General features: G+C 70.7%; 99 protein-coding genes, 3 tRNA genes and 3 pseudogenes (1 of these 105 running past the window's edge). 61 read left to right on the top strand and 44 right to left on the bottom strand.

Translation table 11 applies throughout. The features are described from left to right. From ACH4TL_RS14415 to ACH4TL_RS14375, 9 genes are all read left to right on the top strand, one after another. Positions 1–489 carry the final stretch of a DNA polymerase III subunit gamma and tau gene (locus ACH4TL_RS14415; RefSeq protein ID WP_398313917.1) on the top strand. It extends 2,013 nt beyond the left edge of the window, so the window shows 489 of its 2,502 coding nt (coding positions 2,014–2,502); its start codon lies beyond the left edge, outside the window; its stop codon occupies positions 487–489. Positions 490–668: 179 nt separating this feature from the next. Next, the gene (locus ACH4TL_RS14410) at positions 669–1,004 is read left to right on the top strand and encodes a YbaB/EbfC family nucleoid-associated protein (protein ID WP_123098234.1); all 336 of its coding nucleotides are present in this window, start codon (positions 669–671) and stop codon (positions 1,002–1,004) included. A gap of 140 nt (positions 1,005–1,144) precedes the next feature. After that, complete coding sequence (gene recR, locus ACH4TL_RS14405) at positions 1,145–1,744, top strand: recombination mediator RecR (RefSeq protein WP_009716708.1); 600 nt, start codon at positions 1,145–1,147, stop codon at positions 1,742–1,744. Beyond that, the gene (locus ACH4TL_RS14400; protein ID WP_398313915.1) at positions 1,737–2,402 is read left to right on the top strand and encodes a DUF5063 domain-containing protein; all 666 of its coding nucleotides are present in this window, start codon (positions 1,737–1,739) and stop codon (positions 2,400–2,402) included. Before recR ends, ACH4TL_RS14400 begins: the two co-directional genes overlap by 8 nt. A 362-nt stretch (positions 2,403–2,764) precedes the next feature. Continuing rightward, the gene (locus tag ACH4TL_RS14395; RefSeq protein WP_398313913.1) at positions 2,765–4,045 is read left to right on the top strand and encodes an aspartate kinase; all 1,281 of its coding nucleotides are present in this window, start codon (positions 2,765–2,767) and stop codon (positions 4,043–4,045) included. Then, the gene (locus tag ACH4TL_RS14390; protein WP_398313911.1) at positions 4,042–5,118 is read left to right on the top strand and encodes an aspartate-semialdehyde dehydrogenase; all 1,077 of its coding nucleotides are present in this window, start codon (positions 4,042–4,044) and stop codon (positions 5,116–5,118) included. Before ACH4TL_RS14395 ends, ACH4TL_RS14390 begins: the two co-directional genes overlap by 4 nt. Positions 5,119–5,530: 412 nt before the next feature. Continuing rightward, on the top strand, positions 5,531–6,112 hold the full coding sequence (locus ACH4TL_RS14385) for a SigE family RNA polymerase sigma factor (protein WP_184502881.1): 582 nt from the start codon (positions 5,531–5,533) through the stop codon (positions 6,110–6,112). Beyond that, positions 6,109–7,326, top strand: a complete 1,218-nt coding sequence (locus ACH4TL_RS14380) for a hypothetical protein (RefSeq protein WP_398313909.1) — start codon at positions 6,109–6,111, stop codon at positions 7,324–7,326. Before ACH4TL_RS14385 ends, ACH4TL_RS14380 begins: the two co-directional genes overlap by 4 nt. Before the next feature lie 100 nt (positions 7,327–7,426). Then, on the top strand, positions 7,427–8,305 hold the full coding sequence (locus tag ACH4TL_RS14375) for an SURF1 family protein (RefSeq protein WP_398313907.1): 879 nt from the start codon (positions 7,427–7,429) through the stop codon (positions 8,303–8,305). On the opposite strand, the gene ACH4TL_RS14370 is transcribed toward ACH4TL_RS14375, so the two are convergent. Then, complete coding sequence (locus ACH4TL_RS14370; protein WP_398314892.1) at positions 8,229–10,073, bottom strand: prolyl oligopeptidase family serine peptidase; 1,845 nt, start codon at positions 10,071–10,073, stop codon at positions 8,229–8,231. The two genes, ACH4TL_RS14375 and ACH4TL_RS14370, sit on opposite strands and share 77 nt — an antisense overlap. Before the next feature lie 128 nt (positions 10,074–10,201). Here ACH4TL_RS14370 and ACH4TL_RS14365 point away from each other — a divergent pair, with 128 nt between their 5' ends. Further along, positions 10,202–10,576 (top strand): nuclear transport factor 2 family protein, encoded by a 375-nt coding sequence (locus ACH4TL_RS14365; RefSeq protein ID WP_398313905.1) that lies wholly within the window; start codon positions 10,202–10,204, stop codon positions 10,574–10,576. A 122-nt stretch (positions 10,577–10,698) separates the two neighbouring features. Here the strand turns inward: ACH4TL_RS14365 and ACH4TL_RS14360 are convergent, their stop codons facing one another. After that, the gene (locus ACH4TL_RS14360; protein ID WP_398314890.1) at positions 10,699–11,976 is read right to left on the bottom strand and encodes a cytochrome P450; all 1,278 of its coding nucleotides are present in this window, start codon (positions 11,974–11,976) and stop codon (positions 10,699–10,701) included. A 357-nt stretch (positions 11,977–12,333) separates the two neighbouring features. Between ACH4TL_RS14360 and ACH4TL_RS14355 the strand changes: the two genes are divergently transcribed. Further along, on the top strand, positions 12,334–13,104 hold the full coding sequence (locus tag ACH4TL_RS14355; protein ID WP_398314888.1) for a VOC family protein: 771 nt from the start codon (positions 12,334–12,336) through the stop codon (positions 13,102–13,104). An 88-nt stretch (positions 13,105–13,192) separates the two neighbouring features. Continuing rightward, positions 13,193–13,579 (top strand): VOC family protein, encoded by a 387-nt coding sequence (locus tag ACH4TL_RS14350; RefSeq protein ID WP_398313903.1) that lies wholly within the window; start codon positions 13,193–13,195, stop codon positions 13,577–13,579. Between the two features lie 102 nt (positions 13,580–13,681). Here the strand turns inward: ACH4TL_RS14350 and ACH4TL_RS14345 are convergent, their stop codons facing one another. Then, the gene (locus ACH4TL_RS14345; protein WP_398313901.1) at positions 13,682–14,086 is read right to left on the bottom strand and encodes a hypothetical protein; all 405 of its coding nucleotides are present in this window, start codon (positions 14,084–14,086) and stop codon (positions 13,682–13,684) included. 177 nt (positions 14,087–14,263) lie between these two features. Here ACH4TL_RS14345 and ACH4TL_RS14340 point away from each other — a divergent pair, with 177 nt between their 5' ends. The 5 genes from ACH4TL_RS14340 to ACH4TL_RS14320 all read left to right on the top strand — a co-directional run bounded on the left by ACH4TL_RS14340 (position 14,264) and on the right by ACH4TL_RS14320 (position 17,364). After that, on the top strand, positions 14,264–14,755 hold the full coding sequence (locus ACH4TL_RS14340; RefSeq protein WP_398313899.1) for a cation:proton antiporter regulatory subunit: 492 nt from the start codon (positions 14,264–14,266) through the stop codon (positions 14,753–14,755). A gap of 7 nt (positions 14,756–14,762) precedes the next feature. Further along, positions 14,763–16,037, top strand: a complete 1,275-nt coding sequence (locus ACH4TL_RS14335; RefSeq protein WP_398313897.1) for a cation:proton antiporter — start codon at positions 14,763–14,765, stop codon at positions 16,035–16,037. 33 nt (positions 16,038–16,070) lie between these two features. Next, the gene (locus tag ACH4TL_RS14330) at positions 16,071–16,637 is read left to right on the top strand and encodes a hypothetical protein (RefSeq protein ID WP_398313896.1); all 567 of its coding nucleotides are present in this window, start codon (positions 16,071–16,073) and stop codon (positions 16,635–16,637) included. A gap of 40 nt (positions 16,638–16,677) precedes the next feature. After that, complete coding sequence (locus ACH4TL_RS14325; protein WP_398313894.1) at positions 16,678–17,028, top strand: hypothetical protein; 351 nt, start codon at positions 16,678–16,680, stop codon at positions 17,026–17,028. A 159-nt stretch (positions 17,029–17,187) separates the two neighbouring features. Further along, entirely contained in the window at positions 17,188–17,364 is a 177-nt protein-coding gene (locus tag ACH4TL_RS14320) for a hypothetical protein (protein ID WP_398313892.1), read from the top strand. 17 nt (positions 17,365–17,381) lie between these two features. Here ACH4TL_RS14320 and ACH4TL_RS14315 read toward each other — a convergent pair whose 3' ends face one another. Further along, positions 17,382–19,250, bottom strand: a complete 1,869-nt coding sequence (locus tag ACH4TL_RS14315) for a potassium transporter TrkA (RefSeq protein ID WP_398313890.1) — start codon at positions 19,248–19,250, stop codon at positions 17,382–17,384. A gap of 111 nt (positions 19,251–19,361) precedes the next feature. Then, positions 19,362–19,874, bottom strand: a complete 513-nt coding sequence (locus tag ACH4TL_RS14310; RefSeq protein ID WP_398313888.1) for a MarR family winged helix-turn-helix transcriptional regulator — start codon at positions 19,872–19,874, stop codon at positions 19,362–19,364. A gap of 650 nt (positions 19,875–20,524) precedes the next feature. On the opposite strand from ACH4TL_RS14310, the gene ACH4TL_RS14305 reads away from it, so the two are divergent. From ACH4TL_RS14305 to ACH4TL_RS14295, 3 genes are read left to right on the top strand one after another with little or no spacing between them, the layout of a single operon-like run. After that, the gene (locus ACH4TL_RS14305) at positions 20,525–20,695 is read left to right on the top strand and encodes a hypothetical protein (RefSeq protein ID WP_398425254.1); all 171 of its coding nucleotides are present in this window, start codon (positions 20,525–20,527) and stop codon (positions 20,693–20,695) included. After that, positions 20,692–22,203, top strand: a complete 1,512-nt coding sequence (locus ACH4TL_RS14300) for an N-6 DNA methylase (RefSeq protein WP_398313884.1) — start codon at positions 20,692–20,694, stop codon at positions 22,201–22,203. The genes ACH4TL_RS14305 and ACH4TL_RS14300 overlap by 4 nt, the downstream gene beginning before the upstream one ends. Next, positions 22,203–23,408, top strand: coding sequence for a hypothetical protein (locus ACH4TL_RS14295; RefSeq protein ID WP_398313882.1), 1,206 nt, complete (start codon positions 22,203–22,205; stop codon positions 23,406–23,408). The genes ACH4TL_RS14300 and ACH4TL_RS14295 overlap by 1 nt, the downstream gene beginning before the upstream one ends. Positions 23,409–23,860: 452 nt before the next feature. Here ACH4TL_RS14295 and ACH4TL_RS14290 read toward each other — a convergent pair whose 3' ends face one another. Continuing rightward, complete coding sequence (locus tag ACH4TL_RS14290) at positions 23,861–25,399, bottom strand: UvrD-helicase domain-containing protein (RefSeq protein WP_398313880.1); 1,539 nt, start codon at positions 25,397–25,399, stop codon at positions 23,861–23,863. 267 nt (positions 25,400–25,666) lie between these two features. Here ACH4TL_RS14290 and ACH4TL_RS14285 point away from each other — a divergent pair. Next, positions 25,667–25,742, top strand: a tRNA-Trp gene (locus ACH4TL_RS14285). A gap of 3 nt (positions 25,743–25,745) precedes the next feature. On the opposite strand, the gene ACH4TL_RS14280 is transcribed toward ACH4TL_RS14285, so the two are convergent. From ACH4TL_RS14280 to ACH4TL_RS14250, 7 genes are all read right to left on the bottom strand, one after another. Then, entirely contained in the window at positions 25,746–27,692 is a 1,947-nt protein-coding gene (locus tag ACH4TL_RS14280) for a hypothetical protein (protein WP_398313878.1), read from the bottom strand. A 419-nt stretch (positions 27,693–28,111) separates the two neighbouring features. After that, the gene (locus ACH4TL_RS14275; protein WP_398313876.1) at positions 28,112–29,374 is read right to left on the bottom strand and encodes a TIGR02679 family protein; all 1,263 of its coding nucleotides are present in this window, start codon (positions 29,372–29,374) and stop codon (positions 28,112–28,114) included. After that, a complete protein-coding gene (locus ACH4TL_RS14270) occupies positions 29,371–33,603 on the bottom strand; it encodes a TIGR02680 family protein (RefSeq protein WP_398313874.1) in 4,233 nt (1,410 codons plus the stop codon). Before ACH4TL_RS14270 ends, ACH4TL_RS14275 begins: the two co-directional genes overlap by 4 nt. Then, positions 33,600–34,925: a TIGR02678 family protein gene (locus ACH4TL_RS14265; protein ID WP_398313872.1), complete on the bottom strand. Its 1,326-nt coding sequence runs from the start codon at positions 34,923–34,925 to the stop codon at positions 33,600–33,602. Before ACH4TL_RS14265 ends, ACH4TL_RS14270 begins: the two co-directional genes overlap by 4 nt. Next, the gene (locus ACH4TL_RS14260; protein ID WP_398313871.1) at positions 34,922–36,547 is read right to left on the bottom strand and encodes a TIGR02677 family protein; all 1,626 of its coding nucleotides are present in this window, start codon (positions 36,545–36,547) and stop codon (positions 34,922–34,924) included. The genes ACH4TL_RS14265 and ACH4TL_RS14260 overlap by 4 nt, the downstream gene beginning before the upstream one ends. A 255-nt stretch (positions 36,548–36,802) precedes the next feature. After that, positions 36,803–36,876 (bottom strand) — tRNA-Pro (locus ACH4TL_RS14255). 85 nt (positions 36,877–36,961) lie between these two features. Beyond that, a complete protein-coding gene (locus ACH4TL_RS14250; RefSeq protein ID WP_398313869.1) occupies positions 36,962–37,891 on the bottom strand; it encodes a metallophosphoesterase in 930 nt (309 codons plus the stop codon). A gap of 77 nt (positions 37,892–37,968) precedes the next feature. Here ACH4TL_RS14250 and ACH4TL_RS14245 point away from each other — a divergent pair, with 77 nt between their 5' ends. Further along, complete coding sequence (locus ACH4TL_RS14245; RefSeq protein ID WP_398313867.1) at positions 37,969–38,439, top strand: GatB/YqeY domain-containing protein; 471 nt, start codon at positions 37,969–37,971, stop codon at positions 38,437–38,439. Positions 38,440–38,515: 76 nt separating this feature from the next. Here the strand turns inward: ACH4TL_RS14245 and ACH4TL_RS14240 are convergent, their stop codons facing one another. Beyond that, entirely contained in the window at positions 38,516–40,762 is a 2,247-nt protein-coding gene (locus tag ACH4TL_RS14240; RefSeq protein WP_398313865.1) for a transglycosylase domain-containing protein, read from the bottom strand. Positions 40,763–41,168: 406 nt separating this feature from the next. Between ACH4TL_RS14240 and ACH4TL_RS14235 the strand changes: the two genes are divergently transcribed. Beyond that, on the top strand, positions 41,169–41,504 hold the full coding sequence (locus ACH4TL_RS14235) for a WhiB family transcriptional regulator (protein ID WP_030829787.1): 336 nt from the start codon (positions 41,169–41,171) through the stop codon (positions 41,502–41,504). Between the two features lie 531 nt (positions 41,505–42,035). Here ACH4TL_RS14235 and ACH4TL_RS14230 read toward each other — a convergent pair. Both ACH4TL_RS14230 and ACH4TL_RS14225 read right to left on the bottom strand, forming a co-directional pair. Continuing rightward, the gene (locus ACH4TL_RS14230) at positions 42,036–43,403 is read right to left on the bottom strand and encodes an ArsA family ATPase (RefSeq protein ID WP_398313863.1); all 1,368 of its coding nucleotides are present in this window, start codon (positions 43,401–43,403) and stop codon (positions 42,036–42,038) included. 109 nt (positions 43,404–43,512) lie between these two features. After that, positions 43,513–44,490, bottom strand: a complete 978-nt coding sequence (locus ACH4TL_RS14225) for an ArsA-related P-loop ATPase (protein ID WP_398313861.1) — start codon at positions 44,488–44,490, stop codon at positions 43,513–43,515. A 72-nt stretch (positions 44,491–44,562) separates the two neighbouring features. On the opposite strand from ACH4TL_RS14225, the gene ACH4TL_RS14220 reads away from it, so the two are divergent. The 4 genes from ACH4TL_RS14220 to ACH4TL_RS14205 all read left to right on the top strand — a co-directional run bounded on the left by ACH4TL_RS14220 (position 44,563) and on the right by ACH4TL_RS14205 (position 47,149). Next, positions 44,563–44,721: a DUF4177 domain-containing protein gene (locus tag ACH4TL_RS14220; protein WP_003967454.1), complete on the top strand. Its 159-nt coding sequence runs from the start codon at positions 44,563–44,565 to the stop codon at positions 44,719–44,721. Continuing rightward, positions 44,718–45,182: a RidA family protein gene (locus ACH4TL_RS14215; protein WP_398313859.1), complete on the top strand. Its 465-nt coding sequence runs from the start codon at positions 44,718–44,720 to the stop codon at positions 45,180–45,182. Before ACH4TL_RS14220 ends, ACH4TL_RS14215 begins: the two co-directional genes overlap by 4 nt. A gap of 132 nt (positions 45,183–45,314) precedes the next feature. Then, a complete protein-coding gene (locus tag ACH4TL_RS14210) occupies positions 45,315–46,322 on the top strand; it encodes an NUDIX hydrolase (protein ID WP_398313857.1) in 1,008 nt (335 codons plus the stop codon). After that, positions 46,319–47,149, top strand: coding sequence for an MBL fold metallo-hydrolase (locus tag ACH4TL_RS14205; protein ID WP_398313855.1), 831 nt, complete (start codon positions 46,319–46,321; stop codon positions 47,147–47,149). The genes ACH4TL_RS14210 and ACH4TL_RS14205 overlap by 4 nt, the downstream gene beginning before the upstream one ends. 86 nt (positions 47,150–47,235) lie before the next feature. On the opposite strand, the gene ACH4TL_RS14200 is transcribed toward ACH4TL_RS14205, so the two are convergent. Then, positions 47,236–47,910 carry a Crp/Fnr family transcriptional regulator gene (locus ACH4TL_RS14200; RefSeq protein ID WP_055546320.1) on the bottom strand — a complete coding sequence of 225 codons (675 nt, stop codon included), beginning with the start codon at positions 47,908–47,910 and terminating at the stop codon, positions 47,236–47,238. A 225-nt stretch (positions 47,911–48,135) separates the two neighbouring features. Between ACH4TL_RS14200 and nth the strand changes: the two genes are divergently transcribed. The 3 genes from nth to ACH4TL_RS14185 are packed head-to-tail and all read left to right on the top strand — an operon-like array spanning position 48,136 to position 51,017. Next, positions 48,136–49,122, top strand: a complete 987-nt coding sequence (gene nth, locus ACH4TL_RS14195; protein ID WP_398313852.1) for an endonuclease III — start codon at positions 48,136–48,138, stop codon at positions 49,120–49,122. Continuing rightward, positions 49,119–49,805: an NUDIX hydrolase gene (locus tag ACH4TL_RS14190; RefSeq protein WP_398313850.1), complete on the top strand. Its 687-nt coding sequence runs from the start codon at positions 49,119–49,121 to the stop codon at positions 49,803–49,805. The genes nth and ACH4TL_RS14190 overlap by 4 nt, the downstream gene beginning before the upstream one ends. A gap of 12 nt (positions 49,806–49,817) precedes the next feature. Next, a complete protein-coding gene (locus ACH4TL_RS14185) occupies positions 49,818–51,017 on the top strand; it encodes a MarP family serine protease (protein WP_398313848.1) in 1,200 nt (399 codons plus the stop codon). A gap of 91 nt (positions 51,018–51,108) precedes the next feature. Here ACH4TL_RS14185 and ACH4TL_RS14180 read toward each other — a convergent pair whose 3' ends face one another. The 7 genes and pseudogenes from ACH4TL_RS14180 to ACH4TL_RS14150 all read right to left on the bottom strand — a co-directional run bounded on the left by ACH4TL_RS14180 (position 51,109) and on the right by ACH4TL_RS14150 (position 58,792). Further along, positions 51,109–51,315, bottom strand: coding sequence for a hypothetical protein (locus tag ACH4TL_RS14180; protein WP_398313846.1), 207 nt, complete (start codon positions 51,313–51,315; stop codon positions 51,109–51,111). Between the two features lie 122 nt (positions 51,316–51,437). After that, positions 51,438–52,364: an alpha/beta fold hydrolase gene (locus ACH4TL_RS14175; RefSeq protein ID WP_398313844.1), complete on the bottom strand. Its 927-nt coding sequence runs from the start codon at positions 52,362–52,364 to the stop codon at positions 51,438–51,440. After that, complete coding sequence (locus ACH4TL_RS14170) at positions 52,361–52,822, bottom strand: phage holin family protein (RefSeq protein ID WP_398313842.1); 462 nt, start codon at positions 52,820–52,822, stop codon at positions 52,361–52,363. The genes ACH4TL_RS14175 and ACH4TL_RS14170 overlap by 4 nt, the downstream gene beginning before the upstream one ends. Positions 52,823–52,910: 88 nt before the next feature. Then, positions 52,911–54,299, bottom strand: a complete 1,389-nt coding sequence (gene nhaA, locus ACH4TL_RS14165; protein WP_398313840.1) for a Na+/H+ antiporter NhaA — start codon at positions 54,297–54,299, stop codon at positions 52,911–52,913. Between the two features lie 183 nt (positions 54,300–54,482). Further along, a complete protein-coding gene (gene acs, locus ACH4TL_RS14160) occupies positions 54,483–56,444 on the bottom strand; it encodes an acetate--CoA ligase (RefSeq protein ID WP_398313838.1) in 1,962 nt (653 codons plus the stop codon). Positions 56,445–56,560: 116 nt separating this feature from the next. Continuing rightward, a pseudogene (locus ACH4TL_RS14155) lies at positions 56,561–57,439 on the bottom strand (carbonic anhydrase); the annotation flags it as partial. A 348-nt stretch (positions 57,440–57,787) separates the two neighbouring features. Next, the gene (locus ACH4TL_RS14150; RefSeq protein ID WP_398313836.1) at positions 57,788–58,792 is read right to left on the bottom strand and encodes an ATP-binding protein; all 1,005 of its coding nucleotides are present in this window, start codon (positions 58,790–58,792) and stop codon (positions 57,788–57,790) included. A 102-nt stretch (positions 58,793–58,894) separates the two neighbouring features. Between ACH4TL_RS14150 and ACH4TL_RS14145 the strand changes: the two genes are divergently transcribed. After that, positions 58,895–59,716 carry an oxidoreductase gene (locus tag ACH4TL_RS14145; protein ID WP_398313834.1) on the top strand — a complete coding sequence of 274 codons (822 nt, stop codon included), beginning with the start codon at positions 58,895–58,897 and terminating at the stop codon, positions 59,714–59,716. A 314-nt stretch (positions 59,717–60,030) separates the two neighbouring features. On the opposite strand, the gene ACH4TL_RS14140 is transcribed toward ACH4TL_RS14145, so the two are convergent. Then, positions 60,031–60,867: an HAD family hydrolase gene (locus tag ACH4TL_RS14140; RefSeq protein WP_398313832.1), complete on the bottom strand. Its 837-nt coding sequence runs from the start codon at positions 60,865–60,867 to the stop codon at positions 60,031–60,033. A 454-nt stretch (positions 60,868–61,321) separates the two neighbouring features. On the opposite strand from ACH4TL_RS14140, the gene ssd reads away from it, so the two are divergent. From ssd to ACH4TL_RS14105, 7 genes and pseudogenes are all read left to right on the top strand, one after another. Further along, positions 61,322–62,431, top strand: coding sequence for a septum site-determining protein Ssd (gene ssd, locus ACH4TL_RS14135; protein ID WP_398313830.1), 1,110 nt, complete (start codon positions 61,322–61,324; stop codon positions 62,429–62,431). Beyond that, positions 62,428–63,594: a TadA family conjugal transfer-associated ATPase gene (locus ACH4TL_RS14130; protein ID WP_398313828.1), complete on the top strand. Its 1,167-nt coding sequence runs from the start codon at positions 62,428–62,430 to the stop codon at positions 63,592–63,594. Before ssd ends, ACH4TL_RS14130 begins: the two co-directional genes overlap by 4 nt. Next, positions 63,591–64,511: a type II secretion system F family protein gene (locus tag ACH4TL_RS14125; protein ID WP_398313826.1), complete on the top strand. Its 921-nt coding sequence runs from the start codon at positions 63,591–63,593 to the stop codon at positions 64,509–64,511. Before ACH4TL_RS14130 ends, ACH4TL_RS14125 begins: the two co-directional genes overlap by 4 nt. After that, complete coding sequence (locus ACH4TL_RS14120) at positions 64,508–65,347, top strand: type II secretion system F family protein (protein WP_398313824.1); 840 nt, start codon at positions 64,508–64,510, stop codon at positions 65,345–65,347. Before ACH4TL_RS14125 ends, ACH4TL_RS14120 begins: the two co-directional genes overlap by 4 nt. An 87-nt stretch (positions 65,348–65,434) precedes the next feature. After that, complete coding sequence (locus tag ACH4TL_RS14115) at positions 65,435–65,632, top strand: DUF4244 domain-containing protein (RefSeq protein ID WP_398313822.1); 198 nt, start codon at positions 65,435–65,437, stop codon at positions 65,630–65,632. Then, complete coding sequence (locus ACH4TL_RS14110; RefSeq protein WP_398313820.1) at positions 65,619–66,041, top strand: TadE family type IV pilus minor pilin; 423 nt, start codon at positions 65,619–65,621, stop codon at positions 66,039–66,041. Before ACH4TL_RS14115 ends, ACH4TL_RS14110 begins: the two co-directional genes overlap by 14 nt. Then, positions 66,038–66,361: pseudogene (locus tag ACH4TL_RS14105) on the top strand (Rv3654c family TadE-like protein); the annotation flags it as partial. The gene ACH4TL_RS14110 and the pseudogene ACH4TL_RS14105, both read left to right, overlap by 4 nt. Before the next feature lie 153 nt (positions 66,362–66,514). Here the strand turns inward: ACH4TL_RS14105 and ACH4TL_RS14100 are convergent. Beyond that, positions 66,515–68,971 carry a DEAD/DEAH box helicase gene (locus tag ACH4TL_RS14100; protein WP_398313818.1) on the bottom strand — a complete coding sequence of 819 codons (2,457 nt, stop codon included), beginning with the start codon at positions 68,969–68,971 and terminating at the stop codon, positions 66,515–66,517. A 54-nt stretch (positions 68,972–69,025) separates the two neighbouring features. Between ACH4TL_RS14100 and bldG the strand changes: the two genes are divergently transcribed. From bldG to ACH4TL_RS14045, 11 genes are all read left to right on the top strand, one after another. After that, a complete protein-coding gene (bldG, locus tag ACH4TL_RS14095; protein ID WP_009716787.1) occupies positions 69,026–69,367 on the top strand; it encodes an anti-sigma factor antagonist BldG in 342 nt (113 codons plus the stop codon). A gap of 89 nt (positions 69,368–69,456) precedes the next feature. Continuing rightward, positions 69,457–69,885, top strand: coding sequence for an ATP-binding protein (locus tag ACH4TL_RS14090; RefSeq protein ID WP_398313816.1), 429 nt, complete (start codon positions 69,457–69,459; stop codon positions 69,883–69,885). 446 nt (positions 69,886–70,331) lie between these two features. Then, positions 70,332–72,782: a sodium-translocating pyrophosphatase gene (locus ACH4TL_RS14085; RefSeq protein WP_398313814.1), complete on the top strand. Its 2,451-nt coding sequence runs from the start codon at positions 70,332–70,334 to the stop codon at positions 72,780–72,782. A gap of 247 nt (positions 72,783–73,029) precedes the next feature. Then, positions 73,030–73,596 (top strand): small secreted protein, encoded by a 567-nt coding sequence (locus ACH4TL_RS14080; protein WP_398313812.1) that lies wholly within the window; start codon positions 73,030–73,032, stop codon positions 73,594–73,596. 198 nt (positions 73,597–73,794) lie between these two features. After that, complete coding sequence (locus tag ACH4TL_RS14075; protein ID WP_398313810.1) at positions 73,795–75,357, top strand: methyltransferase; 1,563 nt, start codon at positions 73,795–73,797, stop codon at positions 75,355–75,357. Positions 75,358–75,516: 159 nt separating this feature from the next. Next, positions 75,517–75,714, top strand: coding sequence for a hypothetical protein (locus ACH4TL_RS14070; protein WP_398313808.1), 198 nt, complete (start codon positions 75,517–75,519; stop codon positions 75,712–75,714). 209 nt (positions 75,715–75,923) lie between these two features. Continuing rightward, positions 75,924–78,887 (top strand): type I DNA topoisomerase, encoded by a 2,964-nt coding sequence (gene topA, locus ACH4TL_RS14065; RefSeq protein ID WP_398313806.1) that lies wholly within the window; start codon positions 75,924–75,926, stop codon positions 78,885–78,887. Between the two features lie 100 nt (positions 78,888–78,987). Then, complete coding sequence (gene tmk / locus ACH4TL_RS14060) at positions 78,988–82,194, top strand: dTMP kinase (RefSeq protein WP_398313804.1); 3,207 nt, start codon at positions 78,988–78,990, stop codon at positions 82,192–82,194. Positions 82,195–82,263: 69 nt separating this feature from the next. Further along, positions 82,264–83,484 (top strand): DNA polymerase III subunit delta', encoded by a 1,221-nt coding sequence (locus tag ACH4TL_RS14055; protein ID WP_398313802.1) that lies wholly within the window; start codon positions 82,264–82,266, stop codon positions 83,482–83,484. A gap of 153 nt (positions 83,485–83,637) precedes the next feature. Beyond that, positions 83,638–85,185 (top strand): alpha/beta hydrolase, encoded by a 1,548-nt coding sequence (locus ACH4TL_RS14050; protein ID WP_398313800.1) that lies wholly within the window; start codon positions 83,638–83,640, stop codon positions 85,183–85,185. 93 nt (positions 85,186–85,278) lie between these two features. After that, a tRNA-Thr gene (locus tag ACH4TL_RS14045) sits at positions 85,279–85,352 on the top strand. Positions 85,353–85,413: 61 nt separating this feature from the next. Here the strand turns inward: ACH4TL_RS14045 and ACH4TL_RS14040 are convergent. Beyond that, the gene (locus ACH4TL_RS14040; protein WP_398313798.1) at positions 85,414–85,698 is read right to left on the bottom strand and encodes a hypothetical protein; all 285 of its coding nucleotides are present in this window, start codon (positions 85,696–85,698) and stop codon (positions 85,414–85,416) included. Positions 85,699–85,978: 280 nt separating this feature from the next. Here ACH4TL_RS14040 and ACH4TL_RS14035 point away from each other — a divergent pair, with 280 nt between their 5' ends. Next, positions 85,979–86,821: an RNA polymerase sigma factor SigF gene (locus tag ACH4TL_RS14035; RefSeq protein WP_398314886.1), complete on the top strand. Its 843-nt coding sequence runs from the start codon at positions 85,979–85,981 to the stop codon at positions 86,819–86,821. 62 nt (positions 86,822–86,883) lie between these two features. Here the strand turns inward: ACH4TL_RS14035 and ACH4TL_RS14030 are convergent, their stop codons facing one another. Continuing rightward, positions 86,884–87,051 carry a hydrophobic protein gene (locus ACH4TL_RS14030; protein ID WP_398313796.1) on the bottom strand — a complete coding sequence of 56 codons (168 nt, stop codon included), beginning with the start codon at positions 87,049–87,051 and terminating at the stop codon, positions 86,884–86,886. Between the two features lie 132 nt (positions 87,052–87,183). On the opposite strand from ACH4TL_RS14030, the gene ACH4TL_RS14025 reads away from it, so the two are divergent. Genes ACH4TL_RS14025 through ACH4TL_RS14015 form a run of 3 tightly spaced genes read left to right on the top strand, consistent with a single transcriptional unit; the run spans position 87,184 to position 88,917 of the window. Next, entirely contained in the window at positions 87,184–87,537 is a 354-nt protein-coding gene (locus ACH4TL_RS14025) for a PRC-barrel domain-containing protein (protein WP_398313794.1), read from the top strand. A 58-nt stretch (positions 87,538–87,595) separates the two neighbouring features. Then, positions 87,596–87,766 carry a hypothetical protein gene (locus tag ACH4TL_RS14020; RefSeq protein WP_398313792.1) on the top strand — a complete coding sequence of 57 codons (171 nt, stop codon included), beginning with the start codon at positions 87,596–87,598 and terminating at the stop codon, positions 87,764–87,766. Continuing rightward, positions 87,763–88,917, top strand: a complete 1,155-nt coding sequence (locus ACH4TL_RS14015; protein WP_398313790.1) for a glycosyl hydrolase family 8 — start codon at positions 87,763–87,765, stop codon at positions 88,915–88,917. Before ACH4TL_RS14020 ends, ACH4TL_RS14015 begins: the two co-directional genes overlap by 4 nt. Before the next feature lie 276 nt (positions 88,918–89,193). Here the strand turns inward: ACH4TL_RS14015 and ACH4TL_RS14010 are convergent, their stop codons facing one another. The 10 genes from ACH4TL_RS14010 to ACH4TL_RS13965 all read right to left on the bottom strand — a co-directional run bounded on the left by ACH4TL_RS14010 (position 89,194) and on the right by ACH4TL_RS13965 (position 100,685). Continuing rightward, on the bottom strand, positions 89,194–89,994 hold the full coding sequence (locus tag ACH4TL_RS14010; protein ID WP_398313788.1) for a polyprenyl synthetase family protein: 801 nt from the start codon (positions 89,992–89,994) through the stop codon (positions 89,194–89,196). A gap of 97 nt (positions 89,995–90,091) precedes the next feature. Continuing rightward, the gene (locus ACH4TL_RS14005; protein WP_398313786.1) at positions 90,092–91,753 is read right to left on the bottom strand and encodes a GAF domain-containing sensor histidine kinase; all 1,662 of its coding nucleotides are present in this window, start codon (positions 91,751–91,753) and stop codon (positions 90,092–90,094) included. Next, the gene (locus ACH4TL_RS14000) at positions 91,750–92,439 is read right to left on the bottom strand and encodes a response regulator transcription factor (RefSeq protein WP_009716830.1); all 690 of its coding nucleotides are present in this window, start codon (positions 92,437–92,439) and stop codon (positions 91,750–91,752) included. The genes ACH4TL_RS14005 and ACH4TL_RS14000 overlap by 4 nt, the downstream gene beginning before the upstream one ends. 186 nt (positions 92,440–92,625) lie before the next feature. After that, entirely contained in the window at positions 92,626–93,303 is a 678-nt protein-coding gene (locus ACH4TL_RS13995) for a response regulator (protein ID WP_398313784.1), read from the bottom strand. Continuing rightward, positions 93,300–95,216 carry a PAS domain S-box protein gene (locus ACH4TL_RS13990; RefSeq protein WP_398313782.1) on the bottom strand — a complete coding sequence of 639 codons (1,917 nt, stop codon included), beginning with the start codon at positions 95,214–95,216 and terminating at the stop codon, positions 93,300–93,302. Before ACH4TL_RS13990 ends, ACH4TL_RS13995 begins: the two co-directional genes overlap by 4 nt. 2 nt (positions 95,217–95,218) lie before the next feature. Next, positions 95,219–95,650 (bottom strand): hypothetical protein, encoded by a 432-nt coding sequence (locus ACH4TL_RS13985; protein WP_123103622.1) that lies wholly within the window; start codon positions 95,648–95,650, stop codon positions 95,219–95,221. Between the two features lie 124 nt (positions 95,651–95,774). After that, positions 95,775–97,220: a hypothetical protein gene (locus ACH4TL_RS13980; protein WP_398313780.1), complete on the bottom strand. Its 1,446-nt coding sequence runs from the start codon at positions 97,218–97,220 to the stop codon at positions 95,775–95,777. Between the two features lie 24 nt (positions 97,221–97,244). Further along, on the bottom strand, positions 97,245–99,017 hold the full coding sequence (locus tag ACH4TL_RS13975; RefSeq protein ID WP_398313778.1) for an ArnT family glycosyltransferase: 1,773 nt from the start codon (positions 99,015–99,017) through the stop codon (positions 97,245–97,247). Beyond that, positions 99,007–100,302: a glycosyltransferase gene (locus ACH4TL_RS13970; RefSeq protein WP_398313776.1), complete on the bottom strand. Its 1,296-nt coding sequence runs from the start codon at positions 100,300–100,302 to the stop codon at positions 99,007–99,009. The genes ACH4TL_RS13975 and ACH4TL_RS13970 overlap by 11 nt, the downstream gene beginning before the upstream one ends. Further along, positions 100,299–100,685 carry a GtrA family protein gene (locus ACH4TL_RS13965; protein ID WP_398313774.1) on the bottom strand — a complete coding sequence of 129 codons (387 nt, stop codon included), beginning with the start codon at positions 100,683–100,685 and terminating at the stop codon, positions 100,299–100,301. The genes ACH4TL_RS13970 and ACH4TL_RS13965 overlap by 4 nt, the downstream gene beginning before the upstream one ends. Before the next feature lie 524 nt (positions 100,686–101,209). Between ACH4TL_RS13965 and ACH4TL_RS13960 the strand changes: the two genes are divergently transcribed. The 5 genes from ACH4TL_RS13960 (at position 101,210) to ACH4TL_RS13940 (ending at position 106,162) form a co-directional block, all read left to right on the top strand. Further along, on the top strand, positions 101,210–102,265 hold the full coding sequence (locus tag ACH4TL_RS13960; protein ID WP_398313772.1) for a S8 family serine peptidase: 1,056 nt from the start codon (positions 101,210–101,212) through the stop codon (positions 102,263–102,265). A 14-nt stretch (positions 102,266–102,279) separates the two neighbouring features. Continuing rightward, on the top strand, positions 102,280–103,353 hold the full coding sequence (locus tag ACH4TL_RS13955; protein ID WP_398313770.1) for a glycoside hydrolase family 6 protein: 1,074 nt from the start codon (positions 102,280–102,282) through the stop codon (positions 103,351–103,353). Positions 103,354–103,613: 260 nt separating this feature from the next. Next, positions 103,614–103,961, top strand: coding sequence for a DNA-binding response regulator (locus ACH4TL_RS13950; RefSeq protein ID WP_398313768.1), 348 nt, complete (start codon positions 103,614–103,616; stop codon positions 103,959–103,961). An 8-nt stretch (positions 103,962–103,969) separates the two neighbouring features. Next, positions 103,970–105,247: a glycoside hydrolase family 5 protein gene (locus ACH4TL_RS13945; protein ID WP_398313766.1), complete on the top strand. Its 1,278-nt coding sequence runs from the start codon at positions 103,970–103,972 to the stop codon at positions 105,245–105,247. A 231-nt stretch (positions 105,248–105,478) separates the two neighbouring features. After that, complete coding sequence (locus tag ACH4TL_RS13940; RefSeq protein ID WP_398313764.1) at positions 105,479–106,162, top strand: signal peptidase II; 684 nt, start codon at positions 105,479–105,481, stop codon at positions 106,160–106,162. Positions 106,163–106,199: 37 nt separating this feature from the next. Here the strand turns inward: ACH4TL_RS13940 and ACH4TL_RS13935 are convergent. From ACH4TL_RS13935 to ACH4TL_RS13910, 6 genes and pseudogenes are all read right to left on the bottom strand, one after another. Continuing rightward, positions 106,200–106,274: pseudogene (locus ACH4TL_RS13935) on the bottom strand (zf-HC2 domain-containing protein); the annotation flags it as partial. A 65-nt stretch (positions 106,275–106,339) separates the two neighbouring features. Beyond that, positions 106,340–106,894, bottom strand: coding sequence for an RNA polymerase sigma factor (locus ACH4TL_RS13930; protein ID WP_398313762.1), 555 nt, complete (start codon positions 106,892–106,894; stop codon positions 106,340–106,342). Positions 106,895–107,032: 138 nt separating this feature from the next. Then, a complete protein-coding gene (locus tag ACH4TL_RS13925; RefSeq protein WP_398313760.1) occupies positions 107,033–107,851 on the bottom strand; it encodes a zf-HC2 domain-containing protein in 819 nt (272 codons plus the stop codon). Then, on the bottom strand, positions 107,848–108,444 hold the full coding sequence (locus ACH4TL_RS13920) for a sigma-70 family RNA polymerase sigma factor (RefSeq protein ID WP_398313758.1): 597 nt from the start codon (positions 108,442–108,444) through the stop codon (positions 107,848–107,850). The genes ACH4TL_RS13925 and ACH4TL_RS13920 overlap by 4 nt, the downstream gene beginning before the upstream one ends. Positions 108,445–108,618: 174 nt before the next feature. Further along, positions 108,619–109,647 carry a rod shape-determining protein gene (locus tag ACH4TL_RS13915; RefSeq protein WP_398313757.1) on the bottom strand — a complete coding sequence of 343 codons (1,029 nt, stop codon included), beginning with the start codon at positions 109,645–109,647 and terminating at the stop codon, positions 108,619–108,621. Positions 109,648–109,720: 73 nt separating this feature from the next. After that, positions 109,721–111,424, bottom strand: a complete 1,704-nt coding sequence (locus ACH4TL_RS13910) for a bifunctional 3'-5' exonuclease/DNA polymerase (RefSeq protein ID WP_398313755.1) — start codon at positions 111,422–111,424, stop codon at positions 109,721–109,723. A gap of 189 nt (positions 111,425–111,613) precedes the next feature. On the opposite strand from ACH4TL_RS13910, the gene ACH4TL_RS13905 reads away from it, so the two are divergent. The 3 genes from ACH4TL_RS13905 (at position 111,614) to ACH4TL_RS13895 (ending at position 114,417) form a co-directional block, all read left to right on the top strand. Continuing rightward, the gene (locus ACH4TL_RS13905; RefSeq protein WP_398313753.1) at positions 111,614–112,711 is read left to right on the top strand and encodes a family 43 glycosylhydrolase; all 1,098 of its coding nucleotides are present in this window, start codon (positions 111,614–111,616) and stop codon (positions 112,709–112,711) included. A 252-nt stretch (positions 112,712–112,963) separates the two neighbouring features. Then, entirely contained in the window at positions 112,964–113,197 is a 234-nt protein-coding gene (locus tag ACH4TL_RS13900) for a DUF397 domain-containing protein (protein ID WP_398305264.1), read from the top strand. 68 nt (positions 113,198–113,265) lie between these two features. Beyond that, positions 113,266–114,417, top strand: coding sequence for a site-2 protease family protein (locus tag ACH4TL_RS13895; RefSeq protein ID WP_398313751.1), 1,152 nt, complete (start codon positions 113,266–113,268; stop codon positions 114,415–114,417). The last annotated feature ends 125 nt before the right edge of the window (positions 114,418–114,542 follow it).

The following is a 114,542-nucleotide window of genomic DNA, read 5'->3' as shown; positions in this document are numbered from 1 at the left end:
CAGGCCCTCCACGACGCGATCGGCGTGCAGTGGCGCATCGAGGCGATCGTCGATCCGTCTGGTGGTCAAGGGGGCCAAGGCGGACAAGGGGGTGGGCCGGGCGGTCCGGGTGGCGGACCCGGTGGGTTCGGTGGGCCCGGGCCGGGAGCTTCCGGCGGTCCTGGGGGCCCCGGGGGCTTCGGTGGCGGCGGAAACGCGGGCGGCGGCTTCGGCGGAGGGGGCGGTCAGCCCGCTCCGCCCCGGCAGCCCGCCCCCGCGCCCCCCTCCGCCCCCGCACCGTCGGCCCCGGCACCCGCTCCCGCGCCCGCCGACGCGGGGCCGCCCCCCGAGGCGTCCGTGTACCGGGAGCCCGAGCCTCCGCCCATCTCGCCGGAGGACGACATGCCGGCCGAGGACGACCCGGATCTGGACGAGACCGCGCTGAGCGGGCACGACCTGATCGTGCGCGAGCTGGGCGCCACGGTCATCGAGGAAATCGCGAACGAGTAGGCCATCGAGCAGGCCGTCGAGTAGGCCGTCGAATAGGTCTCGAATGGGCCGTATGGCCCAGGGGCGGGCCCGGCACCGGGGTCGGCCGTCTCCTCCGTACGGCGTAGGGCAAGGCGCCGTGGGAGCACGTAGGCTCGGGCTATCGAAGAGAACCGCAGTCGACAGCCAGGAGCGAACTCGTGATTCCCGGTGGTGGCCAGCCTGACATGCAGCAGTTGCTGCAGCAGGCGCAGAAGATGCAGCAGGACCTCGCCGCGGCCCAGGAAGAGCTGGCCCGTACCCCTGTCGAGGGGTCCTCGGGCGGTGGGCTGGTGAAGGCGACCGTGACCGGTGCCGGTGAGCTTCAGGGTCTGGTGATCGACCCGAAGGCAGTGGATCCGGAGGACACCGAGACCCTCGCGGACCTGGTCGTCGCGGCCGTCCGCGACGCGAACCACGCCGCGCAGGAGCTCCAGCAGACGAAGCTCGGCCCGCTGGCGCAGGGACTGGGTGGGATGCCGGGGCTGCCTTTCTGAGGCCGAAGGCCTGAGACTGAGGGTCTGAGCCGAGGGGCTCATGGATCGCGCGACGGGGCCTGTGCCCCGTTTCGAGCGGTGCAACCGAATATTCATATGCAGTACAGCCACCGCGCGGCGGCGCGAGATTGGATGCAGGCGTGTACGAGGGCGTGGTCCAGGACCTCATCGACGAGTTGGGCAGGCTGCCCGGCGTCGGTCCCAAGAGCGCGCAGCGGATCGCCTTCCACATCCTCCAGTCCGAGCCCACCGACGTCCGACGCCTCGCTCACGCGCTGACCGAGGTCAAGGAGAAGGTGCGGTTCTGCGCGGTGTGCGGGAACGTCGCCGAGGCCGAGCAGTGCCGGGTCTGTCAGGACCCGCGCCGCGACCCCGCGGTCATCTGCGTGGTCGAGGAGCCGAAGGACGTTGTCGCGATCGAGCGGACCCGTGAATTCCGCGGCCGCTATCACGTGCTCGGCGGGGCGATCAGCCCCATCGAGGGCGTGGGTCCGGACGATCTGCGGATCAGGGAGCTGCTGGCCCGGCTCGCGGACGGTACGGTCACCGAGCTGATCCTGGCCACCGATCCGAATCTGGAGGGTGAAGCCACCGCCACGTACCTCGCGCGCATGATCAAGCCCATGGGGCTGAAGGTCACGCGCCTGGCCAGTGGTCTTCCCGTCGGGGGAGATCTGGAGTATGCCGACGAGGTCACGCTGGGTCGTGCCTTCGAAGGGAGAAGACTTCTCGATGTCTGACGCAACGTTGCACGACGCCCACCCGGACCCCGACGACTTCGCGGTCCAGATCGCCGATCAGATCGAGAGTTTCATCGTCGCGGTCACCGAGGTCGCCAAGGGGGACGAGCCGAACAGTGCCGTGCCGTTCCTGCTGCTCGAGCTCTCCCAGCTGATCCTCGCCGGCGGTCGGCTCGGCGCGCACGAGGACTTCGTACCGGACGAGCGGTACGAGCCGGACGCCGGTCCCGAGCCGGACGTCGACGAGCTGCGGGAGCGGTTCGCCCGGCTGCTGGAGCCGGTGGACGTCTACTCGGAGGTCTTCGACCCGTACGTGCCGCGCAGTGAGCCCGTCCCCTGCCGCATCTCCGACGACCTCGCCCTGATCATCACGGACCTGCGGCACGGCATGGCGCACTACCGGGACGGCCGGATCAACGAGGCGATGTGGTGGTGGCAGTTCTCGTACCTCTCCAACTGGGGTACGACCGCCTCCGCCGCCCTGCGCGCGCTCCAGTCGCTCGTCGCGCACGTACGGCTGGACAGCCCGCTGGACGAGCTGGACGGGCTGGACACGGACAGTAACGCGGGCGGTGACGAGGCGCTGGCGGAGGAGGCCGGCCGGGTCATGGCGGCGGAGATCGCGGAGCCGCTGGGGCTGCGTTCCCTGCGCCCCTGAACCGCGTCCCCCACGCTCCTGAGCCGGGTTCGCCGCGCCCCTGGGACGGTCCCCGGGCCCGCCCCCGCGCCCCCGCCCGGGCGCCGCTATGGCCCCCGCGCGCCCTGTGAGCTGGGTTACGTTCCCGTGTGCTTCGCCGGGAAGCGGGCAGGGTTCGTCGCTGAACGAGTGGTACGGGATGCCAGGAGTATCCGCGGTACGGGGACGTTGTGCCGCATGATCCCCCTGGTCCGCCCAGGTCCGTCTGGTCCGTCCTGGTCGGGTGGTGAGGCGTGTGTCTCGCTATCTGATATCAGGAGGGCACTTTCCGGCCGCTCGCTAAACTGAGCCGACCGCATTATTGAGATCTGCGAGGAGCGCACGTGGGCCTTGTCGTGCAGAAGTACGGAGGCTCCTCCGTTGCCGATGCCGAGGGCATCAAGCGGGTCGCCAAGCGAATCGTCGAAGCCAAGAAGAACGGCCACCAGGTGGTCGTCGTGGTTTCCGCGATGGGCGACACGACGGACGAGCTGATCGATCTCGCCGAGCAGGTATCCCCGATTCCTACTGGGCGCGAGTTCGACATGCTGCTGACCGCGGGAGAGCGAATCTCCATGGCGTTGCTGGCCATGGCGATCAAAGACCTCGGTCACGAGGCGCTGTCGTTCACCGGCAGCCAGGCAGGAGTCATCACCGACGCGGTCCACAACAAAGCGCGGATCATCGATGTCACGCCGGGGCGCATCCGCGACGCGCTCGAGCTGGGCGCGGTCGCGATCGTCGCGGGCTTCCAGGGCGTGTCCCAGGAGAGCAAGGACATCACCACCCTCGGCCGGGGCGGCTCGGACACCACAGCGGTGGCCCTGGCGGCAGCCCTGGATGCCGAGGTGTGCGAGATCTACACCGACGTGGACGGAGTGTTCACCTCCGATCCGCGCGTGGTGAAGAAGGCTCGCAAGATCAACGAAATTCCGTACGAGGACATGCTGGAGCTCGCCGCGAGCGGCTCCAAGGTGCTGCATCTGCGCTGCGTGGAATACGCGCGCCGCTACAACATCCCCATCCACGTACGGTCGTCGTTCTCCGGCCATCAGGGCACCTGGGTGCGCAATCGGCAGGAAGCGGGAGAAGGAGAAGAAGGCATGGAACAGGCGATCATCTCCGGGGTCGCACACGACACGTCCGAGGCCAAGGTCACGGTCGTCGGGGTGCCGGACAAGCCGGGTGAGGCCGCGGCCATCTTCCGCACGATCTCGGACGCCGAGATCAACATCGACATGGTGGTGCAGAACGTCTCCGCCGCGTCGACCGGGCTGACCGACATCTCCGTCACGCTGCCCAAGACGGACGGCCACCGGGCGATGGAGGCGCTGACCAAGGCGAAGACGCAGATCGGCTTCGACTCGCTGCGCTACGACGACCAGATCGCCAAGATCTCGCTGATCGGCGCCGGGATGCGGACCAACCCGGGCGTGACCGCGACCTTCTTCGAGGCGCTGTCGAACGCCGGGGTCAACATCGAGCTGATCTCGACCTCCGAGATCCGTATCTCGGTCGTCACCCGGGCCGACGAGGTGAAGGACGCGGTCCGCGCCGTGCACAGCGCGTTCGGGCTGGACAGCGACAGCGTCGAGGCGGTCGTGTACGGAGGGACCGGACGATGACCCGGGCCGACGGTGCCGGTGGCCGGAAGCCGACGCTCGCCGTCGTCGGTGCGACCGGTGCCGTCGGCACCGTCATGCTCTCGATCCTGTCCGAGCGGGCCGACGTCTGGGGCGAGATCCGGCTGATCGCCTCGCCGCGCTCGGCCGGCCGGAAGCTGACCGTCCGCGGCGAGCAGGTCGAGGTCGTGGCGCTGGGCGAGAAGGCCTTCGAGGACGTCGACGTCGCGATGTTCGACGTCCCCGACGAGGTCTCGGCCCGGTGGGCGCCGGTCGCGGCGAGCAAGGGCGCGGTCGTCGTGGACAACTCCGGCGCCTTCCGGATGGACCCGGATGTGCCGCTGGTGGTGCCCGAGGTGAACGCGCACGCCGCACGCGTCCGGCCGCGCGGCATCATCGCCAACCCGAACTGCACCACGCTGTCGATGATCGTCGCGATGGGTGCGCTGCACGCCGAGTTCGGGCTGAGCGAGCTGATCGTCTCCTCGTACCAGGCGGTCTCCGGCGCGGGCAAGGAGGGCATCGACGCGCTGCGCGAGCAGATCGCGCTGGTGGCCGGTACGGAGCTGGGGACGCACCCGGGCGACGTACGGCGGGCGGTCGGCGAGACCGGGCCGTTCCCGGCGCCGATGGCGCTCAACGTGGTGCCGTTCGCGGGCTCGCTCAAGGAGGACGGCTGGTCCTCGGAGGAGCTGAAGGTACGGAACGAGTCCCGCAAGATCCTGGGGCTGCCGGACCTGCGGGTCACCGCGACCTGTGTGCGCGTGCCCGTGATCACCACGCACTCGCTGGCCGTGCACGCGCGGTTCGAGAACGAGGTCACGGTGGAGGGCGCGCACGAGATCCTGGCCGGTGCGCCGGGTGTGGTGCTGTGCGACAACCCGGCGGAGGGCGAGTTCCCCACGCCCGCCGACGTCGTGGGCACCGATCCGACGTGGGTCGGCCGGGTGCGGCGTTCGATGGACGACCCGCGGGCGCTCGAACTCTTCGTGTGCGGCGACAACCTCCGCAAGGGCGCGGCGCTCAACACCGCGCAGATCGGGGAGGTCATCGCGGCGGAACTGACCACCGCGTAGCGCACGACCGCTGGTTGACCGCCGTGCCCACGCCCGCATGGTGCATCGTGCACGCACTGCCCAGGGTGCACGCCCCGGATAATGTGAATATCCTGTGATCTGGCTAATGGCCTGGACCAGTTGGTCCGGGCCCGTGGCCTGTCCGACGCACCGCTCCCCGCTTGCTGCAACCGACAGCGAGCGGGGAGCGTCTTTCTGGTCGCCCACCCGTGGGCGCTGTGAAAACTGGGCATTGGGGAGAGTTGGGGCGCATGGGGGGATCTGGTGCAGCGTCAAAAGCGGTGCCTCGCGCGTACAACCCTGACAGGGGCAAGCGTGTCCAACAGACGTGGCAGAGGTATTCGGCATCGCAACGGTTCCAGGGAGCGGCGGCGCGGCAGTGCGGCCCCCGCTTCCGCGCACATCAGGCGGCATGCCGGTGATCGCGCCATGGTCGACCGCCCGCCCTGCACCCCTCGCGACAGGGCGCGAGGACGCTGACGACGCGATGGCGATGGCAGCGGGGACCACAGTCGATCACCTCACCGAGACCTACCGCGCCCACTACCGGTCGCTGCTAGGGCTCGCGGCGCTCCTCCTCGACGACACCGCGTCCTGCGAGGACGTGGTGCAGGAGGCGTTCATCCGCGTGCACTCGGCGCGCAAAAGAGTCCGCGACCCGGAGAAGACCCTCGCCTATCTGCGGCAGACGGTCGTCAACCTCTCCCGCTCCGCGCTGCGCCGCCGCATCCTCGGGCTGAAGCTGCTCTCCAAGCCGATGCCCGACATGGCCAGTGCCGAGGAAGGCGCGTACGACCAGCTGGAGCGCGACCAATTGATCAAGGCGATGAAGGGGCTTCAGCGCCGCCAGCGCGAGGTCCTTGTGCTGCGCTACTTCGCCGACATGACCGAGGCCCAGGTGGCCGAGACGCTGGGCATATCGCTCGGCTCGGTCAAGGCGTACGGCTCGCGCGGCATCGCGGCGCTCCGCGTCGCCATGGAGGCTCCCGCATGAACCACGAGAACGGCACGCCGGGCCCCGATGACCCCGACCGGACCGACCAGAGCGACCGGACCGACCGGAGCGGCCGGAGCGACGACCGCGAGCAGTTGGAGGCCGCTCCCGACGGCGCGGGCGACAAGGACGGCGCGGGCGACATAGCTGGCGCGGGAGAGATCCACGGCGCGGATGTCACCCACGGCGCGGGTGACGTGGACGAGCAGGCGCTACGGCGGATGCTGCACCACGCGGTCGACGACCTGGCGCCGACCCCGCACTCCCTGGAGCACTTGCGGCGCGCCGTGCCCGCCCGGCGGGCACGGCGGCGCCAGGCCCTGGTCGGGGCCGTGGCGGCGGTGGTGCTCGGCGGCGCCGCGCTGCCCGCCCTGGTGCACGTGACGTCCGCCAGCAACACCTCGAACGACCGCCCGGCCAACGCGGCCAGCAGTCACCGCACCCCCCAGGCGGGCGACAGCGGCGGGCGCGGCGAGGGCAGCGGCGGCAAGGACCCCGACGGACCCTCCGACAAGGCCCGGACGGGTGAGCACGGCTCCAAGGACAAGGGCGGCGAGAAGGACAAGGACAAGCCGTCCAAGGGCTCCCGGGGCGGCGAATCCGGCGGCACCGCCCCCGACCCCTCCAGCACGCTGAACGCCACCTCGCCCACCTGCTCCCGCACCCAGCTCGGCGGCAGCGGCGGGTCGGCCGGGACGGCCGACGCCGAGGGCCGGATCTACGGCTCGTTCCGCGTCGTGAACACCTCCGGTCAGACCTGCATGGTCGAGGGCGGCGGCACCTTCGGCGCGTCCGCGCAGGGCGGAGCGGACCAGGCGAAGGTCTTCTACGTCGACCACACGGCGGGTGACGCGGCCACCGGGCTGCCCGACCCGGCCACCGAGCCGGGCACGCTGATCCTCCAGCCGGGCCAGGCGTACGAGGTCCGGTTCGCCTGGATACCGGCGTCGGGCGGCGGCCCCAGCGGTTGCCCCAGCTCCGGCGACGGAACACCGACCGCCAGCCCCTCCCCGGATGCCGCCGGTGGCCCGGCGGACCAGCCCGGCTCGGGCGACCCCAGCGGCTCCCCGGGCGGCGGCGGTGGCGAGCAGCCCGCAGCGAGCGTCCTGGTCAGCTATACGCCGGAGGCGGGCGAGCCCGCGGTGGGCAGCGTGACCCTGAGCGGCGCCTGCGCGGGGACGGTCTACGGCACCGGGCTGCTGGCCTCCTCCTGAGCGCTCCGAGCCCGCGGGGCCCGCTGCTGGGCCCGCCCGCGGCGGCATGAAGCCGGGGCCCGCCGCCGGGGACCCGGCGTGCGGCCCGTACCGTGGGGGTGTGTATCGGTTTCTGCTGACACCCCGCTGGTGGGTGATCAACGTGTTCACCGTGGTGGCGATCCCGTTCTGCCTCTTCATGGGCAGCTGGCAGCTCAGCCGCTTCGAGACGCGCATCGACACCCACAAGCAGCAGCAGGACGAGGCGTCCGACGCCGAGAAGGCCGCGGCGAAGCCGCTGCGCGACCTGCTGCCGGTCACCACGGAGACCTCCGGGCGGCGGGCGACCGCCACCGGCCGGTATGACACCGGACACCAACTCCTCGTTCCCGACCGGCGGCTCGGCGACCGTACCGGCTTCTATGTGCTGACGCTGCTGCGCACCGACGGGGGCAAGGCGCTGCCCGTCGTCCGCGGCTGGCTGCCCGGGGACGCCGACTCGAAGGCCGACACCGCCAAGGTGCCCGCGCCGCCGTCCGGCCGGGTGACGGTCACCGGAGCGCTTCAGGCGACCGAGCACGAGGGCAGCGGCGGGGTGACCGCGAGCGGCGCTCTGCCGAGCGGCCAGCTGGGCATGATCAGCGACGCCTCGCTGGTCAATCTGGTGCCGTACACGGTGTACGACGCGTGGATCACCTCCTCCCAGGCACCCGGGGCCCTGCGGCCGGTGCCCCCCGTCGCGGCGGCGGGCACCGGACTGGACCTCAAGGCGTTCCAGAACCTCGGCTACACCGGTGAGTGGTTCGTCTTCGCGGGCTTCGTGGTCTTCATGTGGTTCCGGCTCTTCCGGCGCGAGGTCGAGGCCGCCCGCGACCTCGCGCTGGGCCTCGCTCCGGAAGAGCCCGCGGCCTCACGGCAGGGCGCTACTCCGCCCGGGCCGCGGCCGGACCCTGCCCCAGATGACGCTGAGCGAAATCGATCTCCAAGCGCAACTGCTTGATCCGCTCCTCGACCACGAGCGAGCCGTGCCCCGCGTCGTAGCGGTACACCTCGTGCGGGGCGCCGCGCTGCTGAAGCCGCTCCACGTAGTTGTCGATCTGCCGTATCGGGCAGCGCGGGTCGTTCACCCCGGCCGAGATGTAGACCGGCGCCCGCACCTGGTCCACGTAGGTCAGCGGGGAGGATGCCGCGAAGCGCTCCGGAACCTCCTCCGGGGTGCCCCCGAGGAGCGTGCGGTCCATCGCCTTCAGAGCCTCCATCTCGTCGTGGTAGGCCGTCACATAGTCCGCGACCGGGACCGCGGCCAGGCCCAGCGCCCAGGCTTCGGGCTGGGTGCCCAGGCCCAGCAGGGTCAGATAGCCGCCCCAGGAGCCGCCGGACAGCACCAGCCGCTCGGGGTCGGCCAGCCCCGAGGTCACAGCCCACTCCCGGACCGCCTCGATGTCCTCCAGCTCGATCAGCCCGACCCGGTGCTTGAGCGCGTCCGTCCAGGCCCGTCCGTACCCGGTCGAGCCGCGGTAGTTGACCCGGACGACGGCGAAGCCGTGGTCGACCCAGGCCGCCGGGCCTGCCGCGAAGGCATCGCTGTCGTGCCAGGTCGGCCCGCCGTGGATGTCGAAGACGGTGGGGAAGGGGCCCTCGCCCTCGGGCTTCTGCACCAGGGCGTGCACCCGCCCGCCCGGCCCGTCCACCCAGACGTCGCCGACCGGCACCGACACGGGGGCCTTGAGCCCCGGTGGGTCGAGCACGGTCCGTCCGCTCGTCGACCGCACCTGTGGCGGCTGCTCGGACGAGGACCACAGGAACTCGATCGCGCCGTCCGGCCGCGCGGAGGCGCCCGCGATCGTCCCGAGCGGGGTCTCGACGCGGGTCAGCTCGCCGGAGGCCAGCTCGTACCGCCACAGCTCGCCGCGCGCCTGGTGGTCGTGGGAGACGAGCAGCGCCGAGCCGTCCGGGAACCAGTCCGCGCCGACGTCGCCCGGCAGGTCGATGGCCAGGGCCGTCTCCACCCCGGTCAGCGGGTCCCACACCATCGGCTCCCACCGGCCCCGCCGCTGGTGCCCGACCAGCAGCCGGGTGTCCCCGGCGACCGGCGCGAAGCCCATGACGGACAGGCCCAGCTCCTCGGTGCCGCCCTTGGTGTCGTCCAGCTCCGCGACCGCCGTGCCGTCCAGCCGGACGACCCGGATCGCCGAGTGCATGGCGTCGCCGTGCTCGGTGTGCTCGACCGCGATCAGCGTCCCGTCGTGAGACAGGTCGCCCACTCCGGCCGACTCCCGGTGCCGGTAGATCTCCCGGGGTTCGGCGCCCGGCGCCACCACATGGATCGTCGAGCCCTCCTCGTCCGTGGACCGGCCGACGACCGCCGTGCCGTCCCGGCCGAGCGCGAGACCCGCCGGATAGGAGGGTTCGAGACCGGGCGCCGCGGGCTCGTCCGCCCCCGGGACCCCGCCCGCGCCCTGGCCGCCCGACCCGTCGCCGACGCCTGACCCACCGCCGTCGAAGGGCTGGCGCAGCCAGACCCCGAACTCATCGCCATCGGTATCCGAGAACCACCAGATCCACCGGCCGTCCGGGGTCAGCACCCCGTCCGTCGTCCCGTTCGGCCGGTCCGTCACCTGCCGCTGCGCGCCGGTCGCGCGATCCCATGCGTACAACTCGTATGTGCCCGTGGCGTTCGAGACGAACAGCGACCGGTCCGGGGCGTCCTCCGCCCACTCCGGCAACCCCACTCGCGGTGCCCGAAACCGCTTTTCCCAGTCCGGCATGGACTCCGTGCTCTCAGTCATGACCCCATTCTGCGCCGCACCCCGACATCCGCGCTGGCGTCCCCTCCCGCCTGTGGATAACGTTCGCGGCGGGCATGGACGGACGGGCCGGATCGGAGGGGGCGACGATGGGCGACATAGCCGCGACGGTGGAGAGATATTGGGCAACGGCCCAGGCCAGGGACTGGAGGGCGTTCGGAGCGACCCTCGCCGACGACGTCAGCTACGAGTTTCCACAGACCCGGGAGCGGGTGGTCGGCCGGGATGACGTGGTCCGTCTCAACGCCGAGCAGCTCGGCGAGTGGAGCCTGGAGGTCGAGCGTGTGGTCGCCGACACCACCCAGGCGGTCTCCTGGGTCCGGTTCAGCGACGAGGAGCAGGAGACGCACGGCGTCAGCTTCTTCACCTCGGCGCCGGACGGCAGGATCCAGACGATCACCGACTTCTGGCCGGGCGCGTACGAGCCCCCGGCCGGGCGCGAGCAGCTGACCGAGCGTTTCTGACGGATTCCAGGACCCCCGGATCCCCGGCCCTCAACTCCCCTTACCCACCCCGCGATTCCCCGCCCCCCGCCCCCTTCTCTCCCCGTCCCCCTGCCTCCCCGTCCCCCTCCGCTCCTCCGCGCCTAGCGCAGCGTCACCGGCAGGGCGTCGACGCCGTAGACGATGGACAGCTTCCGGAACTTGAGCTTGTCGGCATCCACGGCCAGCCGCATCTCCGGGAATCGCCGGACCAGTGCGGGATAGGCGGCCCGGAGTTCCATCTTGGCCAGTTCGGCGCCGATGCAGCGGTGAATGCCGTGGCCGAAGGCGAGATGAGACGACGTCTGCCGGTGCGGATCGACCCGTTCCATGTCCGGGCCCAGCTTCTCGTCGCGATTCGCGCCGCTCAGCGAGCACAGCACCAGATCGCCCGCGGATATCTTCGTACCCGCTATCTCCATGTCCTCCCGCGCGAATCGCGGGAACGCCACCTGAACGACGGAGAGATAGCGCAGCAGCTCCTCCACGAAGCGGTCCACGACGTCCTCTTGGTCGCGAATCGCCGCGAACTGTTCGGGGGCCTGGAGCAGTACGAGCGTGCCCAGTGCCAGCATGCTCGCGGTGGTTTCCAGACCGCCGGTCAGCACGCCGTCGGCCAGCCCCGCCAGCTCCTGGTCGTCGATTTCGTCGCCGTGCTCCTTCACCAGCATGCCGAGCAGCCCGTCACCCGGTGATTCACGCTGCTTGCGGACGATTCCATGGAGATACGTCAGCGAGTCCGACATGGCGCCGAACGACGCGTTCGCGCCGCCGAACAGATCGAAGCGCGCCGTGCTGTACCGCTGGAAGTCGTCGCGGTCCTCGTACGGAACGCCGAGCAGTTCGCAGATGACGAGGGCCGGAATGGGGAGCGCGAACATCTCCACCAGGTCGACCGGGCCCTCGGCCGCGGCCATCTCGTCCAGCCGCTCCTCCACGATGGCGTGGATGCGCGGGGTGAGCCTGCTGAGCCGCCGCATGGTGAATTCGGGCGTCAGTAGCCGTCGCAGTCTCGTATGCGTCGGTGGATCGCTGAAACCGAGGCCGCCGGGATTCTGCTGTTGGGCCAAGCCGACGGTCTTCTCGGCGAGGTTGGTGAAGTCGGAGCTGAACCCTTTCGCCTTTCCGAGTACCGCCTTGGTCTCGTCATAGCCGGTGACGAGCCAGCCGTTTATACCGAAAGGGAGCCAAATCTTGCTGATGGGTTCCTTTGCCCGGGTTTTGGAGAGATCGGCCACGGGGTCGAGTCCTTCGCGCTTCAGCGGTGCCAGCGTGGCATCCGGAAGAAACGACATCTTGGACAAATCGAACCCGTTCTTCTGAAACTTCGTGAAGTACTTGCGGCCCAGCCACGTGACGATGTTCGAGCGGAGATTCGACATGGGCGCAATACTGCCCTGCCGCGGCGGGCCGTCCGTCACACGTTGGCGGACGCGTCCCGGTGTGATGTGCCACAGCCGCGCCGCGGCCGCTCCATGACCCTTCTGCCGACCGCTTCGCGATCAGTGAGGTGGCGGGGACCGAGAGATCGGAGGAAAGTGAAGATATCGGGCGTGACGCGCGAGCGATGAGGGCTGCGCGCAGGGTTGCGCGCGGAATGGCACGTGCGTCGCGAGGGATGGCCGTGCGTCGCGGGGCGTGGCCGTGCGGCGCGAGGGATGCGGAGTGAGCGGAGCGAGGTGAGCGGCTTGCGGGAGAGGTTCCGTGCTGTCCAGGGAGCACCGTGCTGGGTGAGCCTGATGGCAGCCGATCTGGACCGCGCGCACGCCTTCTACGGAGATCTCTTCGGCTGGACGTTCCGGCCCACGCGGTACGGGCACGGCCGCTACACCATCGCCTGCACCGACGATGGCGTACCGACGGTCGGCGTCGGCGCGTCGGCCCCGTCGGCGGGGATGACGCTGCCCGTCACCTGGACGACGTACTTCGCGGCGGACAGTGCGGACGAGGTGGCCTGGCGCGTCCAGGAGCGCGGGGGCACGGTCGCGGTCGGGCCGCTGGAATTCGGCAACGGCCGGGTGGCCTGGGCGGCCGATCCGGACGGTGCCGTCTTCGGTATCTGGGAGGGTGATCTCACCTCCGCCTGGTGGGGCGAGCGCAGGCCGGGCGCGCCCGTGTGGCTGGAATTGCGTACGCGGGACGCATTCGAAGCGGCGCTCTTCTACGGCCATGTCTTCGGCTGGGACGCCCAGGCGCGGGAGCGGTGCGATGTCCGCTTCGAGTACGACCGGGTGGTCCTGCACATCGACGGAAAGGCGGTGGCCGGGCTGCGCGGCGGCGCTCTGGAGGCCGCCCCCGACCCGAATGTGCGGCCCCGCTGGCATGCGTATTTCCGGGTCGACGACGTCGACCGGGTCGCCGAACGCACGGTGGAACTGGGGGGGAGCGTCATTTCCCCGCCCGTCGACACCCCCTACGGCCGCATCGCGGCGCTCCGCGACGCCGAGGGCGGAATCTTCAGCGTGGCATCGCTTCAAAGAGGCTCGACGGGCGAGGCGGGCGGCGCCTAGGGTGGGAGATACGGCATCGCGTGTCGGTCACCGGCTGGGTGAGGCATGGAGGTGCCCGTGAGATTGCCTTAATTGGAGGCATTCCACTGTGTCAGTCGAGTTGAACCACACGATCGTCCATTCCCTGGACAAGCGGGAATCCGCCGAATTCCTGGCCAATATTCTGGGCTTGGAGGTGGGGGACGAGTGGGGCCCGTTCATCCCGGTCTCCACCAGCAATGGGGTCACCCTGGACTTCGCCAGTATCCCTGCCGAGTCGATCACCATGCAGCACTACGCGTTCCTCATCTCCGACGAGGAATTCGACGCGGCGTTCCAGCGGATACGGGAGCAGGGCATCACGTATTACGCCGATCCGCACGGTAAGCAGCCGGGCGAGATCAACCACCACTACGGCGGCCGCGGGCTGTACTTCATGGACCCGGCCGGTCATGGCATGGAGATCATCACCCGGCCTTACGGCAACGAGGAGTAGCCCTCCCGAGGGCGGTCCGGCGTGGCCGGGGCCCGTGCCCCGGCCACGCCGGACCATCGACCCTTCAGTCCCTCGGAGCGTCGGCCCCGTGAGCCGTGGCGTTCAGCGGTCGTACGGCGTGATGCGCCGGTAGCCTGCCCGGGCGTTGACGACGCGCGCGCAGGCAGTGCCGACGACGGTCGCGCCGAGCAGGCATCCGAGCCAGGTGCTGTCGCGGTCGCCCGCCCAGGTCAGCTCACCCGCCGGCGGGATCGCGAAGGCGTTGAGGAACAGCCAGCACAGCACGGCCGTGCCCGGCGCCGCCACGAACCGCGCGCACAGCCCGAGCACGGCGGCGAACACTGACAGCGCGATCAGGGCGAGCGTCGGCCGCCCATGGCCGCCGAGCGAGTTGAGGACGGCCACCAGCAGCAGCGCCCCGGCGAAGGCCGCGGACCAGATGACCGGGGTGGCGACCGGCTCGGGAACGGGCCTCATGCCGACGCCGATCTGCCGCCACTCGATCATGATCACCGTCTTTCTCGCGCGCCTGCCGTGGGTACGGACACCCGAACGCGGATTGTTCCACCGGGCCGTGGATCACTTTCCGCCATTACTTACTCTTTACCATTTGTTACGGTGGGCGGACGACACTTCGATCTGTGTGGCCGCGCGCCCAGCGTGAGGGCGCGCATGAATGAGGGGATGGCTGTGGGTGTTCCGCGGTTGAGCAGTACGCCGTTGCCGGGCATTGGAGTCCGTTACGACCTGACGACGCGGGACCAGGGGCGGCTGTCGGTGGTCGCGCACCGCGACGGCGGACGGACGCTGAGCGCGTACCGCCGGGAGGATCCGGACGAATGCGCCCTGTCCACCCGGCTCACCCCGGGCGAGGCGGAGGCGCTCATCAGCGCCCTGATGCCCGCGCACCACAGCCCCACGCTGCTGTCCACCACCGAACTGGGGCTGGTCGCCGAGCGGATCGAGCTGTCCTCGCACTCGTACTGGAACGGGCGGGTGCTGGGCGAGACGCGGACCCGTACCGAGACCGGCACCTCCATCGTGGCCGTGCTGCGCCGCGCGGACGCCATCCCCTCCCCGGCGCCGGACTTCCGGCTGGCGGGCGGGGACATCCTGATCGTGATCGGCACGCGCGAGGGCGTGGAAGCCGCCGCGGCGATATTGGGTCGGGAGTGACAGACGGATGCACTCTTCTGCCGTCTTCCTGATCGAGTTCGGTGCGGTCATCCTCGGCCTCGGACTGCTGGGCCGCCTCGCCGGACGCTTCCAGTTCTCGCCCATACCCCTCTATCTGCTCGCCGGGCTGGCCTTCGGCGAGGGCGGGCTGCTGCCGCTCGGCGCCAGTGAGGAGTTCGTCGCGATCGGCGCCGAAATCGGCGTCGTCCTGCTGCTGTTGATGCTCGGGCTGGAGTACACGGCCAGCGATCTGGTCAGCAACCTCAAGACCCAGTACCCGGCCGGGCTGGTCGACGCGACGCTCAACGCCCTGCCCGGCGCCGTCATGGCGCTGCTGCTCGGCTGGGGCCCGGTCGCCGCCGTGGTGCTGGCCGGAGTCACCTGGATCTCCTCGTCCGGCGTCATCGCCAAGGTCCTGCGCGACCTCGGGCGGCTCGGCAACCGCGAGACCCCGGTCATCCTCTCCATCCTGGTCCTCGAAGACCTGGCGATGGCCGTCTATCTGCCGATCGTCACCGCCCTGCTGGCCGGTGTCGGGCTGGCCGCGGGCAGCGTCACCCTGGCCATCGCGCTCGGCGTCGCGGGCTTCGTCCTCTTCGTCGCCGTCCGCTTCGGCCGCCACATCTCCCGCTTCGTCTCCAGCGACGACCCCGAGAAGTTGCTGCTGGTCGTCCTGGGGCTGACCCTGCTGGTCGCCGGGCTGGCGCAGCAGCTCCAGGTCTCCGCCGCGGTGGGCGCGTTCCTGGTGGGCATCGCCCTCTCCGGCGAGGTCGCCGAGGGCACCCACAACCTGCTCAGCCCGCTGCGCGACCTGTTCGCCGCCGTCTTCTTCGTCTTCTTCGGCCTGCACACCGACCCCGCCAGCATCCCGCCGGTCCTGCTGCCCGCCCTGGCCCTGGCGGTCGTCACCGCCTGCACCAAGATCGCCACCGGCTACTGGGCCGCGCGGCGCGCCGGGATCTCCGTCAAGGGCCGCTGGCGCGCGGGCGGCACGCTGGTGGCGCGCGGCGAGTTCTCCATCGTCATCGCCGGGCTCGCCGTCACCGCGGGCATCGAGCCGTCGCTGGGCCCTCTGGCCACGGCGTACGTCCTGATCCTCGTCATCATCGGGCCCCTGACCGCGCGCTGGACCGAGCCCCTGGCACGCCGTTTCATCCGCGCCAAGTCCGCTCCCAAGGCCGCTGCCGAACCGGCCACCGAAACCGGCACCGAGTCTTCCGCCGGCCCCTCCGCCGAAACCGACGACACCGGGTCCAAGCGCCGCGAGACGCAACGCGGTTGACACCCCGGAACGCCGCCGCGACACGAACCGCCGGTGGAGATCACGCATCTGACACCGGCGGAGCGGCGCGTCTGGTGGGCCTTCCCGCTGGGTGAGGGCGTCGATTTCCGCGACGGCGAGGACGACGACCCCGAGGGCGGGGCGTCCTGGGGTCCCGAGCGGACCGTACGCGCCGAGGTACTGCGCGCGCTGCTGCTGGCCGGGCCGGTGCGGGACGGTGAGATCGCGGGCCTGCGGCTCACGGGCGCGCGCGTCACCGGGCGGCTGCGGCTCACGTTCGGGGTGGCAGAGCACCCCGTCCTCCTGCGGGCCTGCCACTTCGAGCAGCGGCCGAGCCTGCACGGGGCGCAGCTGCGTGCCCTGGTGATCAGTGATTCCGTACTCCCCGGGCTCGACGCCGGGGCCCTCCGCACGGACGGGGCGCTGCGCCTCACCGGTTCCCGTACGGCGGGCCCCGTACGGCTCGCAGGCGCGCGAATATCCGGCGCCCTCTTCCTGGACGGCGCGCGGCTGGGCACCGCCCGTGGCGCGGTACGCGGTGGTCAACTGCTCGTAGGGGGCCGGAAGACAGCCCTCCTCCTCGCGTTCGAGGAGCGGTAGCCGCTGCTCGGCGGGGAGGTGCGGGGCGAGGCTGCGGTAGGTGAGGCCGTCGATCCTGACGCGGTCGGGCAAGACCTCGGGACGGATGTGCAGCACGTCGATCTGGGCGCGGCGCAGATTCACATCGCCGTCGGTGGGGGGCGGCGTCGCGCAGCCACAGCTCGCCGATCACGCAGCTGCTGACGCGCAGGGCCTGGCCGTCGGGATGGGACAGCCGGGCGTAGGCGAGGTTGAGGTGGCGGGGCACTCGGGCGCCGCTGAGGTCGACACGCCCCTGGGCGCGCAGGCGCATGGCGCGCAGATCGTTGCCGACGGACAGGTTCTCGGCGTGCAGCGCGGTGCCGCCAGGGGCGTGGAGTTCGCTGTCGTCGGATGTTCACCTGGCCGGTGACGGTGGCCTCGTTGGACCGTATCTGCCCGTGGGCGACGAGACCGGTCGCCCAGATGTCGGTGCCGACGGCGGCGTGGTTGAGCTGAAGGACCGGTTCCGCAGGGCTCGGCCCCGGGGGGAGCAGGTCGAGGCGGAAGGGTACGGCGGTGTCGGCGGAGCTTGGCGAGCTGGACGGTACGGGCGGCGGCCTCGTCGCCCATCATCGGCTTCGGGCAGGAGGACGCCTCCGCCCCGCGCGGCGGGTACCAGTGGCTCTCGTACCTGCTGATCGTCACCGGCTGGGTCCTGGCCACCACCACCGCGGCGGGCATCAGCCGCTCCCTGAGCCGCCAGTAGCAGGGCCCGCAGGACCGTTACTCCTCCGCCAGCACGACGATCGCGTCCCCCTCGTCCAGGACCAGCGGCTCGGCCTTGTCGGGGTTGAGGAAGACACCGTAGGAGGGCGGTACGTCGGCGTGGCGCGCCAGCCGGTAGCCGAGGGCCGTCTCGCCGCGCCGCCGCGCGGCCTCGATGACCGTCGCGAAGTTGGCCTCGGCGCCGGGCACCAGGTAGTTGGTGGCCGGTTTGAGGTAGATCTCCGAGCCCTCCGGGTCGAAGAGATCGGCGAACACCGCGTAGAGGTCGCGGTTCTCGGTCAGCTGGGTCAGCAGCAGGCTGATCACCTTGGTGCTGACGATGAAGTCGTCGGCCTTGGTGACCTGGGCGATCTCCCGGTTGCTGTCGTCGTTCATCTCCGTGACGATCGAGTACGGGTCGCCGAGCCGCACTTCGATGTCGCGCAGGTGAAGCAGCGTCACCAGCGTGCGGTCGTCCGCGCGCCGGGGGTCGATGCTGTCGTCGGACAGCACCACGATGTGCTGGTAGCGGCCGAGGTCGAGGGACTCCAGGGACGACCTGCGGGTCGGTTCGCACCGCCGGTGGCCGACGGTCAGGTTCTTCAGCTCCTGCGGCACCGCGGAAGCCCGCGGCCGCCGCGGCGCCGCGATGTCCACCGCCGAACCGGGTTCGACGAAGCTGTCCAGCAGCGCGATCAGCTTCGACGCCCGGGAGTTCCAGCCGATCAGCAGGGTGCGGTCCGGCACCGGAGGCCGTCCGGACGCGGTGGTGATCGCGGACGGGACGATCTCGGGCCGGGTCTCGGCGGGCCGTATCAGCAGATCGTCCTCGGCCATCACCAGCAGTTGGTCGTCCGCCCGGACGACGGTGTCCATCGGCGGGTTGAGCAGCACCTCACCGTCGCTCCGGCGCAGCCCGGCGGCCATGCCCAGCGCGTAGTGGGCCAGGGTGTCCGCGTACGTCGACCCCGCCAGCGCGGGCTGCGCGTGGAAGTAGAACTCGTTGCCCTCGAAGCTCAGCAGTTCGTTGAAGACGCTGGACAGCCCGGACTGCCGGTGCGCCTGGGCGATCAGCCGTACGGCGATGTCGTCGGCGTCGATGATCAGCGCGTTCGAACCGGCGGCGAGGCGGGCCGCGGGCAGGTTGTCCGAACTCTCCACGGCCGCCACGACGTTCGGCCGCGCGCCCTTCCACTTCCGGCTGTTGAGCAGCAGGAGCACCTTGATGACGTCTGTGTCGGTGTCGTCCCCGACCGGCGGCAACACCATGATCGACTTGGCGGTGTCGGGGCTCACCAGCTCCAGATCGCCCCGCTCCAGCGGGCTTCCGGAACGGCACACCACCCGGGTCCGGCCGGTCGTGCCGATCCGGTCGCGGATCTGGTCCTCCATGTCGACCTTGTCATGGTCGGCGAGGATCACCACACACGAGCGGCGGGCGCTCTGATTGGCCTCCACCAGTTCCGCGATCACCGTGAACACCTGGTCCGACCAGCCCAGCACGATCGTGTGGCCGCGCTCGATCAGCCGCGAACGCCCCTTGCGCAGCATCTGGATCCGGTTCTCCAGGCCCGTGGTGAGCACACCGATGAGCGCGCTGACGATGAAGATGCCGCCGATCGTGACCGTGAGCATCAGCACCAGGAACAGCGGCCGGCCCTCGTCCCCACCCATGGTGCCCGGGTCAAGCGTCCGCAGCAGGCTCATCCACACCACGCCCGACCAGCCGCCGCTCTTGCGGGTGTCCTCGTGGGAGAAAGACACCACCAGCGTGGAGACCACGGCGATCAACGCCAGCGAGGCGAGGCCGAGCCAGCCGATCAGCGCGGGCGTTCCCCGGTCCATCGTGCCGTCGAACCAGTACCGCAGCCGGTCCCGCAGCCTCATCGCACGTCCCCATCCCTCCGGCCACCCACCGGTCTTACGGTCTCCCAGAGCAGTTGATCATTCTCGCAGGGTCACGGGGGTGCGGCCGCCGGATCCGACCGGGCGGCGGAGTCACCACGCGGCGTGCGGCTGCGGCGGCCCCGCCTCGACGGCCGGTTCCCCGCCCGCCTCCGCGAACGCCTGGAGCGCCTCGATCAGATGACGGCGCTGCCCGGCGGGCATGACGTCGACGATGCGCGCGATCTCCCCACGGCGCCGCTCCGTGACCTCGGCCACGACCCGCCTCCCGGCCGGGGTGAGCGAGATCATGCTGGTACGCCGGTCCTCGGCTGACCCGCCCCGCGCGACCACCCCCGCGGTCACCAGCCGGTCGATCATGCGCATCGCGGTCGACGGCTGAACTCCCAACTCCCCGGCCAGCCCGGACAAGCTCAGCGGCCCCCCGGCGTCCAGCACGACCAGCATCCGGAACTGCGGCAACGTCAGCGACTCCTCCACCGCGGCCAACGACCGCGCGGAGACGGCCACCAGCAGCCGAGACGCGGTCAGCACGGCGGTGACCATCGCCTCGGCGTCGGACGACTGGGAGGAATCGGCAGCGGAGGCTAAGGGACGGCGAGCCATACGCCCTTTCTACCCCTTCCCCCTGTGGAACCCGCCAGGCCCCGGCCCGCCACCCTGCCGTCCCCATAACGCTCACCGGAAACGAGTCAGGGGCCCGACCGGCTTTCGCGGATCAGGCCTCTCACCTGGTGTTCTTCAGTCGGAGTGGCGGGATTTGAACCCACGACCTCTTCGTCCCGAATGAGGTTCGGGTGCTGGTCTGGCTGGGTCTTGTCGTCGCCCGGGGCGTGACTTCGGAAGTCGAGGTGGTCCTGGTCGGTCTCATGGGCGAGGTGGAGCAGAGCTGGGCGGACCCTTGCGATGGCTTGGTCGCACCCGCGAGCGATGAAGGCCATGAGGTCGCCGGGCTTCCAGCCGTCTGGGTCGGGGACGGCGATCTCGACGCAGCTGGTGGATTCTCCAGCCAGACTGCAGAACCCGATCACGTGCGCTGGCTGGCGCTCCTTTTGAACCCCAAACCCGGTGCTCTGTCCAATCGGCTGCCGAGATCCCGAAGGTTCTTAGGGAAATCCCAAACTCCGTGCTCCCAGCGGCGCGTGGGCCGTATCTTCTACTGTCCTACCTGACGCCGGGGATCGCGGGACTCACTCGCGCTTCTACAGATCCCCTTGATCGCAGGAAGGAAGCCAGTGGAACAAAGGTCGTTGTACGTGGTCATCGCCGTCCTCACGGCCCTGGTGGCCGCCCTCACCGGCAGCCTCGTGGCCGTCGTCGAAGGGGGTCGACCCACGGTCGCCTTCAAGGCCGGAGTAGGTGCCTTCGCCGCAGCTCTGACGCTGGTTCTCGGCGTCATGGCTTCTCTTGGCGTGGTGGGCCCGTGAAGAGCGGAACAACCCCTGGCTCAGACGCCCGCCACGCGACGGGCGCCACGCGGGACGCGTCGGCGGAGGTCGGTCAGCTGACCGCCGACCTGTCCCGCCTGATGAACTCCCATGACGCCGCCCGGCTCGTCCTCGGACTCCTTTACCTGAGCCGGACCGCGCACGTCGATTCCCGCTTCTCCGATGTCCCTACCTGGCCGTGGCTGCTACGGCAGACTACGAAGGAGACGGTGCCGATCAGACGCCCGGTGAGCCAGTGTCTCGCGCACTGGCTGCCCACAACCGACGTCGAGGGCAACGAGATCGGCATGAGGGATGCCATGCCATCTCTGCCTCCCAATATCGACATTCCCTTGCGGAAGCTCATCCAAGCGATCGATTCCGTGCGACAGGTGGGGGGCCTGCTCGACCAGTGCCTGCGAGACCTATCGGCCGTCCAGGCACGCGGGAGCCACTACTTCACACCTCACGACATCGCCCGTCTCATGGTCGGTGTCGCGGCTCCTGAGGACGGACACAGGGTGCTCGACCCCGTTTGTGGTTCGGGGGGACTGCTGGCCGAGAGCCACCGCTACGTGCGCGAGCGCGTTGGGCTGAACCCGACCATGTCTCTGCGGGGGAAGGAGCAGCACGCCCACACCTCAGAGGTCGCCCGCATGAATCTCGCCGTACGGGGCATCGAGGCGCGCATCTTCCCACCGGGAGACAGCCTTGCGGAGCCGGAGACAGACCCGTACGACATCGTCGTGGCGAACCTTCCGTTCAACCAGCCCGCCTGGGCGCCAGAGGACCGGTCACGCCGATCCTCCCGAGAGGGCCGGCGTGACCGGTCCTCCGTCGATCCTCGATGGCCGGATGAGCCTCCGCCCAAGGGCTCCGCCAACTCGGCGTGGATCCTGCACATTGCGCATGCGCTCGCTCCGCAGGGCCGGGCAGCTTTCCTGATGGCCGACATCGTGGCCAAGAGCCCTCAACTCTCCACACAAAAACTCAGGGAGCGGCTGGTGCGGGACGACATCGTCGAGTGCGTCATCGCGCTGCCACCCCGCGTATTCGGTCACACCGATACCACCGCCTGCCTGTGGGTGCTGAACCAGGACAAAAGCTCGCGTTCTGGTTGGGGAACCGCTGACCGGCGCGGACAGGTGCTGTTCATCAACGCGCGGCGAGCCTTCGAACGGATCCCGGAGTCGAGGACGGCGCGGCGGTTGGGAGACCGGCACGCGGACCGGATCTTGACCACGCTGGCGACGTGGAGGGGAATCCCGGCGGACGGCTCAGCGGACCTGCCCCACCGTGATGAACCTGACTGGTCCCGGAGCTGTTCGACCGACGAGATCGCCCATCGTCGCTACGACCTCATGCCCACTACGTACGCGGCGGAGCCACCTGGGCGCGAAAGCTCCACACGTAGCCGGATCGACGAGCTGAAGCGTGAGCTGGTCGAGAAGCTCGACCAGGTCCACGCGCTCGAACCGCAGCTACTGGACGCCCTAGAGGAGATCTGATGGAAACCGCGGTCGACAGCATCGGCCCCGAAGCGTGGCAGAAGGCCTCCATCGCCGAGTTTCCAAGGCAGAGCATGTTTACCACCTTCGGCATCCTCGAAGACGACGTCCCCGAACAGCGGGGCGTCGTGAGCTCGACGCATGTCAGACACGGACGCATCTGTTCAACTCGGATCGGCAAGATCGGCCAAGCGGACGCGCGCCCCAGCCGGGCGACCCTTCAGGAGGGCGACTTGGCCGTCGTACTCGTCCGTCGAACGGGCGATGCCGCGCTCGTCACTGCCCAGCATGCGGGATGGACCGCAACCAGGTCGGTCGGCATCATTCGCGCGGCCCCGCATATCGTGCGATGGCTTCGGATCTGGCTTCAGACACCCACAGCCAAGACGTGGATCGACGATGAGGTGACGGCACACGTCGAGCCGACACTGAGCCTCGACTCGCTCCGCCGTATGCCCTTCGCGCTCCCTCCGGCAGGGGAGATCACCAACCTCCACAGAGCGGTCAGCCTCATGGAGGAGAAGATCGACCTCAACCGAGAGGCAGCGCTCAAGGCGCTGGAGTTGGCCGATGCGATCCACGCCGATTGGTCATCCGAAGGCGCCTTGTGGGAAACGCGACAACTCGGCGCGGTTACCAGGGCGAGGACGGGCAAGGGTTCTGCACGCTCCCTCCTTCCCCGGGCCGACAGACCCGGTGTCGACGGGATCACCCCGACGGATCTCTTCGAACTCTCGGTGCCCTACATCGAGAGAAGCCGCCTGGGCAGCCCTGCGGATGCCTCAGGCGTGTGGGCTCCGGGCACGCTCATGCTGGCCACTCGTCCGGACGGCGCGCACATCGCGATGACACAGCGTCCCGCGTCACCTACCAGAGGCGTCCTAGCTGTGAGCCCCTCGGACACCGTGGACGGCTGGTGGCTGCTGCACGAACTGAGAAGCCGAAGCAGCGCCCTCGCAGCAGTCGCGCAAGGCCAGAACGCCCGGGAGATCTCTGCACGTGCCTTCTCGCGCCTGAAAGTCGTATGGCCTGATACGAGCACACGTGCCCGCTTTCATGAGGTGGCTGATCCGCTTCACACGATGGCGAGGAAGCTGGTGGCAGAGAGCAGGACGTTGTACGACCTGAAGGGTGCTCTCCTGCGCGACATCGCAGCAAAGGCCAGCGTGGTCTTGGAGGAGGCTCCCAAACCGGGTGGAGTCTGAGCTCGAGTGTTAGAGGTTCTTGTCCTGCTGACTATGGTCACTGTGTTTCCGCTGGTGGAGATGGAGTTCTCTCTGGCGAGGCAGAGATGCGGCGTCGTATTGCTTCTTAACCGTGTGGGGAGTTTCGATTGGCCCGGGCGGGACGGTGGTGCCGCCCTGGGGGAGGAGCTCGCGGCGGAGATCCTCGCGCCGGACTACCAGCGGATCATGGCCGTGCTCACCTCGGGGCATACCTCGGTGGCACTCGGGCCGTCAACTGGCCGCTGCACTGGGGTTCGAGACGGTTCCCTCGAAGGTGGAAGGGCTTCGTTCGGCTGTGGCATCGATTCGACCGTGCTCTGGGTGCATCGCCATCATCGGCATCTGGTATCCCTCTCCGAGCAGATACTTCGTGCCAGCCTCCACGGTGGCAGAGGGCGCTGACATCGCCGCCGGGCCGCCTCCCGCCAGGTTCAGTGCGGTGCGGGTCCCAGCGTGCCCCATCCGGAGGGCGGTACGGCGACCTGGGGCGGGCGTTTGTCACCGGGGCTGCCGTCCGGGTGCTGGTTGATCCAGGACAGGCCGCCCAGGTCGAGGTTGTGGCGGGCCCGGGTGACGGCGACGTAGGCGAGGCGTGCCTCGGCGTCGTCGATGTCGCCGGGCAACGGCTCGCCGTTCTCGTCGGTCTCTTCCTGGTCGACCGGTTCCTCGAAGTCCTCGCCGATGCGTACCGAGGCCCATTCGCGACCCTTGGACTTGTGGGCGGTGGAGACGACGATCTCGGCCCCTTGCTCGGCTGCGAGCCGGTCGACCGCTTGCAGGATGACGTCCACCCCGTGCTCGTCGACCAGGTCGACCAGGGGCAGCAAGTCCCGTCCGGACGGGTCGTACTCGGCGTATTCCTGGAGTTCGCCCCAGTTCTCGAAGAGGATGAGTTCGGGGTGGGTGCTGCGTTTGCCGGCCTTCAGGTCGCGGGCGGCGCGGGCCAGGGCCCGCAGCGCGTCGCCGCCGCCGACCAGCGCGACGCGGCGGCCGGCTTCCAGCTGGCGCATGACCTCGAGCATCGCGCCGACATTGGACCGGCACAAGATCGCGTCCGGATCCTCCAGCCGTGCGAGCCGGGTGTCGATGGCCGGAGTGCCGGTCAGGCGGATCGGAGAGTCGACGATGCCCAGCCACCGGTTGGCTTCCTCGGCCAGCGCGGCACCGAAGCGGAACGACTGGGACAGGGCCAGCTGGGTGCCGTCGAAGTCGCTCATCACGTCTCGCGCCCCCCGCCAGCCGTAGATGGCCTGGGCGGAGTCGCCGACCATCACCAGCTGGGAGTGGTCCCGCTGGGCGTTGAAGACCTGCTCGACGACCGGGTTGGTGTCCTGGGCCTCGTCCAGCAGCAGGAAATCCGCTTCGATCCTCGGCTCGGTCAATGCCCAGATCTTCAGGTAGTGGTCGTGATCGAAGCGGACAACGCCTTCCTGCGGGTTCTGGAGGTCGTCCCATGCCTTGGCGGCGTACGGCAGGACGATGTCCACGAGTTGGGCGTGCAGGTCCTCGGCCTCGACGCCTCGCAGGCGGGGCACGTGGTGGCGCTTGATGGTGCGGTCGGCGGACTGGCAGAAGCGGGTGACGGTCCGCAGCACGGTGTAGGAGAGAGCCTTGTTGGTGACGTTGCGTTCGCCGATCCGGACCCGCATGTTGATGGAGATGCCCAGTGAGGCACCGGTCTTCCAGCCAGGCACCCGGGGCGCGTTCATACGGGCTCCGTACTTGTGGCCCACGGCTGCGAAGGCGAGCGAGTGTGCGGTCTTGCACCGCACGTTGCCGGGAAACTTGCGGGCGGCGTCGCTCGCGATCGACTTGTTGAACGCTATGTACCGGCCGGGCTTCGTCGTGCTGGCCGCGAGCATCGCCAGCGTCGTTGTCTTACCGGTCCCGGCTCCGGCCTGCAGGACCATGTGGTCCCCGCGCTTGAACGTATCGACGGCCGTACTCTGCTCGGCGGTAGGTGCGGGCATCGTGCTCCTCACAAGAGTGGGTGCAGCTTCATAGCGCAATCGAACGGTGACACAGGGAGAGGGTGTGCGTCTAGCGATCACGTAGTCCGCTGCATCTCCGTTTCTCCGGCAGCGTCACGCTGCGGCCGCTCGTCCAACCGTCCTGTGCCTCGCCCAGCGCTGTGATCCGTGGCTATGCGGCCCTGCTGTCGGTGGCGGCAGCCGCAGTGCTCACCGTGAAAACGCGTGGAATCGCGTGCTCGGCCGTGCCAGGCTGGGCGGCGTCGAAGGGGTGTAGCTCAGAGGCCAGAGCGCCGGTCTCCAAAACCGGATGTCGCAGGTTCGACTCCTGTCACCCCTGCCATCGCTACTTGTGTGGGGGCGTGGGCCAAGGCGTTCCGTTCGCGGCAGCGTCGAGGAGGTCGCCGAGGCGGAGCCATGCCGTGGGCCCCGCGTAGCTGGCCGGGCTTGTAGCAAACCGTTGCCATGCTTCGGCGTTGTCGCCAAGGGTGGCGCGTACGACCGAGATGACCGCTGGGTGTGCTTCCTTGCCCCGGGGGCCTCTGGCTTTGAGGGCGGTCCAGGCGGGCAGAGCGCGGGTCAGATCGGCATCGGTGGTGGGCAGGCTCAGCACGGCGCTCACCCACGCCTCTCGGAGGTTCGGGCCACCGCCCAGGCGTCGGCGGAGATTCTGAGTGAGGTCCCGCAGTGCGCTCTGCGGGTCTGAGTGGCGGTTCAGCACGGCGGCGAAGGACACGTCGCGGTGGTAGACACGGGACGCGAAGGACAGCAGGGCCTTTTCCACGAGGGCGTCGTTGCCTTGGTGTCGCCGCACGTAGTCATCGAGGACAGCGTCCGGAGCGCCCGCGAGATCGCGCACCGTGACCTGGTCCGGCTTGCCGAGGGACGCGGTGCGCGCCGGGCCAGGGTCCGGGAGCGGTTCGGCGGTCATCCGCCCGATGGTGTCGAGGAGTTCACACGCCTGCTGCATGTCCGAGTCCAGCCCGTACCTGCCGTAGTCCCGGCGCCCGGCCAGCTCTCGCCTCGCTTCCCGGCAGATCAGCCGTGCCTTCTCCTTCACGTCCGGGGTAACCACCGGCAGGTGCTGCAGCAGGTCGCGCACCCAGCGCAGATCCTTCGCCAAGCGAACCGGGGTCTTTGGGTCGGGTTCCCACAGCATCAGAGCCACGGCCGCATGTTCGGCGAACTTCTGGGCCAGCAAAGCCAACTGGTCTTCTGAAGCTCGCCAAGAGTGAGGGCGCCCGTACTGCTGTGCCTGGTCGGGGTTGAGGATGTAACGCCACGTGCCGTCAGCCGCAAGTTCGGCGTGGGATATGGCAGCCCGGCAGCCGTAACGCAGGCCGTACTTGTCATCCGACAGGAGTTGGTCGATGCCCTTGCGCTGCTGGGGGCGGACCTCCGCCAGGTCACTCGCGAAGCGCTCCCTTACCTCTTGTTCCGTTGCCCCGTCCCGGCGCATGCGGCACATCCGGGTGATGAGTACGGAGAGCGTGAACGACGCGAGGTCGTCCTGGGCGATTTCGTCAAGGAGTCCTGGCTCAACGTCCCAGGGGATGCTGCCCAGCAGATGTTCTCGGACGATGAAACCGGCCTTGTTGTTGTCAGACCAGCCGACAAGGAGCCGGTGGTGTTCGGGATGCGCGGTCACCACGTGCTTCCACATGGTGCGCCAGGCCCGCTCGGCAGCTTCCTGCCTCTCCAGCCACGTCGACGTATCCTCCTCGTCCCTCTCGTCGACCAAGGGGTAGGACGGCAGAAGGTCCACAGCCGCTGTGATGACAGTGCTGTGCAGCCGGTGCTGTCGCAGCACCAGTTGGGCATCCGTCGGACTGTCGAGGAGGTCGGACGTCATGCGCTGCTGACGTGACCCCCGCTCGCGCAGCGCCTTGGCGACGGCGTCAGCCAAGATGTCGCTCGCCTGCGCCGAACCAAGGCGGCCGAGCTGGACGCCGGTGCAGCGCCTCAGCGACTCGTTCCGCAACTGCGGTGTGCAGGAGGGGTGCGAGAGAGCCAGCAGTGCCATATCCATGGACGGTCCGTACAGCGGATCCGACTGAGGCGGTTTCCGGGCCAGGTCGCTGTCGACTGCGGCTTCCAGCAACCACAACGGAGCAGAACCGTCGCAGGGGCCGCGTAACAGTGCTTCCAACAACTCCCGTCGCTCCAGCCCCTCCTCCATCGACCGGGCTTGCTCGGCGGCCATCCGCGAGGGCGGGTCATCTGCGGTGCTGTCCACGACGAGCGCGCACAGGAAGTTCAGGGGAAGACTGGGGGCGGTTCCACCGTTGTCCATGAGGCTCCGATTCGTGTCGGGGGACTTGCTTGAGCGTTCGTCCGAGTCCCTGTGTGGGCCGCTCACCGACTCCTGATCGAGCCGAGGGCCCAACTCCGCCCTTCGGGGTGCAGAGCGTCTTCCCATGGTCCCGTAGGACACTGACAACAACGTCGTTTACGGTCGATGCCGACTGTATCGGGACCACTGCCCTGAATGCGCCCGCTGGTCTTTGGGCCACTCGCCCGTACTCTGCACACTGGGGGATGCGGGTGGCTCATCAAGCAGCGAGCCACGCCGCTTCGCCCATGTGCCATCCGTCGGCTGACACGCCTGCCGATGCGAGATCTGCGCGCCCGGCGAGCTGGCGCCTGTAACCCCGCTACCCGCGCCGACGCACCGCGCGGCACCGGGGCAGGCGGTGATCGGGGCCTGCTTTCTCAGCTCAGGTCCGCCACCAGAAGGTCGAGGGTTGCTTCCTCGTGAAGGGCGATGCCCAATCCGGTCATGGCAGGCGCCAGCCCCGGATCCCAGTCCGCGGTGACGGGCTCGCCGACGAGTGGAAGCTGTGGGACGCCCTGAGCCTGGGTTCTGGTGGCGAGCTGCTCGTAGTCCTCGGCGCTCAGCCGCCACGGGCGTGCGTCATAGCGGCGGATGATCCGGTTGGCCAATGCGATCCCAGGCCAGTCGAAGTCACCGTGATAGGCGAAGTGACAACCGCTGGCAGCCAGAGCATCCAGGAGGGTGAGAACCGCCGTCGCGGCACTGCCGGATGTGCAGACGAGTGGCTGAGAGCAGGCTGCGTCAGCGGCGGCTTCCACGACGCGTGGGTTTTCACAGATGCGGACCATGGTGGCGGACGGCAACGTCAGGTGCAGGACGTGCAAGTCACGCAAGGTGAGATGGGTCTCCGCGTGATGCAGCGCTCTCTCGCGCAGCGCCCGTTCTCGCCAGCCATCACCGAGCGGCCGTAGACCGTAGGCGAGCACGGTACTGGAGACTTCGTCCGGAGTGACGGCCGCCAGTCGCCAGAGCGCGCGCCGTCCAGCCGCGTTGTCGGGGAGTTCGGAGTCATGGGCGAGTGCGATGCCCCGTTGGACGAGCCGGGCAAGCCAGGTCCCATCGTCCAGACCATGGGCCGACCCGGTCACTTCGGCGGCAAGCTCTCCCCGGCCGCGTATGCCTGACCTACCAGGCCCCAGAAGCAGCGCCAGTACCCGCACGGCTTGCTGGAGGGTTCGGACCGCGGCTTCGGGTGTGATTCCTCTGGGTACGCCCACGCGCCGGAGGCCGTCGTACCACTGGCGAGCCCACGCCTCCGTCCTCAAGGGAGACACCTCCAGCGAATCGGTGACTGCGGACCACACCATCTCGCGCCGAGCGATGGCACCCGTCCGGACGGCCTGCCGGTCGGTGAGCGGCGGCCCGATCGCCTGGAGGGTCTCGACCAGTCCGAGTGCCGCGGCTGAGGTACGCAGGCGTGAATCCAACGCGTCGAGTCGTATCGTCACCGTGTCGCTGGTGATGGCCTTGCCCAAGAGCTGGGACAGGGCAGTTCTCTCCTGAGCGTCGATCTTGCTGATTCTCAGCGAACCAGTGGCTTGCAGACCGTTGCTCTCCAGACGCTTACGTACCGCTTCCCACAGACGGTCCAGGCCGGGCCGGGCGAGCCAGTCCCGCGTCTCGGCCGGCAGCGTGCTCATACGGACATCAGGCGCCGATGGCGGCCGTTCCAGGTGTAGTGCAGCGTGGCTACGCCGCGTACGTGCGGATCGCGCAGGCACTCGTAGATGTGCAGGGAGGGGACCTCGGGCCAGTTGCCCATGAGCCGTTCGCTGGTGAGGACGAAGTCGAGATCGAGGTCGACGAGGATCCGCCCCAGACGTCCATGGGTAGGCTCGTCGACCTTGGCGAAGGCATCGTCGAGGAGGATCAGGCGTGGTGCGTTCGGCGCCGCTTCGCCGAGGGTGGTGAAGTGCGCGGCGGCCGCGGCGAACAGTACGAGGTAGGAGAGCACGCGCTGCTCGCCCTGGCTGAGCCCGGTCCGGCCGGTGAGCCTGCGCTTGCGGTTCGGGGCGGCGTCCTCGACGACGAAGGTGTGGAAGCGGAACCAGTCCCGGTAGTCCAGGGCGGTGCGCAGGTGGGCGGCATAGCCGGCTGAGGGGTCGGCCCTGCGCGCGTCTTCGATACGGCGTTGCAGCACCTCACGGAGTTGCTCGGTCTGCTCGCGCGTCCGCAGTCCGGAGGGGCTGCGGAGGAGTTCGACGGCGGCTCGTACATCGGCGTCGACGTCTTCGTCCAGCTTCCACTGCAGCTCAACGCCGAGACCGTGTGACGTGCGAACCGTCTTCAACGTGCTGTTGAGAGCAGCGACCAGATTGGCGGCGGTGATGACCTGCGCTGACAGATGGTCACCGAGTTCGCCGGCGAGGAAGCGCTGAAAGACTTCGCGTTCACGCTCGGTGAGTCGGCCCCGGGCCTCGGCGGCCTGCTCGGCGATGCGTTCGCCGATCTGGGCGACATCCTGGGGTCCGTGGTCGTCGAGCAGTCGGCAGACCTTGATCCCGTCCAGCTCTTCGAGTTGCGCGTCATAGCCGCCCGCGAGTTGGTCACGAAGTTCGGTGTGCCGGTTGAGCAGCGCACTGTCCGACACGTCGTGCTTCGGCTGGTCAAGACCACCCTTCACGGCTTCAGCGAGGTCACGCAGCGCTCGTATGCGACTCCGGATATCAGCCAAGGGCTCGTCCCCGTGCCGCTCCGGCAACTCCGAACGGTCCAAGCCCGCGCCGCGCAGCACTTCCGGCCGGGACAGTGCCTTGCGCAGCGCGTTCCCGGCTGTGATCACCGCGGTCTCCTGCGCGCGCAGCTGCACGCGGCGGCCTTCTTCCTTCTCCTCGGCGCGGACCCTCTCATCGTGGAGCTCTCCCAGCGCCCTCTGCGCCTCTGGTACGGAGCGAACCGCAGACGCGATGCGCCCCTTCGTCTCCGCCTCACGCGCCAGGATCTCGTCCTCAGCGCTCCCGACGGCCTCTTCGAGCATACGGAGGGCCTGACGAGCGGGCCGCAGCTCATCGAGACGAAGTTGGTAGTCCTGCTCGGCTTCCAGGCGGTCATCACAAGCCCGGCCATAGCCCTCGTGCTCCGCCACGCTGCTGCTCAGGTCTCGGACCGTGCTCTGGATTGCCCTCTGCATGTGCTTGATGCCGCCTTGCAAGCCGGCCAGTGCCGTCCGCACTCGTGACAGGGCATCAGGGTCGGTCGGGAGATCATTGGCTGTCGCGGTGGCCTCGGCTTCGGCACGGTCGGCTACAGCCGTGCTGCGGATCTCTTCGGCCTCACGCGTGGCGCTGACCACCTTCCCGGCAAGGACTTGTACGACGGTCTCGGCGTCCTTGATCTGGGACCACGCGTGGGCCAGACGCCGTGCCTGTGGGAACACCCGCATCCCCGAAGCCAGGCCACGTCGCCACGCGTCGATCTCTGCCAGACCGTGGTGCTCGATGGTGAGCCGCTGCTCCACCTCGGCCAACGCCTGCTCCAGCTCTGCCAGCTTCCGGCGCCGGGTCTCGGCACGAACGGCAGCACCGACGTATTCCGCCTCGTCCTTCAAATGTCGGCCGCGGAGAGCGCCGAGGTGCCAACTACCGTCGTAGTGAACCGCACTGGCCGCCGTGGTCTCCTCGGACGACGAGAGCGCGATGGTGTGCAGGATGCGCTCCACCTGTTCGATGGTGACGACACTCTCGGGATATGAGACGGCACGCAGTGCGTTGCCCAGCGTTGCACCGTTCCCCGCTGACTGCCCGGGCACGAACAGGGTGTCGCACGTAAGCGGATCGAGAACGACGCCGTCCGCGGTGACCCAGGCGTCCAGGATGCCGCTCGCTTCCAAGGCCGCTTCCAAGCCCGCTCGCTCGGCTGAGGTCAGTTCATCGGCGAAGTCCACCAGGCGGAAGAACGGCTCCCCTGTGCCGGGTGCTCGTTCCGTTCCACGGTGGTACGGGACGGGAGGCTCCGGGTCCGTGCGCCGTTCCCATTCCCCTTGCAGCCCGACAAGCCGATCGCGCTCCTCGGAGAGGAGGCTCACCCTCAGCGCAAGAGCGTCCCGCCGCTCGGCCAGAACCTCGCCGTAAGGATCCAGCACGGCGTGAGCCACCTGCTGCGCCTCCACGTCGATCCCCGGGTGCAGAACTTGTTCGGCGAATGGCGCGTCCGATGACGTCTCAAGCTCGACCATGCCCCGGAGAGGCGTCAGCGAAGGGCACTCCGGTCCGATGGCGAGCGACATCCGCGATGCCCACTCGGCCACCTCCTGGGCGTACGCACCACTCTCTTCGAGAGCATTCGCACGGTGATTCGCGAGCTGGTCGGCGGCTTCCTCGGCTTCGCCCTCAAGCCGCTCCCGTTTGGTATCCGCAGCGGCCGCGGCTGCCTGGGACGCGCGGGCTTTGGCGGCGAGGCCGTCCACTTCCTGCACCATCCGCAGCCGGTGCTTCACCACCGACTGCGAACCTTCCAACTGCCCATGCCATGCGTCCAACGCGGCCCGAGTGGAGGTCACATCAGGAACGGTCACGCTGCGATGCGTGACGATCTGTGGTTCTTCGGCAGGGCTGAGGACCTCCACCTCGGTCGGCCCGCCCAGAGGCGTGTGGTCCAGGGGGACCGCTTCGCCGAGGTGCCCCGGCGGCAACCCTGCCTTCTCCGCTGTGGTCAACAGCTCCCGGTGCTCTGCCGCGAGCTCGCCGATCCGGTTCCCGAGCCGCTGCGTCCCTTCGGCCAACCGGTCCGCCGCGTACTCCTCAGCACGATGTGCGCTGAGCACGGAGGCAAAGGACGTCTCGGCGGCAGTCCCCAACGCGGCCACGGTGTTGCGCCGTTCGGACAGCTCGGCCAGGCTGCGGTACTTGTCACTCGCCTGAAGAGCTTCGAGCTCCGTCTGCGCCCTTTCCCGCTCCCTTCGTAGATCCCGTAGTCGGGTATCGGCCTCTGCTTCCCGGATCCTCAGATCGTTCGTCGCCTTGGCGGCGTCGCCCGCTTTCCGGCGCTGCTGAGCAAGCGCATCCAGCTCCTTGCTGACTCCGTCGGACACCCGGCGGAGGACACCGGCCAGGTAGCCGCGGTAACTGATGAGGAAGGTGCGAAGCGCCGTGTCGGTTCGTTCCAGCCGACCGAGCTCATCGCGTACGGCATCCAGATCATGGAGGTTGCGCGCTACCTTCTCCACGACCTCTTCCTCCAGCCCCGGCAGGGTCTCGCTGAGCAGAGATACGAGCCCACCGGACTCGATGCGGTCGCCGACGGTGGGACGGCGCAGCCGGTGGAGGAGCTGAGTCAGGTTGCGATATCGAGTGGTGTCGGTGATACCGAAGAGCTCACGGGCCACGCGGGACCGGTGCTGGACGGCCCTCTCCGTCACATTGTCCGGGCCGATTTTCTCCTTGAGCTTCTCGACCGGCAGGGGTTTCCCTCCCTCGACGAGGTGGAGATCCTCCCCGATACGGAGCGGCGTGACGAAGAAGGCCGGGATCGCCTTCTTGGTCGACTTCGATGCCCGGATCGCCGCACCGAGAGTGAGGTACCGGTCGCCTCCGTCGACCGTTGTCATATGGAACTCGACCCAGAGGTATCCCAGGCGATTCGTCTGCTCGAAGCCGTCCAGCATCAGCCAGACGAGCGTGGTCCGACCGGTACCGGTGGCGTCCAGGGCCCGGGAATCGCCATCCAGCAGATACGGCAGCAGCATCTCCAGCGCCTTGGACTTGCCCGCGCCGTTCTTGCCGCGCAGAAGCAGCCGCCCGTCACCGAACGAGAATTCTTGCTCGTCGTACTGCCAGACGTTGCGAATCCCCGCCCGGTGCAACCGGAAACGGTGAGACGAGGAAGGTACGGAACGCTGCAGGGGGATGGGTGCGCTCGTGTCAGAGCTCATAGCGGCAGCTCCTGCTGTACATCGGTCTCGGGGCGTCCCCGGGCAGCCTTGCGAACGGTGACCTGAGTGGCGTATCGGGCGGCAGCGGCGAGAAGCACCAGGCCGGTTTCCTCCTCGCGCGCCCCTGTGACGTCGGTGACAGAACGATCTTCTGGGACCTTCTCGTCGTATCCCTCGGGCAAGCCCTGGCCCTGAGAGCGGAGTCGGCCGACGCGGGCCACCAGCCGCATGCGCGAGAGCAAGTCCAGTACGGCGTCGCGCAGGGCGGTCTGGTCCTCCAGGTATCCGCGCTGCCAGTTGCTCCGCCGTCCGTATTCCTCGACGAGTTCGGCCAGCAGCTCGTCCACCAGCCCGTCGGGAACGGCGACACCGATCACCAATCGGCCCCCCGTCGCCGGATGTCCCGGACTGTCGGGCCGCAGGCGCTCCACCAACTGTTCCAGCAAGAGCAGCGCGGCCTGCGCGACGGTTCCGGTGCCGGGGAGGTGCACATCGGTCACTTCCTCCTCGGCGTCGACCAGCACCACCCCCTCTGCCCGGATCTCGGCCTCCAGACCCAGAAGTTCGGAGAACGCCTGGGCTTCCCTGCGCTGCCGGGTACGCAGCCAGTCACGTTCGGCGTCCGTCAGATCGTCGAGGTACACGGCCGGCGTCTCCACCAGCATTCGGCGGACGTACGTACGAGGACCGCCGAAGCCGGGGTCCGCTGCTCTCCGTACCAGGTCAGCGCCGTCTCGACTTTGCGCGAGGGGACCGGCGACGACAGCGCGGGCGATCTCTCGGTCGATAGTGATCAGCGCTTCGCCACCGTCCTCCTGAGTGACCGCGTTGACGCTGCCTTCGGTTTCGATGAGCACGCCCCAGTCGACCAACTGGCGCAGCGCCGCTGCCAGAGTCCGCTTCTCCGCCGCCCGGCCCGTGCCCTCCAGCTCAACGCCGGCGTCGGCTGCCGCGGCTTTGATGTCGGCGACCAGCCGCGACAGCAGCAGCTGCTCCGGAGCTGTCACCAGGACCGACAGAGCCAAGGCCAGGCAGGCGTAGGTGCGTGGTGTGAAGGGCGTGCCGGTGGAACGCTCAAGCCGGTGTCCCGCGCCGGCGCCCAGCCCAGCTTTGAACAGCCGGGCATAGGAGGTGTCGACGAGGAGCTGGTAGCCGAGGACCTGCTGGAATCGCTTCGCCAGCCAGTCGGCATGCCTGCGGATCAGTGGAAACAGATCGGAGTGTGGCCCCGTCGCTGTCACCAACGGGTGAACGAGCAGCAGTCTGGCGGCACTTCGGCGTTCGGCGGCAAGGGCGACATCATGGGCTGAGGGAAGGGTCACGACACGCTCACCCCGGCCCCTTGCCCTTCCACGGCAGTGGAGCTCTCGACACTCAGCTCCAGATCGTCCAGGAGAAGCTCGCCGTCGACCGAGTGCAGCACCGTGTCCGCACCGGCTATGCGTCGCACAGTGAGACGAATGCCAAGTTCAGCGTCTTCGCTCTGCGCCGCGTCCAGGGCGAAGGTGCGGACTTGGCCCGTTCCAGGGTCCTGATTCCGCCGCAACTGAGCGTTGCCCAATGCCGTCGCCAACAGTTCGAGCAGCAGGGCAAGGGCGGCAGAGGTGAGCCGGACCTGAGCGAAACGCCCGGAAGCGCTGTGCAGCTCCTCGGCGGCAGCCTGTCGGGCTGCGGCTCGGTCACGCGCGGCCTGCTGGAGCCGTCGCTTTTGCTGAGAATGATCCTCCACGGCCGATGCCCGGCCCCGCTGGGCTCGGTTGCCCCGCTCGCGGAGTGCTACCGGAACCTCCACCACGGGTCCGGTCCACCAGCTCGTGTACGCGGGCACAGCCTCGTCCGTGGCCGACGGTACGCCCAGATGCCGGGCGCTGTACAGACCGAACGCGGCGACCGCGATGTCATGGGCCTCGGCAGGAGCTGCTTCGTCGAACCACCGGGCGAGGCGCAACAGGTCCTTGCGGCGCGACATCTCACCGGAAGCTGAGCGGAGCATCCGCTTGGCATTGGCGAGCAGCGACTGCAGCGCGCGCAGTGTGGCATCACGCAGCTGATCGACCTGACTGCCTTGTCCGTCGGCGTCGGAGAACCAGCCGCGCAACGCCTCCCAATCGGTCATCTCGCGGCCCCGGCTGCGCTGTACTCGAATCCCCGCTTCTCCCTCCAGCCCGGCCTTGGCGCCGGCAAGGCCACGTGAGTGTGCGTCGAGCCGATCGAGGAGATCAGGAAGCTGAGGCCAAAGGCTGCTGAGAACCGCGGCGATGCGGGGCGCGCGAAAGGACACATCCTCGGTAATGGCCTCGACGTAGTCGAGGAGCAGTTCCTTGAAGCCGTGATATTCGGCGCTGTCCAGGTCGTAGCGGGCGAGCACTTGGCCCAGGTAGGCGTAGAAATCCCTGACGGAATCCGCGAACTCGGTGAACTGGACGAAGATGGTGCTTACGCGCTCCAGTGCGTCCTGTGCCTCCACCCCACCCGGCTCCTGGACGAGTCGGGCCAACTCCCGGAGCCCACGCTCGACCAGCGCCAGCAACTCGCTGCTGACCTCGCGGGCGGCGTCCGCCCCCGCCAGCACCTCGTCCGCATCTCGCTGGATCCGTTCGCCCAGCTTCGACAACTGGTAGCGAGACCGGGCGCGCTGGTACTCGGTGATGCTCGATGCCTTCACCGTATGGCTGCTGCGCAGCAGGTTGCCCCACCGCACCAGTTGTTCGAGCCGAACGGCAAGCGTCTCGGCGTCGAGTCCCGATGCGGGCCCACCGGAATCAGTGAGTTTCGCCAACACATCCGGCACCGCCATATCCGCCAGCAATGTCGCGCAGAACACCCGCATGATGGCGACATGCTCCAGCCGCTCCGGCGCGCTGAGATACGAATAGGCGGTCAGCCGTTGCCACGCTTCACCGCGGTCGGGCTCTGCCGGGGGGACCTGTGCGGATTCCTCCATGACTACGAGGCTACGCACCGGGACTGACAGCAAACCTCTGTCTTGCACTTCGGACCCACGCCGCCCCGCGCTGCCTGATCATGTGGAGCGTCTCGGTAGGTGTCCCGTCGGAGCACCGGACCGTTGCTTCGGCGGCGGCTCCTTGGGAGCCGGATTTCGGGGTCGGCTCCCAAACGGCTCCCAAGAGGCCCCATAAACGAGTCAGGGGCCCGACCCGCTTTCGCGGATCAGGCCCCTGACCTGGTGTTCCTCCAGTCGGGGTGGCGGGATTTGAACCCACGACCTCTTCGTCCCGAACGAAGCGCGCTGCCAAGCTGCGCTACACCCCGAAGCAACGAGCTCTACTTTAGCGGACCTGTGGCCAGACACGAAATCCGGTTCTGGGGGACTCGCAGGTCGGGGCGGGGGAGGGGGTCAGGGGGACTGGGGGGTGAGGGTGAGGAGGGTGGCTTCCGGGGGGCAGGCGAAGCGGACGGGGGTGTAGCGGTTGGTGCCGCAGCCTGCGGAGACGTGGAGGTAGGAGGTGTGGTCCCCGGCCTCGTGGGTGGAGAGGCCCTTGACCCGGCGGGTGTCCAGGTCGCAGTTGGTGACCAGGGCGCCGTAGAAGGGGATGCACAGCTGGCCGCCGTGGGTGTGGCCCGCGAGGATCAGGGGGTAGCGGTCGGCGGTGAAGGCGTCGAGGACGCGGAGGTAGGGGGCGTGGACGACGGCGAGGGAGAGATCCGCGCCGGTCTCGGGGCCCCCGGCCACCTCGGCGTAGCGGTCGCGCTTGATGTGCGGGTCGTCGAGGCCGGTGAGGGCGATCTCCACGTCGTTCAGCTTGAGCCGGCCGCGGGTGTTCGTCAGGCCGACCCAGCCCGCCGCGTCGAAGGCGTCGCGCAGTTCCGTCCACGGGTTGTGGACGACGCCGACGGCCGGGGGGTTGCCGTTCAGGCCGTGGCGGCCGCTGGCCTTTTCCAGCAGATAGCGGGCGGGGTTGCGCAGCTTCGGTCCGTAGTAGTCGTTGGAGCCGAAGACGTACGCGCCGGGGAACTCCATCAGCGGGCCGAGCGCGTCGAGGACCTCGGGGACGCCCTCCGGGTCGGAGAGGTTGTCGCCGGTGTTCACGACGAAGTCGGGGCGCAGCCCGGCGAGCGACTGGAGCCAGCGCTGCTTCTTGCGCTGCCCGCTCACCATGTGGATGTCGGAGACCTGGAGGACGCGCAGCGGCCGCATGCCGGGCGGCAGCACGGGCACGGTGATGCGGCGGAGCCTGAAGGACCGCACTTCGAAGCCGACGGCGTAGGCGAGACCGGCTGCGCCGACCGCCGTGATTCCCAGAGGTACTCCGTATCGCGCGCGCATGGTCTCCATGGTCGCAGAACGCCGCCGGGGGAGAAATCTTCGGGTGATTCCCGGCCAGTGCTGGCAGACTCGACGCCATGACCACCACGCTCAAGTCCAGGCTTCAGGACGATCTCACCGCAGCGATCAAGGCGCGCGACGAGCTGCGCTCCTCCACGCTCCGGCTCACCATCACCGCGATCTCGAAGGAAGAGGTCGCAGGTGAGAGCTCCCGGGAGCTGTCCGATGCCGAGGTGGAGAAGATCATCGCGCGCGAGGCGAAGAAGCGCCGTGAGGCGGCCGAGGCGTTCGAGAAGGGCGGCCGGGCGGCGCAGGCCGAGCGGGAGCGGGCCGAGGGCGAGGTGCTCGCCGGTTACCTTCCGCAGCCGCTGACGGACGACGAGCTGGAGGCGCTGGTCGCGGACGCGGTCCGGGAGGCCGCCGAGGGCGGCGCCGAGGGGCAGCGGGCGATGGGCGCCGTGATGAAGATCGTGAACCCGAAGATCGCGGGCCGGGCCGAGGGCGGCCGGGTCGCCGCCGCGGTGAAGCGGCAGCTCGCGGGCGGGTAGGGCCCACAGAGAAAGGGCCCGGACGGTTTCGTCCGGGCCCCTTCCGCGCTCAGTCAGCCGCGGGTACTGCCACCGGCTACCGCGGCGGCCACTCGAAGCCGCCGTTCCCCTTGCCGCCGTTTCCGTTGCCGCCACCGATCACGCCCGGCGGGAGGGAGATGTCCGGCCAGGGGTTTTTGTCCCCGCCGCCGTTCCCGGGCTTGTCGCGGCCGGGCTTCTGGTGGCCCGGCTTCTTGGGCGGGGTGGGCTTGCGCGCGTTGGGGTCCTTGATCGGCACGGTGACGAAGTTCGGCGCGGGCTTGCCGTTCAGCGCGCCGCTCATCGCGTCCTTCCAGATGGGCCCCGGGGTGTCCGCACCGTAGACCTTGTCGTGGTGGACGCCGCCGATGGTGACGTTCTCCATCCTGAGGTCGCTGGCGCCGGGGCCGCCGCCGACCCACACCGCGCCCGCGAGGTTCGGGGTGTAGCCGACGAACCAGGCGGCGCGGCGCTCGTCCGTCGTACCCGTCTTGCCCGCGCTGGCGCGGCTCTGGAGACCGGCCTGCTTACCGGTGCCGTCCTCGACCACACCGCGCAGCAGGGTGTTGATCGTGTCCGCGGTCTTCTCGGACATCGCGCGCGAGCACTTCGACTGCGGCACCTTCAGCTTCTTGCCGCTGGGGCCGGTGATCGAGTCGATGAAGACGGGCGAGCAGTAGACGCCGCGGTTGGCGAACGTCGCGTACGCGTTGGCCATGGTCAGCGGCGAGAAGCCCTCGGTGCCGAGGGTGAGGGAGGGCACCTGGTGGTGCTCCTTGCCGTCGGCCCGTTCCACACCCATCTTGTCGGCCAGCTCGGTCACCGGGCAGACGCCGATGTCGCTGATCAGCTGGACGAAGTAGGTGTTGACCGACTTCGCGGTCGCCTCCTTCATCCCGTACGGGCCGACCTCCGACTTGTTCTCGTTCTCGACGGTCGAGCCCTCGCTGTTGCTCCACGTGCCCTTGCAGGTGCTGACCGGGCTCGGGTACTCCATCTTGTACGGCGAGGAGTAGGTCTTGTACGGCCTCGTGCCCCGCTCGAGCGCGGCCGCGGCGGTGATCGGCTTGAACGTGGAGCCCACCTGGAAGCCGTAGTTCGAGCCGCCCATGGAGTGGTCGGCGGAGAGGTTGATCTGCGTCTGGTCCGTGCCGAAGCCGTACGGCTTGGACTGGCCCATGCCCAGGACCTTGCCGGTGCCCGGCTCGACGAGCGAGACGGCGGTGGCGGCCTTGTCGGACTGGTACACATGGGACTTGATCGACTTCTGGACCGACTCCTGCGCCTGCGGGTCCAGCGTCGTACGGATCGTCAGGCCGCCCTGGTTCCAGCGCTTGGCGCGCGTCGCCGCCGTCTTCCCGAAGACCGGGTCGTTGAGGAAGATCTGGCGGACGTAGTCGCAGTAGAAGCCCGCGCCCTTGACGGCCGTGATGCAGCCGCTGCGGGGCATGCTGACATCGAGACCGAGCGGCTTCTTCTTGGCGGCGGCGGCCTGGGCCGCGGTGATGTCCTTCATGTCGGCCATGCGCTGGAGCACGGTGTCGCGGCGGGCCTTCGCGGTGTCCGGGTTGGTGACCGGGTCATAGCGGCTCGGCGACTGGACGAGACCGGCCAGCAGTGCGGCCTGCTCCAGCTTCAGGTCCTTGGCGGGCTTGCTGAAGTAGCGCTGGGAGGCGGCCTCGATGCCGTAGGCCTGCTGCCCGAAGTACGTGATGTTGAGGTAGTTCTCCAGGATCCGCTTCTTGCCCAGTTCCTTCTCGACCTGGATCGCGTACTTCAGTTCCTTGATCTTGCGGCCGATGGACTGCTGGGTGGCCTCGGCGAACTTCTCCTTGCTGTCGCCCGCCTCCTCGACGAAGACGTTCTTCACGTACTGCTGGGTGAGGGTGGAGGCGCCCTGTGAGACACCGCCGCTCTGCGCGTTCCGGTTGGCGGCGCGCAGGATGCCCTTGAGGTCGACCGCCCCGTGCTGGTAGAAGCGCGCGTCCTCGATCGCGACGATCGCCTTGCGCATGTACGGGGAGACGTCGTCCAGCTTCACGATGGTGCGGTCGCGCGAGTAGACCTTCGCGATCTCGCCGCCCTTCGCGTCCAGGATGGTGGTCCGCTGGCTGAGCGGCGGCGTTTTGAGATTGGCCGGAATATCGTCGAATTCCTGGACCGTTTCCTTGGCCGTGAGGCCGAACGCCCCGACGGCGGGAAGCGCCAGCCCGGCCATCACGGCGCCGGCCAGCGCGCTGACGCCGAGGAACTTGGCGGCCTGTTGAGCGGTGGACAGCCCTCCGCCCGAGCGCGTGTAACCCATAAGAGGCAGCCTACGTGGCGAATCGCCGGACAGGAGACCGCGTGTTCGCATACGCTGTTTCACGCCAGCCACGCATGTGCTGCTGCGCCATATCGCACCGCATCGCACCGCCTCTCCACCCTCACTCGAGTGAGTGATGAGGAGTGCCCGGATTGTGACCCCGTGTCCTGAGGTGCCCGCTGTTCGTTGACTGAACTGCCCTGGTTTGCACCAGTAATCGCAAATGTCGTCAGCTCACTCCGTTGGGTGATCTGCCGCGTACCCATAGTCCGTTCGGGCCATCCAAGATTGGGCCCGCAGGGGGTGTTGCGGCTTGCTCGCCTTCCGTAACGTCCTCAACTGGCGACGGTGAATATGCCGTTTGTCGCCGTGGGGGAGCTCCGATTCGGGAGAGGACGGCGCCAGCATGGGCTGGGTAACCGACTGGAGTGCGCAGGCCGCCTGCCGCACTACTGATCCAGATGAACTGTTCGTCCAGGGCGCGGCACAGAACAGGGCCAAAGCGGTCTGCACCGGATGCCCGGTGCGCACCGAGTGCCTTGCGGATGCCTTGGACAACCGTGTCGAGTTCGGTGTGTGGGGAGGGATGACCGAGCGAGAGCGGCGGGCGTTGCTGCGCCGCCGCCCGACGGTGACCTCTTGGCGAAGGCTGCTGGAGACCGCACGCACCGAGTACGAGCGCAGCGCGGGCATTCTGCCCTTCGACGACGAAGAGTACGAGCGCTTCGCTGCCGTCGGATAGCGGTCGGCCGGCAGGCCGGTGCGCGACGACGTCGTATCGCATCACAGCATCACAACTTCATCTCACCCACCCCTCGTCACGGGCTTTCTCTCATCTACGACGGGACGAGGAAGGGGTGTACGACACGAGTACGGCCGCGACAGTGGTCGCGGCCGGTCGTGGCCGGGCAAGGTGGTTCACGGGCATGGGGGCCTGCGGACCTTGGGGCAGCCCGCCACGCCATGGGCGACGACGTGTACGGACGTGCCATGCGCGGATACGCATGACAGGCGTGCATGGACGCAGACGTGCATGGGACGTGCAGGGACGGATGGGCAGAGCGCTACGGTGCGGACGATTGGGGATCCGCGGCGGGCGCGATGACCGTGCTCCGGCCGTGACGTCGGCTCGTCGTGTCAGTCCCTCGTGGGCTCTGTCATGGGCTCGCGTGTCATGACGGCCGTTGCGTACGGGTACCTCCGTGTACGCCGCGGCCTGGGCACGCGTGCAACTCCGTAAGCTACGCGCGCGGCTTGGGCACCCGGGCGGGCGTCAGCCTGCCGTGCGCTTGGACTGGTCCGTGGGCCGGTCCGCCGGGGCCGCCGCGAGGCGATCGCCGATCGCCCGCAGCCCCGTCAGGTCGTGTACGTCTCCAGGGAGCGCGGCCACTTGGGCCACCGGGACTTCGGGGTGCAACGCCGTGAAGCGGTCGTGTGTGCGCTGCTCGCGTCCGAGCACCTGCATACGCTCCGCATGCAGCCGGAGCAGCCCCGCGGCAAGCCGCTCCGCCGACGTGGGGGAGACGTCGGGGTCCGCTGCCGAGGAATTGTCCGCCGCTGAGGCGTTCCGGGCTTGAGCATTCCCTGAGTCGGGATCGACAAATCCGTCGGCACCAAGATTTTCCGCGCCCCCGCCAGGGTTGGCCGGAACGCTACCCTCCCCCGGTGGATCCGCGACCGGATCCGGGGCCGCCGCGCTCTTCAGGATCAGCGTCTCCGCCGCAGCCAGAGCCCGTTCCGCCGACAGTTGTTCGGCGCCGCTGCAGTGCACCCGGTTCAGTACGAGACCGGCCAACGGCATCTGATCGGCGGCCAGCCGCTCGACGAAGTAGGCGGCCTCCCGCAGGGCGTCCCGCTCCGGGGCGGCCACCACCAGGAAGGCCGTACCGGGCGCCTGGAGCAGCCGGTAGGTGGCCTCGGCGCGGGTGCGGAACCCGCCGAACATGGTGTCCATCGCAGCCGCGAACGTTTGCACGTCGCGCATCAGCTGGCCGCCGAGGACCTTGCTGACCGTGCCCGTCATCATGGATACGCCCACGTTCAGGAACTTCATCCCGGCCCGGCCGCCGACCTTCGCCGGAGCCATCAGCACCCGGATGAACTTCCCGTCCAGAAACGAGCCGAGTCGCTTCGGGGCGTCCAGGAAGTCCAGCGCCGACCGGCTCGGCGGCGTGTCGACGATGATCAGGTCCCATTCCTCGCGGGCCCGCAGCTGGCCGAGCTTCTCCATGGCCATGTACTCCTGCGTGCCCGCGAAACCGGCCGAGAGCGACTGGTAGAAGGGGTTCGCCAGGATCGCGCGGGCGCGCTCGGGGTCGGCGTGCGCCTCGACGAACTCGTCGAAGGTCCGCTTCATGTCCAGCATCATGGCGTGCAGTTCGCCGCCCGCCCCGTCCCCGACGCCCTCCACCCGCCGCGGGACGTTGTCGAGCGCGTCAATGCCCATGGACTGCGCGAGCCGACGGGCCGGGTCGATCGTGAGGACGACGACCTTACGGCCGCGCTCGGCGGCCCGTACGCCCAGCGCGGCGGCCGTGGTGGTCTTGCCCACGCCGCCGGAGCCGCAGCACACCACGATGCGGGTCTGCGGGTCGTCCAGCAGCGCGTCGGTCTCCAGCCGGGGTGCCACGTCCATGCTCATGCCGCCTCCTGCGTACGGCTCGTGCTGTTCGTACGGCTCGTGCTGTTCGTACCTCGCGTACGCCTCGTGCGCTGCGCACACCTCGTACGGCCGACCGGCCCGACGCCGCTCACGACGGCCACTGCTTGCGCAGATCCGCCGCCAGCCGGTACAGCCCGGCCAGGTCGACGCCGTCCGTCAGCAGCTCCAGCTCGTGCAGCGGCAGGTCGAGGCCGGACAGCTCGGACCGCTGGGCGCGCTCCAGGGCGACGCGCTCCGCGTGCTCGCGCGCCTGCTCCAGCAGCGGGTCGACCAGCCGCTCGGCGAGGCCGCCGCGGCGCGCGCCGCCCAGCCCGGCCTGCGAGAGCGCCTTGGCGACGGCCGCGCGGCGGCCGTTGGCGGCGGCGTCCACGGCCTCGTGGTCGAGGATCGCGGGCCGCACCATGTTGACGATGACCGCGCCCGTCGGAAGGCCGTCCGAGCGCAGCTCCGCGATGCCGTCCGCGGTCTCCTGGACCGGCATCTCCTCCAGCAGCGTCACCATGTGGACCGCCGTCTGGGGCGACTTCAGGACGCGCATCACGGCCTGGGCCTGATTGTGTATCGGGCCGGTCCTGGCCAGCCCCGCCACCTCGTGGTTGACGTTCAGGAAGCGGGTGATCCGGCCGGTCGGCGGCGCGTCCATGATCACGGAGTCGTAGACGAAGCGGCCGTCCTTGCCCTTGCGGCGCACCGCCTCGCACGCCTTGCCGGTCAGCAGGACGTCCCGCAGCCCCGGCGCGATCGTGGTCGCGAAGTCGATCGCGCCGAGCTTCTTCAGGGCGCGCCCCGCCGAACCCAGCTTGTAGAACATGTGGAGGTAGTCCAGGAGTGCGAACTCCGGATCGATCGCGAGGGCGTGCACCTCCCCGCCGCCCGGCGCGGTCGCGATCTTGCGTTCCTCATAGGGCAGCGCTTCTGTTTCGAAGAGCTGCGCGATGCCCTGGCGGCCTTCGACCTCGACCAGCAGTGTGCGCCTGCCATCGGCCGCGAGGGCCAGCGCGAGTGCGGCGGCGACCGTGGTCTTGCCGGTTCCGCCCTTGCCACTGACGACATGGAGCCTGCTCACACTGGGGAGCCTAACCAGTCCCCCCACGGGCTACGCACCAGGCCCCGGGAGTGAGGCATTACAGTCGGCTGCATGACGAAGTGGGAATACGCGACCGTGCCGCTGCTCGTACACGCCACGAAGCAGATTCTGGACACCTGGGGCGAGGACGGCTGGGAGCTGGTCCAGGTCGTTCCCGGGCCGAACAACCCCGAGCAGCTGGTGGCCTACCTGAAGCGGGAGAAGGCGTGACCGCCGTCGAGGAGAAGCTCGCCGGACTCGGTCTGACGCTGCCCGACGTCGCCGCCCCGCTCGCCAGTTACGTCCCGGCGGTCCGCACCGGGCGTTACGTCTACACCGCGGGCCAGCTGCCGCTGGTCGACGGGAAGCTGGGCGTGACCGGCAAGGTCGGCGCGGAGGTGACGCCGGAGGAGGCCAAGGCGCTGGCGCGCACCTGTGCGCTGAACGCGCTGGCCGCCGTGAAGTCGGTGGTCGGCGACCTCGACAAGGTCGTACGGGTGGTGAAGGTCGTCGGCTTCGTCGCCTCCGCCCCGGACTTCACCGCGCAGCCGGGCGTCGTCAACGGCGCGAGCGAGCTACTGGGCGAGGCGCTGGGTGACGCCGGCGTGCACGCGCGCAGCGCGGTCGGCGTGGCGGTGCTGCCGCTGGACGCGCCGGTCGAGGTGGAGATCCAGGTCGAGGTCGAGGACTAGCCGTTCTCCCGGCCTGGTGCGGTCGGGGTCGGTGTCGGGGCCGTGGTCAGGTCCGTGGTCGGGCCTCTCGCGCCGTCCGCGCCCCGGCCAGGGCCCCTCGAACATCCGCCCGCAAACGCATAGCATCCGGCCATGTCCACTACGAATGGCCAGTGGTATCCACCCGAGTGGCCAGAGCGCATCCGGTCGTTGTCGGCCGGTGAGCTGACGCCGGTGACGCCGCGCCGGGCCGCCACCGTGCTGCTGCTGCGGGACGGACCGGACAGTGCGCCGGGCGGGCAGGGCGGGGAGCACGGGGCGCACGGGGAACAGTACGGAACGGACGGCGGCGGCGAGCGCCGGGACGGCGACCGCGGCGATGGCGACCGCGGTGCCCATGCGGCCGGGCTCGCCGTGTACATGCTGCGCAGACGCGCCTCCATGGCTTTCGCCGGGGGCGCGTACGCCTATCCGGGTGGCTCGGTGGACCCGCGCGACGAGCGCATGGTCGCCTGGGCCGGTCCCTCGCGCGCCCAGTGGGCGCGGCGGCTGGGCCTCGACGAGAGCGACGCGACGCAGGCGCAGGCCATCGTGTGCGCGGCGGTCCGGGAGACCTTCGAGGAGGCCGGGGTGCTCCTCGCGGGCCCGACCCCGCACACGGTCGTCGCGGACACCACGGGCGACGACTGGGAGACGGACCGGCTGTCGCTGGTCGCCCGGGACCTGTCGTTCGCCGAATTCCTCGACCGCCGCGGGCTGGTGCTCCGCTCGGACCTGCTCGGCGGCTGGGCGCGCTGGATCACGCCGGAGTTCGAACCGCGCCGCTACGACACCTGGTTCTTTGCGGCTGCGCTGCCGCGGGGGCAGCGTACGCGCAACGCCTCCACGGAGGCAGACCGCACCGTCTGGCTCCGCCCCGGGGACGCGGCCGACGGCTACGACCGGGGCGAACTCCTGATGATGCCCCCGACCATCGCAACGCTGCGGCAGCTGCGACCGTACGGCACGGTCCACGACGCCCTGGTGGCCGCCGCGGACCAGGACCTCACCCCGGTGCTCGCACAGGCCCGGCTGGAGGGCGACGAACTGGTGCTGAGCTGGCCGGGCCACGACGAGTTCACCAAGCACATCCCGGGCGCCACGGGGGAGCCGGAAGCATGACGTACGCAGCCGCCCTGCCCGGCCAGCCGCGCGGGGGCGCGATCGGCGGCCCGGCGACCGACCGCGCCATATGCGTCCTCGCGCCGAATCCGTCACCCATGACGCTGGACGGCACCAACACCTGGATCGTCGCCGAGCCGGACTCCGACCTCGCCGTCGTCATCGACCCCGGCCCGCTGGACGACGGCCACCTGGAGAACGTGATCGCGACGGCGGAGCGGGCCGGGAAGCGGATCGGGCTGACCCTGCTGACCCACGGACACCCGGACCACGCGGAGGGCGCGGCCCGCTTCGCCGAGCTGACCCGGACCCGGGTCCGCGCGCTGGACCCGGAGCTGCGGCTGGGCGACGAGGGGCTGGAGCAGGGGGACGTCATCACCACCGGCGGTCTGGAGCTCCGGGTGGTGCCCACCCCCGGCCACACCGCCGACTCGCTGTCCTTCCACCTCCCGGCCGACGCCGCCGTGCTGACGGGCGACACGGTGCTCGGGCGCGGTACGACGGTCGTCGCGCATCCGGATGGACGGCTCGGCGACTACCTGGACTCGCTGCGGCGGCTGCGGTCGCTCACGGTGGAGGACGGGGTCGGCACGGTGCTGCCGGGCCACGGTCCGGTGCTGAACGACGCGCAGGGCGTGGTGGAGTACTACCTGGCGCACCGCGCCAATCGCCTCGCGCAGGTGGAGACGGCGGTCGAGAGCGGCCACCGCACGCCCCCGGAGGTCGTGGCGCATGTCTACGCGGACGTGGACCGGTCGCTGTGGCCCGCGGCCGAGCTGTCGGTGCGGGCTCAGCTGGACTATCTGCGCGAGCACGGGCTGATCTGACTGGTCCGGGGACGACGCTGGTCCGGGAACGGCGAAGGGCCCCGGCCGGGGATTCCGGCCGGGGCCCTTCGGGCGTTCCGTATGCGTCAGCGGGACCGCTTGGCCAGCCGCTCGACGTCCAGCAGGATCACCGCGCGCGCCTCCAGCCGCAGCCAGCCGCGGCCCGCGAAGTCGGCGAGCGCCTTGTTGACGGTCTCGCGGGAGGCGCCGACCAGCTGGGCCAGCTCCTCCTGGGTCAGGTCGTGGACGACGTGGATGCCCTCCTCCGACTGCACGCCGAAGCGGCGCGACAGGTCGAGCAGGGCCCGGGCGACCCGGCCGGGCACGTCGGAGAAGACGAGGTCGGACATCTGGTCGTTGGTCTTGCGCAGGCGCCGGGCCACGGCGCGCAGCAGCGCTGAGGCGACCTCGGGGCGGGCGTTGAGCCACGGCTGGAGGTCGCCGTGGCCGAGGCCGAGCAGCTTGACCTCGGTGAGGGCGGTGGCGGTTGCTGTGCGCGGGCCGGGGTCGAACAGCGACAGCTCGCCGATCAGCTCACCGGGTCCGAGCACGGCCAGCATGTTCTCGCGGCCGTCGGGAGAGGTGCGGTGGAGCTTCACCTTGCCCTCGGTGACCACGTACAGGCGGTCGCCCGGGTCCCCTTCGTGGAAGAGGGCGTCACCCCGCGCGAGGGTGGCCTCTCCCATGGAGGCGCGCAGCTCAGCGGCCTGCTCGTCATCGAGCGCCGCGAAGAGCGGGGCGCGCCGCAGAACGTCGTCCACGAGTCTCTCCTTGTCGACATGCACAGGGGACCGTCGTCCCCATGATGCCGGACGGTAAAACAGTGCGATCAATCACAAGTTTGACGCACTGGCCTGCCGGACCGTGCGGCAGGGGTCCGATTGGGCGGGGTCTCGTCGGTGGCCCGGCCGGTTGTCGGCGGCTGGGCTTAGGCTGGCCGGGTGTCCAATACGCCGGTGAGAGCACGGGGCAAGGGGGCCGAACGGGTGACCGCATCTCGTAATTCCGCTGTGGGCGAACAAGGGTCCGCCGAGCCGACGGAAGCGGCGAAGGCGCCCAAAGCGGCCAAGCCGGCCACTCCCGCCACAGATGCCAAGACGACGAAGGCCGCGAAGCCCGCCAAGCCTGCGAAGACCGCCAAGAGTGCGAAGTCAGCAAAGGCCGCAAAGGCCGCCGAGCCCGCCAAAGCCGCGAAGCCCTCCCGGCCGGAATCCCGGCTCGCGCTCGTCCGCCGCGCCCGGCGCATCAACCGCGAGCTGGCCGATGTCTACCCGTATGCCCACCCCGAGCTGGATTTCGAGAACCCGTTCCAGCTCCTGGTCGCCACGGTGCTGTCCGCCCAGACGACCGACCTGCGGGTCAACCAGACCACCCCCGGGCTCTTCGCCGCCTATCCGACCCCCGAGGACATGGCGGCCGCCGACCCCGAGGCGCTGGAGCAGCTGATCAGGCCCACCGGCTTCTTCCGCGCCAAGGCCAAGTCCCTGCTGGGCCTCTCCGCGGCCCTGTGCGACCGCTTCGACGGCGAGGTGCCGGGCCGGCTGAAGGACCTGGTCACGCTGCCCGGCGTCGGCCGGAAGACGGCCAATGTGGTCCTGGGGAACGCGTTCGGGGTGCCGGGGCTCACCGTGGACACCCACTTCGGGCGGCTGGTGCGGCGCTGGAAGTGGACCGACCAGGAGGATCCGGAGAAGGTCGAGGCGGAGATCGCCGCGATCTTCCCGAAGAGTGAGTGGACGATGCTCTCGCACCGCATCATCTTCCACGGCCGCCGCGTCTGCCACGCCCGCAAGCCCGCCTGCGGCGCCTGCCCGATCGCCCCGCTCTGCCCGGCGTACGGGGAGGGCGAGACCGATCCGGACAAGGCGAAGAAGCTGCTGAAGTACGAGATGGGCGGTCAGCCGGGGCAGCGGCTGCGCCCGCCCTCCGATTACCCGGGGAGCCCCGCCGCCCCGCTGGGAGCCGCCGGATGACGAGCACGTACGGCGGAGGCGTGGGGGTCAGCGCACAGGGGCTGCCCGAGTGGCTGCTCCCCGTGGCGCGGGCGGCCGAGACGATCGAGCCGCACCAGCTGAGCCGGTTCCTGCCGCCGCCGCAGGGCGGCGGCCGCCCCTCCGCCGTACTGGTGCTCTTCGGGGACGGCCCCGGCGGCCCCGAGCTGCTGCTGATGGAGCGGTCGGGCTCGCTGCGCTCGCACGCGGGCCAGCCTTCCTTCCCCGGCGGCGCGCTCGACCCCGAGGACGGCGATCCGGACGGATCCGGTCCGCTGCATGCGGCGCTGCGCGAGGCCGAGGAGGAGACGGGGCTCGATCCCGCGGGCGTCCAGGTCTTCGCCGTCCTGCCGCGGCTGTACATCCCGGTGAGCGGCTTCGTCGTGACGCCCGTCCTGGGCTGGTGGCGCGAGCCGAGCCCGGTCGGTCCTGTGGACCCCGCCGAGACGGCCCGGGTCTTCACGGTGCCCGTGGCGGATCTCACGGATCCGGCGAACCGGGCGACGACGGTGCACCCCAGCGGCCACCAGGGCCCTGCGTTCCTGGTCGGGGGCGCTCTGGTCTGGGGTTTCACGGCGGGAGTGATCGATCGCATACTCCACTACGCGGGCTGGGAACGACCATGGGACCGTGCGAAGCACGTCCCACTCGACTGGCGCGCGTGAGACGGTGTCCCGGTGAATGTGCTGGACATCCTGCTGCTGCTCGCCGCCGTATGGTTCGCGATCATCGGCTATCGCCAGGGCTTCGTCGTCGGCGTGCTGTCGGTGATCGGATTCATCGGCGGTGGTCTGGTCGCGGTCTATCTGCTGCCGGTCATCTGGGACGGCGCCACCGACCGTGCGTCGCCCGGCACCTTCGGTGCCCTCGTGGCGATCGTGCTGGTGATCGTGTGCGCCTCGGTCGGTCAGGCCGCCACCACCCACCTGGGAAACAAGCTCCGCCGGTACATCACCTGGTCACCGGCGCGCGCCCTGGACGCGACGGGCGGCGCGCTGGTGAACGTCCTGGCGATGCTGACGGTCGCCTGGCTGATCGGCTCCCTGGTGGCGGGCACCTCGCTGCCCACGGTCGGCAAGGAGGTCCGCGAATCCAAGGTGATGTTCGGGGTCTCGCGTGTGGTCCCGGAGCAGGCCAGCACCTGGTTCTCCGACTTCTCCACCGTCCTCGCGCAGGGCGGATTCCCGCAGGTCTTCTCGCCGTTCTCGAACGAGCCGATCCCCTCGGTGCCGCAGCCCGACCCGGCGCTGGCGCAGTCCCCGGTGGCCAGCCAGGCCCAGAAGAGCATCGTGAAGGTCGTCGGGACCGCCCCGAGCTGCGGCAAGGTCCTGGAGGGCACCGGCTTCGTCTTCTCGCCGGGCCGGGTCATGACCAACGCCCATGTGGTCGGCGGGGTCGACGACCCGACCGTGCAGATAGGCGGCGAGGGCCGGCTGTACGACGCGAAGGTCGTGCTCTACGACTGGAAGCGCGACGTCGCGGTCCTCGATGTGCCCTCGCTCCAGGCGCCCGCGCTCCAGTTCACGCAGGGCGACGCGAACAGCGGCGACGACGCGATCGTGGCCGGATTCCCGGAGAACGGCGCGTTCGATGTGCGCGCGGCCCGCGTCCGCGGCCGCATCACGGCCAACGGCCCGGACATCTACCACCGTGGCACCGTGCAGCGCGATGTGTACTCGCTGTACGCGACCGTGCGGCAGGGCAACTCCGGCGGCCCGCTGCTCACCCCGCAGGGCAGGGTGTACGGCGTGGTCTTCGCCAAGTCGCTCGACGACGCCAAGACGGGGTACGCGCTGACGGCGGACGAGGTGCGCAAGGACGCCGAGCGGGGGCGTACGGCCGACCGGCCGGTGGACAGCCAGGGGTGCGCCCTCTGACGCCGCCTACCGGCCGCTGGCACCGCCTCACCGCCGGCACCCGCCTACCCGCGGCAGCGCCGCTCGTGCGGCCTACCGCCGCTCGCGCGGTCTACCGGCTGCGTGGATGGCGCAGCCGCGCCGAGACCCAGCGAGCCCGGCGCCCGATGATGCGGGGAATCCCGACGATATTGGGATCATGGCCTTGAACAGGCCCGGAGCCGCCCGGCTCGGAAATGCTCAGTGCGGCTTTGGCAGCGGCGGCGGTCTCGGGGCCGCTGCCGCTCGGTGCGTCACGGTAGTCGTGCGTCCAGCCCATACTCCGGACTGTGCCCGTGGCCCAAGGTCGGTAATCGCGGGTGACTGCGGCAATTGGCCTATGCGCCAGGCAAGTGGCCGTTCGAGAAACATCTGTTCGCACGAGGCCCGCTGCGGCCTCGCTCAGCGGTCCGGTTCCGGGTCCTTGAGCCAGTTGATCAGCTCCGCTGAGAAGGCGTGCGGGGCCTCCTCGTGCGGAAAGTGGCCGAGGCCGTCGAAGAGCCGCCAGCGGTACGGTGCCTCCACGTACTGCCCCGACCCCGCTGCGCTGCGGGTCCGCATCACCGGGTCGAGCGAACCGTGCAGATGCAGGGTCGGCACCCGCACCGGCCGCTTCATCCGGCGGTTGAACTGGATACCGTCCGGCCGCGCCAGCGACCGCACCATCCAGCGGTACGGCTCGATCGAGCAGTGCGCGGTCGAGGGTACGGTCATCGCGCGCCGGTAGACGTCCACCACCTCGTCCTCGGGCAGCCGCGGCCCGGACCAGTCCCGGATCAGCTGCCCCACGGCCGCCGCGTCGTCCGCGACCAGATGGCGTTCGGGCAGCCATGGCCGCTGGAAGCCCCAGATGTGGGAGCCCGCGGCGCTCTGCCTGACGTCCCCGAGCATCGCCGAGCGCCAGCGCCGCGGATGCGGCATGGAGGTCACCGCGAGCCGCCGCAGCAGCTTCGGGCGCATCACCGCGGCCGTCCACGCCAGATATCCCCCCAGGTCATGGCCGACCAGGGCGGCGTCCGGCTCACCGAGCGAGCGGATCACCCCGGTGATGTCGAGGGCGAGGTTGGCCGGGTCGTACCCCCGCGGCGTACGGTCGCTGCCGCCCACTCCGCGCAGGTCCATCGCGACCGCCCGGTACCCGGCCTCGGCGAGCGCGGTCAGCTGGTGCCGCCAGGTCCACCAGAACTGCGGAAACCCGTGGAGCAGCAGCACCAGCGGGCCGTCGCCCAGCTCGGCGATGTGGAAGCGCGCGCCGTTGGCCGCGACGTCCCGGTGGGTCCAGGGGCCGTCCAGCCGAACGACCGACGCGGAGATATCAGGGACGGTCATGCCGACGAGCGTGTCACATCCCGTACGGAGCGGCCGCCGTTCGCCTCGGCCCGCGGATGCGGTTTGACGTTCCCGAGGACGGCCGCCGTCTCCTTGGACGAGGCCATGGACCGCTTCGGCGCCTTCACCTTCTTGAACTTCAGCAGCGCGAGCAGGCCCAGGATGCCGGCGATCAGCCAGTAGATCCCGCCCACGATCAGGAAGCACCAGGCGAGGCCGAGGCCGGTCCAGGACCGCATTCCATAGGCGAGGGCGAAACTCAGCACCGGAAGCGAGAACAGGATCAGCACCCCGGCCGCCATGCCGGCGCCGCTGCCGACCGCCGCCTTCTTGGCGCCCACCCGGAGCTCGGCCTTGGCCAGCGCGATCTCGTCGTGCACCAGCGCGGACAGCTCGGTGGTCGCCGTCGCCACCAGCTGGCCGAGGCTGCGGTTGCCGCCGTCGTCGGCTGCGCTCATCGCCATCTCCCTCTGCTCTTGTACGTATTCCGGTCGTCTTCTGCGCTGTTCCGCGGCTTTCAAGCCTCTCAGATCATGGCGTCTCAGATCATGCCGGACCATCGTCACCGGAGCCGTTCGCGGCGGCCGCTTCGGCAAGCCGCCGGTGCTCGGCGGCCTTTGCCTCATGGATCGCGGCCATCCGGAGGTGGTATTCGGGGGTGTCGAGTTCATAGACGTCGGGGATGCCGTCCATGTCCTCGTCCCGCTCCTCGTCCTGATACAGCCGCTGGTAGCGGTTGTTGCGCAGCTTGAGGAGGATGCCCGCGAGCAGCGCGGCGCACAGCGAGCCGATGAGGACCGCCGCCTTCACCTCCTCGGCGAGCGCCGGATGTTCGGGGAAGGCCAGTTCGCCGATGAGGAGGGAGACGGTGAAACCGATTCCTGCGAGGGTCGCGACGGCGAACACATCCGCCCACTCCAGGTCCTCGTTGAGCTCCGCCTTGGTGAACCGGGCCGCGCACCACGAGCCGCCGAACACCCCGGCCGCCTTGCCCACCACCAGGCCGAGGACGACGCCGAGCGTCTCGGGGCGGGTGAAGACGTCCGCCACGGCGCCGCCGGATATCGGCACCCCGGCGGCGAAGAGGGCGAACACCGGCACGGCGAGCCCGGCCGACAGGGGGCGCACCCGGTGCTCGATGCGCTCGGCGGGGGAACGGTCCTCGCCCTCCCGCACGGTGCAGCGCAGCATCAGGCCCATCGCGACGCCCGCGACGGTGGCATGCACCCCGCTCGCGTGCATCAGCGCCCAGATCACCAGGCCGAGCGGGACGTAGATGTACGCGCCGCGTACGCCCTTGTGGTGCAGCAGCCGGAAGAGGGCGAGCCCGGCGAAGGACAGGCCGAGGGCGATGAGGTTGATGTCCTTGGTGAAGAAGATCGCGATGATCACGATCGCGCCGAGGTCGTCGACGACCGCGAGGGTGAGCAGGAACGCGCGCAGGGCGGCGGGCAGTGCGGTGCCGATGACGGCGAGGACGGCGAGCGCGAAGGCGATGTCGGTGGCGGTCGGTACGGCCCAGCCCCGCAGGCTGCCGCCGGAGGCGTTGACGACGACGTAGACGAGGGCAGGGGCGGCCATGCCGCACAGCGCGGCGACCACGGGCAGCGCGGCGGCCTTCGGATCGCGCAGCTCGCCCGCGACCAGCTCGCGCTTCAGCTCGATACCGGCGACGAAGAAGAAGATGGTGAGCAGGCCGTCCGTGGCCCAGGACTCGACGGACAGATGCAGATGCAGCGCCTGGGGGCCGAAGGAGAAGTCCTTGATGTCGCCGTAGACGCCGCTGAGCGGGGTGTTCGCAAGAATCAGCGCGGCGATCGCGGCGACGAGCAGGATCATGCCGCCGACGGTTTCGGTGCGCAGGGCGTCGGTGACGAACGTCCGCTCGGGCAGCGAGAGACGGCCGAGGAACTTGCGGCTGGTGGGCGCGGCCACGGGCGGGGCCTCCTGGGGTCGTCGGGCGGGTGCGGACACACCTGTGGTGTGTGCCGACCAGACTTCCCGGCGCGCCCTCGTTCACCCTGTCGCGTTGTTAACGCGGCAGGTAATCACCTTAACCGGAACGGAGGAGGGGCGCTCCGCGTGGCGGGAGCGCCCCTCCTCCGCACAAGCCGCTGCTCAGTCCTCGCTGGGCGCGGACGGCAGCTTGCTCTGGATCAGCTCCATGACGGAGGAGTCGGTGAGCGTGGTGACGTCGCCCAGCGCCCGGTTCTCGGCGACATCGCGCAGCAGCCGCCGCATGATCTTGCCGGAACGGGTCTTGGGCAGCTCGCCCACCGGCAGGATCCGCTTGGGCTTGGCGATCGGGCCGAGCTGCTTGGCGACATGCGCCCGCAGCTCCTCGACCAGATCCTCGTCCTCGGCCGCGCCGCCGCGCAGGATGACGAAGGCGCAGATCGCCTGGGTGGTCTGCGGGTCGGTGGCCCCGACCACGGCGGCCTCGGCGACCTTGGGGTGCGAGACGAGTGCCGACTCGACCTCGGTCGTCGAGATGTTGTGGCCGGACACCAGCATCACGTCGTCGACCCGGCCGAGCAGCCAGATGTCGCCGTCGTCGTCCTTCTTGGCGCCGTCGCCCGCGAAGTAGCGGTTCTCGAAGCGGGACCAGTAGGTGTCCAGGTAGCGCTGGTCGTCGCCCCAGATGGTGCGGAGCATCGACGGCCACGGCTCGGTGATCACCAGATAGCCGCCCGCGCCGTTCGGCACCTCGTTCGCCTCGTCGTCGACGACGGTGGCGGCGATGCCGGGGAGGGCGACCTGGGCCGAACCGGGCTTCGTCGCGGTGACGCCCGGCAGCGGGCTGATCATCATGCCGCCGGTCTCGGTCTGCCACCAGGTGTCGACGACGGGCGTGGTGTCCGCGCCGATGTTCTTGCGGTACCAGACCCATGCCTCGGGGTTGATCGGCTCGCCGACCGAGCCGAGGATGCGCAGCGAGGACAGGTCGAACTTGGCCGGGATGTCGTCGCCCCACTTCATGCACGCGCGGATCGCGGTCGGGGCGGTGTACAGGATGGTGACCCCGTACTTCTGGACGATCTCCCACCAGCGGCCCTGGTGCGGGGTGTCCGGCGTGCCCTCGTAGAGCACCTCGGTCGCTCCGTTGGAGAGCGGCCCGTAGACGATGTACGAGTGGCCGGTGACCCAGCCGACGTCGGCCGTGCACCAGAAGACGTCCGACTCCGGCTTGAGGTCGAAGACGGCGTGGTGGGTGTACGACACCTGGGTGAGGTAGCCGCCGGTGGTGTGCAGGATGCCCTTCGGCTTACCGGTGGTGCCGGAGGTGTAGAGGATGAACAGCGGGTGCTCGGCGTCGAACGCCTCGGGCGTGTGCTGCTCCGGCTGGCGGCCCACGATCTCGTGCCACCACACGTCGCGGCCCTCGGTCCAGTCCACCTCCTGGCCGGTGCGCCGGACGACCAGCACGCTGCGCACGTTCTCGGTGCCCGGGCGGGTCAGGGCCTCGTCGACGGCGGGCTTGAGCGCGGACGGCTTGCCGCGGCGGTAGCCGCCGTCGGAGGTGATGATCACCCGGGCGTCGGCGTCCTGGATGCGCTTGGCGAGGGCGTCGGCCGAGAAGCCGCCGAAGACCACCGAGTGCGGGGCACCGATGCGGGCGCAGGCCAGCATCGCGATGACCGCCTCCGTGATCATCGGAAGGTAGATGGCGACCCGGTCGCCCGTCCGGACCCCCAGCTCGGTCAGCGCGTGTGCCGCCTGCGAGACCTCCCGCTGGAGCTCGGCGTAGGTCAGCGAACGGGTGTCGCCGGGCTCCCCCTCGAAGTGGAGGGCCACCCGGTCGCCGAGCCCGTTCTCGACATGGCGGTCGACGCAGTTGTACGCCACGTTGAGCTTGCCGTCGGCGAACCACTTCGCGAAGGGCGGGTTCGACCAGTCGAGCGTCTCGGTAGGCTCGGTCGCCCAGGTCAGCCGACGGGCTTGCTCGGCCCAGAAGCCCAGGCGGTCCGCCTTCGCACGCTCGTACGCCTCGGCCGTCACGTTGGCGTTCGCGGCCAGGTCGGCCGGCGGCGTGAAACGGCGCTCCTCGCGAAGAAGGTTGGCCAGGCTTTCGTTGCTCACGACATCTCCCATTCCCAGGGTGTCCGTTGTGTCCCGGCCATAGCTCATCAGCCCCGGGCAGGCCCTGACAAGGGCTGTCGCCATAAATTGGTGTAGACCTGTCGTGGAGGCTGCGATCAGATCGCCTCCAGCGCTGCCACGACTCCCCCTTTCCCGGGCTCCGGGGCGGCGGCCGGACCGGCCGCACAGACGGCCACCGGGGTGCCGTCGTCCGGCCGGACTGCGCGGAATCTGGCCGATCCGGGCTCCAGGACGTACGCCTGAGCCTCCGCCACATCGAAATACATCCCGTGCAGCACCAGCCCTCCCTCCGCCACCCGTCGCGCGACGCAGGCGTGCGCCCTCAGATGCTCCAGTTGCTGCATCACGTTGATCAGCGCCAGCCGCTCCCCGTCGTCGGCCACCGGCCGGTCGGCCAGCGCGACCTCGCCGCGCCCCAGTCGCCCGATCCGCTCCATCCGCGCCAGCCCGGGGCGGCCGTGGCGCAGCCAGCGTGCCAGCGGCGTCTGCGCCCCGGGTGACGCGGACGAAGAGCCGAGCAGCGCCTGCATCGCCCCGCATCCGGAGTGCCCGCACACCGTGATGCTGCCGACCCTCAGCACCTCCACCGCGTACTCGATGGCCGCGCCCACCGAGTCGCATGCGGCGCCCTCGCCGGGCGGCGGCACCAGGTTGCCCACGTTCCGCACGGTGAACAGATCCCCGGGGCCGCTGGAGGTGATCATGCTGGTCACCAGCCGGGAGTCGGCGCAGGTGAGAAACAGCTGGGTGGGCCGCTGTCCCTCCCGGGCGAGCCGCGCCAGCTCGTCGCGCACCAGCGGCGCGGTGTTGCGCTGGAAGGCACTCACCCCGCTCAGCAACTGCCCGGCGCCCTCTCCTTGTGCGGGTCCGGCCCCGGCCGCCGGGGCGGGGCGGGTGCAGTGGTGGTCGCGCCAGGGTGTCCATGGGCGGCAGGCGGGCGCAGTCGCCGACTCGGCCACCGGCCGCTGCGGCCGATGGAACCGGCGTAGCGAGACGACGACGGCGATCGCGATCCCGGCGATCGCGAAGGCCATCAGCCCGGCGTGCAGCGGAGGGTCTGCGGCAAGCGCGATCTGGTCCAAGAGCTTCAACATTCCCGTCTCCTCCGGGGCTTCGCGGTCGCGAGCGAGGGCGCGGCCGTGGGTCGCGGCGTACTGCGGTGCTGACTCCCAAGCATTGGTAAATGAATCGTAATGCCAGGTAAAGTCGAAGAGAAGCCTTTTGGGGAGGAGTGGGCCGTTGTTCCTTCTATGGGATGAATAGTCAGGTGAGATGACTATCCCGGGCGAGTGGGCGCGCGGGGCAAGTTGGCGGGCGGATGGCTAGGCGGGTGCGGGAGTGGCCGTCGCCCGACCGGCCAGGGCGGACTCGCTCAGGGCGAAGGCCGGATCGACCTGTGCGGCCAGGTCGGCGCCCGTCTTCGCGTTCCCCCAACTCTGCGCGTTCTTCAGGTGGAAGTGCACCATCTGGCGGGTGTACCGCTGCCAGTCCCGCCGCTCGTAGGAGGCGTCCACCGCGTCGTGCAGCGTGCGCAGTGCCTCGCGGTTGGGCTCCTCCAGTTCCGTGAAGCGCGGCGCGCGGCCCTTCTCCATCGCCCGGACCCAGTCGGAGTGGCCGACGGTGACCAGCAGGTCGTCTCCCACCTCGGCGCGCAGGAAGGCGAGGTCGTCCGGGCCCTGCACCTTGTTGCCGACCACGCGCAGCGCCACGTCGAAGTCGCGGGCGTACTCCTTGTACTGGCGGTAGACCGCGATGCCCTTACGGGTGGGCTCGGCGACCAGGAACGTCATGTCGAAGCGGGTGAAGAGCCCGGAGGCGAAGGAGTCGCTGCCCGCCGTCATGTCGACGACCACGAACTCCCCGCGCCCGTCGATCAGATGGTTGAGGCACAGCTCGACCGCGCCGACCTTGGAGTGGTAGCAGGCGACGCCGAGGTCGGACTCGGTGAAGGGGCCGGTCGCCATCATCCGCACCTCCCCGGCGCCGAGCGGGACGGTCCGGGCGCACGCCTCGTAGACGGGGTTGTCCTCGCTGATCCACAGCAGTCGCGACCCCTCGCCGGGCGGCGTCGTCTTGATCATGGTCTCGGCGGAGGCGATCCGGGGGTTCGTCCCGCGCAAGTAGTCCTTGATCAGGGGGAGATGGGCGCCCATGGCGGGCAGTGCGGCGGCCTCCGCCTCGTCGAGCCCGAGTGCCGCGCCCAAGTGCTGGTTGATGTCGGCGTCGACCGCGACGACCGGGGCGCGGGTGGCGGCGAGATGGCGGATGAACAGCGACGACAGCGTCGTCTTGCCGCTGCCGCCCTTGCCTACGAAAGCGATCTTCATGTTCAGAAAGCGTAGGTGAGTGATCCTCTCCCATGAGGGATTTACGTGAAGAAAACCACTCCAACGAGGGGTGCCGGGCCGTGGGTGCGTAGGGTCGTACTCATGAGTACGTCAGCAGATCCGCTCGCCACCCTGGCGGGGCTGCCCGGTGTGGCCGAGTCCGTGGAGGCTGTGCGGACGGCAGTGGACCGGGTCTACGGCCACCGGGTGATGCGCCGCCGCAGCAATGAGGTCACGTCCGAGGCGGCGCTGCGCGGAGCGCGCGGTTCCGCGGCGCTGGCCGGTGCCGACTGGGCGCTCGAAGAAGTCCGCCGTCGCACCGACTTCGGCGCCGAAGGCGAACCGCACACGGTGGGTGCGGCGCTGCGGGTGACCGCCGAGGCCGGCCAGTTGCTGAGCGTCTGGCGGCAGTCGCCGCTGCGGGTGCTGGCCAGGCTGCACCTGGTCGCGGCCGGAGGGGCGGACGATGACGAGAGAATCGGACGGCCCCGGCTGGCGGGCGAACCGGTGCGGGAGCAACTGGTCGGGCCGGAGCCGCCGGACGCCGGCGAGGTGGCGGGCCGGCTCGACGGCCTGGCGCGGCTGCTGCTCGCGGGCAGCGCGGCCCCGGCGCTGGTGACGGCGGCGGTGGTGCACGGCGAACTGCTCGCGCTGCGGCCCTTCGGCTCCTACAACGGTCTGGTGGCGCGCGCCGCCGAGCGGATCGTGCTGGTCGGCAGCGGGCTCGACCCGAAGTCCATCTGCCCGGCGGAGGTGGGCCACGCGGAGCAGGGCGCCGCCGCGTGTGTGGCCGGTCTCGAAGGCTATGTGTCCGGGACGCCCGAGGGCATGGCGGCCTGGATCGGGCACTGCGGACGGTCGGTTGAGCTGGGTGTGCGGGAGAGCACGGCCGTGTGCGAGGCGATGCAGCGGGGAGCGGCCTGAGGCCGTCGGCTCCGGGGCCGGACAGAGTTGCGGCGGCACCACGAGGGTGCCGCCGCTGGCACGTCCGCCGGGTTACCAGTGCGTGCACAGAAATTCGCCCATCAGGCCGGGATCTTCGCCCGTCACCTGGTGCGGCTGGCCCGTAATCGACGGGTCGGCGTCGCGTGGGTGCCCGGCATCCGTGCTCGGTCCGTGGGGCCTTGGTGCGTCTGGGGAGATCCTCCCGGATACCCCTGGTCTCGCGGGCCGTCGATTCCTTTCTACTCCTGCGCGGAGCCAAGTGGAACCCCTTCACCCAGATCTTTGCGGCGTGGTCAAATGCGGGCATAAGGGGTGCGTCGTCGGCTCGCGTACCACACCAGACCGGCGGTGGCGGCGGCCGCGCCGACCGCCGCGATCGCGGCCAGCACCGGCCGCGGTGGCATGGACAGCGAGGGCAGCCGCTGCTTCAGTCGCACCGGGCGGTCGAAGGAGAGGACCGGCCAGCCGCGGGCGACCGCTTCGCGGCGCAGGGCCCGGTCCGGATTCACCGCGTGCGGATGGCCGACCGACTCCAGCATCGGCAGGTCGGTCCCCGAGTCGCTGTAGGCGTAGCAGCGCGACAAGTCGTATCCCTCGGACTCGGCCAGTTCGGCGATCGCCTCCGCCTTCGTCGGTCCGTAGGCGTAGTACTCGACTTCGCCGGTGAAGACCCCGTCCTCGACGACCATGCGGGTGGCCACCACCCGGTCCGCGCCCAGCAGCTCGCCGATCGGCTCCACGACCTCCGCGCCCGAGGTGCTGACAATCACCACATCGCGTCCGGCGGCGTGGTGTTGCTCGATGAGGGAGGCCGCCTCGTCGTAGATGATGGGGTCGATCAGATCGTGCAGAGTCTCCGCGACGATCTCCTTCACCTGCTGGACATTCCAGCCACGGCAGAGTGCTGAGAGGTACTCGCGCAACCGCTCCATCTGGTCGTGATCCGCGCGCCCTGCGAGGAAGACGAACTGGGCATAAGCAGTACGCAGTACGGCTCGACGGTTGATCAGCCCACCCCGGTAGAAGGACTTGCTGAAGGTGAGCGTGCTTGACTTCGCAATGACCGTCTTGTCCAGGTCAAAGAAGGCGGCCGTCCGGGGCAAGGAGTGGTTTTCCACGACGCCGAGCATAGGGCCCACCATTCGGCGTAAGCTGAGGCGCGTGGGTTTGCCTGAGAAGGCTCTCGGGTACACCATGGAAGTCACGGATCGTTCGCGACCGTGCTAACCCGGCCCGACTCCTCCCCCCCCGAGTCGGCCGTGGGGACGACCCCCGCTCTCCCCCCCGGCGGGGGTCGTCGCATGTCCGGACGCTTTTTCGGTCCTTTCACGAGATCTTGCTCCCCTCATCCGGGTCCGAGTGATCTCTGTTCCCTCACAGCCTGAATGGTTACCGTGCGTAATCGCTAGGCTGCACTCCGGAAGTCACCGGTTTAGGTGACTGGGATATTCACAACTGATGAGTTGTCCACGGTTTTGGACCAAGATCCCCAAGATTTTCAGGATCGCGACACGGTGATTCTCCGCGTTGTTTGCACTCGCCGTTCGCGTGAGTGAGAGCGCGTAACGATATGGGGAGGGGACCGTGACTGCATCCATCACACCGGAACGGTCATCACCGGTAGAAGGACAGCGCAGTAGACCGCTGATCATCACCGAGGACGAAGAGCTTCTCGACGATCTGCTGAGGCTGTGCGCGGCCGCCGGAGCCGAGGCCGAAGTGGCCCATGGCGCCCCCACGCGCAGGGGGAGTTGGGAGGGCGCGCCGCTGATTCTCGTCGGGGACGACGCGGCGCCCCGGCTCCGCGGCCGCGTCCGCAGAGCGGGCGTGCTGCTCATCGGGCGCGATCTCGACGACCCCGGCATCTGGCGCCGGGCCGTGGACATCGGCGCCGACAATGTGGTGTTCCTGCCCGACGCCGAGACCTGGCTCGTGGACCGGATCGCCGATGTCGCGGAGGGAGTTGGCCAGCAGGCCCTGACCATCGGGGTCATCGGGGGCCGCGGCGGAGCAGGAGCCTCCACCCTCGCCTGTGCCCTGGCGGTCACAGCGGCCCGCTCGGGCCGGCGCACCATGCTCATCGACGGCGACCCGCTGGGTGGCGGCCTCGATGTGCTGCTCGGCGGGGAGGGATCGGAGGGGCTGCGATGGCCCGCCTTCGCCGAATCGCGCGGCCGGGTCGCCGGGAGCGCGCTGGAGGAGTCGCTGCCCGAGCTGCACTCCCTGCGGGTGCTCAGCTGGGACAGGGGCGATTCGGTCGTCATTCCGCCCTCGGCGATGCGCGCGGTGCTGGCCGCGGCCCGACGGCGCGGTGGGGTCGTGGTGGTGGATCTGCCCCGCCGGGTGGACGACGCGGCGGCCGAGGCCCTCGCCCAGGTGGACCTCGGCCTGCTGGTCGTCCCGGCGGAGCTGCGCGCCGTCGCGGCCGCGCACCGGGTGGCGTCCACGGTGGGCATGGTGCTGAGCGATCTGCGCGCGGTGGTGCGGGGGCCGTGCGGGTCCGATCTGGAGGACGAGGAGATCGCCCGGCTGCTCGGGCTGCCGCTGGTCGGTCAACTGCCTCCGGAGCCGGGGCTGCTGGACGCGATCGACGGCGGCGAGCCGCCAGGCGGCAGCGCGGGCGGCCCGCTCGGCCGGTTCTGCACCGAGTTCTGGGCCCGGGCCCTGCCCGGCGCGGGAGGTGTCACCGCATGACCGTCGAAACCCTGGATCTGCTGGACGCGGTGCGGCTCCGGCTGGCGGAGAGCGGTGCCGATCCGACTCCCTCCCGGGTGGCGGCCGCCCTGCGCGAGGAGGGGCGGCTGCTGGGCGACACCGAAGTGCTCGGGGTCGTCGCCGCCCTGCGCTCCGAACTGGTCGGCACCGGCCCCCTGGAGCCCCTGCTGGCCGCGCCCGACGTCACGGACGTGCTGGTCACCGCCCCCGACGAGGTGTGGGTGGACCGCGGCGCGGGGCTGGAGCGCACCGCCGTCTCCTTCACCGACGCGGCCGCCGTGCGCAGGCTCGCCCAGCGGCTCGCCGCGGTGGCCGGGCGGCGGCTGGACGACGCCCGCCCCTGGGTGGACGCCCGGCTGCCGGACGGGACGCGGCTGCACGCGGTGCTCCCGCCGGTGGCCGTCGGATCCACTTGCCTGTCGCTGCGGGTGGTGCGTCCGCGGGCGTTCTCCCTCGCCGAGCTGGCGACCGCCGGGACCGTGCCACCCGGCGGCGCGGAGCTGCTGCGGGCCATGCTGGACGCCAGGCTCTCGTACCTGGTGAGCGGCGGCACCGGGTCCGGCAAGACGACGTTGCTGAGCACTCTGCTGGGACTGGTCGGCCGGGGCGAGCGGATCGTCCTCGCCGAGGACTCGGCGGAGCTGCGGCCCGACCATCCCCATGTGGTCCGGCTGGAGACCCGCCCCGCCAACCAGGAGGGCCGCGGCCAGGTCACCCTGCGGGACCTGGTGCGCCAGGCGCTGCGGATGCGCCCCGACCGGCTCGTGGTCGGCGAGGTGCGCGGCCCCGAAGTCACCGATCTCCTGGGCGCCCTGAACACCGGCCATGAGGGCGGCTGCGGCACCGTCCACGCCAATACGGCGGGGGACGTACCGGCCCGGCTGGAGGCGCTCGGCTCGGCCGCGGGTCTGGACCGGGCCGCGCTGCACAGCCAGTTGGCGGCCGCCCTGTCGGTCGTGGTCCATCTGGTGCGGGACCGCGGCGGACGGCGCAGGATCGCCGAGCTGCATGTGCTCGACCGGGACCGCGCGGGCTTCGTCACCACCGTGCCGGCCGCCGTATGGACCCCGCGGGGCTTCGAGCGGGTGGCGGGCTGGCAGCGGCTCCAGCGGCTGTGCGCACGAGGCGGAGGCGCGTCATGACCGGCACCGGAGGGTACCCCGGGGCGCTGACCCTCGGTGCGGCGCTGCTGTGCGCTGCGGTGGCCGCGTGGCTGCTCACCGGGCGGGACCGCGAGCTGCGCCGGGCCAGGCTGCTCCTCGCGGGCGGCGGGCCCGTCGCGCCCACCGGGCCGGACCCGGCGCGGCGGCTGTCGGAGACGGCCGCCTGGCTCAAGGAGCGCTGGCGGGTCAGGTACGGCGGGCGGATGGGCCGTGAGCTGCTGTGCCTGCCGGTCGGCTGTGTGCTCGCGGTGCTCGGCGCGTCGGCCCTGCCGCTGTTCGCCGCCGTGGCGGCCGTGCCGGTGGTCGGCCGGTGGCTGCGAACCCGGGAGCGCGTCCGGGCCCGCGACCGGCGTGCGGCGGGAGTGATCGAGCTGTGCGGCACCGTGGCGGGCGAGCTGCGGGCCGGGAGGCAGCCCGGCGAGGCGCTGCTGTCCGTGCCCTCGGGGGACCTGGGGGAGCGATGGGGGCTGGTGTCCGCCGCGGCCCGGTTCGGCGGGGACGTGCCCGAGGCGCTGCGCAGGGCGGCCCGGCAGCCGGGCGCGGAGGGGCTGACCGGGGTCGCGGCCTGCTGGCAGGTGGCCGTCGACGAAGGCGCGGGGCTTGCCGCCGGGCTCGACCGGGTGGCCTCGGCGCTGCGCGCCGAGCGCGAGCAGCGGGAGGTACTGCGCGCCAAGCTGGCGGGGCCCAAGGTCACCGTCGCGGTGCTGGCCGTGCTGCCCGTCTTCGGGCTGGTGATGGGAACCGCGCTGGGCACCGAGCCGCTGCATCAGCTCCTGCACACCCCGGTCGGGCTGGGCTGTCTGCTGGGTGGCTGCCTGCTGGAGTGGGCGGGGTTCGCCTGGCTCAGACGGTCGATGCGGGCGGCCCTCGCCCCCGGGAAGACGGTCGGCCGGTGAGCGTCGTCCTTGTCCACAGGCTGGGGATCGCGCTGGCCCTCATGGCCGCCGTCGCGTATGGGGCGATGGCCGTGGTGGAGGCCCGGCGGGACCGTGCCGCCCGGCGGCGGCTGGCGGCTCTGCTGCCGGGCGGGCGAGTGGACGTGGACACCGGTACGGCCCGGAGGAAGGGCCGGGCCCGGGCGTGGTGGCGGGCCCGTGCGGACGAGGGCGCGGCCTTGGCCTGGGCGGCCTCGCTGGGTGTCCTGCTGGCCGGTGTCGTCCTTGTCGGAGGGCCACTGGGCTGGGTGCTGGGGGCGGCGGCCGCGTATGGCGTCAGGCGGTGGCAGCGTCGGCAGGCCGCCACGGGCCGGTCCGGGGGCCGTTCCGGCGGCGCGGGGAGTCAGGCGGCCGAGACCGTGGGGCAGATCCCGCTGGCCGCCGACCTGCTGGCGGCCTGTCTGGCCGCCGGGGCGGACCCGCGCACGGCGGCGGACGCGGTGGGCACATCGCTCGGCGGCCCGGTCGGCGAGCGGCTGGTCCGGACCGCCGCGGAGCTACGGCTGGGAGGCGAACCGGCCGCCGCCTGGGGGCGGCTTGGCGCACTGCCCGGCGCGAGCGGGCTGGCGCGCGCCCTGGAGCACGCCGGGACCACGGGCGCCCCGGCAGTGGAGCCGGTGTCCCGCATCGCCGCCGACTGCCGCGCCGAGCAGGGGAGGGAAGCGGCCCGACGCGCCGATCGGGCGAGCGTGCTGGCGACGGCCCCGCTCGGGGCCTGCTTCCTGCCCGCGTATCTGCTGATCGGCGTGGCCCCGGTGATGACCGGTCTCGCGGGCGGTCTGGCGGGCCACATCTGAGCACGGCGCCTCGCGCTGCCCGACGCGGCACGAGGAGTTCGTTTCTGTACGGCGAACGGCGAAATGACATCTACGAGGGGGACCGAAATGATCAGGAAGTGGTGGGTCCGGCGGCGTGCGGCGGTGCGTGCGAGGGCCGAGGCGGGCATGGCCACCGTTGAGTACGCGATGGGGACGCTGGCGGCGTGTGCCTTCGCCGCGGTGCTGTACAAGGTGGTGACCAGCGGGACCGTCAGCGGTGCGCTGCAAGCGGTGATCGGACGGGCTCTCGATGCGCCGTTCTGAGTCGGCGCCCAGGGCCGGGCGGGCGCGAGGGGCCCGCAGGGGGTCGGACCAGGGCTTCGTCACCGCCGAGGCGGCGGTCACCCTGCCGGTGCTCGTCCTGTTCGCCCTGATGCTGATCTGGGGCCTGATGGCCGCGTCCGCGCAGATGAGTTGCACGCACGCGGCCGTGGCCGGGGCGCGGGCGGCGGCCCGGTCGGAGTCGCGGGACGCCGTGCTGGCCGCCGCCCGAGCGGCAGCACCGCGCGGCGCGCGGGTGGAGCTGTGGCGGGACGGAGACCTGATGCGGGTACGGATCCGGACCCGTGCGGTCGGCCCCGGCCCGCTGGCGCTGCGGCTGCACGCGGAGTCGGCCGCCCTCGCCGAGGACACGGTGGGCGGGGCCGGTGCGGGGCGGGGGAGGGCCCCGTGAGGTGTTCCGTACGCGGTGCGGGCGGCCTCTGGGCAAGCGATCGCGGGGCAGGTGGCCGCGGGGTGGGTGACCGCGGGTCGGCGACGGTGTGGGCGGCGTTCGCCGCGACGGCGCTGTGCGCGGTGTTCGCCGTCGTGCTGACGGCCGGGCAGGTCATGGTGGCGCGTCACCGGGCCGGTGGGGCCGCCGACCTGGCGGCACTCGCCGCGGCGGACCACGGCCTGGAGGGGCCCGGTGCGGCGTGCCGACTCGCGCGGCGGGTGGCCTCCGCCCAGGGCGCGCGTGTGGTGCGGTGCGCTCTGAGCGGCGAGATCGCGGATCTGACGGCGGAGGTGCGGGCCGGGCCGTTCGCCCTCCGGGCCCGGTCGCGAGCAGGCCCCGTCGACACCCCCGTACCCGGTCCCGCAGCCGGTCCTGGCGGGCGCCCGGCAGACCAGGGCGTCCGGGAGCAGGCGGCGGGTGCCGGGGCCCGGTCAGTCCTCGGTGGGGGGCTGGTCCGGGGCTTTGGCCAGGAGCGTCGTCAGCAGACGGATGGCGGCCCGCTTGTCGAGCGGATCGTTCCCGTTGCCGCACTTCGGGGACTGGATGCAGGACGGGCAGCCCGCTTCGCATTCGCAGACCGCGATCGCCTCGCGGGTGGCGGTCAGCCAACTGGCGGCCGTGTGGAAGGCCCGTTCGGCGAAGCCCGCCCCGCCGGGGTGGCCGTCGTACACGAAGACCGTCGGCAGCAGCGTGTCGGGGTGCAGGGGGACCGACACCCCGCCGATGTCCCAGCGGTCGCAGGTCGCGAAGAGCGGCAGGATGCCGATGGAGGCGTGCTCGGCGGCGTGCAGGGCGCCGCCGAGGGCCTGGGGGTGGACCCGGGCGTCCTCCAGCTGGTCCTCGGTCACGGTCCACCACACGGCCCGGGTGCGCAGCGTGCGGGGCGGGAGGTCGAGCTTGGTCTCGCCCAGCACCTCACCGGTGATCAGCTTGCGGCGCAGGAAGGAGACCACCTGATTGGTGACCTCGACGGATCCGAAGCACAGCCGCGCGTCCCCCCACGGGATCTCGGTGGTGGTCTCCAGGATGGAGATCGCGGTGGTGTCGCGGGCGGTGGTCGAGTACGGCGGACTGGCCTCCTCCACGAGCGCGACCGAGTCCTCCAGGTCGAGCTGCCGGACGAGATAGCTCAGGCCCTGGTGGAGGTGGACGGCGCCCTCGTGGACGGTGGTGTGGGCAGCCGAGGCGTCCACGGTGCCCAGCAGCCGCCCGGTCGCCGCCTCCACGACCTGGACCGGGCTGCCGCCCTCCCCGCGGATGTCGGTGAGGTCGGCGGCGCGCTCGCGGCGGGTCCAGTGCCAGGCGGTCGCGCGGCGGCGCAGCAGCTTGCGCTGCTCCAGCTGCGGCAGCAGCTCCTCGGTGGCGGGGCCGAAGAGGTCCAGGTCGGCCTCGGTGAGCGGCAGCTCGGCGGCGGCCGCGCACAGGTGCGGCGCGAGGACGTACGGGTTGTCGGGGTCCAGGACGGTGGACTCGACGGGCTGCCGGAAGAGGGCGTCGGGGTGGTGGACGAGATAGGTGTCCAGCGGGTCGTCCCGGGCGACCAGGATCGCGAGGGCCCCCTGCCCCGCGCGGCCCGCTCGCCCCGCCTGCTGCCACAGGGAGGCGCGGGTGCCGGGATATCCGGCCAGGACGACGGCGTCCAGACCGGCGATGTCCATGCCGAGTTCGAGGGCGGTGGTGGCGGCGAGGCCGAGGAGGTCACCGGAGTGCAGGGCCCGCTCCAGGGCGCGGCGCTCCTCGGGGAGATATCCGCCGCGGTAGGCGGCCACCCGGTCCGGCAGGGACCGGTCGACATCCGCCAGCCGTTCCTGGGCGATCAGGGCGATCAGCTCGGCGCCGCGCCGGGAGCGCACGAAGGTGACGGTGCGGACGCCCTGGACGGCCAGGTCGGTGAGCAGGTCCGCGGATTCGGCGGTTGCCGTGCGGCGCACGGGGGCGCCCTGCTCGCCGTGCAGCTCGGTCAGCGGCGGCTCCCACAGGGCGAAGACCACCTCGCCGCGGGGCGAGGAGTCCTCGGTGATCGCCGTGACCGGTACCCCGGTCAGCCGGGTCGCCGCCACGGCCGGGTCGGCGGAGGTGGCCGAGGCGAGCAGGAACACGGGCGAGGAGCCGTAGCGGGCGCAGACCCGCCGGAGTCTGCGCAGCACCTGGGCGACATGGGAGCCGAAGACACCGCGGTAGGTGTGGCACTCGTCGATGACGACGTAGCGCAGCGCGCGCAGGAAGGAGGACCATCTGGGGTGGCCCGGCAGGATGCCCCGGTGGAGCATGTCGGGGTTGGTGAGCACGTAGTTCGCGTACTGGCGGACCCACTCGCGCTCCTCCACCGGCGTGTCGCCGTCGTAGACCGCCGCCCGCACACCGGTGCCCAGCGGGGCGGTGAGATCGGCCACCGCGCGGCGCTGGTCGGCGGCGAGCGCCTTGGTGGGCGAGAGGTACAGGGCGGTCGTGCCCCGCCCGCTGGGCTCCTCCGAGCCGTCCAGCAGGGTGCTGAGCACCGGGGCGAGATAGGCCAGGGACTTGCCGGAGGCGGTGCCGGTGGCCACGACCACGGATTCCCCGCGCAGGGCGTGGTCGGCCGTGCGCGCCTGATGGGCCCACGGGCGCTCGATTCCGGCGGCCCGGATGGCGTCGATCACTTCCGGCCGGATCGGCGAAGGCCAGTCGGCATGGCTGCCGAGACGCGGGGGCAAGTGCTCCGTATGAGTGATGCGCGCGCCTCGGCCTGCTCCGGTGCCGAGCCGGTCGAGAACGGCCCGGGGCGAGGGGCGTATGCCCGCCTGCCGCGGGAGTTGGTTGTGGGCCATCGACACCGAGTGTGTCACTGGTCTGACGGACAATGGGCTCAAGGCGTCGTGCACGCCTGCTGGTAAGTGATTGAATGCCATCGCGGCTGCCGATCCATGGGGGGCGACCGCTCGATGCAAGGTGCTGGAGGATCCGTGGACCTGTCCCTGTCGACTCGGACCGTTGGCGACCGCACGGTCGTCGAGGTCGGTGGCGAGATTGATGTTTATACCGCGCCCAAGCTGCGCGAGCAGCTGGTCGAGCTTGTCAACGACGGTAGCTACCACCTGGTCGTCGACATGGAGGGCGTCGACTTTCTCGACTCCACCGGGCTCGGCGTGCTCGTCGGCGGGCTCAAGCGCGTACGTGCCCATGAGGGCTCACTGCGTCTGGTGTGCAACCAGGAGCGCATTCTCAAGATCTTCCGTATCACCGGCCTGACCAAGGTGTTCCCCATCCACACCTCGGTCGAGGACGCTGTCGCGGCGACTGACTGACCAGTCACCGCGGGAAGACCAACAAGGGGGTTCCGGGCGGCTTCGCCCGGCCCCCTGATCTGCACGCCCATACGCCCGAGGGGGATGGCATGGCCACCGTCGAACTCCGCTTCAGCGCGCTTCCCGAGCACGTCAGGACCGCCCGGCTGGTCGCGGCTGCCGTAGCGCGCCGGGCGGGGGTGGACGAGGCCGTGCTCGACGAGGTGCGGCTCGCGGTCGGCGAGGCCTGCACCCGTGCGGTGGGGCTGCACCTGAGCAACGGGGTGGACGCCCCGGTGCGGGTGGCGCTCACCGAGGAGGAGAAGAAGTTCTCCATCGAGGTCGGCGATGAGTCCCCGACCTCGGCGGGGCATGCCCCCGGCTCCCATCCGGATGTGGACGACGAGGCCGAGAGCGAGGACGAGATGGGCCTCGCGGTCATCAGCGGGCTCGTCGACGACGTCGAGGTGACGACCAGCGAGACCGGCGGCGTGATCCGCATGAGCTGGCCTGCCTCACCCCAGTCGCCCGTGCCGTAGCGGCTCGTGCCGTAACGACCTCGTGCGGTAACGATCCCCCGCCATTCAAGCGCACATCGCCGTGACCTCCGGGCCGGCCGTCCCCGTGACGGCCGGCCCGGTCGTCGTTCCTGATGTTCCTGACGATCCAGCCGCCGTCCGGAGGCTTCCGGATGGCCGGAAAACCGCCCTGAACAGCACTTTTCATAGTGCACGGAGATCGTTTATGGAGATCATTCCCCACCCGTCAGTGAATTGTTGACCTTCCTCCTTCCGGAGGAATTCCCGAGGCTCAAACCTATTGATCTTCGCTGGTGCAGGCGAATTCCCATTCCGGCGCCCTGTTTTGATCGTGTGACGCTACCTACAATCCGTCCACATCTTGAGCTCAGGACGCCTGAGCGTGGCGGCTCTTCTGCGGTCGCAGAACTGCTGCGCGCCCATGTGCCAAACGTCAAGGAGGACGAATGGCGGGGCCTCTCACCCCTCATCAGCTGGATCTCACCACGACCCTGGCCGCAGCAGAACTGACCGACGACAACCGTGTGATCGTGATGGTGATCGCCGCGGTCGCGATCGCGGCGCTCGCTGTCGCCGTGGTGCTGGTACGACAAGTGCTCGCCGCCGGCGAGGGCACGGACAGTATGAAGAAGATCGCCGAGGCCGTTCAGGAAGGCGCGAATGCCTATCTGGCCCGGCAGCTGCGCACCCTCGGCGGATTCGCCGTGGTCGTGGTCTTCCTGCTCCTGTTGTTGCCGGCGGACGACTGGGCACAGCGCATCGGGCGGTCGGTGTTCTTTCTGATCGGCGCGGGATTCTCGGCGGCCACCGGCTATATCGGCATGTGGCTCGCGGTGCGCAGCAATGTTCGCGTCGCCGCCGCGGCCCGGGAAGCGACTCCCGAGACCCCCGCCACTCCGGTCAACGGGGATTCCGCTTCGTCCGCCCCCGGGGCTCCCGGGACGCCGGGCGGGGTGGATCTGACGGCGGTCTCGCACAAGGCGATGAAGATCGCATTCCGCACGGGTGGCGTGGTCGGCATGTTCACCGTCGGCCTCGGCCTGCTGGGCGCCTCCTGCGTGGTGCTCGTGTACGCGGCCGACGCGCCCAAGGTGCTGGAGGGCTTCGGTCTCGGCGCCGCGCTGATCGCGATGTTCATGAGGGTCGGCGGCGGCATCTTCACCAAGGCCGCCGACGTCGGTGCCGACCTGGTCGGCAAGGTCGAGCAGGGCATCCCCGAGGACGACCCGCGCAACGCCGCGACCATCGCGGACAACGTGGGCGACAACGTCGGCGACTGCGCGGGCATGGCCGCCGACCTGTTCGAGTCGTACGCCGTGACCCTGGTCGCCGCGCTGATCCTCGGCAAGGCGGCCTTCGGCGACGCGGGCCTCGTGTTCCCGCTGCTCGTCCCGGCCATCGGTGTGATCACCGCCATGGTCGGGATCTTCGCCGTGGCCCCGCGCCGCGCCGACCGCAGCGGGATGACGGCCATCAACCGTGGCTTCTTCATCTCCGCGGTGATCTCGATGGCGCTGGTGGCGGCCGTGGTCTTCGCCTATCTGCCGTCCAGCTACGCCGACCTCGACGGTGTCACCAACCGCGAGATCCTCGGCCACAGCGGTGATCCGCGGGTGCTCGCGCTGGTCGCCGTCGCCATCGGCATCGTGCTCGCCGCGCTCATCCAGCAGCTCACGGGCTACTTCACCGAGACCACCCGGCGTCCCGTGCGGGACATCGGCAAGACCTCGCTGACCGGCCCGGCCACCGTGGTGCTCTCCGGCATCTCGGTGGGTCTCGAGTCCGCCGTCTACTCGGCGGTGCTGATCGGGCTCAGCGTCTACGGCGCGTTCCTGCTCGGCGGCACCTCGATCATGCTGGCGCTGTTCGCGGTCGCGCTCGCCGGGACCGGTCTGCTCACCACCGTCGGCGTCATCGTCGCGATGGACACCTTCGGCCCGGTCTCCGACAACGCGCAGGGCATCGCCGAGATGTCCGGCGACGTCGAGGGCGCGGGTGCCCAGGTGCTCACCGACCTCGACGCGGTCGGCAACACCACCAAGGCGATCACCAAGGGCATCGCCATCGCGACGGCGGTGCTCGCCGCGGCGGCGCTCTTCGGCTCGTACCGCGACGCCATCGCGGAGGCCGTCTCCGAAGTGCACACCTCGGTGGCCGGGCAGATGAACCTCAGCCTGGACATCTCGCAGCCCAACAACCTGGTCGGTCTCGTCCTCGGCGCCGCCGTCGTCTTCCTCTTCTCGGGGCTGGCGATCAACGCGGTGTCGCGGTCGGCCGGCGCGGTGGTCTTCGAGGTGCGGCGGCAGTTCCGGGAGAAGCCCGGGATCATGAATTACAGCGAGAAGCCGGAGTACGGGCGGGTCGTCGACATCTGCACCAAGGACGCGCTGCGCGAGCTGGCCACCCCCGGTCTGCTGGCGGTCCTGGCACCGATCGCCGTCGGCTTCGCCTTCGGGGTCGGCGCACTCGGTTCGTTCCTGGCCGGGGCGATCGGCACCGGCACCCTGATGGCGGTCTTCCTCGCGAATTCCGGAGGCGCCTGGGACAACGCGAAGAAGCTGGTGGAGGACGGGCACCACGGCGGCAAGGGCAGCGAGGCCCATGCAGCGACGGTGATCGGCGACACGGTCGGCGACCCGTTCAAGGACACCGCGGGGCCCGCGATCAACCCGCTGCTGAAGGTCATGAACCTGGTGGCGCTGCTGATCGCCCCGGCGGTCGTGAAGTTCAGCTACGGCGACGACGCGAGCCCGGGGCTCCGGGCGCTGATCGCCGCGCTGGCCGTCGCGATCATCGTCGGTGCCGTCTACGTCTCCAAGCGGCGTGGCATCGCCGTAAGTGATGAAGGCAACTCCGAACGCGTCGCGAAGTCGGCCGACGCGGCGGTGGTGTCCTGACCCGGAAGTGGTCACGGGGCGGTGTGAGCCCCCGCGGCATGCGGGCGGACGGTGTGCGAGGCACGCCGTCCGCCCGCAGCCGTGCTCGCGGTCCGGCCCGTCCCGGCGCTGAGAGGGATGAGGCGGATGGCACACCGAGCTTGGTTCAATTGACGTCAAAAGCATCCATACAGGATGCTCTGCAGACGGTCCGAGTGGCGTGGCCGTGTATGTTCCGGGGCCGAGAGCCATGGAAGGGACCAATCCGGTGAACAAGAAGCTTGTGGCACTGTCCGGCGGTGCGGCACTCGTACTGGCGCTGAGCGGCTGCGGCGGCGGCGATGATGGCGACAAGAAGGTCAACGACTGGGCCAAATCGGTCTGCGACCAGGTGCAGCCGCAGTTGAAGAAGATTCAGGGCGCCAACGCGTCCATCCAGTCGGCGTCCGACGAGCAGGACTCCAAGAAGCTCCAGCAGACGGACTCCAAGGCGTTCCAGCAGATCTCCGAGTCCTACGCGGCACTCGCCACGGCGGTGCGGAAGGCGGGCGCCCCGCCCGTCGACAAGGGCGAGCAGACCCAGAAGCAGGCCGTGAAGGAGCTGAACGCCACCTCCAAGGCGTACAACGACCTGAAGACGACCGTCGACAAGCTGGAGACCTCGGACAAGTCCAAGTTCGCCGAGGGCCTCAAGGGCGTCGCCGACGAGCTCGACAAGCTCAGCACGTCGGGTGACCAGGCCCTGAAGCAGCTCCAGGAGGGCAAGGTCGGCACCGCGATGTCGAAGCAGCCCGGCTGCCAGAAGCCGAAGACCGGCGCCACCAGCGCCACGTAGGGCGCGAGGGCCCGCTGGAGGCACGAAGACCCGCCCGGGGCGTTCAGGGCTCGCCCGGGGCGTCGGGCACCCGTGCACGGCGCGCGCCCGGTCGCACGCCCCTGTTGTCGAGTTGCCGAGTTGTCCACAGACGGCGGCTTTTCCACAGGCTGCCGCCCGTCGTCGCCGACGGCCGGCGGTTGCCCCGACAATGGGGGCGTGAGTACGCACCAGCCCACGTCCCGCCTCCCGATTCCCGACCCCGAGCGCACCGCCCGCCTCCGCGAAGCGCTGCTGGCCGCCTCGTTCACCGCCGACGGCCTGCTGGATCTGCTCGGCGCTTCCGCCTACGCCGCCCTGGCCCGCGGCGAGACCGTCCCCGCGCTGCGCGCGGCCCGCGGTGACAGCCCGCTGGAGATCCTGGTGCGGCTGTTCCTGCTCCAGCGCCCGGTGCCCGACGAACGGGCCGCAGAGGCCCTGCCGGTGGCGGACTGCCTCACCGACGGCTGGCTCGTGCGCGACGGCTCCGGGGTGCGCGCCGGTGTCGACGTGCGCCCCTACGGCGGCCCCGAGGGCCAGGACTGGTGGATCGTCTCCGACCTCGGCTGCGCGGTCGGCGGCGCCGGAGGCATCGGCGGGCCCGGCGGCGCCCAGGGGGCCGCGGACCGCTCGCGGCTCGTCCTCGGAGTCGGCGGCGCGTCCACCACGCTGGCCGGGCTCACCGTCCGTACGCCCGTCAAGCGGGCCCTCGACCTCGGCACCGGCTCCGGTATCCAGGCCCTCCACGCGAGCCGTCACGCCGCCCGAGTCACCGCCACCGACCCCAATCCGCGCGCGCTGGACATGGCCCGGCTCACCCTCGCCCTGTCCGGGGCGCCGGAGCCGGATCTGCGCGAGGGGTCGCTCTTCGAGCCGGTCGGCGGCGAGACGTACGACCTGATCGTGTCGAATCCGCCGTTCGTGATCTCGCCGCGCTCCGCCGAGGGCGACCGGCTGGTCTACCGGGACGGCGGCATGGCCGGGGACGATCTGTGCCGCACCCTCGTCCAGCAGTCGGCCGCCCATCTCGCCGACGGCGGCTGGTGCCAGCTGCTCGCCAACTGGCAGCACGTCCGGGGCGAGGACTGGCGGGAGCGGCTGGCCTCCTGGGTGCCGCCCGGCTGCGACGCCTGGATCGTGCAGCGCGAGGTGCAGGACGTCGCGCAGTACGCCGAGCTCTGGCTGCGGGACGCGGGCGAGCACCTCGCCGGGCCCGAGGCGTACGCGGCGCGCTACGACGCCTGGCTGGACGAGTTCGAGGCGCGCGGGACCACGGGTGTCGGATTCGGCTGGATCACCCTGCGCAAGTCCGGCGCCGACCGGCCGTCGGTGACCGTGGAGGAGTGGCCGCATCCGGTCGAGCAGCCGCTGGGGGAGGCGGTGGCGGCCCATTTCGACCGGCAGGACTTCCTGCGCGCGCACGACGACGCGGCGCTGCTGACGGCCCGCTTCCGGCTCGCCGACGAGGTCGTCCAGGAGCAGGTCGGGCTGCCCGGCGCGGAGGACCCTGAGCATGTGGTGCTCCGGCAGAACCGGGGCATGCGGCGCGCGACCAAGGTCGACACGGTGACGGCGGGGTTCGCGGGGGTGTGCGACGGCACGCTGAGCGCGGGCCGGATCCTGGACGCGATCGCCCAGCTGCTCGGGGAGGACCCCGTGGTGCTGCGCGACCGCACTCCGCAGTCCATCCGGCTCCTGGTCGAACAGGGCTTTCTCCAGCCGGTGGCCGACGAGATTCCGTAGCGCGCGCCGGGCGTACGCCGGGGGCGTGGGACGCGCGCCCCCGTGCCCCCGCGTGGCGGGAAGCCGCCGCCGGGGACGTGAACGCGGCCGGAAAGGGCGGTCGCGCGCCGTTCATCCGGGGTTCGTGCGTACGCCTCCGGCGCGTGCCACGCTCCCGGCATGGAGAGCGGACCTGCGATCTTCGCCGGAACGGCATTCGTGTTGTTCGGTGCGGCCCTGCTGCTGTGGACAGCGGCGCGGCTGCGGCTGCGCGCGCCGGTCGCCGACGGTGTGAGTCCCGTCGCTTCCGCGGCCCTCTCCCTCTTCTTCGCCGCCGCCTCTCTGGGCGGCGGGATCTGGTGCCTCGGTTACGCCTGACAGGGCGCCTTCCGCGAGGCTTGTGCCGCTCCGGGCGGCAGACAGGACGCTTGTCGGGTTACCGTTCGAGTGGCGTTGCGGGCTTTTTCCGTTTGACACGGGGGCGGGATGTACCGTCACACTCCGCAGCGTCACCGTAGAGGGCCGTGTATGCGTTACCCGCGCTGAAGCGTCTGTTCACCGAGCGTCGACCGGAGAGAAGAGCGAAGTTGTCCCCGACCACCAGCGAGACCGCACAGGGCGGCCGCCGACTCGTCATCGTCGAGTCGCCTGCCAAGGCGAAGACGATCAAGGGCTACCTGGGCCCGGGCTACGTGGTCGAGGCGAGCGTCGGGCACATCCGGGACCTGCCGAACGGTGCGGCCGAGGTACCCGACAAGTACACCGGCGAGGTGCGCCGGCTCGGTGTGGACGTCGATCATGACTTCCAGCCCGTCTACGTGGTGAACGCGGACAAGAAGAGCCAGGTCAAGAAGCTCAAGGAGCTGCTGGCCGAGTCCGACGAACTCTTCCTCGCCACCGATGAGGACCGGGAGGGCGAGGCCATCGCCTGGCACCTCCAGGAGGTCCTGAAGCCCAAGGTGCCGGTCCGCCGGATGGTCTTCCACGAGATCACCAAGGACGCGATCCGCGAGGCCGTCGCCAATCCGCGCGAGCTGAACAAGCGCCTGGTCGACGCCCAGGAGACCCGCCGCATCCTGGACCGCCTCTACGGCTACGAGGTCTCGCCGGTCCTGTGGAAGAAGGTCATGCGGGGCCTGTCCGCGGGCCGTGTGCAGTCGGTGGCCACCCGTCTCGTCGTCGAGCGCGAGCGCGAGCGCATCGCCTTCCGCTCCGCCGAGTACTGGGACCTGACCGGCACCTTCTCCACCGGCCGGGCCGGTGACGCCAGCGATCCGGGCACCTTCGGCGCCCGGCTGTCCGCCGTGGACGGCCGCCGCGTCGCCCAGGGCCGCGACTTCACCTCGCTCGGGCAGCTCAAGAATGGGCAGCGCGAAGCCTCGATTGAGGGCGGTGGTGGGCGACGGGAGGGCGGGTCGAACGTCCTGCACCTGGACGAGGCGGACGCCCGCGCCCTGGCCGCCGCCCTCGCGGACACCGCCTTCACGGTGCGGTCCGTCGAGTCCAAGCCGTACCGCCGCTCGCCGTACGCCCCGTTCCGTACGACGACGCTCCAGCAGGAGGCCAGCCGCAAGCTGGGCTTCGGTGCCAAGGCCACCATGCAGGTCGCGCAGAAGCTGTACGAAAACGGCTACATCACCTATATGCGCACCGACTCCACCATCCTCTCCGACACGGCGGTGGCGGCGGCGCGAGCGCAGGTCACGCAGCTGTACGGCGCCGACTATCTGCCGGACAAGCCGCGGTCGTACGCGGGCAAGGTGAAGAACGCGCAGGAGGCGCACGAGGCCATCCGCCCCTCGGGTGATCGTTTCCGCACCCCCGCGGAGACCGGCCTCACCGGCGACCAGTTCCGGCTCTACGAGCTGATCTGGAAGCGGACCGTCGCCTCCCAGATGAAGGACGCGGTCGGCAACTCCGTCACCGTCAAGATCGGCGGCCGGGCGAGCGACGGCCGGGACGCGGAATTCTCCGCCTCCGGCAAGACGATCACCTTCCACGGCTTCATGAAGGCCTACGTGGAGGGCGCCGACGACCCGAACGCCGAGCTGGACGACCGCGAGCGCCGTCTGCCGCAGGTCACCGAGGGCGACCGGCTCGCCGCCGAGGAGATCACCGCCGACGGCCACGCCACCAAGCCCCCGGCCCGCTACACCGAGGCGTCGCTGGTCAAGGAGCTGGAAGAGCGCGAGATCGGCCGTCCGTCCACGTACGCCACGATCCTCGGCACCATCCTCGACCGCGGCTATGTGTTCAAGAAGGGCACGGCGCTGGTGCCGTCCTTCCTGAGCTTCGCCGTGGTCAACCTGCTGGAGAAGCACTTCGGCCGTCTCGTCGACTACGACTTCACCGCGAAGATGGAGGACGACCTCGACCGCATCGCGCGCGGTGAGGCCCAGGCCGTGCCGTGGCTCAAGCGGTTCTACTTCGGCGAGGGCGTGAACGGCGTCGACGCCGGTGACGCGGGCGAGGTCGTCGCGGCCGAGGCCGGGAACGGCGACGGCGATCACCTCGGCGGACTGAAGGAGCTGGTCACCGACCTGGGCGCGATCGACGCCCGGGAGATCTCGTCCTTCCCCGTGGGCGACGGGATCATGCTGCGTGTCGGCCGCTACGGCCCGTACGTCGAGCGCCCCGCCGCGACCGAGGGCGAGACCGGCCACCGCGCCGACGTCCCCGACGACCTGCCGCCGGACGAGCTGACCGTGGCGTTCGCGGAGGAGCTGCTCGCCAAGCCGAGCGGCGACTTCGAGCTGGGCACCGATCCGGAGACCGGGCGTCCGATCGTCGCCAAGGACGGCCGCTACGGCCCGTACGTCACCGAGGTGCTGCCCGACGACACCCCGAAGACCGGCAAGAACGCGGTCAAGCCGCGCACCGCCTCGCTCTTCAAGTCGATGTCCCTGGACACGGTGACCCTGGCGGACGCGCTCAAGCTGATGTCGCTGCCGCGCGTCGTCGGCACCGACCCCGAGGGCACCGAGATCACCGCGCAGAACGGGCGCTACGGCCCGTATCTGAAGAAGGGCACCGACTCGCGCTCGCTGGAGAGCGAGGAGCAGCTCTTCACGATCACGGTCGACGAGGCGCTGGCGATCTACGCGCAGCCCAAGCAGCGCGGCCGCGCCGCGGCCAAGCCGCCGCTGAAGGAGCTGGGCACCGACCCGGTCAGCGAGAAGCCGGTCGTGGTCAAGGACGGCCGCTTCGGCCCGTACGTCACGGACGGCGAGACCAACGCGACGCTGCGCCGGGACGACGACGTCGAGACGATCACGGCCGAGCGCGGCTACGAGCTGCTGGCGGAGAAGCGCGCCAAGGGCCCGGCCAAGAAGACCGCCAAGAAGGCGGCGAAGAAGACAACGGCCAAGAAGACGGCGGCGAAGAAGACCACCGCCACGAAGGCCACCGCGAAGAAGACGGCCGCCAAGAAGACCGCGGCCAAGAAGACGACGACCGCGGCGAAGAAGACAACGGCCAAGAAGACGGCCGCGAAGAAGACCACCGCGGCCAAGTCCGCCGCGGCGAAGGAGACGGCGGCCAAGGCGGAGTAGCCGCCCAAGTCCCCAGGTCATCGGCACGTCATCCACGTCCCCCCGCCCGTTTGTTCGGGCGGGGGGACGTGGATTCACGTGATCCGGATAGGCTTGCGGGATGACGCGAGAGCAGCCTTCGGACGTGACCCCCACTTCCGGCGCCCTTGCCGCGGACTCCCGCGAGCGTGCCGTCCGAGCCCTCCTGCGCTATCCGCCGCTACGACGGCTCTGGAGCGCCCAACTCGTCGGCGGTGCCGCGGACACGCTGGCCGTGCTGGTGCTCGTCCTGCTGTCGCTCCAGGCAGCGGTCTCCGCGGGCTCCTTCGGCGGCGGCTATCGCGGGGCCGCGCTGGCGGTCGCGGCCGTGCTGGGCATGCGGCTCGTCGCGACCCTGCTGTTCGGCGCGGTGCTCCTCGGGCCGCTCTCCGCGCTCATCGGCCCGTCCGGTCCGCTGGACCGCCGCTGGACCATGATCGGCGCGGATGGGCTGCGGCTCGTCCTGCTGCTCATCGCGCCGCTGTGGATCGACTGGACGCCCGCCGACGCCATCGCCTGGCTGCTCATCACCACCTTCGTCGTGGGCGTTGCCGAGCGCTTCTGGACCATCGCCAAGGACGACGCGGCCCCCGCGCTGCTCCCGGCGCCGCCCGTCGAGGGCGCGGCCGTCCGGCCGCTGCCGGACCACATGGACGCGCTGCGGCGGCTGTCGCTGCGGACGAACTTCCTCAGCGTGCCGCTGGCCGCCGCCGGTCTTCTCGTTGTCATGCTCATCGGCAGGCTGCTGGGGACGGGCGTCAGCTGGTTCCACGCCCATCAGGCGGCGCTCGGCAGTTACGTCGGCGCCGGGCTGTTCGCCGCGTCCATCTCGGTCCTCTACTTCGTGGAGCTGCCCGGCGCGCAGACGCCCCGTACGCGCTCCCCGCTCGAAGGGCTGCGCCGTCCGCGCGCCGTCTCCGGCACCGGTGCCGACAAGGGCCGCACCGGCGCCGTGCCGCTGCTGATCCTCGCGTGCGCCGGAGTGGCGGCGGCCATCGCCGCGGCCGTCGGCGTCGCCGCGCTCCAGGCCGTCGACCTCGGCGGCGGCCCGGTCGGCTACTCGCTGCTCGTGCTCGTCCTCAGCGGCGGCCCCGCGGTCGGCATCCGCTCGGCGCCCAAGGTCCTCCCGGGGCTTTCGCGGCGCCGGCTGCTCGCCCTGTCGGTGGCGCTGACCGGTCTCGCGCTGCTCGCTGCGGGCCTGGTGCACGACGCGACGACCGTCCTGATGATCGCGCTGCTCGCCGGTCTGTCCGCCGGTGTCGCGGCGAACACCGGCCACTCCCTCCTGGACCAGGAGCTGGAGGAGTCCCGGCGGCCCCGGATGACCGAGCATCTGCACGCCGTCGTCCGCGTCTCCGTCGGCCTCGGTGCCGTCGGCGCCCCGCTGCTCGCCGCCGTGATCGGGCCGCACCGGCTCGGCAGCGGCGAGTTCGTGTTCGCCCACGGCGGCGCGGCCTTCACGCTCATGCTCGTCGGCGCGCTGCTGCTGCCCATCGCGGCGCTGGTCCTCGGCCGCACCGACGACCGGCAGGGCGTCCCGCTGCGGCGCGATCTGCGCGAGGCGCTGCTGCGCGGCGGTGGCGCGGACGAGGCCCCGGCCGAGACCGGCTTCTTCATCGCCGTCGAGGGCGGTGACGGTGCGGGCAAGTCCACGCAGGTCGAGGCGCTGGCCGAATGGGTCAGGGCCAAGGGCCACGAGGTGGTGGTGACCCGCGAGCCGGGCGCGACCGCCATCGGCAAGCGGCTGCGCTCGATCCTGCTCGACGTCTCGTCCGCCGGGATCTCGCACCGCGCGGAGGCGCTGCTGTACGCGGCGGACCGCGCCGAACACGTCGACTCGGTGGTCCGCCCGGCCCTGGAGCGCGGCGCGGTCGTCATCTCCGACCGTTACATCGACTCGTCCGTCGCCTACCAGGGCGCGGGCCGCGACCTCGCCGCGACCGAGATCGCCCGCATCTCCCGCTGGGCGACGAACGGCCTGGTGCCGCATCTGACGGTGCTGCTGGACGTCTCTCCGGAGACCGCGCGCGAACGCTTCACCGAGGCCCCGGACCGGCTGGAGTCCGAGCCCGCCGAGTTCCACCAGCGGGTGCGCTCCGGATTCCTCGCCCTCGCCGCTGCCGACCCGGCCCGCTACCTGGTGGTGGACGCCGGACAGCTGCCGGAGGCGGTCACCTCCGTCGTACGCCACCGCCTGGACCAGATGCTCCCGCTGTCGGAGGCGGAGCTGAAGGCCCAGGAGGAGGCCCGGAAGGCGGCCGAGGAAGAGGCGCGCCGCAAGGCCGAGGAGGAGGCCGCCCGCAAGGCGGAGGAGGAGCGGCTGGAGCGCGAGCGCCAGGAGGCGCTGGCCAAGGCGCGCGCCGAGGAGGAGGAGCGCAAGCGCCGCGAGCTGGAGGAGGCGCGGCAGCGCGAGGCCGAGCGGCAGACGGAGGAGGCCCGTAAGCGGGCCGAGGACGCGCGCCGCCGCGCCGAGGAGGACCGCAAGCGCATCGAGGCCGAGGACCGCGCCCGCGCCGCCGAGCAGGAGCGGCTCCGCCGCAAGGCGGAGGCGCAGGCGCAGGAGCGGGCCGAGGCGGCGGCGCGCCGCCAGGAGGAGCAGCGCCGGATGGAGGAGGCGCTGCTGCGGTCGGAGCAGGCGCGGATGGCGTCGGACGCCCCGACCGTGGAGACCGAGCTGCCGAAGCCGGCCGGTACGGAGTCCGAGTCCGAGGATGCCTCCTCCGGCACCGATTCTGATGCTGCTTCCGGTGCGGCCTCCGATGTGGCGGAGACGGTCCGGACGCCGCGCTTCGACCCGCAGGCCGGGCGGGACGCCGACGAGACCGCCGTGCTTCCGCCGGTCCGCCCCCAGCGGGATCCGGACGCCGAGGAGACCACGCTCCTTCCTCAGCCGCAGACGCCGGAGCCGTCCGCTCCGCAGTCCTCAGCGGCCGATGAGACGGCCGTGCTGCCGCCGGTGCGGGACGAGCCGCCCGTACGGGAGGAGCGGCCCGCTGACCCGGCCGACAGGGTTCCGCCGTGGATGTTCCGCAAGGAGGAGCAGGGGCAGGATCAGGGCCGGGCGCAGGAGAACGACCGCACGCGCGAGCTGCCGCAGTACGACCAGGGCCGGGACCAGGGCCACGGCCAGGCTCTCGGCGAGGACCAGTCGCGACGCCGTCGCCCGCGCCCGGACTGGGCGGAGGAGACCCCGCTGGACGACCTCCCGACGCTCGCCGACGAACTGCTCGGCGACGGCGACGGCGACCGCGACCGCGACGACGAGGGCGGCGGCCGGCGCCGCCGCTGACCGCCCGACGGCGTTGTCGGTGGGGTGCCCCACAATGGGACGCGTTGGACGGATACGGCGGAGGCAGCCATGGCGGTGTGGGACGACCTGGTCGGGCAGGACCGAGTAGCGGCCCAGCTGTCCGCTGCCGCGGGTGATGCGGACGCGCTGGTCACGGCCGGTGCGTCGGCCGAGTCCGACGCCGAGCCCATGGCGTCGTCCAAGATGACGCACGCCTGGCTGTTCACCGGCCCGCCCGGTTCCGGCCGGGCCACCGCCGCCCGCGCCTTCGCCGCCGCGCTCCAGTGCGTGAGCCCCGACCGGGCGCTCGGCGGCGCCCCCGGCTGCGGCTTCTGCGACGGTTGCCACACCGCCCTGGTCGGCACGCACGCCGATGTGGAGGTGGTCCGTACGGACATGCTCACCATCGGCGTCAAGGAGACCCGCGACCTCGTCCGCCGCGCCCAGCTCTCGCCCGCGGGCGGCCGGTGGCAGGTGATCGTCATGGAGGACGCCGACCGCCTCACCGAGGGCGCGGGCAACGTCCTGCTGAAGGCCGTCGAGGAGCCCGCGCCGCGCACCGTATGGCTGCTGTGCGCGCCCTCCCTGGAGGACGTGCTGCCCACCATCCGCTCCCGCTGCCGCCTCCTCACCCTCCGTACGCCCCCGGTGGACGCCGTCGCGGACATCCTCGTCCGCCGCGACGGCATCGACCCCGAGCTGGCCGCCTCCGCCGCCCGCGCGACCCAGGGGCACATCGGCCGCGCCCGGCGGCTGGCCACCGACGAGCGGGCCAGGACCCGCCGCAAGGCGGTGCTGAAGCTGCCGCTGCGCGTCGACGACGTGGGCGGCTGCCTCAAGGGGGCACAGGAGCTGGTCGACGCGGCCGCCGAGGACGCCAAGCAGGTCGCGGAGGAGGTCGACGCCAAGGAGACCGAGGAGCTGCGCGCCGCGCTCGGCGCCGCCGCCGGTACGGGCGGGCGGCTGCCGCGCGGCACGGCCGGGGCCATGAAGGACCTCCAGGACCGTCAGAAGCGCCGCGCGACCCGCACCCAGCGCGACAGCCTCGACTTGGCCCTGACCGAGCTGACGGGCTTCTACCGGGACGTGCTGGCCCTCCAGCTCGGCTCCCAGGTCGCGCTCGCCAACACCGACGTGCGGGACGCCCTGGAGCGGGTGGCGTCGGGCTCGAAGCCGGAGCGGACGCTGCGCAGGATCGAGGCGGTCTCGGCCTGCCGCGAGGCGCTGGACCGCAATGTGGCGCCGCTGCTGGCAGTGGAGGCGATGACCATGGCGCTGCGCGCGGGCTGAGTCGCGCGGGCTGAGTCGGGGGTCCGTATCGGGTCGCGGGCCGTCTCCTCACCCGTACGAGTGACCTGACGGGCGCATGGAGCGTAGTCGGGCGGATACGCTCCGTATCGCTGGCGGCTCCTCGCCAGCACTCGCGACCCGAGGGATCCGCCGATGGCCACCAGCCGCAGCAGCACGCTCACCACCATCGGCGTCGCCGTCGCGGGCGCCGCCCTGCTGTTCTCCGGCTGCTCCGCCGGATCCTCGGCCCCGCGCGCCGCGGCGTCCACGACGCAGGCCGTCCCCAGCGACCTGAGGCCCTACTACGAACAGACCCTGACCTGGCACACCTGCCCCGGCGGCGCGGGCTTCGACTGCGCCACGCTGAGGGCCCCGCTCGACTACGCCAGGCCCGGCACCGGCCGGGACCTCGAGCTGGACGTCTCCCGGAAGAAGGCCACCCGCTCCGCCCGCCGAATCGGCTCGCTCCTGGTGAACCCCGGCGGCCCGGGCGGCTCCGCGATCGGCTACCTCCAGAGCTTCGCGGCCATCGGCTACCCGGCGCCGGTCCGCGCCCGCTACGACCTGGTCGCGCTCGACCCGCGAGGTGTGGCCGGGAGCGAGCCCGTCACCTGCCTGAACAACCGGCAGATGGACGCCTTCACCCGCACCGACCAGACCCCCGACGACCCCGCCGAGACCCGTCGGCTGGTCGCCGCGTACAAGAAGTTCGCCCGCGGCTGCGCGGACCGCTCCGGCCGCGTCCTCGGCCATGTCTCGACCGTCGAGGCGGCCCGCGACATGGACCTGCTGCGCGCCGCCCTCGGCGACCGCAAACTCGCCTACGTCGGCGCCTCCTACGGCACCTTCCTCGGCGCCACCTACGCCGACCTCTACCCGGCCCGCGTCGGCCGTCTCGTCCTCGACGGCGCCCTCGATCCCACGCTGACCTCCCTGCGCATGAACCGCGACCAGACCGCGGGCTTCGAAACCGCCTTCACCGCCTTCGCCCGGGACTGTCTCGCCCGCTCCGGCTGCCCCCTCGGCTCCGGCACCGTGGCAAGTGCCCGCACGCGGCTCAGCGCCCTCTTCCGCCGCATCGACTCCCGCCCGGTCCCCACCGGCGGCTCCCGCACGCTGACCGAATCCCTCGCCACCATCGGCGTGATCACCGCGATGTACGACGAGGGCGCCTGGTCCCAGCTGCGCACCGCCCTCAGCGAGGCCCGGCGCGGCGACGGCGAGGGCCTGCTGGACCTCGCCGACCTCTACTACGAACGCGACGCGGACGGCCGTTACGCCAACCTCATGTACGCCAACCCCGCCGTCAACTGCCTCGACCTCCCACCGGCCTTCCGCACCCCCGCCGACGTGAGCTCGTCCCTCCCCACCTTCGAGAAGGCGTCCCCCGTCTTCGGCAGGTCCCTGGCCTGGTCCGCCCTGAACTGCGGCTACTGGCCCGTCCCGCCGACCGGCCGCCCCCACCCCCTCCGGGCCAAGGGCGCCGCCCCCATCGTCGTCGTCGGCACCACCCGCGACCCCGCCACCCCGTACCGCTGGGCCCGCGCCCTCGCCTCCCAGCTCACCTCCGCCACCCTCCTCACCTACGACGGCGACGGCCACACCGCCTACGCCCGCGGCAGCCGCTGCGTCGACACCGCGATCAACACCTACCTCCTCACCGGACGGCCCCCCACCCCCACCCACCGCCGCTGCACCTGACCTCCCGGCCCGCGCCGACAACCCCGTACGGAGCACCCCTCGGGACTGTGTAGACTTGGCGAAGCTGCTGTTGCCGATCAGGCACCACGGCATGCCGCCTTAGCTCAGTCGGCCAGAGCGACGCACTCGTAATGCGTAGGTCAAGGGTTCGATTCCCTTAGGCGGCTCATCTGAAGCCCAGGCCACACCTCGTGTGGCCTGGGCTTTTTGCTGGTGTTCGGGGTCCGTTCAGCTGCCTCCTCCGCCACCGCCTCCGCCGCAGCCGCCACCGCCGCCCCCTCCGCCGCCGCAGGACGAGCCTCCGCCGCAGCCGCCGCCTCCGCCGCACGAGGAGTTGCCGCCGCAGGAGGAGCCGCTGCTGCCTCCGGCCCACCAGCCGCCGGAGTTGCGGCGTCGGCCGCGGTTGAGTTCGAGGGGGGTGTCCCTCGGTCCGGATTTGGCCGCTTTTGCGTAGATGGTGATGATCGCCGCGACGGGCACGACGATGATCAGGACGTTGAACAGAGAACCCATCGAGCACTTACCTTCCCTAGCTGGTCACCGTCGTAGACGAGTTGGGGAAGGCCGGTGGTTCACGGTGAGTGGCGATCTTTGGGGGAGTGGGGCAACGGGGTTGATGGGTGGGGTAGTTGGGGGTTGGGATGGGGTGGGTGGTGGTGAAGGCCGCCTCGTTGTTCAAGGAATTGGGCATGGGGGTGTGAATGCTGGGTAGGCGGGTCCTCGTTCAGCTGCAACAAGCCGAGTGGGCCGGGAGGACGAAGTGAACGGCACGGCAACCGTGGATTCGTCGGAGCTGAAGGCAGGGGAGGCTGAGCGGACGTGTGCGGTGGCCGGGCTGCCGGACGTGGCGGACCCGACCAAGGTGACGCCACAGGACGCTCGTGCGCTGACCAAGGTCTTCCTTGACCGGCTGACCGAGTTGGAAGAGGGGACGCACGACTATCAGTACGTGCGCAACACCCTGATCGAGTTGAACCTTTCGCTGGTGCGGTACGCCGCCCGGCGCTTCCGTAATCGTTCGGTGGAGATGGAGGACGTCGTCCAGGTCGGGACGATCGGGCTGATCAAGGCGATCGACCGGTTCGACCTGAGCCGCGAGGTGGAGTTCACGACCTTCGCCGTTCCGTACATCGTCGGTGAGATCAAGCGGTTCTTCCGTGACACGAGCTGGGCGGTGCATGTGCCGCGCCGGTTGCAGGAGTTGCGGATCGACCTGGCCAAGGCGAACGAGGAGTTGTTCCAGCGGCTGGACCGGTCGCCGACGACGACCGAGCTGGCCGAGCATCTCAACCTGAGCGAGGAGGAGGTCCTCGACGGGCTGGTGGCCAGCAACGGCTACAGCACCTCGTCGCTGGACGCGCCCGCGGATGCCGAGACCGGTACGACCCGCGTCACCACGTACGCGGACCGGATCGGCGAGGTCGACCCGGCGATGGAGGTCGTGGAGAACCTGCACGCCCTCAAGCCGCTGATGGAACAGCTCGGCGAACGGGACCGGCGCATCCTTCAGATGCGCTTCGGCGAGGAGATGACCCAGTCGGAGATCGGTGCCGAGCTGGGGGTGTCGCAGATGCATGTGTCGCGGCTGCTCACGAAGGCGCTGACGCGGCTGCGGCGTGGTCTGCTGGCCGAGTAGGCGATCGTATGAGCGGGGCCCGACCGGGAAATCCGGTCGGGCCCCGCTTTTCGTGCGGTGTACTACCAGCGGTACCAGCGTCCGCGGCGGCCGCCTGTCGTGGGGCGGACGATGAAGCCGAGCAGCCAGACCGCGAGCACGACGACGGCGATCCACCACAGCGCCTTCAGGGCGAACCCGGCGCCGAAGAGAAGGAGCGCGAGAAGCAGTACCACGAGAAGGGGAACCATGATTATCAACCTCCGACGCCCGAGTACCCCTCCCCCATGGGCACACGCCTGATCATTTCGGTCAGTTGTCGAACGCCGCCCCAAGGCGCAGCCTGGAGGTACACAGGGCGGCGAGGGCAGAGGGTGATGGTCATGATCCAGCCGGCTGATATCCGTGAGTGGCGCGACCGGGATGTCGTGGACGACGAGGGCCGCAAGATCGGCGCGCTGGAGTCGGTCTATGTGTCGACGTCGACCGACCAGCCTGAGATGGCGACGATCCGTACGGGCATGCCCACCCGGCACCGCCTCGTCTTCGTTCCCGTGGACGACGCGATCCTGGGGCCGGGCTACGTCAAGGTGGCGTACGCGCGGACGTTGGTGAAGAAGGCCCCGTCGCTCGGTGTGGACGATGTGCTGCCCGCCGAGGAAGAGGGCGCGATCTTCCAGTACTACGGCAAGTCGTACCAGGCGGGCGCGGGTGAGCGGCGGCTCGCCCGGCGCTGACGGCTGTCCTTGAGGTCCTTGACGTCCTCGGCGGTTGTTCGTGGAGGAGGTGGCGTGTGTGGCTCTCTTCCTCTTCTTCGTGATCGTGGCGATGGTGCTCGGGCTCATCGGTTCGGTGGTGCACGGGCTGGGCTATCTGCTGGTCGTCGGCGTGGCGGTGTTCGTGGCCGATGTGATCTTCCTGGCCGTGCACTGGTCGCGGCGGGCGCGGCGACGGCCGCTGCGATGACCAGGCCGATGAGGGCGGGGCGGGCCGCCGTTCCGTTCGGTGACCACTGCTTCCCGTACGCCCCCGGCACGCTGTGGCCCTCCGGTGATCCGGCGGCGGCCGACGAGCGGGTGCTGGAGCACTACCGGCTGTGGAAGAAGTACTTCCTGCGGTCCCGCGGCGACGGCTCGTGCGCGGTGTACGCCCCCGACGCCGCGTATCCGTACGTCGCCGAGGCGCAGGGGTACGGCATGGTGATCAGCGCGCTGATGGCGGGCGCCGACCCCGACGCCCGGGACGTCTTCGACGGAATCCTCCGGTATGTCCTCGCCCATCCGTCCGCCGGTCACCCCGATCTGCACGCCGCGCAGCAGGACGACGCCGGACGGGACGTCGGAGGGGCGAATTCCGCGACGGACGGCGATCTGGACATCGCGTACGGGCTGCTGCTCGCCGGCCGGCAGTGGGGCGACGGCTACCGGGCGTCGGCGCTAGGGCGGATCGACGCCCTCCGGGAGACGGCCCTGCCCGCGGCGGGCGGGCCGATCAAGCTGGGCGACTGGTCCTCGGGCCACTTCGACGAGGTCTCGCGCACCTCGGACTGGATGCCCGGCCACTTCAGGGCGTTCCGGACGGCGACGGGGGACCCGCGGTGGGGCGAGGCGCTGGACGCGCATCTGTCGCTGGCGGGGACGCTCCAGTTGCGCTACGCGCCGGACACCGGGCTGCTGCCGGACTTCGTGGTGGACACGGCGAGCGATCCGAAACCGGCGTCCGGGCGGGTGCTGGAGAGCGAGCACGACGGTGACCACCACTGGAACGCCTGCCGCGTCCCCTGGCGGCTCGGGACGGACGCGGTGGTGAGTGGCGACGCGCGGGCACGGGCGGCGGCCGGGCGGATGGCGCGGTGGATGTGTGCGGCGACGCACGGCGATCCGGGCCGGATCCGGTGCGGGTACCGGCTGGACGGCGCGGCGTACGGGGAGGGCGCGGCCGGGGCGTTCGTCGCGCCGTTCGGGGTCGCGGCGATGGTGGGCGGCGGCGGGCAGGAGTGGCTGGACGCGCTGTGGGAGTGGATGACGGCGTCGCCGCCGGAGCCGGACCGGTACTACTCGGCGAGTGTGCAGATGCAGGCGATGCTGGTCGTCAGCCACAACTGGTGGCCGCCGTAAGGCGGACGTGGAAGCGGACGTGGAATCGGGTGGCGTCGGGCGGGGGTTTCCGTGGGGTGGAGATGCGCAGGGGACGACACAGCGGAGGCGGGGGCGGGGACGAGTGCCGCTGCCGTGGTGCGGGGGCGCGGCGGGTCGTGGCGCGGGCGCTGGTACGGCGGCGGGAGGCGCTGGATCCCGGGGCGCTGGCGCGGCTGCGGCGCTTCGGGGAGGCACTGTCGCGGGGTGATCAGCGGTCTTGAGCGTGCGCTGTCAGCCTTCCTCCGCGTGGGGCCGTCAGCTGGCCCGCGCCACCGTGTCGCACAGCTCCGCCAGCGCCGTGCGGGCCGGGCACTCGGGGAGCGGGGCGAGGGCCGCGCGGGCCGCGGCGCATTGGCGCAGCACCTCGTCGCGGGCCTCGGCCACGGCCGGTGCCGCGGGGTCGCCGGAGAGCAGGACCGGCAGCGTGGGGGCGCCGTGGACCGGAGAGCGCAGTTCGGCGGCGAGGTGGCGGGCCACGCCCAGCCGCTCGCCGCACACCGCGAGCGCGTCCGCGACCTCCTCGTCCGCGCCGGAGGTCAGCGCGCCGAGGCGGCCGGAGATGGCGGTGAGGGCGCCGGTGCGGGCGGCCAGGGTCCGCAGGTGGTGGGCGACCGGGTCGTCGCCGTCGCGGGGCCCGGTGGTCTCCAGGATCTGGCCGCTGACCAGGCGTTTGAACCCCTCGGCCTGGAGTCGTACGGCCCGCGGGCCCAGCCCGGCCAGGAGGCGCGAGGCGCGCGCGAAGAGGAAGTCGCCGGTGAGCACGGCGATGGTGGCGTTCGTCTCGTGCCGCACGTCGTCGTGGTAGTGCGTCGCCAGATGGGTCAGCTCGACGACGACCGCCGCGGGCACCACGCCCGGTGCGTCCGGATCGCCGAACCGGGCGGCCAGCAGCACCAGCAGCGGCCGTAACCGGCGGCCGCCCGGGCGGGCCAGATGCCGCGCGGCCTCGCTGATGAACGGCACGTCGCTGCGCGTGGCCTCCACGAGGCCGTCCTCGACCGCCGCCAGCGCGGCCCGCAGGTCCGGTTCCCGCGTGTGGTTCCCGACGACGGTCACCCGGGGCTCCCTTCACAGAGGGTCGGCATAGAGGGTCAGTAATGTCTCATATGTCGCTGGGGTTCCGGTCGACGCCCGGCGCAGGGCTCTCCCCGGTTCAGGGCTCGGCCGGGACCGTGGCCCGGATCCGGCTGCCCTGCCCCGGGCGGCTGTCCACGAGCAGGGTGCCGCCCACCTCGCGGGCCCGTTCCCGCATCGAGAGCAGCCCCAGATGGCCGGGGAACGTGCCCTGGGAGTCGAAGCCCACGCCGTCGTCGGCCACGGTCAGCGTGACCGTGCCGGGGCCGCTGAGCAGGTGGAGCGTGACGTTCCGGGCGCGGGAGTGCTTGGCGATGTTGTGCAGCGACTCCTGCGCGATCCGGTACAGGGCGTGCTTGGCCTCCGGCGTGGTCTCCGGCTCGGACCCGAGCATCGTCTCGGCGGAGATGCCGTACCGGTCCCGCAGCGTCTCCACGTGCTGGGTGAGCGCGGCGACCAGCCCCTCGGCCTCCAGCGACTCGGGCCGCAGCTGGCACAGCAGGGTCCGGGTCTCGGCGATCGCGACGTCCGCGAGCCGCCGGATGTACTCGATCGGCTCGGCGAGCTGGGCCAGCTCGGCCACCCCGGTCGGCTCGGCAAGGTCGCGTTCCAGCAGCTCACGGGCGGTACGGGCGCCCAGGGCGATCCCGTACAGCGCCTGCGAGACGGAGTCGTGCAGCTCGCGGGAGACCCGCTGCCGCTCCTCCTGTACCGCCGTCTCCCGGGCGGCCGCGCGCTGCCGGTCGTGCTCCACCGCGCACGCCGCATGGCCCGCGATCACCTCCAGGACGGTCATATCGGTCTCGCCGGGGCGGCGGCCCGCCGGGAAGTGGCAGCACATCGCGCCGATCACACTGGTCTCGCGCAGCAGCGGCCAGGCGGCCACCGCGCCCCGCGCCGGGGCCTCCCCGCCGCCGGGCTCGCCCTGGTGGATCACGGGCGCGGCGGACGCGATCGCCTCCAGCGCGGGCTTACGGGACGGCGGGGTGTGCCCGTGGCCGCCGCCCGCCATCCGCAGCACGGCGCCCGGTCCTGGCTCCAGGAGGTAGACGGTGCAGCTCGCGGCGGTGGTACGGGCCACCGCGCCCGCGGCCAGGGAGTCGAGGGTGCGCCGTACGGAACCCTGCCCGGCGGCCGCGGCCGTGGTGGCGGCCACCCGGCGCAGCTGTTCGCGGCCGCGGAGCCGGGCCACGGCGAGCCCGGCGGGCTCCGCGAAGATCCGGACGGTGCGTACATCGGCCCGGGTGAGCCTCCGGCCACCGCGCCGCGTCGCCACCTCGATCACGCCCGCGATCTGGCCGCGCACCAGCAGGGGCGCGTCCAGCACGGAGGCCAGGGCCGCGTCGTGCGGCACCCGGTGGAAGACGCCGAAGAGGCCGGGGGGTCTGCGCTCGCCCCCGGAGATCGTGGGCCGCCCGGCCCGGATCGCCTTGCGGGCGGGCGCGGACCCGCCCGGGGTCAGCAGTCCGCGCGGGACGGCGTCCGAGGCGCCGTCGACGGCCCGTACCGCCAGGACGTCGCCCGGCTCCAGCACCAGCACCCGCGCCAGATCGGCGCCCAGCAGCTCGCGCAGCCGGTGGGCGATCAGCCGCAGCACCTCGTCGCCCGGCTCGCCCGCCAGCACCCGTTCGGTGACCTCGGCGAGCGTCATACGGCGGCGGCGCCACCGGAAGCCGAAGCCGCGCCCATGGCCGTGTCGGCCGCTGCCGTATCCGTGCCCGTGTATCCCAAAAGCGATCACGCCGACCACCACTGTTCCCTCGTCGTGGACTCCAGCGCCTCGGGCGGGGTCAGCTCACCGGCCGGTACCAGGCCCGACTGCACCGCGTACACCGCCGCCTGGGTCCGGCTGTGCACGCCGAGTTTGGTCAGGATGTGGCTCACGTACGTCTTCACGGTCTGCTGGCCGATCCGCAGATCGCGGGCGATCTCCTTGTTGGCCTTGCCGCGCGCCAGCATGGTCAGCACTTCGGTCTCCCGCTCGGTGAGCTGTTCGGGGCCGCTCGGCTCGCGGACCTGGCCCATCAGCCGGGAGATCGCGGCGGGGGAGACATGGATCTGCCCGGCGGCCGCGGCCTTCACCGCGTTCCTCAGGTCGTCGGCCTCCGCGTTCTTCAGCAGGAAGCCGATGGCCCCGGCCCGTACCGCGCCCATCACCATGGCGTCGTCGAGGGAGCTGGTCAGCGCCACCACCTCGACCTCGGGGATGTCCTGGCGGATCTCCGCCGTGGCCGACACCCCGTCCATCACGGGCATCAGCAGGTCCATCAGGACGACGTCGGGGCACAGCTCGCGGGCCAGCCGTACGGCCTCCCGGCCGTTGGTCGTCTCGCCGACCACCTTGATCTCGTTGTCGAGTCCCAGGATCATGCGCAGGCCCTGCCTGACCACCGCATGATCGTCTGCGATCAGAACGCGAAGCGCCACGTTGACTCACCTGCCCATGGGACGAGAGGGACGGGAACGACGACGGCAACGGAACGAAGGGTTCGGGTACGCGAGGGGAACCCGGTGAGTGCTGTCCGGAATTCCATCGGCCGGGGGATTTCATCCCCCATTCGCCCGTCCCCGCTTGGCGGAGCCCGGCCAGGGCCGTACGGCCCTCAAGGGCCCTCACTCCGGTTCGACGGGCCGGAAACCCCACTCGGTGGCCTTGGCGACCGCCTCCAGCTGCGAGCGCACCTCGAGCTTCTCCAGGATCTTGCGCACATGGGTGCGGACGGTCGCGTAGCTGATGCTCAGCCGCTCCGCGACGGCCCGGTTGTCCAGCCCCTGGCCCATCAGGGTCAGGATCTCCTGCTCGCGCCGGGTCAGGCTCTCCAGCCGCCCGGTCTGCTCGGCGGTCGAGCGCGCCGACTCGCGGTTCCGGGACAGCACCTCCACCAGCGTGCCCGCAGGGATCAGGGTCTCGCCCTCGGCGGCGGAGCGGATGGCGGAGGCGATCTCGTCGCCGCTCGCCGACTTCAGCAGATAGCCGCAGGCGCCCGCCTCCACCGCGGCCAGCAGCGCCGAGTCGCTGGCGTCGGCGCTGAGGATCACGATCGCGCAGGAGGGGTCATGGGCCCGGATGCCCGCGGCGGCGTCGGCCCCGGTGCCGTCGGGCAGCCGGAAGTCGACCAGGGCCACGTCGGGGGACAGCTCCTTGGCCATGGGCACGGTCTCGGCGACCGAGTCGGCCCAGCCGACCACGGTCAGGTCCCCGTACTCGGCCAGCAGCGCCCACAGCCCCTCGGCGACCACCCGGTGGTCCTCGACGATCAGGACCTTGGTCAGCTCCGCGGGTGCGGTCACGGCTCCGGTTCCCCTTCCGAGGCCGGGGAGCCGAGGGACGGTGCGCCGAGGGCCGGGATCGGCGGATCGCCCAGCGGTACCCAGAACTCGACGGTGGTGCCCGAGCCGGGGGCGCTCTCGATGCGGCACCAGCCGCCCGCGATCTGGGCCCGTTCCTGGATCAGGGACAGCCCGAGGTGGCCCGGGCGGGACTCGACTTCGAGGGGGTTGTAGCCCTGGCCGTCGTCGACGATCCGTACGAGACAGCCCTCGTCCAGCCCGAGCAGCTGGACGTGCACCGTCTTCGCCCGGGCGTGCTTGCGCACGTTCATCAGGGCTTCCTGCGCGGTCCGGTAGATCAGCGCCATGGTCTCGGCGGGCGGCTTGGCCGCGAGCCGGTCCTCCAGCCGGTAGGTGAGGCCGGTCTCGGTGCGGATCTGCTCCAGCAGCCCGCGCAGCGCGGCGGCCAGGCAGCCGTGCTCCAGGCTGGAAGGCCGCAGGTCGAAGATCAGCTGCCGCAACCGGCTCAGGGACAGCTTCAGGGTCTCGTCCAGCTTGTCCATGACCCGCTGCTCCTCCGGGTCCCGCAGCCGCCGCCGCAGCTGCTGGAGCCGGAGGCTGGCCGCGGTGATCACCTGGATGGTGTCGTCGTGGATGTCCGCGGCGATCCGCCCGCGCTCGACCTCCTGGGCGTGGACGAGATGGCTGAGCAGGGCCTGCCGGTCCCGGTCGGTGACCTCCAGCAGCTCCAGGCTGCGCTCCAGGACGAACTGGGCGCGCTGCACCTCGGTGATGTCGCGGACGGTCAGGACGGTCAGCAGCCCCTCCTCGGTGCGCAGCGGGCTGATGCTGACGTCGGCCGGGAACTGCTTGGCGTCGCTGCGCCGGCCGACCAGCTCCATGCTGTGGCCGAGCGGTTCCTCGGACTCGTCCCATTCGCGCAGCGAGATGGTCAGCGGCTGGTCGGGCAGCAGTGCCTCGACGGCGCGGCCGATGAGATGGTCGCGGTCGTAGCCGAAGAGGGCTTCGGTGCGGTTGTTGGCGGCCTGGATGCGCCCGGACGCGTCGACGATCATCATCGCGTCCGGGGAGGACTCGATGAGCTGGCGGAACCGGCTCTCGGCGGCGCGCAGCTGGCTCAGGTCGGCGACGAAGACGACGCCGCGGGCCCGCTTGCCCTGGAGGTGGCCGCCGCTGAACTGGGCGGGGAACTCGGCGCCGTCCCGGCGGCGGCCCGCCATCGCGGAGGGCGCGCTGAACACCCGGCCGACGAGCTGTTCGGAGGCGGTGCGGTAGCGCTCGGGGACGAGGTCCCGCAGCCGCTTGTCGCGCAGCTCGGCCGAGCTGTAGCCGAACATGTGTCGCACGTACGCGTTCGCGAACTCGATCCGGCCGCGTGAGCCGAGGACCAGCACCCCGCAGGGGGCGTGGCCGAGCAGGTCCAGGTACGACTCCTCGAGGCGCCCGCCCACCAGGTCCTCGAAGCGCCAGGAGGCGCGGTCGGCGCGGCGCAGCGGCTCCGCGCAGTCGGCGAGGAGGTCGGCGGACATGGAGAACTGGTCGCGGGCGGCCCGGTTGATCGCCTCGAGTATCTCCTCGGCGGGGGTGCCCTTGACCAGGTAGCCGGTGGCCCCGACGGTGAGCATGTTGAGCACGGTCTCGCGGTCGCCGTGGGCGGACAGCGCGACCACGCGGGCGCCGGGGGCCTGGTCACGGATGGCGCGGACGCTGCCCGGGGCGTCGCCCTTGGGCATGTGCACGTCCATGATCACGACGCGGGGGTGGTGTTCGACCGCCGCGCGCACTGCCTGTTCGTGGTCGATGGCCAGGCCCACGAGTTCCAGGTCGGGGTGGGAGTCGATGAGGTCCGCGAGGGCTTCCCGGACTGCCGGGTCGTCATCGGCCACCACAACGTCGATCCGGTCGTCACCCATCGCTACCCACCTCCCTTGAGGACGGCACCCTGGAGTTCGCGGGTGCTGAGTTCATCGCGCCGGCAGTGCGACAGCGACGGCATGACCGCGGCGAGCGGCGCGACCAGCACGTTGTAGTGGCTTCCGATGCGATCGCACACGGCGACCGCCGCCGCGGCGTCCCACACCGCGGCCCAGAAGGCCCAGTCGTGACGCCGGTGGTTGCGGGCCGCGTCCAGCGCGGCGCGGCGCGCGACGGCGGCGGCCACGAGGATGCGGTACCGCTCCTCGTCGGTCGTGGTGCGGTGGACTTCCGCCCAGCCCTCGGCACGGGTCTGGCTTGAGGTCTGCTTCCACAGATCGGCCACCCGGTCGATTTCTTCGGGGGAGAGGTCCTCGATGTGGGTCAGGAACTGGAGGACTCTTCGCGAGTTAGGGCCGAAAATAATACTCATAGGACACTCCAGGACGCATGGTACATCTCCGGACTTTCGCGAACGTGGGCCCCGGCCTCCACCGCGGCCGGACGGACCGGCCCACGTTCCCGCTCGGGCGTCTTCGCCGACGTCACCGGCGTCCCTAATGACCTTGTCCCTGGCCCGAGGACATGTTGATGCTCGCCTTGGCGACACCGCCGCTCTTCTGGCCGATGAGCTGGAAGGCGACGCCGTTCTCGTCGGCCGGAGTGATCCGGTACGAGCCCACCGCCGACGCCTTGCCGCGCTCGTCCACCTGGAAGGTCGCGATCTTCCGCTGCCCGGTGGAGCCGGACCCGGCGTACGCGTTCACCGTCTCGCCCGGGGCGAAGCCCGCGACGTAGAAGCTCAGCGTGGTGCCCGCGCGGCCGCCGAAGGCGCTGGGCTCGGCGGACGGGGAGTACGGCAGCACCGTGAACCCGGAGCGCACCACGGCCCGGCTCTGGTCGCCGATCGCCATCAGCGTCTGGCGGCCCTTGAGCCCGAACGGCACGTTGAACGCCACGTCGCGGATCTGGCCCATGCCGTTCGCCTGGGCGGTGAAGGCGGGCAGCCCGCTGTTGCGGTTGATGTAGACCAGGACCCGCTCGCCGGGCGCGAACTTGTTGGCGGACAGCGTGATCCGCTGACCGGCCTTGAGCGCGTACGGCTTGGACTTCATCGACGGGTACATGGCCAGCATCTGGAAGGGCGCGGTGGCCGTGGTCTTGCTGCGCTTGCCCACCAGGACCAGCGTGCTGTTGCCGGTCGGGGCCACGCCCACCTTGATCGCCGCCTGGCCCACGCCGCCGCCGCTGTCGGTGTGCAGCGTGGTGACGGGGGTGCCGGTGGTGCGTCCCCAGAACACGTCGATCGCCTCGCCGGGCCGGAAGCCATGGGCGCTGACCGTCACCACGTCGCCGGGACGGCCGACCATCTTGTTGATCCGCGCGGTGCCGACCGCACCGCCGGTGATCACCTTGGCCTCGGCGGTGTTGGTGCTGCCGCGCTGCTGGGCGACGAGGGTCGCGGGCCGGCCGCTGTTCGACTCGGGCACGGTGAACCGGGCGTAGATCGAGCCGTAGCGGTCGGTCCGGACGCTGCCGATCGACCGGCCCTTGGTGTCCGCCGCGCGGGCCTTGAGCAGCAGGTCCACGGTGGACTTCTTGTCGAAGCCGCCGCCCTCGACCGTCGCCTTGCCGCCGGGGGTCACCAGGCCCGGGTTGAGCACGATGATCGGGCCCGACGCCTGCGGGATGCGCTGGTTGCCCAGCTTGATGGTCTTCGGCTGCTTGGGCGGCCGTACCTCCTGCCGCTCGTGCGGATGCCCCTTCTTCGGGGCGCCGCCGCCTCCACCGGTGGTGTCGAGGGCGCCACCGAAGCCACCGCGCGCGATCACCTGCACGAGCGATCCGACGATCGCGAAGACCACGAGAGCCAGCAGGACGGTCTTCCAGGTGAGCTTCTTCTTTTTCTTGTCGCCCGGGTCGTTCCCGGCCGGGGATTTCTCCTCGTACTCGGGAACATCCCTGTCCTCCGGAACATCCCAGTCGTCGTCGTACTCAGGCATGGCCTTCACCTCCTCTTCCCGCGGCTATTGCACCCGGTAGATTTCGAGCTTGATGTTGCCCTGGATGTCCGACCAGACCCGGTCGGAATTACGGAGGGCCTTGAGGATCCAGTTTTCGCGCCCGTCGGCGTTGTTTGTGTCCATCGACTTGCGCATCTTGTTCGACATGATGATGTAGTCGATGTTCTGCCATCTCTTTTTGAAAAGCTTGTCGCGCACATCGGGGTCGGACGCGGCGTTCCAGTGGGAATGCGCGTAGGGATAGAACGGGCGCACATCGTGCAGCTCTCCCCAGAGGTCGTCGTCCATGATGATGCGCGAATTGGGCGGGACGTGTTTACGCACCCAGGCGATCTGCTCGTGCTGCATCTTGGTGAGATTGATCTTCGACTGGTACTGGTCCGCGATTTGCACCACGCCCTCGGTATTCGTGTGCACCAGATATCCGGAGGACGGTGACATCAGCAGGACGACCGCGACCAGCGAGGGCACACCGACCCGGACCAGGGAGTGCGCTCCCCGCAGGAAACGGTTCTTGAACGAGGCCTTCAGCAGCCGGTCCACGGCCATGCCGATGCTCATCGCGAACATGGGGATCAGCGGGGTGACGTAGAAGTCCAGCACCACGCTGCCGCGCAGCAGGTAGAAGGTGTAGCCGAAGGCCAGGGTCCCGATGATCAGGTAGCCCAGGTTGCGCTGCCGGTCCCGCAGCCCCCACCACAGGCACAGCAGCATCGCCACGAACCCGGTGATCAGCATGAACGAGTCGCGCATCAGCCAGCTCGTGTACAGCAGCCCGTTGTGGCTGAGCAGATTGCCCTGGCTGCGGTTGAGCTGCCACCACAGGGTGTAGAGCAGCGAGACGTGGTCCGCGGGCGGATTGTTCAGGTCGAAGTCGAAACTGCTCGGCAGAAGCTCGTTCTTGAGCAGCGCGTACGTCACATAGGCGCCGATCGGGGCCGCCGCGGCGAACGGCCAGAGCGTGCGGAGGAACCGATGGCTCGGCGAGCCCTTGATCCGCCGGTAGAGCAGATAGATGAAGCTCGGCACGAAGAAGATCGCGTTTTCCTTGGTGATCAGCGCCAGCCCCAGGGCCAGCCCGCCGCCGAACACCGACCGGATGGTGATCTCCCGGCGCAGCAGGGCGAACAGGCTCAGCAGCAGCCAGAACATCATCAGGTTGTCCAGCAGGACTTGGCGCTGGTAGTAGACCGCGATCGGCGAGACGTTGAAGAAGAACGCGGCGACGGTGGCGGCCAGCACGCTTCCCGACAGCCGCCGGGTGACCTCGAACAGCAGATAGATGCTCGCGATGTGCACCAGCAGCATCAGGAAGCGACCGGTGTTGATCGCGTTGCCGAACGTCTCGAACTGCTTCGGCAGCGGGAAGACCCACCCGGCCAGCGTGATCCAGCCCGCCGGGGCGTGGTCGTAGTCGTAGGTGTACGGGGACAGGCTGGTCTCCCGCACCAGCGACCAGGCCCGCTGCATGTAGATGCCCTCGTCGGTGAGGTAGAGGGGGTAGCGGAACAGGTGGTAGCCGTGGGTGAGCGCGCCGACCAGCAGGGAGAGGACCAGGGCGATCTTGCCCGTCTTCCCCAGCGGCGGGAACCAGCCGCGCTCCACGGAGAACCTGCGGCGGCGCCGTGCGGGGGGCCGCTGCGGTGCGGCACTCCGGTCCTGGCCCGCGGCTTGCTCCTGGCCGGTGGCTCGGTCCTGGCCGGTGGCGGCCTGGTCCTGCCCGGCGGCGGCCGGGGGGTTCGAGGGTGCCCGGCTGGGCACGGGGTCATGCGACACGCGACTCCGCCTCCTCGGTCTGGCCCCGGTGGGCGCCCACGTGCTGTGTCTTCTCCCAGTCGTGGCGGCCCGCCATCTGCCGCCGCATGGCCCGCAGCGCCGCGTAGGCGAGGACCATCTGGAACGGGAACCAGGCGATCGCCATCCGGACGACGGCCTTCGGCGAGGCCTCGAGACCATGGGCGTCGGTGAACTCGTACAGGCCGACCATCTGCACCAGGAAGTGCGCGACCAGCAGCAGTACGGGCAGATACGAGCAGAGCGCGATCAGCACCGGCACCTTGAGGATGAGGATCATGCCGAGCGAGATCGGCAGATAGAGGCCGAGCAGTGCCTGGCCGCGCGGGAACACCAGGACGTAGAAGGCCAGCCAGCGCTGTTTGCGCGTCGGCATCTTCTTCCACGTGCCCTTCTTCAGGGTCTGCATGAAGCCCTGGCTCCAGCGGGTGCGCTGCCGGATGAAGTGGCCGAGGGTGGGCGGGGTCTCCTCCTTGGTCACATACCGGTCGTCGTAGACCACGCGCACCCGCTCGCCCATGGCCGAGATCCGCAGGCCCATGTCCGCGTCCTCGGTGAGGTTCCGGTCGTCCCAGCCGCCGAGCCGCAGCAGCAGCTCGCGGGAGAAGAAGACGGTGTTGCCGCCGAGCGGGATGGAGCCGTGGTGCGCGTGGTAGTGCAGCCGGCTCTTGAACCAGAAGAAGTACTCCAGGACGTTCAGCGTGGAATACCAGTTGGACTGGTAGTTCATGAGCTGGACGCCCGCCTGCACCACCCGGACCCGCTCCTGCACCATCACGGTGTTGACCAGCCGGAAGATCTTCGGGTGGATGTCGTCCTCGGCGTCGAAGATGGTCACCACCTTGTTCGCCGTCTGCGGCAGGGCGGTGTTGAGCCCGTGGGGCTTGTTGATCGGCCCGTCGTCGAAGACCACGACCCGCACGTTGTGCAGCCCTTCCCGGGCCAGCTGGTCGATCTTCTCCTCGGCCTTCTTCACAGTGCCGTCGTCGTCCTGTGAGCAGATGACGAAGACCTCCAGCAATTCGGCCGGATAGTCGGCGCGCACCACCCGCTCGATAGTGGACTGGATGACGTCTTCCTCATGCCGGGCGGGCAGCAGCACGCTGAAGGAGAGCCGCGGCGCGATGAAGGTGTCCGGCGCCCTGGCCTTCCGTTCGGCGTCCCGCCGGTCCCAGGTGTAGAGCATGAGATAGAGAACGTGGGCCGACTGGACGGTCAGCAGGACCGACACCGACACCAGCACCAGGTAGACGATGGGGACGATCATCGGCTCCGCCTCCCCCACACCCATCCCGTACTACAGGCGAAGTTGACCGCGAACGCGGCGGCGATGCCGAGGCAATTCGCCAGCAGGAGATGCATTCCGGTGCGGACGAGAGACCACACGAGAATGACGTTGACCGCGAGTCCGCCCAGTACGGAAATGTTGAATTTGACGAAACGTCCGGCCGACCGGGTGGGCACGGCGAAGGTCCACCGGTCGTTGAGCAGATAGTTGTTGACCACGGCGAGTTCCACCGCGATACCGGACGCCACCAGAAGCGGAAGTCCGGCCCAGTGGTAGAGCGCGAAAAGCGCCGCCGAGTTCACCAGCGCACCGGCCCCGCCGACCACCGCGAAACGCAGCGCCAGACCGGGCAGACCCGCCATCCGTTTCCGCGGCGACCGGGCCCGGAGAGGGCTCCCGTTCCGCCTGTCGGTGGCCACGTCCGCCCGGTCGCCCGGTTCCCCGGTGCGCTCACTGAACGTTCGGAAACGCTGCATCGCGACTCCCTCGACAGGAGGCTCTTATCGCCGTCGAGTCCCAGAGTGCGTCACCCGCAAAGGAGGTAGTACCCGCGCCCGGGGGAGCGGTGAGTGCACCTTCGGCGGACCTCTTTCCTCCCCCATTTCGGGGAGCGCCGGGTTCCGCGAGCCCGGCCTTTCCCCCGAAGAGGGGAAGGGCGGCTCCCTCGCCCGCGGGTGTCAGTACTTCCGGGGGCTGCCCAAGATGAAAGGGGCCCGACGGCCTTGCGTCCCGTGCGAAGAGAGTAGGTGACGTAATGTCAGGTCACGTGATGTCACGCCATCCATTCGCCGGCCGGGCCGGAGCGGTCATCGCAGCGATGACCCTCGCACTGGCCACGCCGGCTGCGGCAAGTGACGCCGCGGCGAGTGATTCCGGCAGTGGTGCGTTGCACGATTCCGAATGGGCGCTCACCGCGCTCAAGGCGGAGCGAGCGTGGAAATTCAGCAAGGGCGCCGGAGTGACCGTCGCGGTCATCGGCACCGGGGTGGACGCGACCCATCCGGATCTGCGCGGCCGGGTCGCCGCCGGAAAGGACTTCGCGGGCGGCGGCAGCCCCGTCACCCGGGACGACGGGAACACGGACGAGCAGAGCACCCACGCCGCGGGCATCATCGTCGGCACCGGCCGCAACTACCGCGGCGACGGGGTGTACGGGCTCGCGCCCCGCGCCCGGGTCATGCCGCTCGGGGTGTACCGCAACGGAAAGCCCCAGGCCACGGCCACCGCCCGGGCCATCCGCCACGCGGCGAGCCATGGCGCGCACATCATCCACGTGGCCGTGTCCTTCAAGCGCCCGAACCCCGCCCTGACCTCCGCGGTCAAGTACGCCGCAGGTCAGGACGCCGTGGTCGTGGCGGGCGCGGGTGACAACGGCAAGGACGGCAACCGGCCCACGTACCCGGCCGCCCTCCCCGGTGTGGTCGCCGTCGTGGCCACCGACAAGAAGGGCGCCGTGTGGACCTCGTCCCACCACGGCGGGGCCATCACGCTCGCCGCGCCCGGCGTCGCCATCCTCACCACGGCGGGCAACAACGACTACTGGACCGGCGATGGCACCGGCTACGCCGCGCCCTGGGTGGCCGCCGGGGCGGCGCTGCTGCGCTCGGAGCACCCCCGCTGGAACTCCCGCCAGATCGTGCGGAAGCTGATCGACACGGCCGACCGGAAGGGCGCCACGGGCCACGATCCGCACTACGGCTACGGGGTGATCGCCCCCGCCAAGGCGCTCGCGGACCGGGCGGCGCCGCCGCCCTCCGCCGATCCCACCGCGGCCCCCTCCCCGCACCGCACCAAGGCGGCCGCCGACGCGCAGGCGACCCAGGACCAGACAGCCCTGGTCACGATAGGGGTGGTGGCCGGTGTGCTGGTCGTGCTCGCGGTGCTGGCCGTGGTGCTCATCAGCCGCCGGCGCCCGCCGCCGGGCAACTCCCACCACGGCTGACGGCGGGGGTGGCGATGTTCACCGGACCGCGTGACCGCGCCGACCGGGCCCGCCCGCCGGTGCGGTCGCGCCGGACCGCATGGCTGAGCCGCGGCATGGCTCAGGTGCTGGTCATGGTGCTGGTGGCCGAGGTCGTGATGGCCGTCACCACGGTGCGTACGCTGCTGGAGCCCGCGGCCACGCATGCCCGCCCACCGTCACTCCCCGTGGCCAAGCCGTTCTATCCCGCGACCACCCGCTTCTACACCGACCCGCACAACCCCGCCGCGTCCTGGGTGCGCGCCCATCCGCGCGATCGGCGGGCGGCCGCCATCCGCGCGGACATCGCCGAGCAGCCGCAGGCCGCCTGGTTCACCGAGACCAACGAGTCGCTGGTCGAGGAGCGGGTCCGGGGCCTGGTCGACGCGGCCACGGCGCGGCGGCGGCTGCCGGTCCTGGTCGCGTACGACATCCCGCAGCGCGACTGCGCCCAGTACAGCTCCGGCGGCAGCGGGGACGCGGGCGTCGCCTACCGGCGCTGGATCGACGCCTTCACCCGGGGCATCGGCGACCGGTCCGCCCTGGTCGTCCTCGAACCGGACGCCCTCGCCCACCTGGGCTGTCTGCGCAAGCGGCAGCGCGCGGACCGGTTCGCCGCCCTGGCGTACGCGGCCCGGACGCTCCGGGAGCGGGCCCCGCGGGCCCGGGTCTACTACGACGCCGGGAACTCCGCCTGGGAGCCCGCACGCACCATGGCCGGGCGGCTGCGGCACGCCGGTATCGACCGCTACGGGGACGGCATCGCGGTCAACGTCTCCAACTTCAACGCCACCCGCGACGAGGTGCGCTACGGGCTGTCTGTGCTGCGTGAGCTGCGCCGTCCCCGGCTGGGAGTGGTGGTCGACACCAGCCGCAACGGGGCGGGGCCCACGGCCAAGCACCAGTTCTGCGATCCGCCCGGCCGCAGGCTGGGCCGGGCGCCCACCACGGCCACCGGGATCCCCGGGGTCGACGCCTTCCTGTGGATCAAGCAGCCGGGGCAGGCGGACGGCTGTGCGGCCGGTCCCGGCGTCTTCATGCCCGGCTACGCGTACCGGCTGACACGCTGATCCTCTCGCGGTAGACCCCCGCAGGGCCCCTTCCGGGGCCCTCGCACGCCCTCCACCCCCCTCCCAAAACGGACATAACCCATATAAAACGGCCGAATTCCGCTACCTCAACTGAGGTAGTCGGAATTCGGCCGTTTGGTGTGCCCTGAATTCCTGCAATTGAGGTATCTAGATTTCGGTCATGCGTACGGTGTTTCGAGCCCCGGGCTTTTCTAATGTCGGTGAGCGAAAGGACAAAAAAGCCCGAAGGAGCTCCATCGATGCAAAGAGTTCTCGTCGTGGAGCACCACACCCAGGTGCTGAGTGCTCTCGCCGATCTCGTGATCGAGGAGCCGGGACTGGAGTTGTCCGGAATTGCCGGATCGGCCCGGGAGGCAATTTCCCTGGCCCGTGCGGCGCAACCGGATGTGGTGCTGATCGATGTGGACGAGCCCGGCTGGAAGGCCCAAGGGCTGGATCGCATGATCGGCGACCTCCTCCCACAGGCGCGGATTGTCCGGCTGACCGCCGTATCCGACCCGTATATGGAATGCCTGGAATCTCCGACGAACACCCCCAGCATCCTCAAGACCGAAGTACGCGAATTCCTCAGGAGTATCACCGAATGAATTCCCCCATGGACCAGAACAACGTCCCGACCAACCCCGAGACCACCGAGACCAAGGGCGCTCCGCGCTCCCGCCGTCTGCGCATGGGTATCGCCGCGGCCGTCGTCGCTGTCGCTGCCGTGGGTGGCACCGTCACCGCGTTCGCGATGAACTCCGACGAGTCGGGTTCCTCGACCTCGGCCGCCGCGCCGGGCAAGGCCGCCGGCTCCGACGTCCAGTTCCCGCTGTCCACCAAGAAGGGTGACATCGTGGACTCGAAGGGCCACAAGGTGGTCATGACCGGTGTGAACTGGTTCGGCTTCGAGACCGGCACCTTCGCGCCGCACGGCCTGTGGACCCGCAGCCTGGACTCCATGCTGGACCAGATGGCCAAGCAGGGCTTCAACACCATGCGGCTCCCCTACTCGAACGAGATGTTCGACGCCAAGAGCAAGCCCAACGGGATCGACTTCAAGAAGAACCCCGAGCTGAAGGGCCTCACCGGCCAGCAGATCATGGACAAGGTCGTCAAGGGTGCCACCGACCGCGGCATCATGGTGATCCTGGACCAGCACCGCCCGGACCAGTACGGCCAGAGTGAGCTGTGGTACTCCCAGAGCCTCACCGAGAAGAAGTGGCTGAGCGACTGGGTCAAGCTGGCCAAGCGCTACAAGAACAACGACCGGGTGGTCGGCGCCGACCTGCACAATGAGCCGCGTGGCCAGGCCACGTGGGGTGACGGCAACAAGAAGACCGACTGGCGCCTGGCGGCCGAGAAGGCCGGTAACGCGATCCACAAGGTCAACAAGAACTGGCTGATCTTCGTCGAGGGCACCGACCGCCACAAGAACGAGCAGTTCTGGTGGGGTGGCGACCTCCAGGGTGTGAAGAAGTACCCGGTGAAGCTGGACGAGGCCAACAAGGTCGTCTACTCGGCCCATGACTACGGTCCGGGCGTCTTCAACCAGAACTGGTTCCAGGCGAAGGACTTCCCGAAGAACATGCCCGCCATCTGGAAGAAGCACTGGGCGTACATCAAGCAGCAGAACATCGCCCCGGTGCTGCTGGGTGAGTTCGGTGGCCGCAAGACCGCGGGCAACAGCCACGAGGCCATCTGGCAGAACGCCCTGATGCACTACCTCAAGAAGAACGGCATCAGCTACACCTACTGGACCTGGAACCCGGACTCGGGTGACACCGGCGGTGTGCTGAACAAGGACTGGAAGACGATCGACAAGAACAAGATGAAGATGCTGTCCGAGTACCAGATGCCTCTGCTGCAGCCGAAGGGGAAGGCGTCGGAGTGACCCCTTCCGGTACTGCGCCGGCACGGTGATGTGACAGCGAGGGCCCGCAGGCAGCCGCCTGCGGGCCCTCCGTCATGTCCACGCTCCGTCACCCTCCGCCGCCGCCCACGGATCGCCGGGAAAGTCCGGAAAGTCACGGATGGAGGGAAGCGGGACGCGTCCCCGCCGGGTTTCCCTCCCGGGCCCGGCCCATGCCCGCGGACCGGCCCCCGGCACCCAGGGAGGCCGATCATGAATCCCCATCCGTACTCCGGCCGGTTGCTCTTCCCGCTGGCCGCACTCCTCGTGATCGCGGCCGACCAGGTGAGCAAGGCGCTCGCGCTGGCCGCCTGGAGCGGCACCTCGGGGCCGCAGGCCCGGCTGGGCCCGTTCCGTGCCCTGCTGGTGAGCAACGCCGGGGTGGCCTTCGGGCTCGGACACGGCCGCCCGGTGCTGATCACCATGATCACCCTCGCCGGCGCGGCCGCCACCCTGGCCGCCGTCGGCGCGGGGCTGCGGGCCCACCGCCGGGGCCTGGCGTTCGGCATGGCGCTGATCGTCGGGGGCTCGGTCGGCAACGGCGCCGACCGGGTGATGCGGCCGCCGGGCCCGCTGCGCGGCGCAGTGGTCGACTGGATCACGGTGGCGGGGCGCGGCCCGGTGTTCAACCTGGCCGATGTCGCCCTCTTCTCCGGAATCCTGCTCACCGCGACCGTCCTGCTGGTGTCGACCGCGCGGCGTGACGTCAGCCCCCGGCCTTGGGCACCGCTCCCGACCCCGACCCCGGACCCGAGCCCGGCATCCGATCCGGGTCCTGTGCCCGGCCCTGTCCGGGCTCCCGGGTGCGCTCCCGCTCGGCGATCGAGGCCGCGAACTCCTTCAGCCGCGCCAGCGCAGCTTCGTCGGTCACCCCCCGGGAGGCCAACGCGCTGGTGATGCGCTGGTACAGGGACAGCTCACGGGCGCAGGCGTGGCACTCCGCCACATGGGCCCGCACCCGGCCCGCGTCCGGCACGTCCAGTTCGCCGTCGAGGTACGCCTGGAGCATCGGCGCGCCCACCGGGCACTCCCTCGTGCGGTGCCGCTCGGTGTCGCGCCACCATGTCCATCGGCTCATGCCTCACCTCGCTCTGGTTCCCGTCCGGTGCGCCCAGCGGCCAGCAGCTGGGTCCGGATCCGCTTGCGGGCCCGGTGCAGCCTGCTCATCACCGTCCCCTTGGGCACGTCCAGTACTTGTGCCGCCTCCGCGTAGGACAGTCCGTCCACGTGCACCAGCCGTACGACCTGCTGGTCGCGGAGCGGCAGCGCGGTGAACGCTGCGTCCACGGCCTCGTCGAACTCGGTGTCCACCACCAGCTCCTCCGGGGTGGCGTCGCGGGCCGGGGAGAGCCGTTCCAGCTCGGTGTCCGGGTCGTCCAGCAGACGGGGCCGACGCTGGCGGCGGCGGCTCACCTCCGCGTGCCGCATGATCGTCAGCAACCAGGCCCGTGGATGTCTCCCGTCAAAACGGCCGACTGCCCGGTACGCCCGTAGTAACGTGTCCTGCACGAGATCTTCGGCGTCGGCGCGCTGAGCGGTCAGAGACATCGCCACGCGCAGCAGTACCTCGATCTCGGGCAGCACGTACTGGGTGAACATGCGTTGCTGATGGGCATCCGGGTCAGCCACGTGTGCCTCCTCGGATCCGGACCCCCCGGGGACGCGAAAGCGACATATCACACTCTGTGTAACATCTCGCTCACGGCGTCGCACGGGGTGATCGGCGATCCGGGTGACTCGGTGGCCAGGGGCCTCGGGCGGGGTGGGTTACGCCTTGATGGAGACCAGACGCTTGCCGTCGCTCGTGCGGACTTCGAAGTGGTCCACGTCGCTGCTCTTCATGCCCGCTCCGCCGTGCGCCCACAGCGGGTCTCTGGCCATCTTCGTGGGGCTGTTCTCGATCCCGTAGCCCTGTTCGGGCACGGCCCAGGTCATCATGGTCTGCTCATGACCGTCCTTGGAGACCGCGATGAGGCTGCAACTGAGCGGGCCCTTGACGTTCGCCAGCCGCAGCACGGCGTCGAGGCCCCACATCTTGTCCCGCATCGCGAGCGTCGCCGACACCTTGGTGGTCGGGTCGGTGCCCTCCATCTTCATGGGCATCTCGGCGAAGAGCGCCTTGTCGGTCGTCGGGCTCGCCGTGACGGACGTACCCGAACCGGAGCCCGAGGTGACGGCCATCGTGCCGAGCGGTCCGCCGACGATCAGGGCGGCCGCCGCCGCGACCAGGTAGAGGCCGCGTCGCTTGCGCTTGCTGCGGGCCGCGGCGACCTCGCCCACCATGCGGTTCAGCAGGGCGGGTCCTGGCTTGGCCGTGAGGGTGTCGATGGCGGTCGGGGTGGCGGTGAACGCGTGCGGGGTGTGACCCGTGATCGCGGTCCGGCCGGGGGCCCCGTGGATGCCGGGGATGTCCGCCGCGAGGTCCGCCAGCAGCGGTTCCAGCCCGGTCAGCTCGTCGAGCTGCCGACCGCACTGGTCGCAACCGGCCAGATGCTCCTCGAAATAGGTGGCGTCCGCCTCGTCGAGCACGCCGAGCACATACGCGCCAACGGCGTCGTGTCCCGCGTGGTGCGCCTGCGCTGTCATGCCGTCACTCCTCTCTCCTCAAGCGCGAGCTTCATGGAGCGCAGCGCGTAGAAGACCCGGGACCGAACCGTCCCGCTGGGTATGCCGAGCGTTTCCGCCGCTTCATTGACCGTACGGCCCTTGAAGTAGGTCTCGACGAGCACCTCGCGGTGGGCGTCGCTGAGGTCGTGCATCGCGTCGGAAAGTGTCATCAGCCGTAGTGCCCGGTCGATCTCGTCCTCCGCCGGCATCAGTTCCAGTGGAGACGGGTCGACCTCCTGGGGCCTGGCCTGCCTGCTGCGGTGCCCGTCGATGACGATGCGCCGGGCGACCGTGACCAACCAGGGCCGGATGGAACCCGTGGCCCGGGACAGCTGGTCCGCGTTCTTCCAGGCGCGGACCAGGGTCTCCTGCACGACGTCCTCCGCGCGATGACGATCGCCCGCGACCAGACGCAGTACGAACGCGAGCAACGGTCCGGCGTGCTCCTGGTAGAGCGCACGCATGAGTTGCTCGTCCGGTGTACCGCGCTGCGATCTGGACGGACGCTCATCGGCCACGGCGGCGTCGTCGTGCACCAGAACCTCCAGGACAGGACCTGAGTTGGACAACATCAACTGACGACTCCCGGTCTGTGCCCCGGGGGGGTTGGGTGGCCATGTCGGCCTCTTCCTCCCTTCGTACGGACGGGAGGGGGCGGCCACTCAAAGCGTCGAGAAGAAAGTTCCGATCAGTTCCTGGAGTTGCCCGGAGGGAGAGCTGAGGATGAAGCGACCTCAGGTGAGCTCTCAGGTGATGACCGAGCTGAGGACGTGCGGCTGGACCTTGCCCTCCAGCATCGCGCCGAGCCCTTCCACCGCGCAGGTGCCGGGGTTGTCCGCGATGCTCACCGGGACGCCGGTCGCCTCCCGCAGCAGGGTGTCGAGACCGGGCAGCACCGCGCTGCCGCCCGCCAGCATGATGCCGCGGTCGGCGAGGTCGGCCACCAGATCGGGCGGGCAGCGGCGCAGTACGGCGCTGATCGCGTCGAGGACGGCGGTCAGCGGGGTGCGGATGGCGTCGCGTACGCCCTCCACGTCGATCCGTACGGACCGGGCGAGCCCGGTGGCCACGTCGCGGCCGTGCACCTCGGCGCCGAGCGAGGCCAGCGCCGTGTCGCCGAGGACCAGGTGCAGCGGGCGGACGGCCTGGCTCGGCAGCATCAGCGCGTGGGCGTTGCGCAGATGCTGGATGACGGCGTGGTCGACCGTCTCGCCGCCCACCGGCACCCGCTCGGCGGCCACGGTCGAGCCCAGCGACAACACCGCGACCTGGGTGGTGGCCGCGCCGCACACCACGATCATCGTCGCCTCGGGCCGCTCCACCGGCAGCCCGCAGCCCACGGCTGCGGTGATCAGCGTGTCCACCAGCTCGACCCGCTTGGCGCCGAGCCCGGCGAGCGTCTCCACGGCGGCGCGCTGGGCGAGCGGATCGGCGTCGTGCGGTACGCACACGGCGGCGCTCGGCCTCGGCTTGCGGCGCCAGGCGCGGCGCAGTTTGTTGCCGAGGAGCAGCCGCAGCATGCGCTGCGCCATGGCGATGTCGACGACCGTGCCACCGGCCACCGGGCGCACCACGCGGATGTGGTCGGGCGTACGGCCCGTCATGCGCTCGGCGAGCGCCCCGACCGCGATCACCGCGCCGGTGCGGGTGTTGACGGCGGCCACGGTGGGCTCGTCCACGATCACACCGGTGCGCTTGAGGTAGACGCGGGTCCTGGACGCTCCGAGGTCCACGGCGATGGAGCAGCGACGCAGCCGCTCAAGGCTGATGCTCATAGCCCCATCGTGTGCGGCCGGGCGCGGCCGCTGCCTCCGGAGGTGCGCCGGTCGGGCGAGCCCGCCCGCCTTTTCACTGGTCCTTGGCGTCCGCGTAGCACTCCACCGCCGCCACCGTGAGGGGGAAGCGGACCGGGGTGACGCCGAAGGCGATCGTCCCGGCCGCTTCGCCCGCCTCCGCGATCGCCTGCCGCACCGCCGCCACCTCCGGCTCCGGGCAGTGCACGATCACCTCGTCGTGCTGGAAGAAGACCAGCTCGGCGCGGAGCCCGGCGGCCGACAGGGCGCGGCGCAGCGCCGCGAGCATCAGCACCGCCCAGTCGGCCGCGCTGCCCTGGACGACGAAGTTCCGGGTGAAGCGGCCGCGGGCGCGGGCGCCCGGTGTGCTGCCGTAACGCGGCTCCTCGTCCAGGTCGCGCGGCAGGCCCGCCTCGTCGGCCGGGTCGGTGGCGGCGCCGCCGGCCGGTGGGCAGGTGCGGCCCAGCCAGGTCCGTACGAGGCGGCCCTCCTCGCCCGCGCGGGCCGCATCGTCCACATAGGCCACGGCCGCGGGGAAGCGGCGCCTGAGCGCGGCGAGGTGCTTGAGCCCGTCGCCGGAGGTCTGCCCGTAGACGGCGCCGAGCAGCGCGAGCTTGGCCTGGTCGCGGCGGCCCGCGAAGGCGCGGTCGGACAGCTCCGCGTACAGATCCCGGCCGGTGCCCGCGACCTCCATCAGACCGGGGTCGCGGGAGATCGCGGCGAGCACCCGGGGCTCCATCTGGGCGGCGTCGGCGACGACCAGCCGCCAGCCCGGGTCGGCGACGACCGCGCGCCGCACCACCTTGGGAATCTGGAGGGCCCCGCCGCCGTGGGTGGTCCAGCGGCCGGAGACGGTGCCGCCGGGCAGATACTCGGGGCGGAAGCGGCCGTCGCGCACCCAGGACTTGAGCCAGGACCAGCCGTGGGCGGTGTGCAGCCGGTACAGCTTCTTGTAGCGCAGCAGTGGCTCCACCGCCGGGTGGTCGATCTCCCGCAGCTCCCACGCCCGGGTGGAGGTGAGCGCGATGCCCGCCCGCGCGAACGCCCGGACGACGTCGGCGGGCAGATCGGGCCGCACCCGCACCCCGTCGCCGAAGGCGCGGGACACCTCGTCGGCCAGCTCGGCCAGCCGCTGGGGCTCTAGCCCGCCCGGATAGCGCTCGCCGAGCAGCTCGTCCAGCAGCTCCCGGTGGCGGTCGGCCCGCCAGGGCACCCCGGCGCGCCGCATTTCGGCGGCGACCAGCGTCCCGGCCGATTCGGCGGTGGTCAGCAGCCGCATCCGGTCCGGATGCTCGGCCGACCCCGTACGGGCCAGCTGCGCCTGGTACACCGCCAGCAGCGCGTCCAGCGGGTCGGTGCCGGGCGGCAGCGGCGGCGGACCGGGCTCGAACAGCGACGGCTGGGTCTCGGCGGACCGCACCGGCGGGTCCTCGGGGACCGGCAGCCCGCGCAGCCGGGCCCAGGCCGCGGCGAGGGAGCGCGGGGCGCCCGAGCGCCCCTCGTGGCCGAGCAGCAGCGCCTCGGCCGCCTCCACGTCGTAGCACCGCTCGACCCGGACTCCGGCCGCCAGCAGCCGGGGATACACCTCGGCGGTGGACCGCCACACCCACCGGTCGGCCTCCGGACGGGACCGCACCGCTTCGGCGAACCCGCCCCGCGCGGCCGGGACCTCGACGACCGGCCCGGCGACCTCTCCGGAGGCGTGCAGCGGGCAGAGACGAACACCCCCGTCGTTCGTCTCCGCCGCTGCCCACCTCATGACCGTGAGTCTGGCAGGGGGGTCCGACAACGGCCCGACACCGGCCCCGGGGCAACGGCGGGCGCTGCGCGAGGGGTTGACCCCGTGACCGGGCGGCTCTACGGTCCGTTCGCAATGACGGATCGTGTTCGAAATATCGACCCGGTGTGGCGCGCGGCTGCCCGGGCCTCTCGAACCCTGGAGCCTTCCATGACCCGCGTCCGCACCAGAGCGCTGCCGCTGCTGGCGGCCGCGCTGCTCGCGCTCGTCGCCCTACTGCAAACGGGCTACGCCTCCGCCGCGAAAGCCGCACCGGCCGGTTCCCCGGGGGTGAGGGCCGGGACCTTCACGAACCCGATCGTGACGCAGAACGGCGCGGACCCGACGGTCATCCGCTACGCCGGGTACTACTACCACCTGGGCACCACGTGGGCCTCGCACTGGGAGATGCGCCGGTCACCCACCCTCGGCGGGCTGAAGACCGCGGCGCCCACCACGATCTACCGCGAGACCGTGGCGTCCCGCTGCTGCAACTTCTGGGCGCCCGAACTGCACCGTCTCAACGGCCCCAACGGGCTGCGCTGGTACCTGACGTACAGCGCGGGGGTCTCGGCGAACATCGACCACCAGCACGTCCACGTGCTGGAGAGCGCCGGGAGCAACCCGCTCGGCCCGTACACCTACAAGGGCCAGGTCGATCCGTACGGCGACAACCGCTGGATGATCGACAGCAGCTACCTCTCCCTGCCGGACGGCCGCCTCTACATGCTGTACTCCTTCTGGGAGGGCGGTTCGCAGAACCTCTACGCGGTGCGGATGAGCAACCCGTGGACCCCGACCGGCGCCGGTGTCCGGATCGCCACGCCCACCTACGCCTGGGAGAAGTCGGGCAGCGCGGTCAACGAGGGGCCGACCATCCTCCAGCACGACGGCCGGACCTTCCTCACCTTCTCCGCCTCGCACTGCGACACCCCGGACTACAAGCTCGGCCTGATGGAGCTGACCGGGAGCGATCCGCTGGCGGCGGGCGCGTGGAAGAAGTACGCCAACCCGGTCTTCCAGCGCAATGACGCGGCCGGGGTGTACGGGCCCGGCCACAACTTCTTCTTCCCGTCGCCGGACGGCAAGGAGGTCTGGATGGCCTATCACGCCAACGCCAAGGCGACGGACGGATGCAGTGGCACCCGTACCACCCGGGCGCAGAAGGTGAACTGGAACGCGGACGGCACCCCGAACTTCCGCGCTCCCGTCTCCACCTCCACCGCGCTGGCCGAGCCCTCCGGCACCCCGGCCGCCCTGCGGCGCTGACGCTTGCCCGAATGATGAGGACGCCCCGCGGGTCAACCCGCGGGGCGTCCTCATCGTCTTGTACTGCAGCCGCCGATGACGACTGACGCGCGGCGGGCGGGGCAGAAGACGCGGTGCTCAAGATCACCCGAGCCGGGGAATCGTGCACGTGCATTAGCTCATGCATATGCACAGGAACGCAGCTATCATCCACATAAGTTGACAGTTGCACGAACAGTGGAGAGCCCTGTGCGCGACCACCCGTACAACGGCATGGCGGCCGCGGACCTTCAGGGGGTCGTCTGGCAGAAGAGCAGGCACAGCAATTCGCAGGGGTCCTGTGTCGAGTTCGCCAAGCTGCCCGGTGGGCACGTGGCCGTACGGAACTCCCGCTTCCCGGACGGACCGGCGCTCGTCTACACCCCGGCCGAGGTCGAGGCGATGCTGCGGGGCGTCAAGGACGGGGAATTCGATCACCTGGTGCACGACCCGGTCGGCCGTGCGTGAGCGGCCGCGTGTGAGCGACACTGGTAGTGGTCGGTGGGGGCCCTACTGATGTGAGACGGCGATGAGCGATGAACGGCTCGGTCCGCGTCGGACATGTTCTGGGAGTGCCTCTGCGGATGCACTGGAGCGCCCCCGTCCTGATCGTCGTGCTCGCCTATGGCCTCGGCCGCGAGACGCTGCCCGCCTGGACGCCCGGCCGCACCGGCCTGGTGTACGCGGTCGCGAGCGTGATCGGTGCCCTGCTGCTGATGGGGAGCCTGCTGCTGCATGAGGCCGCGCACGCGGTCACCGCGCGCGGCAGGGGCGTCTCCGTGGAGGACGTCACGCTGTGGGCGCTCGGCGGCGTGACCCAGATGGGGCGGCCGCGCACCGCCCGGATCGCCCTGCTCGTGGCCATCAGCGGCCCGCTCACCAGCCTGGTCATCGGCGGCGCCGCCGTGGGCGCCGGGATCGGGGCCAAGGCGCTGGCCGGGTGGGGAGTGCCCGCCGCGGTGCTGATCTGGCTGGGCTGGGCCAATCTGCTGCTGGGCGTGTTCAACCTGCTGCCCGCCGCGCCGCTGGACGGCGGCCGGGTGGTGCAGGCGGTGCTGTGGTGGCGTACGGGCGACCGGGAACGGGCCGAGCGGGCGGCCGGGCGCAGCGGCCAGATCTTCGGGGTGCTGCTCATCGCGGTCGGCTGGTTCTCGTTCGTGCGCGGGCAGGGCGGCGGGCTGTGGATCGCGCTCGTCGGGCTGTTCATCCTGGTGATCGCCAACGCGGAGCGGCAGCGGGCCGGGGTCAACACGGCGCTGCGCGGGGTACGGGCGGGCGACGCGATGTCGGCGCCCGTCGCGACGGGCGCCGACTGGCTGCCGGTGGGGCGGTTCATCGACGAGGTGGCGGCGCACTCCCGCCACTCGGTGCTGCCGCTGCTGGACTTCGAGGGCCATCTGAGCGGTGTCGTGCAGCTGCGCTCGCTGGCGGCGGTACCGGCCGGGATGCGGGAGGAGCGGCGGGTGCGCGAGGTGGCGGTGCCGCTGTCGCGGTGCACGGTCGCGACGGCGGACGAGCTGCTGAGCGAGGTGCTGGACCGGGCCCGGCCGGGCGGCGGGGCGATGCCGGTGCTGGTGGTGGACGACGGGCGGCTGGAGGGGATCGTCACCTCGCACGATGTCTCGCGCCTCTTCCAGCTGCACTCGCTGGGCATCACGACGGCGCCACCGGAGACGACGCCCCACTGAGCCGGGATCGCGGTCCTGGGTGCGGGGCGGCTAGGCAGTTTCGTTTGGATCAGCGTGCTGACCAAAGGAAGATGCCCGCGATGTGGAGTCCGGCCAGGTAGATGGTCGCGGTCTTCTCGTAGCGG

It is taken from the genome of Streptomyces sp. NPDC021115 (assembly GCF_044333065.1).
Taxonomy (GTDB): Bacteria; Actinomycetota; Actinomycetes; order Streptomycetales; family Streptomycetaceae; genus Streptomyces.
This window is presented reverse-complemented; position numbering and strand designations above follow the sequence as displayed.

Bases quoted from the DNA above. Each gene is read 5' to 3' on its own strand.
- ACH4TL_RS14230 (WP_398313863.1), bottom strand. From the start codon at position 43,403: ATGAGCATGGACGTGGCACCCCGGCTGGAGACCGACGCGCTGCTGGAC.
- ACH4TL_RS14205 (WP_398313855.1), top strand. From the start codon at position 46,319: ATGACGTACGCAGCCGCCCTGCCCGGCCAGCCGCGCGGGGGCGCGATC.
- ACH4TL_RS14340 (WP_398313899.1), top strand. From the start codon at position 14,264: ATGGCTGTGGGTGTTCCGCGGTTGAGCAGTACGCCGTTGCCGGGCATT.
- ACH4TL_RS14190 (WP_398313850.1), top strand. From the start codon at position 49,119: ATGACGAGCACGTACGGCGGAGGCGTGGGGGTCAGCGCACAGGGGCTG.
- ACH4TL_RS13970 (WP_398313776.1), bottom strand. From the start codon at position 100,302: ATGATCGTCCCCATCGTCTACCTGGTGCTGGTGTCGGTGTCGGTCCTG.
- ACH4TL_RS14130 (WP_398313828.1), top strand. From the start codon at position 62,428: ATGACCGTCGAAACCCTGGATCTGCTGGACGCGGTGCGGCTCCGGCTG.
- ACH4TL_RS13990 (WP_398313782.1), bottom strand. From the start codon at position 95,216: ATGGGTGACGACCGGATCGACGTTGTGGTGGCCGATGACGACCCGGCA.
- ACH4TL_RS14235 (WP_030829787.1), top strand. From the start codon at position 41,169: ATGGGCTGGGTAACCGACTGGAGTGCGCAGGCCGCCTGCCGCACTACT.
- ACH4TL_RS13965 (WP_398313774.1), bottom strand. From the start codon at position 100,685: ATGGCGGGTCTGCCCGGTCTGGCGCTGCGTTTCGCGGTGGTCGGCGGG.
- ACH4TL_RS14310 (WP_398313888.1), bottom strand. From the start codon at position 19,874: ATGGCTCGCCGTCCCTTAGCCTCCGCTGCCGATTCCTCCCAGTCGTCC.
- ACH4TL_RS14385 (WP_184502881.1), top strand. From the start codon at position 5,531: ATGCCGGTGATCGCGCCATGGTCGACCGCCCGCCCTGCACCCCTCGCG.
- ACH4TL_RS14345 (WP_398313901.1), bottom strand. From the start codon at position 14,086: ATGATCGAGTGGCGGCAGATCGGCGTCGGCATGAGGCCCGTTCCCGAG.
- ACH4TL_RS14085 (WP_398313814.1), top strand. From the start codon at position 70,332: ATGGCGGGGCCTCTCACCCCTCATCAGCTGGATCTCACCACGACCCTG.
- ACH4TL_RS14050 (WP_398313800.1), top strand. From the start codon at position 83,638: ATGGCCACCAGCCGCAGCAGCACGCTCACCACCATCGGCGTCGCCGTC.
- ACH4TL_RS14115 (WP_398313822.1), top strand. From the start codon at position 65,435: ATGATCAGGAAGTGGTGGGTCCGGCGGCGTGCGGCGGTGCGTGCGAGG.
- ACH4TL_RS14295 (WP_398313882.1), top strand. From the start codon at position 22,203: ATGGAAACCGCGGTCGACAGCATCGGCCCCGAAGCGTGGCAGAAGGCC.
- ACH4TL_RS13955 (WP_398313770.1), top strand. From the start codon at position 102,280: ATGTTCACCGGACCGCGTGACCGCGCCGACCGGGCCCGCCCGCCGGTG.
- ACH4TL_RS14245 (WP_398313867.1), top strand. From the start codon at position 37,969: ATGACCACCACGCTCAAGTCCAGGCTTCAGGACGATCTCACCGCAGCG.
- ACH4TL_RS14280 (WP_398313878.1), bottom strand. From the start codon at position 27,692: ATGGACAACGGTGGAACCGCCCCCAGTCTTCCCCTGAACTTCCTGTGC.
- ACH4TL_RS14315 (WP_398313890.1), bottom strand. From the start codon at position 19,250: ATGAGGCTGCGGGACCGGCTGCGGTACTGGTTCGACGGCACGATGGAC.
- ACH4TL_RS14250 (WP_398313869.1), bottom strand. From the start codon at position 37,891: ATGCGCGCGCGATACGGAGTACCTCTGGGAATCACGGCGGTCGGCGCA.
- ACH4TL_RS14090 (WP_398313816.1), top strand. From the start codon at position 69,457: ATGGCCACCGTCGAACTCCGCTTCAGCGCGCTTCCCGAGCACGTCAGG.
- ACH4TL_RS13980 (WP_398313780.1), bottom strand. From the start codon at position 97,220: ATGCCTGAGTACGACGACGACTGGGATGTTCCGGAGGACAGGGATGTT.
- ACH4TL_RS14355 (WP_398314888.1), top strand. From the start codon at position 12,334: ATGGCAGCCGATCTGGACCGCGCGCACGCCTTCTACGGAGATCTCTTC.
- ACH4TL_RS14275 (WP_398313876.1), bottom strand. From the start codon at position 29,374: ATGAGCACGCTGCCGGCCGAGACGCGGGACTGGCTCGCCCGGCCCGGC.
- ACH4TL_RS14270 (WP_398313874.1), bottom strand. From the start codon at position 33,603: ATGAGCTCTGACACGAGCGCACCCATCCCCCTGCAGCGTTCCGTACCT.
- ACH4TL_RS14260 (WP_398313871.1), bottom strand. From the start codon at position 36,547: ATGGAGGAATCCGCACAGGTCCCCCCGGCAGAGCCCGACCGCGGTGAA.
- ACH4TL_RS13985 (WP_123103622.1), bottom strand. From the start codon at position 95,650: ATGAGTATTATTTTCGGCCCTAACTCGCGAAGAGTCCTCCAGTTCCTG.
- ACH4TL_RS14170 (WP_398313842.1), bottom strand. From the start codon at position 52,822: ATGAGCGCAGCCGACGACGGCGGCAACCGCAGCCTCGGCCAGCTGGTG.
- ACH4TL_RS14055 (WP_398313802.1), top strand. From the start codon at position 82,264: ATGGCGGTGTGGGACGACCTGGTCGGGCAGGACCGAGTAGCGGCCCAG.
- ACH4TL_RS14015 (WP_398313790.1), top strand. From the start codon at position 87,763: ATGACCAGGCCGATGAGGGCGGGGCGGGCCGCCGTTCCGTTCGGTGAC.
- ACH4TL_RS14180 (WP_398313846.1), bottom strand. From the start codon at position 51,315: ATGGGCTGGACGCACGACTACCGTGACGCACCGAGCGGCAGCGGCCCC.
- ACH4TL_RS14150 (WP_398313836.1), bottom strand. From the start codon at position 58,792: ATGAAGATCGCTTTCGTAGGCAAGGGCGGCAGCGGCAAGACGACGCTG.
- ACH4TL_RS14400 (WP_398313915.1), top strand. From the start codon at position 1,737: ATGTCTGACGCAACGTTGCACGACGCCCACCCGGACCCCGACGACTTC.
- ACH4TL_RS13910 (WP_398313755.1), bottom strand. From the start codon at position 111,424: ATGAGGTGGGCAGCGGCGGAGACGAACGACGGGGGTGTTCGTCTCTGC.
- ACH4TL_RS14380 (WP_398313909.1), top strand. From the start codon at position 6,109: ATGAACCACGAGAACGGCACGCCGGGCCCCGATGACCCCGACCGGACC.
- ACH4TL_RS14210 (WP_398313857.1), top strand. From the start codon at position 45,315: ATGTCCACTACGAATGGCCAGTGGTATCCACCCGAGTGGCCAGAGCGC.
- ACH4TL_RS13895 (WP_398313751.1), top strand. From the start codon at position 113,266: ATGAACGGCTCGGTCCGCGTCGGACATGTTCTGGGAGTGCCTCTGCGG.
- ACH4TL_RS14360 (WP_398314890.1), bottom strand. From the start codon at position 11,976: ATGTCGAATCTCCGCTCGAACATCGTCACGTGGCTGGGCCGCAAGTAC.
- ACH4TL_RS13940 (WP_398313764.1), top strand. From the start codon at position 105,479: ATGAATCCCCATCCGTACTCCGGCCGGTTGCTCTTCCCGCTGGCCGCA.
- ACH4TL_RS14100 (WP_398313818.1), bottom strand. From the start codon at position 68,971: ATGGCATTCAATCACTTACCAGCAGGCGTGCACGACGCCTTGAGCCCA.
- ACH4TL_RS14390 (WP_398313911.1), top strand. From the start codon at position 4,042: ATGACCCGGGCCGACGGTGCCGGTGGCCGGAAGCCGACGCTCGCCGTC.
- ACH4TL_RS13945 (WP_398313766.1), top strand. From the start codon at position 103,970: ATGGACCAGAACAACGTCCCGACCAACCCCGAGACCACCGAGACCAAG.
- ACH4TL_RS14365 (WP_398313905.1), top strand. From the start codon at position 10,202: ATGGGCGACATAGCCGCGACGGTGGAGAGATATTGGGCAACGGCCCAG.
- ACH4TL_RS14125 (WP_398313826.1), top strand. From the start codon at position 63,591: ATGACCGGCACCGGAGGGTACCCCGGGGCGCTGACCCTCGGTGCGGCG.
- ACH4TL_RS14335 (WP_398313897.1), top strand. From the start codon at position 14,763: ATGCACTCTTCTGCCGTCTTCCTGATCGAGTTCGGTGCGGTCATCCTC.
- tmk (WP_398313804.1), top strand. From the start codon at position 78,988: ATGACGCGAGAGCAGCCTTCGGACGTGACCCCCACTTCCGGCGCCCTT.
- ACH4TL_RS13915 (WP_398313757.1), bottom strand. From the start codon at position 109,647: ATGAGCATCAGCCTTGAGCGGCTGCGTCGCTGCTCCATCGCCGTGGAC.
- ACH4TL_RS14370 (WP_398314892.1), bottom strand. From the start codon at position 10,073: ATGCCGGACTGGGAAAAGCGGTTTCGGGCACCGCGAGTGGGGTTGCCG.
- ACH4TL_RS13900 (WP_398305264.1), top strand. From the start codon at position 112,964: ATGGCGGCCGCGGACCTTCAGGGGGTCGTCTGGCAGAAGAGCAGGCAC.
- ACH4TL_RS14290 (WP_398313880.1), bottom strand. From the start codon at position 25,399: ATGCCCGCACCTACCGCCGAGCAGAGTACGGCCGTCGATACGTTCAAG.
- ACH4TL_RS14240 (WP_398313865.1), bottom strand. From the start codon at position 40,762: ATGGGTTACACGCGCTCGGGCGGAGGGCTGTCCACCGCTCAACAGGCC.
- ACH4TL_RS13925 (WP_398313760.1), bottom strand. From the start codon at position 107,851: ATGACAGCGCAGGCGCACCACGCGGGACACGACGCCGTTGGCGCGTAT.
- ACH4TL_RS14070 (WP_398313808.1), top strand. From the start codon at position 75,517: ATGGAGAGCGGACCTGCGATCTTCGCCGGAACGGCATTCGTGTTGTTC.
- ACH4TL_RS14040 (WP_398313798.1), bottom strand. From the start codon at position 85,698: ATGGGTTCTCTGTTCAACGTCCTGATCATCGTCGTGCCCGTCGCGGCG.
- ACH4TL_RS13905 (WP_398313753.1), top strand. From the start codon at position 111,614: ATGACCCGCGTCCGCACCAGAGCGCTGCCGCTGCTGGCGGCCGCGCTG.
- ACH4TL_RS14110 (WP_398313820.1), top strand. From the start codon at position 65,619: ATGCGCCGTTCTGAGTCGGCGCCCAGGGCCGGGCGGGCGCGAGGGGCC.
- ACH4TL_RS14025 (WP_398313794.1), top strand. From the start codon at position 87,184: ATGATCCAGCCGGCTGATATCCGTGAGTGGCGCGACCGGGATGTCGTG.
- ACH4TL_RS13920 (WP_398313758.1), bottom strand. From the start codon at position 108,444: ATGTTGTCCAACTCAGGTCCTGTCCTGGAGGTTCTGGTGCACGACGAC.
- ACH4TL_RS14145 (WP_398313834.1), top strand. From the start codon at position 58,895: ATGAGTACGTCAGCAGATCCGCTCGCCACCCTGGCGGGGCTGCCCGGT.
- ACH4TL_RS14220 (WP_003967454.1), top strand. From the start codon at position 44,563: ATGACGAAGTGGGAATACGCGACCGTGCCGCTGCTCGTACACGCCACG.
- ACH4TL_RS14175 (WP_398313844.1), bottom strand. From the start codon at position 52,364: ATGACCGTCCCTGATATCTCCGCGTCGGTCGTTCGGCTGGACGGCCCC.
- ACH4TL_RS14140 (WP_398313832.1), bottom strand. From the start codon at position 60,867: ATGCTCGGCGTCGTGGAAAACCACTCCTTGCCCCGGACGGCCGCCTTC.
- ACH4TL_RS14030 (WP_398313796.1), bottom strand. From the start codon at position 87,051: ATGGTTCCCCTTCTCGTGGTACTGCTTCTCGCGCTCCTTCTCTTCGGC.
- ACH4TL_RS13950 (WP_398313768.1), top strand. From the start codon at position 103,614: ATGCAAAGAGTTCTCGTCGTGGAGCACCACACCCAGGTGCTGAGTGCT.